The sequence below is a fragment of the Bacillus sp. PK6-16 genome, assembly GCF_056530295.1.
Map to the genome: position 1 here is coordinate 2,672,559 of NZ_CP096511.1, position 115,343 is coordinate 2,787,901.

The following is a 115,343-nucleotide window of genomic DNA, read 5'->3' on the forward strand; positions in this document are numbered from 1 at the left end:
TCGAATCAGGCAGTGTCACCCATAAATTAAAACCTCCATTTGGTATTTCAAAGTGTAGTTCTTTTAATGGCGATAATATATCAATTGTTAAATCACGTCTCATTTGTAAAGCTGTTCGTAATTTTTCTAAATGATTTTTCATACGTTCCGCACGTAAAAACGGTAGAAGTGCCTTTTGTGTTAATAAAGGACTACCGATATCCATTGAACCTTTCACTGCATATAGCCATTCAAAAATAGGGCCATCGGCAATAAGTGCTGCAATACGCAATCCTGGTGCTAACGTTTTACTAAATCCTTTTATATATATTACGTGGCCATCCTTATCAAAACTTTTGATTGGAGGTGGTACTACAGCATCCTCAAAATATATTTCTCCGAAAGAATCATCTTCAATAATAAAAAATTGATATAGCTCCGCTAGTTCTATAAGTTCCATTCTTCGTTCTTTACTCATTACTGTACCTGTCGGATTCTGGAAGGTCGGATTCGTATACAATAAAACGGGATTTTTACTTTGACAAATATCATCAATTAAGTCGGAGCGAACTCCATGATTATCAAGAGAAACGGGAATGATTTGAACACCTTTATTGATGAAAATATCAAGCGCAGCACTGTAACATGGACTTTCTACCAATACAATATCTCCAGGTTTTAATAATGTTTGAGCAATTAAATCAATTCCTTGTTGTGCGCCGCTTGTAATTAATAATTGAGATGGGTCTGTCACTAATTTCTGGTGTTCATGTAAGTAATTTGCTATTTCAACTCGCAATTCATAATCGCCTTGAACTGGCCCATAAGTTGCTAACAACATCGGATTTTTATCCAGCAATTTATGCATTTCATCTGCCAAAAATGGATTTGGTAACAGACGAGGATACAGAATTGCTTGTGAAAAATTATAATATTTACGGTGCTTATTCATTGCATATTGAGAACGCATAACATTAATCGTTTTCGTTTGTTGCCATTTATACGGAATTGGTTTGAAATCTTTCTTTACCCGTTTATATATGTAAGCACCTTTTCCTTGTTCGATGCGTATATACCCTTTCGTTTCTAACTGTTTATACGCTTTACGAACTGTTAATACATTGATTTGTAAATCTGTGGCCATACAACGTAAAGAAGGAAGAGATTCACCATGTGAAAGCATACCACTTTGTATTCTGTCAACAATTTGCATATATATTTGCTTGTAATACGGTATGTTTGTTTCTTTACGCAATACAATTTTCATAGGTTCACCTATTTTTCTTTTTAACTTAATTAAAGCGAAAAATATATAGGGAATCAACTACAACTTGAAGTAACTGTTATATGTACCGATACACTGTTATACACCATAGCCTCTATACTCATTCTAAGAGTAAAAAGGAGGAAGGAAAATGGTCATTTTTAATTACATTTTAGTATGTATTATTTTCGGGACAACATTTTTAACGATAAAAATTGGAATTGAAGCAGGAGCGCCACCGTTGTTTTCAGCAGGAATTCGCTTCTTTTTAGCGGGCATAATCCTTATGATTATTTTTAAATTAAAGCGAAAAGAAATTATGCCACATATATTTTCAAAACGCATTATGTATGCTGGATTTTGTTTAACATTTATGACATTCGCAAGTTTATATTGGTCAGAACAATATATTTCTTCGGGATTAGCTGCTGTTCTTTCTGCTACGGGACCAATGATGATTTTGTTAATACAAGCAAAGAGGAATAGGGAGAAATTACAAAAGGAACAACTTGTTGCTTTAGTTATTGCACTAATAGGTGTTATATTTGTTTCTTTACCAGGAATGCATCAACAAGTAAGTTTCATATGGAGTATTGCTTGTATTGTTTTAGTTATAGGGGAGTTATTTTACGGAATAGGCTCTATTCGTTCGAAAGAAATACTGTCAGATTTATCAAATGTATCACCATTTCTTATTAACGGTATTCAAATGTTTTATGGAGGGATTTTACTACTAATCGCATCTATTATTGTAGAACAACCAAATGTAACCGTATTAACTTCATGGAGTGTGCAATGGCCTATTTTATATCTCATATTTATCGGATCGATTGGTGGACACGGATTATATTACTGGCTCTTATCAAAAACAAATCCAGTATTTCCATCGACGTGGTTATATGTATCACCATTAATTGCAATAATTGTGGGATATATCATTTTAGGAGAACCTTTAAATCCTACAATGGGAATGGGGGCTTGTCTTATATTGATTGGTGTATTTTTGGCCAATCGTTCAACACTACGGGCTTATTTCAAAAAAGGGCAGTTATTAGAGAAGGAGATGTAGTTCCACAAAGTAACAGCCCTGTATATTACAGGACTGATAAAATAAAAAACACAGTTGGAAAAATAACCAACTGTGTTTTTGATAATTAATTCACTTTTTTAATAAAGCCTTTATAATGACGTTTTACAAGCTGGCTTTCTAACGTCTTCATAGTTTCTAGTGCTACACCGACAATGATAAGTAAGCTTGTACCACCAATTTGAGCAGAAGGTGGTAACGTAGCAATTTTCGTGAATACGAGCGGTAATATAGAAATAGCACCTAAGAAAATTGCACCGATAAATGTTAGACGGTATAGAATTTTAGTTACATATTGTTCAGTTGCTTTACCAGGACGAATACCAGGAACATATCCATTTTGCTTTTTCAAATTCTCAGCCATTTGTTCAGGATTTACTTGAATAAATGCGTAGAAGTATGTGAAAGCAACGATAAGACCGACATAAAGTGTCATTCCAATTGGATGTGCGAAATCAAGATTTGCAACTAACCATTTTGATACGCTTGAATCAGGGAAGAGCTGCGCAATTGTACGCGGCGTCATTAAAAATGCAGAAGCAAAGATAACTGGTATAACACCAGCACTATTTACTTTAAGCGGTAAATGAGTGTTTTTTGCTCCTTGATATTGATTGTTTCCTGAAACAGCTTTTGCATATTGGATCGGTATTTTACGTACAGCTTGTTGAATGTAAATAACACCAACAACTATCGCTAAAATTACGAGTCCAATTAAAACAATTTTTATTATGTGCATAAATAGCTGATCGCCAGCATTTTGGAATTGTTGTAAATAAATTTGATTTGCAACATTTGGAATCGCAGCAACAAGACCTGCGAAGATAATCATCGAAATACCATTACCAACTCCGTTAGCGGTAATTTGTTCGCCTAACCAAAGTAAAAATGCAGTACCTGCAGTTAAAACTGTCGCAATAAATAAGTATGTAGTCCAGCTTTGATCTGTTATTAATTGTCCACCTGCTATATTATTAAAGCCATAAGACATTCCGATGGCCTGTATGAATGCGAGAATGATTGTAAAGTATCGAGTGAATTGAGCTGATTTCTTACGGCCCATTTCTCCTTGCTTTGCCCATTCCGAAAATTTAGGTATAACATCCATTTGTAGTAACTGTACTATGATGGAAGCTGTAATATATGGTGTAATACCTACAGCAAAGATTGAGAAGTGTTGCAATGCTCCTCCGCCAAATACGTTTAACATACCTAGAACGTTAGCTTGATCTTGTACTTTTAATACCTCTGCGTTAGTATGAGGAACTGGAATAAACGTGCCAATTCGAAAAACGATTAACATCGCTAGTGTAAAAAGGATTTTCCTTCTTATCTCAGCTACTCTCATGAAATTTGAAATCGTACGAAACATTATGTCGCCTCCTATATTTTTATCAGTAAAAAACTGATTATTATACCCTATGAAGTAACCACAAACCTCCTTCCGCACTAAATTCATTTGACAAATGGATTTTCATACACTTTGTAGTTTTCACGGATATAAAAATATAAGGTGTTATATAAGCGACCTATACACTTCACGTAATCATTCAATACCCATAATATATCGAATAAATTAACAAATGTACATACATACGCATTAAAAATGAATAAATAGGGTCATTTTTTACATGTATTTAATGATAAATTGATAGGACATTATTATTCAGGATTGTTATACATGTTATAAAAATAAAGGCGAGCCATTATGATTTATAACTAATATTCATTCAAATGTATCAGCTAATAGTGTCTCCCAATCTTTAAAGGATAATTTATTATTTATATGTTTTAGTGCGTTAGGTACAACAATATGACAAATAAGTTCTAAGCTATTACCATCTGGATCAATAAAATAAACAGATGCATTACCTTGATGTGGACGGACAAAGGGTTCAATAGATTCATTACTCCCAAACGGAACAGCTTTAATTTGAAGTGAGTGTAACCAATGTAATGATTCTTTTAAATCCTCATAGGAAACTCTAAATGCAATATGACGCAAAGAAGGATGATATTTTGTTTCGTATTCAGAGCCCGCCCATAATCCTAGCCAACTTTTCCCATCCTCAATCCAAAAGAATGCTGTTGCTTCATCGCTCCAGGCTAACTTCAACCCTAGTTTTTCATAAAATTCGATAGATTGTTGTAAATTACTCACTGGTAAACGCGCTTCGTATATTCCTTTAATCAATTAAAATCCTCCACCTTTTAAAAAGAATATAAAATCAAATAAAAGTATGAAAGTACATACTACTTTAGTAGTAATAGTAATCAATTATATTTCAATTCAAATTCATCTCCCGCTGATTAAAGTTTCACTTTATATGATTAGAGAATTCTTTTTATTTAAGAAGGAATAAATGTTAAAGAAAGCTAATTAAACAGTGTACATATTTATAGGGGAGAAGATATAAATGAAAGTTGTTATAAAAAAATTACCACCATTAGAAGTAGCGTATATAAGACGAACTGGTAGCTACTTTGAACCGCAAGATCACTGGGGAAAGTTACTGAATTGGTCAATTGAAAATAAACTGTATCCACCAGAGCAATCATTTATCGGAATATCATTGGATAATCCTGAACTTGTTGCAAGTCATAAGTGCCGGCATGATGCATGTATTACGATTCCTGAAAACTTTGATAAAGAAAAGTATCATACTGTGCAATTTAAAAGATTAGATGGAGGTACATATGGTCTATGCCAGTTCTATGATGAACCTCATAAATTAAGTGAAGCGTATCAATACATGTATGCAGAGTGGCTACCAAATAGTGAGTATGATGCAGATTATGATAGAGATAATTTAGAGTTTTGCTTAAATAATGTTGCTGAAGATCTAGAAGGAAAGTTAAAGGTTGATTTATTTGTGCCAATTAAAAATATATATAAAACAAATAACTTCATTTGTGGTTTTAAAATGAAATTGGACTAGTAGTGAAAGAAAATCTTTTTTCGAAGATAATATTTCTAGCGTAGAAATTTAAGTATGTAGGCTGCAATGAAAGGAGAATCCACATGGATAAAATTGTAAATGACAAGTTTTATGAAACGAGAAATCAATTAGTTGAGGAAATTACTTTGTTGAGTAATGCTCAATTTAATAGGAAACCAGATAAGGATAAATGGAGTATTGCACAAGTTTGTCATCATTTAGTTTTATTAGATGAGAAAGTGATAACAGTTATTTCGTCAGGATTAAAAAAGTTAGATAGTACCCAAAATGAGCGTAAAGAAATTCACACTATTTTATTAGATAGAACGAAAAAGTTTATAGCTCCAGAAATGATTGAACCAAGTATAGAACCATTTGAAGTGCAGCAAATGCTCAATATGCTAAGCAAATCAAGAAAAGAATTGATGCGTTTCCTGAGTACAATAGAAGATGAGTCTGTATTAGAGAAAAAATCAGTGATGCATCCAGCTCTTGGAGAATTGCCCCTTGATCAGTGGATAGAACTGATCTATTTGCATGAACAGCGTCATATGTTACAAATCAAAGAGATAAAATTGCTTTGTGAAATTGAAAAGTAAAAATTATTCCCTATTTATTATCGATACGTATTATAAACAGGGAAAACGGTTGATTCTTATTGATTCAGAAGAAACCAAAAATAGAATGAAATTAGTTGAAAGTAACCAATAAGCTGAAGAAAATATGAAACTATCCGATTTTCTGTATAAGTGTAACCCCCGTCTTAAATGAAGAGCGGGGTTATTTTTTTGAAAGTGTTTTTATTTAGAAGGAGATAAATCAGTAACTGTATATGCCCGTTTTAATAAATTGAAATGATGATTTTTATGATGATAAATGATATGTCCTTATTTTGAAAGTACACTTCACACTCTTAAGAAAGGGGTATTCTGACAGGACATGATAAAATACAATTCTGTTAGAGGATGTATGTAATTTATTCTCTTTATTTTTGCAACAGAACCACCTTCAAAATTATCTTTTGTAGTTGAAGTTTCCTGAATAATAAGTTACATTTTTAAAGTTCAAGCAACTTTATGAAAGTACAAAAAGGGGAGAAATATTATTATTATGCAAAAAATGAAATGGAAGAACTATGTATGTTACTTTGTAATTCTATTACTGCTTGGAACGGCAGTAATAGTCAAACCATCTATCTCTAAGGCTGAGGAATCTGAAGTTAATATCACATTGTTAGGTACTGCAGATATTCATGGTAGATTTATGCCTTGGGATTATGCGCTTGATGGAGCAAATATGAGTGGAAGTTTGACACAGCTTTATACGGTTATAAAGAAGGTCCGTCAAGAAAATCCAAATACCATATTAGTAGATGCTGGGGATACAATTCAAGGAAACTCAGTAGAATTATTCAACGATAAGCCACAATCGCCAATGATGGTAGCGATGAATACAATGGGATATGACGCCTGGGCATTTGGAAATCATGAATTCAACTTTGGATTAGATACATTGAAAAAAGTTAGTGCGCAATATAAGGGAAAAACGTTAGCAGGAAATATTTATAAGGAAAATGGAGAGCGCTTTCTTCCTGCATATACAATTGTAGAAAAAGGTGGAATTAAAGTTGGGATTATTGGTATGAATACACCAATGATTAGTGATTTTGAAAAAGGGACAGATCACTTAGATGGTTTAGTGGTGAAAAATCCGGTAGAAGAGACGAAAAAGGCAATTAAGGAATTAGAAGGTAAAGTAGATGTAATGGTAGGAGTTATGCATATGGGATTAGAAAATGAGAATGGTATCCCTGGTACTGGTGTTCAAGATATTGCAAATGCTTGTCCGGAACTAAGCGCTATTTTTGCGGCTCACATGCATAAACTTGTAAAAAAAGAAGTTGTAAATGGCGTAATTATTACAGAACCAGATAAATATGGAACACATATTTCACGTATTGACCTTACTTTTACAAAGCAAGATGGGAAATTGGCTTTAAAAAATAAAACTGCTACCGCTATACCTGTAAAAAATGCTGATGGAACAACGATATTATCTGATCCTACACTTGAAGAAACATTAACACCTTTTCACGAATATGCGAGAGGAGATGCAAATGTTGTAGTCGCTCAATTAAAGGGTAGAAATCTTGTTCCTGAAAATGAAATAAAGGGTATTCCAAGTGTTCAGATTCAAGAAACACCTTTATCAGATTTCTTTCATGAAGTTATGCTCTACTACAGTAAAGCAGATGTAGTAGCCCATCAAATTGATAATGATTATGCCCGTTTAGATATAGGTCCTATTAAGAAAAAAGATATTGCGTACAATTACCAATATGCCTTGGGAGAAATTACAGTATATAAGATTTCTGGAAAAGATTTAAAAGACTATATGGAATGGGCAGCAGGATATTTTAACTCATCTCGTGCCGGAGATGTAACCGTTAGCTTTGATAAAACCCGCCGTGCCTCTAAATACAGTACGAACGATTTCTTTGGAGGCGTAAAATACGAAATTGACTTAACAAAACCATATGGAAGTAGAATTACAAATTTACGCTCTATTCGTACAAACAAACCAATCAAAATGAGCGATGCTATGACGCTGGGAATGAATGCATATAGAATGGAGGCTCTTCAGGCAAAAGGAGGAGCTTTAGAGGGGCGTAAGTTTGAACAAATTTGGTCATCTAAACAAGAGAATGCATTTGGAGAAACAGGTGGGACCATTCGTAACCTTGCTATTACATATTTAAAAGAGGTAAAGAACGGTGTATACACGCCAAAAGTTATGCGTAATTGGAAAATTACTGGTGTAGATTTACATTCTTCAGAGCATAAGGCGGTAGTTGATCTTGTGAATAAAGGGATTTTAGAAATTCCAAAAACAGAAGACGGAAAATACACAAATATAGCATCTATAAATACGAAAGACTCAATTTCAAAAGAAGAGATTATATTACTCTCACAAAAAGCAAATATTAATCCAAATCAGTTTAATCATGTAAAGACAAAAGGTGAATTTTACAAAAAACTTAGTAGGATTACTAAAAAATATAAATTATAAAATTTCTTATAGTAATTGTTATTTTAATAGCATGAAACCCACTCTTAAAATAGTTAAGAGTGGGTTTTTATGTTGTTATTTAGATGTAAGTATACTTTTATTAGAATGAATATAGATAATTAATAACTAACCAAGTGGATGAGCGTCTTAGGGAGCTCTTTTTTATTGAAATTAATGCATTTATATGAGTTGTTCTTTAATTGTAGCATCATCCTTAATTTATGTAATTTTGCATAATGTTACATAAATTGTGTATTTTCTCTTTTTTTAGACATTAATAGACAGTATACTTTGTACAAGCTTTCTATTTCAAAAATTATACGAGGTGAAATAATGAAAAACAAAAAGACATTAACTAAGGTAGCATTAACAACAGGATTAGCTTTAACAGCTGTGGCACCATATGGGGTAGGTCATGCAGAGGAAACAGATCAACTACAAGTTCAAATTCAGGAGGAATCGTTCCGTTCAGGTGAACTTACACAGCCGTCACAAAAGGCACCAGAAAATGTAGTAAAGGATGCACTTAAGGAGAAAACAGAACAAGCTCTGTCCCAAAAACAAGTCAATGGAGAAGCAGGAGTAGATTATAAAGTCCTTCAAAAACGTGGTTCGTATGATGGAACTACACTTGTGCGTATGCAGCAAACATACGAAGGAAAAGAAGTATATGGACATCAATTAACTGCACACGTAGATAATAAGGGTGTTATTAAAAGTGTTTCAGGCGATAGCGCGCAAAATTTAAAACAAGAAGAATTGAAAAAAACTATTAATCTATCAAAAGATGAAGCAAAACAATATATTTATACGAAATACGGGAACAATATCAAGTTTATTTCTGAGCCAGAAGTTAAAGAGGTTATTTTTGTTGATGAAAATAATGGACAAGCTAGCAATGCATACCAAGTTACCTTTGAAGCTGCAACACCAAACTATGTTTCTGGTACTTATTTAGTAAATGCACAAAATGGTGATATGTTAAAAAATATGGTAAAAGAATCTAACTTAAAAGCAAGTGAAAAACTAGTTGGAGCCTTAAAGAAAAGTAAACAAAGCAGTCTTACATCATTAACCGGAACAGGAAAAGATGATTTAGGTATTTCTCGTTCATTTGGTATCTCTAAACAAAGTAATGGCAAATATGCTCTTGCTGATTATACAAGAGGGCAAGGCATTGAAACATATGATGTGAATTACAGAGATATTACTAAAGAAGAAAGCTATTATCCTGGTACATTAGCGACAAGTACTTCGGCAACATTTAACGATCCAAAAGCAGTAAGTGCTCATTACTTAGCAACAAAAGTATTTGATTTTTATAAAGATAAATACAAGCGTAATAGCTTTGATAATAAGGGACAAAAGGTAGTTTCAGTTGTACACGCTTGGGATTCTGAAGAGACGAATGATCCGAAAAATTGGCAGAATGCATTAAGTGCTAATAATGGAAGTATGCTTGTATATGGTGATCCTATTGTTAAAGCATATGACGTAGCTGGACATGAATTTACACATGCTGTTACTTCTAGCGAATCTAATCTTGAATATTACGGGGAATCCGGTGCGATTAATGAGGCGCTATCTGATATTATGGGAACATCTATTGAGAAATACGTAAATAATGGAAACTTTAACTGGACAATGGGAGAACAAACGGGATCTGTTTTCCGTGATATGGAAAACCCAGCTTCTGTGCCATCTTCACTTGGAGTGCCTTATCCAGATGATTACAGTGAATTTAACGATTTTAATGGATGGGATCAGGGCGGTGTTCATTTTAATTCAAGTATTATTAATAAAGTTGCGTATCTGATTGCAAAAGGCGGAACTCATAACGGAGTAACTGTTAAAGGAATTGGTGAAGATAAAATGTTTGATATTTTCTATTATGCAAATACAGATGAGTTAAACATGACTTCTAATTTCAAAGAATTGAGATCAGCATGTATTCGAGTGGCAACTAATAAATATGGTGCGAATACAGCTGAAGTTCAAGCAGTTCAAAAAGCATTTGATGCAGCAAAAATTAAGTAATTTAGAAATATAGTTATCATTCATATATTAATACATTATGAAAAACAGCTAATGTCATTTTAAGGATATTAGCTGTTTTTTACGTAGCAATGTATTATTGAAAATAAACTGACTAAGCAATAATGAGGCACTTTACCTGTAAGAAGTTGTGACAAATAAATAAGGTTTAAAATATATAAAAACAGAAAATTAATAATATATTGACCTCTTGATAGAAAGTCTATAAAATGAAAGCGATAACAAACGATTGCTTTAAAATGTTTTCCCTGATCTTTTAGTATTTACAAATATATGAAGGCATAAACAAATCTATTTTTTTAAGTACTAATGCAAACGTTTTCGTATTAAAAGGTCATTGAAATACATACGTGAAAATAGCCAATACGGAGGTGAAGTAAAAGAGATTTCTAGATTAATTTAAGCAGTGTTATGTAGTGAAAGCATAATAAATCGTTAGTAATATTTGAAGAAAGGGTGTATGTGGTGCAAATTATAAAAAGATTAATTAACAAAACAGTTTTATTACTTACTTTAATCGTTATGTTATCATCTGTTTTCTCCTTTCAGAGTGTGAAGGCAGTTTCAAATTCGAAAACAACTGAAATTATCATTCATTACAAAGAAAAGCTTGGAAATACAAAAGACTGGAATCTTTGGTTATGGGGAGAAAATGCAAATGGTACATCTTATGAATTTACTGGTGAAGATGAATTTGGAAAATACACTAAGATAAAAATAGACGGTGACTATAATCGTGTAGGATTTATAGTTCGAACAAATGAATGGGAAAAAGATGGTGGGGATCGTTGGATTGAAAATATAAAGGACGGTCGTGCTGAAGTATGGATTCTTTCGGGGGATGAAAAAGTATATAATTCTAAGCCATCATCGGATCTCTCAATTCAAAAGGCAACTATTGATAGTTTCCATGAAATTACTGTAACGACTAATGTCCCGTTTCATATTAAGGAAAAGAAAATTGAAATTGAAGGCATTAAAATTAAGAATATTACTCCTTATGATATAAACAGTGGAGATATTACTAATAAGGTCAAAATAATTACGGAACAGAAAATTGATTTAAAACAAACATACAAAGTTAAAATAGAAAACTTAGCTGATACGAATACTGAAATTGGTAAAGTCATTCGTAGCGAAGAATTTGATAATTTATTTTATTATGGTGGTAACGATTTAGGAAATACATATACTCCGCAACATACAAAGTTTCGTTTATGGGCTCCTACTGCAAGCGAAGCGAAGTTAGTTACATATAAAAACTGGAACGATAAAATAGGTGCTGAAATAAACATGCAACAAGGTGAAAAGGGAACTTGGACAGCAGAACTAAAGGGGAACCAAAAAGGGCTCTTTTATACGTATAAGGTCAAAATTGGTGATAAGTGGACTGAAGCGGTTGATCCATATGTGCGTGCTGCTTCTGTAAATGGGGATAAAGGTGCAGTCGTTAATTTAGAAGAAACAAATCCGAAAAAATGGAAGGCAAACAAAAAGCCAAAATTAAAAAATCCGGAAGATGCTATTATTTATGAGTTACATGTACGCGACCTTTCCATTCAACCTGAAAGTGGTATTAAACAGAAAGGGAAGTATTTAGGTGTAACAGAAAAAGGAACAAAAGGGCCAGAAGGTGTAAAAACAGGACTTGATCATATAAAGGATCTTGGTGTTACTCACGTTCAGTTTTTACCGATATTTGATTATGCTTCTGTAAATGAAGAGACTTTAAATGAACCGCAATATAACTGGGGATATGATCCTAAAAATTTCAATGTTCCAGAAGGCTCTTATTCTACAAATCCTTATGAGCCGACTGTGCGAATAACTGAATTAAAGCAAATGGTTCAAACACTACATGATAATAATCTTCGAGTGGTGATGGATGTAGTATATAACCATATGTATAACGCTGCTGAATCTAATTTCCATAAGTTAGTTCCAGGTTATTATTATCGTTACAATGAAGATGGAACATTTGCAAATGGAACTGGAGTAGGAAATGATACTGCTTCAGAAAGAAAAATGATGAGGAAATTTATGATAGATTCCGTCACATATTGGGCAAAAGAATACAATTTAGATGGATTCCGTTTTGATTTAATGGGTATTCATGATTATGAAACGATGAATGAAATACGTAAAGCTGTTAATCAAATTGACCCTTCTATTATACTACACGGAGAAGGATGGGATTTAAATACACCTCTTGCAGCTGAGCTAAAAGCAAATCAAAAAAATGCAGAGAAAATGAAAGGGATTGCTCATTTTAACGATAATATACGTGATGGGTTAAAAGGTAGTGTATTTGAGGAAAAAGAAAATGGTTTTATAAATGGAAAGGAAAACATGGAAGATCGTATTAAAAAAGGTATTACGGCAGGTATTGACTACGATACAAATTCGTCTACCTATCAAGATCCAGAGCAGGTGCTAACTTATGTGGAAGCACATGACAATCATACATTATGGGATAAACTTGAGTTAACTAATCTAGGTGACAGCGATGAAGTGCGAACACAAATGCACAAATTGTCTTCTTCGATTTTATTAACATCACAAGGAATTCCATTTTTACATGCAGGGCAAGAGTTTATGCGGACGAAATACGGTGATCATAATAGTTACAAATCTCCAGACTCAATTAACCAGATGGATTGGCTGCGCCGTGCAACGTTTAATAATGAAGTAGATTATATGAAGGGTTTAATAGAATTACGCAAAAAGTACTCAGCTTTTCGAATGACATCTGCAGAGCAAATAAAAACACACGTATCATTTATTGATGCTCCAAAAAATACTGTAGCTTATATAATAGAGGGGAATAAACATGAATACTTTACATTGGCTCACAATGCAAATAGAGAAGCTGTTGAAATAACACTTCCATCAAAAGGGCCTTGGAAAGTACTAGTAGATGGCAAGCAGGCGGGAAGTAAACCACTTTATGTTGTCCATGACAATAAAATTAAAGTTCCTGCATTAAGTTCCATTGTTTTAAAATCAGAAAAACCAATTAAATAAAAGCAAAGAGTGTGGAAATAAATACTGCATTGAGCAAAGTTAATAAGGATTGCAAATGAAAAAAGCGAAGTAAAAACAACCTTTACTTCGCTTTTAAAATTAATATAGCATAATTTCACATACTGTAATTAAATTAAGATCCAATAAAGAACACACAAAAAGAGAAGAACTCATCAAGGTTCTTCCCTTTTTAATGTTTCATTAGGAGATCTTTCATTTTTTATTGGGTATGGATTAGCATGACGATGATTTATATATGTAATTGGTTAAAATGAAACATTACAAGTATAAGATTATGTGCTTAGTAATCTCGCGATTTAAGGCACGACATTAGATAAGTGCGGGGAGTTTAATCGATGTTGAATAAAATTAATAGTATCAGCGGCAATTTTTTTACGTTTAAGAACTATCCCGGCATGCCCACACGTATAAATATATCGTGTAGGTCTTTCCCAAGATTCCCACAAGTAGTCTGTATCCTCAGAATGCACATATAGATCATGCTTACCTGAAATTAATAAAATATTTTCTTTTTTTACTTTTGACAATGCTTGACTCGGTTCAGTGATTTTCCAATAATCTATTAAATCATCATACGTAACACCATGATGTTCCAAGTCTTCTCTAATAAATTTACCCGGAATTGTATTCCAAATAGAATAAGAAAGTCGATTTGCATAGAAAATGGATGCTAACACATCAATTTCTTCTTCAACAAGAGAGGTTAAGTTAGTAATAAATCCGCCTAAACTAATCCCTATTAGAATCAGGGGACCATTTTTATTTGCTTTAATCCATTTAATCAAAGCTCGTAAATCAGCTACCGCTTGTCTAGTTGCTTGTACTGTTCGTTCAATATTTGCACTTACCATATACTCTCCACTGAATAGGGATTGATCGGGTTTTCTTTCAAAATGATAGGGTAGAGTGAAATAATACATATTCCACTTCAGGGTGGTCATATGATTGTGGAATATTTTTTTCACACGTTCGTTAGAATCCATTCTCCAACCGTGAACAAAGATAACATGAGGTGCATTTTCATTTTCATGTAAGAATAATTCCCCAGTTACAGAGTCGTTGCGTGAATCACCGGATTGAACCGAGCTTTTATAGTTGAATTGTCCAAGCATGTATTCATTTTCCTGCTTTGAATGCTTAATGTCAAAATGAATATGTGATGATTTTACTTTATAAAAAGATTCTATGTCCTTTATATTTAATGAAGTGTTAGAAAGGGAAGTAAACTGAAACGCTACACTTCTTTTTTTGTGTAAATCATATAAGGCGTACCGATCAATGAGTTTTGAAAAAATCAAATTAACCTCCTCCAAAGTACATATTGTTTAAAACATAGACAAAATTTATGTTTTAAATTAATTAGGAAATATTCTCTTTTCCTAATAGTAGGTGCTTGAATTATAAAAACAGGTGATAAATTTGCATATTATATTATAAAGCTTACAATAAATAATTTATACTAAAATTTAAGAAGCAAGTTAATATTCTTATCCATATAAAAGAATGCTAACTTGCTTCTTTTCGTATTAAAAGATGTAATTTCTATGAGGAACAACTTAAATTCCCATATAGATATTCACAAATAGGTTCTCTATATTTATTGTGTGGAAATTATATAATAAATATATTTTTTATGTTACATACATTAAATCAATCTTAACCTCTCTTTTTTCTATAAGTTCCTTAAATTGACTAACTTCTTACCAATATTCAACAACGACTGCGTTTTTGAATTTGTTTTCTAGCTTTTCTTGAACAGGTGAAATTTGATTTATCATAAAATCAAGCCATAATCAAAATGGTCTCCCTGTACTGAATGTTAAAATAGTTTGTTGTTCCCGTTTTAATAATATTTGAAAAAAACTTGTAAGATATTCTACAGGTTCTTTTTATTATAATCGGTTACTTATATCATGGGATAATCACACATAAAAAACGGGACATTACCTAGATGTATGACCTAAATATCGTCCCGTTTACCTACTCTGTATAGTTATTGCAGAATTAAACCTACAATCATAATTAAACTAAATACTATCATCCAACCAAACGCACAATAGCCAAAAATTCTAATCCATTTAGGTAATTGATGCATATTAATTTTATTTGTGGGAACTCCTTGCATAGAAAACATCATTTTTTGATCTCTATCTCTATTATTTTGTTGTTCATACATAATATCATCACCTTTCCAGAACTATTGTGTTTATGGTATATCAGCCTAAAGAAAATTATGTACAGAATAAGAGGAGATAGCATAAATATTATGTGGTGAATTTTATAAATAAATGCATTTAATTGCCATGGTTCTAAGCGCTAATCCGTTATAAATACTGAAAAAGAGCCCTACATAAATAGGACTCTTTTTCTTCAAATATTAAGTTGCTGAATATAAATCAGAACCAAGGTAACGCTCTTTTATAATTTGAAGATGATGAAGCTCATGACCAGCAATGATGTATGCTAATGCACGAACTGTAACTTCAGAATTATTCGCATTTCCTCTTTGTGACCAAGCTTCTTTACCTAAGCTTCTAAGTAAATACAGGGTAGATTGGCGAACCACTATTAAATTCTCAAGAAGATCTTGCATAGATTGCTTATCAAAAGCAGCTTTAAGAACATACATATCATCGTTATAGCCTGGAAGTTCCGCTGTCTCGCCTCGAGCAATAGATAACAAGCGATATGCCATAATACGTTCTGTATCTGCAATATGGCCGATTACTTCTTTTATACTCCATTTAGTAGGAGCGTATCGAAAAAGTCCCTCACTATCAGAAATTCCCTTTAATAAAAGATTTGTTTCCTTCATTTGTTGTTCTAGAATATGTATGATATTTCCGTCTGATACCAAGTTGGTATACGTTGCATAATAGGAGTTATATTCACTTACCTTTGGTCTTATTTGCATATGAATCATCCTTTATATTTAATCTTTAAGTACAGCTTATCACAAAATACCTTCAAATTAATCTGAAAATTAGAAATTACAATTAAAAAATTCACCTACTACCTTAGTTGAAATCGTGTACTTTCACATCAATTAACAAACAGAAGAAGGATTTTTGATTTAACTCTTAGAATATCGTTCTATTACGAGTTCTTTGATATGAATTGTTTTTTTTGATTACTTTTGATGATTACTAGGAAATATAGAAAGGTTGTGAAATGATTTGATGGGTTATAAAGCGATGCTGTTTGATTTAGATGATACATTACTTGATAGGGATAAAGCAGTAGAGGCATTATTTTTAATTGTTTTAGAAAAGTGTTATGAAAATGTAGATGGTACGGCTAAAAGCAACATGTTACAGAAATTCAAAGAATACGATAAAAGAGAATATGGCATAAGTAATAAAACGACAGTTTTAGAATCATTGTTTGATGAATTCACGCCAAGGTATAGATTGCCACGCAATTACATCCAAGATTTTTGGAATAATAATTTCCCTAGATGTTTTTCAATAGACAAAAATACTATTCATTTCTTAAATCAAATAAAGAAGCACTGTAAAGTTGGAATTATAACAAATGGCTCAACTCAGAGGCAAAAAGCTAAAATATTTAACACGAATTTAAATAGGTATTTTGAAACAATCATTATTTCTGAAGAAGTAGGATTTAGTAAACCTGATAAACGTATATTCGAACTAGCATTAAATAAGCTAAATTTACAACCGGAACATACTTTATTTGTTGGGGATGACTTAGAAAAGGATATTGCTGGTCCTCAAAATGTAAATATAAAAGGGGTGTGGTTTAACCCTCAGAAAATCAATAATACTACCAAAATACAACCATATGCCGAGATTAACACTTTGGATAATTTGTTAAGCTATGTTACTCCACAATATTTTTATAACAAGTAAAAGTAATTCCGCATATATATATTAAATAATATAAAAAAGAGAAACTATCATTAATTTCATTGACCGTATTAGTAATAAAAAATATATACTTACTTACTCATACTGAGTAAATTATAAAGGGGGATGACTATGGAAATAAAGAGAGTAGTAATCGATGGAATCAATATTGCGGTCATTAGGAACGATAAGGTATTAATATCGGATGTTCAGTCTGCATTAGATACTATGGCAACAGTTCAATATGAGGTAGATGCGAAACATATTATTATCCATAAATCTTTAATAAGTGAAGATTTCTTTGACCTAAAAACACGGCTTGCGGGCGATATCCTTCAAAAGTTTATAAACTACAAGGTAAAGATTGCTATTGTTGGAGATTTCTCTATGTATACTAGTAAAAGCTTAAAGGATTTTATTTATGAATGTAATAAAGGGAATGACATTTTTTACTTAGCAACTGAACAACAAGCAATTGAAAAACTAAGTACATTAAAGTAATAATTATATTCTGCTAAATTCCCCCATTTCACTTAGTTCATAATTATATACGATATAGGAGAACTGATGTTTGTGGTAAACTAAGAGATAAATAAAGGGGGAGTTTTTTTGAACAATTTTAACAACATAATCCAATATTTAAATAATATAGTTTACAAACCTAACAACTTAATGATTACGAATCTAAAAGAAGAAAAGCAAAACGCAGAATATGCCGGATGTTTATTCCACTTAAATAACAAAACCATTCGTTTTAGAAAATCAAAAGTTACACCTAATAAAATTGGGCAATTCGTTTCTTTTTGGGAGAAAGATGAAAATATGCGAAATAGGGCTTTCTCTTATGAAGCTGCTCCTGATTTATTAGTAATCACTTGTATTGCTGATAATAAACTAGGGCAATTTATTTTTCCTAAAGAGATTCTTCTTAAAGAAAAAATATTGAGAACACAAAGTCAAACAGGGAAAATGGCAATGAGAATTTATCCTGTTTGGGATACCACTGTTAGTAATCAAGCTAAAAAGAGCCAAACATGGCAACTTCAATATTTTGTTGATTTAAGTGATAGTAATAGTTTGCCTATAGATAAACTATTAAATTTATATTTGTAGCTTTTGGTTTGCCACAAAAAGAAGTGATTACAAAAAACATGTGTAATGACGCCTCCTATGTGAATCGTAATTTTTGTACCGGTACAGTTAAATGAAATGTACGTTGTTACAGTACCCCTTAAAATTTACAATCAGCATATATTATTTAAACTTATAAATTTTTAAGGGGTGCTAAATATGACAAGTTTACAAGATCAGCTTTTCACAAGATTAAATCTAAAAAAACGTAATGATGTAACGTTTGAAGAATTACCTACCATACTCTTTTCGTTTGCGCATACTATACCATTTGAGAATTTAGATGTTATAGCACGAAATACGAATCAAATCTCTCTGGAAAACTTACGAGAGAAAATTTTAACTAGTCCCCGTGGTGGACTTTGCTACGAATTAAATACTCTTTTTTACTATTTCTTAAAAGACTGTGGCTATGATGTACAACTGGCATTAGGTACGGTGTATAAAAACGATATAAATGCATGGGCACTTGAGGATGGCCATATAACAATTATTTTAACTTATGATAATGTACAGTATTTAATTGATGTAGGTATAGCTTCGTTAGTACCTCTTGTTCCTGTACCTTTTACTGGTAAGTCTGTTTCTTCAAAAAATGGTTCGTACCGGGTGAGACGAAAAGATACGAGTAAAGGAAATTATGTTTTAGAAAGAATAGATACTGATGGAGAATGGAAAGTTTGTCATGCTTTTTATAAACATAATATTGATGAGATAGTAGTAAATGATGTTCAAAGAAGAGTGATAGAAGATGAGAAGTCTATTTTTAATAAAGGACCAATTGCAGTAAGGTTGACGAACTCTGGCCATATTTCATTAACGAATACAAGTTTAACCGAAATTATTCATGGGGAAAAAACTAAGCATGAAATTACAGAAGATCAATATAAAGAGTTTTTATATACTTTATTTGCTATTAAGTTATGAATAATAAAGATAGCCGGTTCCTATTCAGAAGCGGCTATCTTTATTATTTTTGGTGTAAATGGTTTTCTTCTAATATGTTTTGGAAACTGTGGTATAGTTAATGTTTCCTCAGCTTCTTCATATGTATGAAAAATTGGTTCTTTTCCATCATCCCCTTGTAAAACTAGCCCTTCATCTCGGATTACATATGGCATAAAACCACCCCATCTAGTAAAGAATTATGTTCTTTTGCAGCAGAATAATACGATTTAGAGTTTGATTTTCTTAATACATATAATACACTAGAACAGTACGAAAAAGTATGTACAATGAATTTTGAATGTAAAGGAAGATTATTATGTCAGTTATTGATAAATTGAAACTTAATAAGTATACAAATATGGTCGTTATTAACGAACCAAGTGATTATGACATTTTTACAGGTAAAGAGACTGCATTCTCAAAAGGACACGATGCTATCTTTATATTTGTAGAAACGCTTGATGAAATGGTGAAACAAACGAATTTTATTATTAGTAATGAAGAATTACTAATTGAAAAAGGTTACGTATTCTTCGCATATCCGAAAAAAGGTAATGCGCGTTATAGTACGTTTATTCACCGTGATGAGATGTTTCCGGCATTAAACGTTGGAGAAGATGGTTATGTGGGAGAAAGCGATATTAAATTTGCAAGAATGGTAAGTATGGATGAAGTCTTTACTGTTGTTGGTTTAAAACGTGAAAAGAAAAAAACAACAAAAACATCTGCTATGAGTCAATGTGTTGCCGATTATGCAGATCGAATTAAAGATGTTGAAGCATTATTAGCTAATCATCCGAATGAACTTAAGTTTTATCAAAGTTTAACGCCTGGATACCAAAAAGATTGGGCACGTAATCTTTTTTCTGTGAAACAAGAAAAAACTCGTGAAAAACGTCTAGAGAAAATGATAGAAATCCTTTCACAAGGCTATAAAACAATTGAATTATTCCGTAAGAAGAAAAAATAATGATTAAGGAAGTCACAATGCTGCAACAATTAATTGTGATGAGTACATTGAAAAAAGCATTCCTTCCATTATACTAAGGAATGTTCTTATATTTATATAATTAGCAAAAGAGAAAAGGTGTTTGAAATGAAATCGTATATTGTAGTTGGATCTGGAATTTTAGGAGCGTCTACTGCTTATCATCTTGCTAAGACAGGTGCGAATGTTACTATCGTGGATCGCCAACAATTAGGGCAAGCAACTGATGCAGGAGCAGGAATTGTATGTCCATGGTTATCACAGCGTCGTAATAAAGCATGGTATAAAATTGTTAAAGGCGGTGCACGTTACTATTCTTCGTTAATTCAGCAATTAGAAGAAGACGGTGAAACTGACACAGGATATAATCGTGTAGGTGCAATTAGTTTACATACTGACGAGAAAAAGTTAGATCAAATGGAAGAGCGAGCTTATAAACGACGTGAAGATGCCCCGGAGATTGGTGAAATCACTCGCTTATCAGCTGAAGAAACAAAAAAATTATTCCCAGCATTATCAGACGAATATAGTTCTGTTCATATTAGTGGTGCTGCACGAGTAAATGGGAGATTATTACGCAATGCATTAATAAGTGCTGCGAAAAAACATGGTGCAACTTTCATAAAAGGCGATGCTATATTAGTCCATGAAGGAAATCATATTACGGGAGTTACAGTAAACGATGAAACAATTTTAGCAGAAAAGGTTATTGTAACTGCAGGCGCATGGGCGAATGAAATCTTGAAACCATTAGGAATTAATTTCTTAGTTACATTCCAAAAAGGACAAATTGTTCATCTGCAAATCGAGAATACAGCCACAGAAAATATGCCAGTTGTTATGCCACCGAACGATCAATATATTTTAACGTTTGACAATGGGCATGTCGTAATTGGTGCAACACATGAGAATGATACTGGTTTTGATCATCGTGTAACAGCAGGTGGTTTACATGAAGTATTCCATAAGGCATTAACAGTTGCGCCTGGCTTAGAAAATGCTACAATGCTTGAAACGAGAGTTGGATTCAGACCATTTACACCAGGATTCTTACCTGTTATCGGACCGCTACCTAACTTTGAAGGAATTCTCGTTGCGAATGGATTAGGGGCTTCGGGTTTAACAGCTGGTCCATATCTAGGAGCGGAACTTGCTAAACTAGCGCTCGGAAAAACGATTGAATTAGATTTAAATGATTATGATGTTGCTGGCGCAATTGAATAATATAGGGTACTGCTAACATTTAGGAAAAACCATGCTAAACAAATTCGACAAGAAATAATCAGTTTTTCCTCTGTTAAGAGTAAGCCTGTTTATGAAAAATAAAATTTTTTAAAAATAGAGGGCCGACATTATAAACCTGCATTAATAATGTAGAATTGTGATGGCGGCTCTTTATTCATATTGATTTAAAACTTATTTTCGAGAGGAGGTTAAGTAATGAGGGCGTCATATCAAGTATTGATATTTCCTTATATAAAAACTGCCGATTCTATTCAATATGCCATTTTTAACCGAAGTGATTATGGTTATTGGCAAGGAATAGCTGGTGGCGGAGAAGACGGTGAGATTCCTATTGAATCAGCAAAACGGGAAGCATTTGAAGAGGCTGGTATTACAAGAGAATGTCCATATATACAATTAGATTCTGTGTCTTCACTATCAGTAGAAGATGTAGTTGGAGGATTCCTTTTGGGAGAAGAGGTTTATGTAATAAAAGAATTTTCTTTTGGAGTTAAAGTCCCTACAAAAAACATATCATTATCTAAAGAACACTTCAATTATAAATGGTTATGCTTTGAGGAAGCAGTAACGTTTTTGAAATGGGATAGCAACAAAACAGCATTGTGGGAATTAAACAAAAGACTATTAAAACAATAAAAGTTTTAGCTAACAAAGATAGTAGTGGAACAAGAATTGAACCATTAACAAACCTTTGCTACACTTCTAAACAATGTTTTAGATTATAAAATAGAGTAATATAGATTTTGTATAGGTAATTTACTAAGAGAACTTGTACTAAGAAAAGCCCTATACAGTTGACTCTGAAAAAATGAAAATAATTAGAAATATTTTTATATCGTACGGTTTTTGGCTATGAATAACGGAATAAATATTAAGTATTCAACAGTTTAAATAAAACGAGTTAGCTTTTTATTTTAAGAAGAAAGATGACTCGTTTTATGCTAAAATTCGCTTAGTGTATATTTTCGTTAAAATGTGGGTGGGCCCCCTTTTAGCAAAACCGGAGTGGGAATGATGAGTATAAATAGTTTTGTGGGATTGATAAAGGACGAATTATTAAAAGAGGTAAGTATAAGAAGTGAGGATGAATTCGAGCCTGTAGTAGTTAAAGATATTCCTAGACTTTGGAAGTGTTTAGGAACAGGTAATTATGCCGCAGTATTCATGCACAAAGAATACAAAGATTGGGTAGTGAAAGTTTACGTGCGAGAAGGAGAAGGAATTGAAAAAGAGTCAGAAGTATACCGAAGAATTGGAGATCATCCTTCTTATTCAAAGCTTATATATAAAGGAGAAAATTTCATAGTATTGAAACGTTTAAAAGAAATTACCTTATACGATGCTATTCATAAGGGGATTAAAATTCCTAAGCAAGTAATACTTGATATTAATGAGGCTTTAGAGTATGCGAGGGAACAAGGGTTAACTCCTTGTGATGTTCACGGGAAAAATGTGATGATGGAAAAAGGAAGGGGATATGTAGTCGATGTATCTGATTTCTTAAAAACAAAAGAAGATAGTAAGTGGAGAGACCTAGAAAAGGCATATTTCACCTTTTATTTTCCTTTCATTTATAAATTGCCTTTCCCCGTTAAAATACCGTATTTTATGTTAAACATTGTTAGACGTTCGTACAGAAAATATAAGAAGCTTAAAAAGAACTTCAAATTATAAAAGGACCACATATGTTCCTGAAAACGATTTGAATTCACATAAATAACTTTAGAAAAATTTAAAATTTTGTTTAGGGGCTACTTCAAGACCTTAGCTTGCTGGGCATGTGGTGTTACCTCAAAAAATAAAAAGATTAGGAGTGAATCCTAATCTTTTTATTTATACATATTTTTGTTAGTTATATCACTATCAATTCCAAAACGAGATATTTTGAATAAATGAAACTGTTAAAATAAATGTTGATGCGCAACCAGCAGTTAATAACATTACTATTTTTCGTCCATTCTGTTCTTTTGAAGGTTTTATAAGTTTTGTAATTAACACAATCCATATTATGATAGAGATTATTGAAATAATATTTATAGACATATGTAACACACCCCTTCGTGTTTTTACATAAATATTTCTTCTTTTATAAAATAAAAGCAATTTAACAAGAAAATATGTAACGCATTAAAAATCAATATTTTCCTGTTAAACCACCTTTTTTAAATAGAAATACGACTGATAAAACAATAATAACTGCCTTTAAACTGCCCCAATATGGATAAATAGCATGATTTGTTAGACTAGCATGCTGAAAAATGTTCTCTAAACCGAAAATTCCTATCATGACTGCGAAAAGGAATGAAGCTGATCCATACGTCCCTTTACGATAGAGGGTAAATAAATAGACTGCGAAAATTAGTGGTAAGATGATTTGTAGTACGATTATCATAGTTCGTCCCCCAGATTATTTATAATTATATTATATACAAAATTGTAATAAAAAGGAATACGACTTATTTGATACTAACAGAACTACTCTAATCATATTCTTCTATAAAAAGAAGAAAAAGGGGTGTACAGTTAATTGACAAAAGTTAAAGTTAGTTTACGACCCATTGTTCATAATATAAATTTACCAACCGTATTGAAAACAACAATCCTTCCAGGTGAATCGACCGAAAGACTATTTATCGCAACTCAATTAGGGGAGATTTTTTACATAGGGGACGGAGTTATAAAGACATTTTTAGATATTCGTCACCTAATTATTAAATTAGGTACATTTGAAGAAGGTGTTTCTAGTAGCGGTTATGATGAACGAGGATTGCTTGGACTTGCGTTCCATCCACAATTTTATCAAAATGGGTTATTTTATCTTCATTATTCAGTAGCTGGAACTCAAGGGCCAGGTGCATTTTCTGAGCAATTTAAACCGAATCCTTGTGACCCTAAAACGCTAAATTTAAAGTGGGTTAATAGAAATACGCAATATGATCACATTGATACAGTAGAAGAATGGACTTTACAATCTAATGGTCAAGCTCAAAAGCGACGAACATTACTGAATGTAAGAAGACCATTTTTTAATCATAACGGAGTCAATAGTTTAAACTTTTCACCTGAGACTGGAAAACTTGTTTTTACAAATGGAGATGGCGGGTCAGGTTATGATCCATTTAATTTAAGCCAAGATGATTTAGAAATAGCAGGTAAAATTATTGAAATCGATGTAAGTAAAAATACATTCATAAATAATCCTCCATTCGTTACACGCTTTAATGAACTTCCTCTATCTATACAAGAAACACTTACAGTAATTGCGAAAGGTGTTCGTAATATAACCGGTATTTCATTTCAAAGGTTTTATAATCAATATATCAAATACGCCGGAAATGTCGGACAAGATATTGTAGAGTCTATTTTTTCATTTATTCAATATAAACCTATACCGGTTACAGAACTTGTTCAAATGCATTTTATGGGGTTAACTCCCAATCAAGATGGGGTTATCAATTTTGGGTGGCGAGGATGGGAAGGGGATTTACCTACTTCTTTTATACGACATTGTTCTGAGAATCAGACTTTGGATGAGAGAACAATGGTTTATTATGATGAAACAATACAAACTTCAGTGAAGCGTATTCTGCCTCTACTTAGTTATTTTCATAAAGATTCTAGAACAGATAAGTTTGGAGGAACTTCACTTACAGGAGTTCAGCCATATATGGGAAATGCAATTCCAAATTTAACAGGTAGCGTTGTTTTTACTGACCTTGCCAAGAAAGGAAAATCTCAGTCTCCAATTAAGGGTGTTTTAGCCTATACTAGAGCAGGTACAGACGGTAAACACGCTGACTTTCATGCTATTGAAACCAATTATGATTTTGGTACGCAACCAGCTTATTATATGAGTTTAGGAACAAATTCGGATCAAACTAAATTATATTTAGGAGTTTACAGTTCTATGAAAGTAACTGATTTTAACAAAGGTACCATTTTTGAAATTATTCCCTGATACGATACACACTCGTAGTTTAATAATCCAAGGAATTTATTTTGTTTCAAAACGCACAATTTATCCCCCTAAAAGTCTTTTATTATATAGTAATTCATAACAAGTAGAAAGCAGCTCATAAACCACTAGTGTATGAATAATATAGAAAGTAATGAATGAGGCATCTTTAGGGGGAGATATTGATGAATTGGTTTGTACGTTATTGGTATCAACTGATGATAGAACATGATACGAGCTTTGTTCATAAAAGAAAATTGTCCCTTGCGAATAAGTTAGTACTTACAGCTTTGATGAGTGCATTGGCCACCATGTTTCAAGCAGCTGGGAACTTAGTTCCTGGTATAGGTTTGCTCATTAGTCCATTTTCGACATTACCGATTTTTTTTGCTATTTTCTATTCTATTCGTGAGGGAATACTTTCTTATATTCTTACTATTTTTCTATTATTTATTATTGAGCCCAGTGAACTAATTGTCTTTCCTTTTACTACAGGCTTATTAGGTCTAGCCTTAGGAGTATCTTTTTTAAAATTAAAGAGGAGAATTTGGATTGTTTCCTTTTCAGCAACTTGTCTACTTATTGGTATTATGATCGTTCTCGATGTTTTCCGTTTTCCGGTACTTGGTCCTGCTGTTCATACAACTATGGATATAAAAATTATTTTATCAATATTTATAATGAGCTTTCTATACTGTTGGATTTATGCAGGTTTTTGCAGAATAATGATGAATAGATTATATAAAGTGTTGTATTGACAATGGCATAATGAGGATTGGAGATTGAATTCATGACTAACGTTGCAGTTAGAAGACCGAATTTGAATGATATAGATGAACTATATTTATTTTTCCGTATCGTTATTACGAATACATACAAAAATGAAGGATTGTCACAATTATTAGATGACATAGAAAATGAAATTAACTCAAAAAAGCAGTATTTGAAAAGTGATTTTGATAGTAACGGAGAAAGTCGTTACTTTTTATTAGCAATTGATACAAGTAACGATAAAATCATTGGAACAATCGAAATCGGTCCAGCAAGTACATTGATTAATAGTTGTACAGGTGGTGTACTTAAAAATTTGTATGAAATAGGAACTGTATTCATACTTCCGGAGTATCAGAGAAAGGGAATAGGGAGTTTATTACTACATACAATGTTTCTTACATTACTTAGCAGAGGGATAACAGAATATTGTTTAGATAGTGGATATAAAAATGCGCAAAGTATATGGATAAAAAAGTTTGGAAAACCTAGCTATGTATTGAAAGATTACTGGGGAGAATCCAGTGATCATATGATTTGGAAGAAAAGTTTACATGATACACCTATAATATTTGAATTATAAAATGAAATATGCCTCTGAACATAGCTTTTCTTACTTATTTATGCTATTATTTATCTTTATAATAAAAGAGGACGTGAATGAACTTGATTAAAATTAATATTCCTGAAGCTGATGTTTCAATTACTGAACGTAAACAAGTTATTAAAGGAGACGAGCCAATCATTACTCCAATTAATGGATTTATCGATTTCCACTTGTTCCCTAGAGATAAAGGCGGCATTTTTATGTTTTACAATATTAATGACGAACTTCTTTTCGTAGGTAAAGCTCGTAAAATTAGACAACGTATTAAGAAGCATTTTGAAGATAATGTTTCACCAATTAAAAATCACCGTGATGAAGTATACCGCATTGATGCATGTATCGTAGAAGATCCAACAGAAAGAGAAATTTACGAAACATATATCATTAATGAATACAAAGCGAAATATAACGTTGATAAAGTATTCTACAAATAATCAACATTAATAAAAAACAATCCTAGCTAATATGCCAGGATTGTTTTTTATTTAGATTTATTCTTCATATCTTTCTCCTTTTTTCAAATGATTAGCAGCAACAAAACAGATTACACCTATAAATATAAGTACAATACCAACCGTTTTATGTTTTCCCTCAAAGAAAGGAATATCTGAAATAACATTTGTCATACATAGTCCTAAAAATACAAGGATAGGGCCCACCCAAAGTAATACATTACCGAATTTTGTGTGCTTCCACATAATAACCCTCCTTAACCCTCTTTACATATATATCCATAAATGAAAAGTAAATTCATAGAGAAATATAGTTTTTTTCATATCGAAAATTTAACCCTCATATATTGGTACAAGCAAAAGAGAAAGGAGACCATCATGAATTGGTTAGAAGCTTTCATACTAGGTATAATTCAAGGTTTAACAGAATTTTTACCAATCAGTAGTACCGGACATCTTTATTTAGGAAGGCATTTGTTCCGATTAGATGAGGCTGGCTTATTTTTAGATACGATGCTGCATATTGGGACTTTACTTGCGGTTTTTATTTATTACAAAAAAGAATTTATATATTTAATTAAAAACCCATTTTCAAAGCTCATGTTATTACTTATCGTTGGGACAATACCCGCAGTTGTAATTGGTTTATTGTTTAAAGATTTCTTTGAAGATATTTCAAAAACAGGAATCACGATCGGTTGGGAGTTTTTAGTGACCGGATTCTTTCTCTACACGGCAGATAAACAAAAGAATGGTCGTAAAAAAATGGATGACATAACATATAAAGACGCATTAATTATCGGTTCATTTCAAGCTGCTGCTATTTTTCCAGCCATTTCCCGTTCTGGAATGACAATTGTCGCTGCATTATGGAGAAAATTAGACCGTGAAACTGCTGCTTACTTTTCTTTTTTATTATCGACACCAGCCATTGTTGGAGCTATCATTTTGCAATTTGTAGACGTTTTTCAAGGGAAAGCAGAATCTATTTCTAGTACATCTTTAATTGTCGGAACGTTATCAGCAGCATTTTTTGGATACATAGCCGTTTCATGGATGATTCAATATTTAAAACGTCACTCTTTAAAAGTATTCGCGTATTACGTATGGGGATTAGGTATTTTAATTTTAATGTTGCAATTTACTGATGTATTTTAAGTATAATGATAAAGAAGTTAATTAGTTTAAGATCCTGTTTCATTCATACAAGGCAGGATCTCTTTTTATTAAGGGGGAAAATATGTTTAATAAGGCTATCGTTATTGGTGGAAGTATGGCAGGAAAGTTTGCAGCAAAAGCATTATCAACTTCTTTTAAAGAAGTAATCATTATAGAAGCTGGTGAAAGATGGGATGGAAAGTCTTCGAGAAAAAGAGTTCCACAAAGTAATCATCCTCACGTGTTATTAAAAGGTGGAGAAAACGCAATTGAAGAATTGTTTCCTAATATTACGAATGAATTAATAGAAGCAGGTAGTATCGTAAATAACTTTACTCGTGATTTAAAATGGCATCAATTTGGTTTATGGAAACAGCCATTCATAGGAGAAGTACATATGATTCAACAAAGTCGTCCTTTACTAGAATGGCATATTCAAAAACGAATACATCAAATTTCAAATATTACTATTAAATATGAAACATTGGTTAAAGGGTTATTGGTAGATGAAAAGCTTAACAAAGTGTGTGGAGTAAAAGTTAAATATTTAGAGACAGACATACAAGAAGAAGTTCATGCAGACCTTGTAGTTGATGCGAGTGGATTTGGCTCAAAAAGTATAGAGTGGTTACGAGAATACGAAATTGAAGTACAAGAAGAGAAAGTTCGTATTGATTTATTTTACGCAACGAAAATGTTCAAACTTAAAGAAAATGAGAAATTAGACTGTTGCAATGTGCTAATGTCTCCGAGTTTCCCTGATAACCCTTATGGCGTTCTTATTCAAACGATAGAAGATAATCGTTATTTTGTTACTTTCAGTGGATACGCAAACGAGAAAGCACCACAAACAGATGATGAGTTTTATGATTTTGCTGAAAACCTATCAATTTCTAATGTTACAGACTTCCTAAACAAGGCTGAGGGAATTACTGATATAAAGACATACAAAATTCCTTATCAAGTACGCCGGCGATTTGATTTAGTGAATAATGTACCAGAAGGCTTATTAGTTGTTGGAGATGCGCAATGTCGTTTTGATCCCGTTTTCGGCCAAGGCGTATCAGTTGCTGCTATGGAGGCTCACCAATTGCAATTACTTTTGCAAGATAGAAAACAACTTGATAAAACATTTACACAACAATTTTATAAAAAGGCAGCTACTATAATAGAAACCCCTTGGGATATGACAACAACAGAAATATCACGTCACCCGCAACTAAAGAGAGAATTAACTACAAAACAAAAATTTCAGCTATGGTATACGAAACAAATATATCGACTATCTGCAAGTAATTCTGATGTTTATATTCGGTTAGTACGAGTGATGAACTTAATTCGTAATCCATTTCATCTTTTTCATCCGAAAGTGTTACTATCTATATTACTTAATCGAAAGAAATAGCAGGAATATAATTGATTAAAAAAGAATGTATAACAGTTAGTAAATCAAGAAGGAGAATACGGGATGGAAATATACATAGAGCAACTAAAGGAACAAGATGCTAAGGATTTATTTACGTTTGAACTTACGAATAAATCTTTTTTTGAAACACTGGTACCAAATCGTGGCTCAAAATATTTTGAATTTGAATATTTCCAAAAACTACTAGACGATTTATTAATAGAACAAGCGGATGGAGATTCTTATTTTTATTTAATTCGTAATGAAGAAAAAGAAATTGTAGGGCGAATTAATTTAGTAGATATAGATACGGAAACTCGAATTAGTTCGCTCGGGTATCGGGTCGGAGAAAAATTCACTAAAAAAGGAGTTGCAACAGCAGCCGTAAAATTAATTTTAGATGTAGCGAAAAATAATGAAATTACTGAAGTTCATGCTAAAACAACGACTAATAATCTCGCATCACAAATTGTACTAGAAAAAAGCGGATTTTCTTCTTATCAAAATGAATCAGATATAACATCTGTAGAATTACATGGAGAACATGTGAAGTTTGTACACTATATTTGGAGAAATACTTCGCGCTTATAATAAGGAGGACTTATTAATGAATGATTTACGTTATCCAATTGGCCAATTTACATACAAACGTCCTATAACTGAAGAAATGATTGATACATGGATTCAAGAAATTGAAGATTTACCTAATGAACTAACAAAGGCAATTAAAGATTTAGATCAGAAGCAGTTAGATACACCATATCGCGTTGGAGGGTGGACTGTCCGTCAAGTTGTTCATCACGTTGTTGATAGCCATATGAATAGCTACATACGCTTCAAATTAGCACTTACAGAAAAGAATCCAACTATTAAGCCGTATAAAGAAGAGAAGTGGGCAGAATTACCCGATTCAAAATTACCGGTAGATGTTTCACTAGTAATGCTAGATTCATTACATAAAAGATGGGTTAACCTTTTATATTCTCTAGAAATTGAAGATTTAGAAAAGACATTTAACCATCCTGAAACTGGTGAAACAAAACTTGCTGTTGCAATAGGACTATACGCATGGCATGGTCGTCATCATACCGCTCATATTACCTCGTTAAGAAAGCGACTTAATTGGTAACATGGAGATTACATTAGAGAAGGCGACAGAAAGTGATGCAACAGATTTATTTCAAATGCAAATAGACTCATTTAGCCCTTTATTACATAAATATAAAGACTACGAAACAAACCCAGCAAATGAACCTATTGAAAAAACTATATTTAGAATAAATAATCCCAGCAGTAATTTTTATAAGATGATAATAGATTCGAAACTTGTTGGAGCGATATGTATATCCCAAAAAGAACTACCTTATAAATTTTGGATCAGTCCAATGTTTATTCATCCAGTCTATCAAGGGAAAGGAATTGCTCAGAAGGTACTTATTTTAATTGAAGAGATGTTTCCAGAAGCACGAAGCTTTGAACTTGCTACGATTTTAGAAGAAGAAAGAAATTAAATGATAAAACTACACTTGTTTATTACAAAAAAGAAAGGTAAAGCATTTAAAATACGCTTTACCTTTTTATGTTATTTTAGATTAAATATACAAAAATAATGTATGTTCTTCCAAAATACTCGGGTTAGTAATTTTGAAAATGAATAAAGATACAAAAACCACTACTTTGTCGTAAAGGTTACTAGCGCTTTTTGAATGCTTAAAATACTATCGTCACTTTTAAATTCTTTCGTAATTGGATCCTCCATACTAGACACCCAAATTTTAAGTTCTGCATCTAAATCAAAATGCCCAGCCGTTTCGATGCTATATTGTGTAATACTTTTATAAGGAATAGAATGGTATTCTGTTTTTTTGCCAGTTACTCCTTGTTTATCTACTAAAATAAGACGACGATTTGTAAATACGATTAGATCACGAATTAATTTATAAGCATACTCTACTTTTTCATCGTCCAGCATAATCTTCTCTAAATCACGTTCTACACTTTCAGAACTTGTATTTGATGCATTTCCTAAAATACCGCTAAATAAACCCATATTAAATTCCTCCTTTAATATATGTGGAATGAATTACTTATATTGTAACATGTTACTCACAAAGATATTATGACATTACTTTAGTAGTTTCTGGTTATTGTTGTAATTAGTTTATATAACCTCATCTTAAAATCTTATGCTAATATGAAATTAAGAAAAAAGAAGCAGAGGGATATAGCATGAAGAATATTGGTTTAGTGTTAGAGGGCGGAGGAATGAAAGGTTTATATACTGCAGGTGTACTCGAATATTTCATGGAAAAGAACTTATTCTTTCCATATGTAGTCGGCGTATCAGCTGGAGCCTGTATGGGAGCAACCTATTTGTCACGTCAAAAAGGTAGAAATAAGAAAGTAAATACAGAGCTAGTATTAGATTACAGGTATATATCTTATCGAAACTTAATTCGAAAACGTGAATTATTCGGAATGGATTTTTTATTTGATGAAGTACCTAATAAAATTGTACCATTTGATTTTCAAACTTTCTTAAACTGTAATGAACAGTTTGTTATAGGGACAACTGATTGCGAATCAGGACAAGCCATTTATTATAATAAAGCAGAACACGGAAATGATATTTTAAAAATCATTCGTGCATCTAGCTCTGTGCCATTTATAGCACCTGCTGTAGAATATAATAATCGAAAATTATTAGATGGAGGGATTATAGACCCTATACCTGTTTTGAAAGCCCAAAAGGATGGTTATGAAAAGAACGTTGTAATTATGACAAAGCCAGAAGGATATGAGAAGCAGCGAAATAAATTTTCAGGCCTGGCTAAAATTTTATATAGAAAATATCCGAAAATCGCAGAGAATTTAGTAAACCATTATCGTTTTTATAATGAGACGATATCTTATATGAATCAAGAAGAACAAAAAGATAATTTTTATGTAATTCAGCCAAGTGTACAGCTTCCTATAAGCGGAATAGAAAGAAATAAGGAAAAGCTTGTTAATATATATAATCTTGGGTATATCGATGCTCAATATCATTATGAAAACTTATTAAATTGGATAGAGAAATAAAGGAGGAGAAAGTTGAAGTTAGGAAAACAAATTATTTTTAAGGAATTGCAGAACATGCATAGTCCACTTCATAAACCGTTTCCTTATCGTGCTACAGCAAAATTGCAACGAGACCTAAAAAGTAAATTTACCGAAGATGACTGTATAAACGCTGATTTTAATCATTATTGGATGCATACAGCAGCTACTTTAAATTCTATACTAAATGGAAACGAACAGAACATTACGTTTCAACAAATAAAGTGGTTAAGAAAATCGTTTTTTGAGTGGTTTCCGCAATATCGTTTTCTAGAAACAGAAATTGTGAATTATCCCATTTTGTATAGAGATTTCATAAGTTATGAGAAGACCAGGAAGCTATTACTTTATTATCTTACTGAATAAAAGCGAAAACGTACAGATTACATTATACTTGTACGTTTTTTTGTTCATAAAACATTCAATATTAACAACTAGTTTATATAGGAATTCTAATGAGAAAAAAGAAGTACATATAATAGAATGATACAGGGAGGAGAGAGGAATAGCTGTTTTACTTTAAGTTATTGTCCAACTCGAATACAGTTAGTTATTTATGTTAAAATATTTCGAGTGAAATCAAGCTTTAAACAAAATAAGTCAACAATGCAGAAGGGACAACATTAACATGGAAAACGTATCAAAAATAGATAAATTGGAATCAATAAAATCTTTACAGTCAACAATCCGTAAACTTGAAAATGCCTTATCACAGATGACTCAAAAGGGCTCAAATACTACTTTAGTGAAAAAAAGACTCAAAGCAGCTAGTATCGGCTTAGCTATGTTAGAAAGTGTTTGGAAGCAAGAAACTCATCATTATACTCAGGAAGATTTAGCAGAAGCTCGTAATGTTCTGATTGGTTTGCTTCCATCAATTGAAAAGATTTACGATAAGTCAAAGCTTGGGAGTCCTCAAAGAACACTTTTAGAAAGAAGAATAAAATCATTGGAACTTTCTATTCAAGCGATTGATCATTTTTCTAATCAATAACTTCTCTAAACACATTACTTACGACTACTTTTATATAGGGATTCTAATGAAAAAACTACATATAGAGTACTACAAAAGAGGAAGAGAGGTGACTTCGATCATTAGTCATAAGTTAGAGCAGCTTAAAAATCAATTAAAGAATGGAAACGAAAAAGCTCTTTATACTTTTTTGCATGAAATCAAGTCAAATCATACACCACTAATAGAACAATGCCCTATAGATAATCAGTATAAACTTATAACGTATATATGGTTAGGCGATCAAAATACTGAAAATGTTTATGTATTCGGTAGTTTTCCTGGTAGGGATCTGTCTGTAAATCAATTACAACGATTGTTACAGACAGATATTTGGTATGGTACGTTTAGGACGGATAAGAGTTTTATTTCAACGTACTATTTTTCAGCAAACGATGTTTTCGAAAATGATTGGATAAAGCGTAGTGAACAGTACGAAATAGACCAATTTAATCGAAATACATTTGGAGAAGGTACCAATAAAGCTTCTGTGTTAAACATAGGAATGGAGGTGCAGTATAGCAGTCGTTTTCCTTCAAAGGATTATCCATCCGGAAAGATTGAAACATATTCTTTTTATAGTTCGATTTTAAATAACACACGCAAAATTCATATTTATACGCCTCATGATTATTCTCACACTTCACATCTTCAAGAACTTCTCATTGTATTTGATGGGAATTCATTCATTCAGAGCCTTTCAATTGAAAAAACACTTAATTATTTAATTTACGGAAAAGAAATCCCATCGTGTCTTGCTGTTGCTATAGATCCTGTCGATCGATTAGAAGAGCTAACTTATAACGATAAAATGAATGCATTTTTAACGAAGGAATTACTTCCGTGGATTCAAGCTAAGTATCACGTTTATCAAGAAAAGAATCATACAACAATTGCTGGTTTCAGTCTTGGTGGCTTAGCAGCTTTTTATGCAGCACTTCAAAATCCACATATTTTCGGAAATGTGTTGTCAATGTCTGGATCCGTACATTGGAAAAAGGATAATTATGAAAATACAATTCCTTGGATTGAAAATCAAATTTCATCAATAAATTCTAATGCGACTCATCTACATTCTTACATAGCAGTAGGTGAACTCGAAAACGAACCTCTTTTAACGGCTAATAGACGGCTATATAAAGCTTTAGAAGCAAAGAAATACCAAACCACTTACGAAGAGTTTCAAGGTGGACATGATAGCGTATGGTGGCGAGAAAAGCTATTCGATGGATTAAGGGCATTAGAAAATAAAAAGGAGAGAGAATCTATGAATCAAGAAGAACTAGATAAAAAACTAAAAAAACAAGAGATTTTAGTAAAAGATGAGAAAGTTTGGTCTTATACGTATGAGGATCATATTAGTTCTATCGTTAAACAAGCAGAACAGAAAGGAGCTTTTGATCATTTACCTGGTAAAGGGAAACCTCTTAATCTTGATAAAGATCTTTCGTACAATCCTGAAAAGCAACTTTATAGAACTTTAGCAAATAATCATGTTTTACCTAGGTGGATTGAGCTTTCAAAAGAAATTGATGATTTAAAAGAAAAGCTAAAAGAAAATACAAATACTGCAGAAGCAGCGGATTTAATTCGAACTATTAATAAAAAGGTATTAGAACATAATCTACTTTGTCCACCAAGCGCGCAAAAAATGAGGGTGAAAATGGATTTTTAACGATTTTCAATTAAGCTATCGCTTACTATATAATTAAGTTAGGCATTTTCAATTCATTACTAAAAGGAGGCAAATATAGTGAAGAATACGTATCAACTTCAAATTCCGAAAGAACTAGAACAGTATCGTAGTATTTTAGAAGAAAGTGTGAAACCGTATGTTAAAGTGTCTGGAACATTAGCAGAGACAACGCTTTTTGAAAGTAAGTTTGGTGGATATCCGTATTTACCTATAGATCAAGAGCATCCTAAAGACTCAAACGGACAACCTATGATGCTACTTGCGCAGTTAAACCTTGAAGAAATACCAAACATTGAACATATGCCTCAACATGGAATGTTACAGTTTTTCATAAGTGCTGAAGAAGATCTTTTTGGAGCAGATTTTGATCATCCCACAAGCCAAAAAGACTTTCGAATTGTTTATCATTCTACAATCACAGCGGATTTAACTAAGGTGATTACTGATTTTAGTTATTTAAACACTTTAGATTTAGAGAATTTTATCATACCCAAAGCAGCAAAACTAAAGTTTGAGTTGGCATATCAACCAGTAACACCAAGAGATTATCGATTTGAAATGATTTTTAATGATAACATTGATTGGGAAGAAATTGTTGATGAAGAAAATAATACAGAATTAGGCGAACTGTATGATGATTTATGTAAGGATCAAGGACATAAAATTGGTGGTTATCCATTTTTCACACAGACAGATCCAAGGGAATGGGAAGAAAAATACCAGCAACATGACATATTATTGATGCAAATCGATACAGACGATTCATTAAATATTATGTGGGGCGATTCTGGGGTTGCTAATTTCTTTATACGTAAGGAAGATTTGTTAAATCTAGATTTTTCCAATGTCATTTACAATTGGGATTGTTACTAGAAGATATAAATAAAATAATAGCAAACAAAAAATCTTCCTGAAGGTGAGGAGGATTTTTTTATGTTAAAAATAAGCGTTATGTTAACTAGAATAAAAAACAATGAGTGTAATGAAAGTCAAGCCTAAATAACAGAAATAACAACAAATAATGTAAAGTTGTAAAACATGTGCAAATAGCAATTAATTCATTAAGTAAAACATAAAATAAAATTATTAATTTATATTTTGTATAGAAATAATTTTTCTGTATAAAAATTTCTTGCCAATCAAAAATGTTTTTAATTCGTTAAATCTTAAGCGATTATTGATTAAGATTTGCTGTGATGAATTTATAACAAATAAAAACGATAAAAACTGAAGAAATTTGTTTAGATAAGATTTAATGTAAATCTCACCAAAAATCTCCGTTTCGTCTCATTAAGTATAGTTTACTTGGGTTTTGATACCTGGTATTGCTTTGTTTCTATAACTACCTATAATATATATTATGTTAACTAACTTTAAATAATAAACTTATTATAGGTAAGTTAGTTTTGTGATTAGCCTCCCCTCGTTCTTTTTAATCATTCTGTGTGATGGATTGTTTAGTTGTTTGTTTTATAAGTTGTTGATGAAAATGTCTCCAGATATAAATTATATTTAAGACAATAAAAAATGCAATTCGTTTTAACTGAACGCATTAAACGAATTGCATTGATATGATTACGAATAAGTTCTTAAAATTAGTTTGCTACAGCAATTGCTTCGATTTCAATTAATAAGTTATCGTTAATTAACTTTCTAACTTCTACAGCTGAACTTGCTGGTGGATTATTAGTGTCAATGTATTGATCTCGTATATCTCTAACAGTGGCCATTTGAGAAATATCTGTTAAGAAAAATGTTAATTTTATTACATCATTAAATTGTAATTCTAAAGTATCTAATGCACTTTTAATGTTTTCGAATACTTGTCGCGTTTGTATAGCTATATCACCAACACCAACTATTTGACCATCAGTATTGATTGCTACTTGTCCAGATATGTAAATTGTTCGTTTAGCGTTACTAACTTCAACTACATGTGAATATCCAAAAGTTGGTGGCATTGTTTCTGGATTGATAAATTTCTTTTGCAAGGTGTCTCTCTCCTTTTTTATCAAGACAATTGTAAAATCTATGTATTTACTATATTCAATTAATAAAATTAAGAATCCTTTATGATTTAAAAATTAAAAACCTTAGAATAACTATCTTCATACCTATTCTAAGGTTTTTTAGGATTTTATATTCAGTTATCGCTAGTGGACATTGTTAAATTAATCTTTTCATAATCTCTTTTAAATTGATTATCATTTTTTAGCCAACGTTTGAAAGCCGATTCGCTTATTTCTAAATTTGAACAAGTTGTAGCATTACATTTATTTTTCATATATTCTTCAAGGAAATTTTGTTTTCTTTGTTTAACGGCAGTTTGAGTTTGTTTTAATTTTCGATCTTGTAATTGATCTAAACTCAGACTTTCTTTCTGAAACACTTCATATTTTCTATGCAAATAAATACCTTTATCTTTATAAATCCACTTTGAAAATAATTGTATTGATTTTCTTCCAGATAAAATGACACGATAATGTGTATTTTGATTTATTAAATAGGAAGTTAAATTGTGATTTTGTAGTACCTGATTTAAAGAATTCATAAAGTTATATGATCCTCCTACAAAGCTTACTGTATAAGTTTCATACTTGACGTAACCATCCCCATCAAAATATCCACGAACAAAATGATGCAAATATTCTTCTGGTACTAAAGGAAATTCAATGTTAAAAGATTTACATGGCATGATTCCGTGAATATTCATTAGATCGTCTTTTATTACTTTGCTATTAATATTTAGCATATATACGTCTGTTTTTTTATTTAGATATAGTGGCTGGTTGGTGTTTAGTTCTTGTTTTATATCTTCTAAAATGTAATTTTCTTTTTGAGATATACTGACACATTGATTTTCTTTCTGTATAACACCATCTGCTGCTATAAACCCTAAAATATAAGCCATATTGTTTGACCACGTTTTAAAATAATCTTCTGTTATGTCATACTTTCTCTTCCAACTCCCTATAGCGCGCCTTGGTACGTTATTGTCTGATAAAACCATACGAATATACCTTGCAGACACATTAGCAAGCATGGCGATTTCTGAGGTGCTCTTCCCTTCTGCATACAAATGAATGATTTCCGATTTTGATAGTTTACATTTTGAGTTCTTTTTTCTCTCTATTTGCACTTACGTCCTCTCCTTCCTTTCTTTTATTAGAGATATATTTTCTTCTATAACATAAAACGAAACATATGTTCTTTGTTACGTATAAGAAGGAATTTACTAAATAAAAACAATTTACATGTACTTAATATTTGTCTTAGCTGCTGTAGGATTTACATTTTATATATACAAATAATGAATTTGACAAATTTATGAAATGTACAGCATTTAAGGTGAAAGGTAAAATGATTTCGTTTAAACTACAAATAGCTACAATAACAACATACGTATATTGTTAAACGTAAAAAGGAGAACGAATGAAAAAGAAATATATAAATCAAATCGATACTGATGTAAGTTTTAAACCGAAAGATATTATAGGTTTAATGACTGATTACTTAAAAATGAAATCAAAGCTGCGTCCTATAAAGGATTTGCCTATTGTTTTATCAAATAAAAATAATGGACCGTTAGAGAGTGTTACATGGTTTGGACATTCTGCTTCTCTTTTGAAAATAGAAGGTAAAAAACTATTATTAGACCCTATGTTTGGAGATGCCTCTTCCCCATTTCCTTTGTTTAATAGTAAACGCTATAGTGGTACTTTTTCTTTAGAACGTGATGACCTTCAAGAAATTGATGCGATTATCATTTCTCATAATCACTATGATCATTTGAATTACAAAAGTATTATGCAGTTAAAAAATCGCGCAAAATACTTTTATGTTCCAACTGGAGTTGCACAATATCTTATTAAATGGGGTGTTTCACCTAGTAAAATTAGTGAGCATAATTGGTGGGACGAAATTACGTTTGATAATATTAAGTTAGTATGTGCGCCTGCAAGGCATTTCTCTGGACGTGGTATGACAGATAGAGATCGTTCATTATGGTGTTCATGGCTTATTCTTGGTCAAGAGACTAAAATTTTCTTTAGTGGTGATAGCGGTTATGCCCCTCACTTTAAGGAAATTGGTGATAAATACGGTCCATTCGATCTTACATTAATGGAATGCGGGCAATATGATCCGAGGTGGTCTGCTATTCATATGTTGCCTGAAGAAACGGTACAAGCTCATATTGATGTTAAAGGAGAATTACTTCTTCCGATTCATTGGGGTGCTTTTACGTTAGCATTACACGAATGGAGTGACCCGATAGAACGTGTTACGAAAGAAGCTAACCGTTTAGGAGTTAAAATTACAACGCCACAAATTGGCGAATCTATTACGTTAAAATCTACAGACTATCCTTCAACAGCTTGGTGGAGAGAAATTTAATTATAAATAGAAAAAGAGCGAACTCTCTTATAAGGAATTCGCTCTTTTTCTGTATTTAAACTTATTTCACAATATTGGATTTCCCACTATCTAAAACTCTATTTGCTGGTACACTGGACATTTCAACCACTGTATTCATACTCTTATCAGTCAGTTCAATGAGTTCGGTTTCATGTTTTATTTTATTTAAATCCCACACCATCCCATGAAATTCATTATGCTGACCACTTACCTGTATAATGCTTTTTGTTTTATTTGAAGGCTGTATTTGAAGATTTGTAAATTGATTCCCACTAATTTCATTTGGCGTAGTTACTTGACTATCCATATAAATCATATTTACACAGTCTTCTAAAGAAAAGTTCATAAAACGATTGGCATTTATCCAAGCTTGTCCGGTGCTCGTTTTTTTTGCTACTAATTTTAGTCCGGTTTCCATTCCTACAATTTTAATGTTTTCGAAGTTAACAAACGAAATTTCATTTTCTTTTCCAGCAGAGTATAAAGAAATTCCGGTACCTTTATTCGTTTCCGTCCAATTAATAATATTTATATCTTTTATTTGTGTTTTGTTCCAAGTGTTATAATATTTATTTTTACCGTCTAAATAAATAACTTCAGAGTTAAATTTAGGGTCGTCAATAGCTATATACGCTCCTTCAATGGATGCGTTGTTCTCCAGTTCTAGAACTCTAAAGTTTCCCTCAACTACAAATTGGGATCCATAACCAAATAATAATTTCACACCTTTTTTAACAATGATCGGTGACGTAATTTTATACTTCTTATCATCAAGTAATACCGTTTTAATTTTACTAGATTCTGCTTTATTAATAGCAGATTGTATTTTTATTGAATCATTTTCCCCTTTAAAGTTTTCTACATACAAGTTAGTACTTTTAGCTGCATAGTCTTTTTTGTTGTATTGATAAAAAGCAAACATAATTAAAACTATACCAATGAGTAAAACAATTATTTTCTTCATCATACTCACCCCATATCGATTAATCTATGGCTTTTATATTGAGGTTATTATTATTTTACTTTGTATTTCAGATTACCATTGCTGCTTTGTCTATGAATTATATTATGTAGGAATTAGTAAACTGTTTGCTTTACTAATACATCATTCTTATAATGTATTGATTTATGATTTCATAAAACAAAAGTCTGCTTGTACATAATGTAATCCCTTCCTCTATCCCTAATAAGCTCTTACTGGTGATATAAGATGTACTGCTGCAGATTGCTCTCCTGCTTCAATCAATATCGGTCTCATAGAACCACCAAAGCTTAAAGTAATCGTTTCTTCTTTTATTGCTCTTAAAGCATCAACCATAAAACGCCCATCGAAAGATATATTTAATTGTTTTTCACCTTGAATCGCATCTATTTGTTGCGTTTCGGATATTTGCCCAATTTGAGAAGCATTTGAAGAAATTTTAATTGTAGATTCGTTTATGATTTCTAAGTTAACATTGTTATTGGCCCATTCACTTGCTAATAAACTTGATCGGTCTACACCTTGTAATATCTTTTTTCTATCTATGTTAATAATCGTTTTAAAGTCGTTCGGAATAAGCTTGGAAATATTAGGATATTTCCCTTCGATTAGTCTTGAATATAATGTAGTTGTTCCGAGCGTAAATATAATATGACTCTCTGAAAGATAGATATATACGAATTCTGAATTGCTGTTCATTAATTTTAGAAGTTCACTAATGGTTGCGCTTGGTACAATACAATTTGCTTTTACATCTGAGGAAAGCAATGTTTCACGTATCGCTAGTCTATGTGAGTCAGTTGCAGCACAAATTAACTTATTATTAGATAACTCTATATGCACCCCAGTAAGAACAGGTCTAGATTCATTTTTCGCTACCGCAAAGACTGTTTGTTTAAATACTTCAATCAATCGCTCTGTCTCTACTTTGATTTCTGCATGATTGTCTATAAGCGGTACATTCGGAAACTCATCTGCAGGAAATCCATTTAAACTTAATGTGATTTCTTCTGATTGTATCGTAATTAATTGCTCATTCTTACTTTTTATTGCTATATCACTTGGCATTTTCTTTATTATTTCAATGAAATACTTTGCAGGTACAACAATAGTTCCTGCCTTTAAAATAGTTGCAATCTTTTCGTCTTCAATTAAAACAGGAATGAATTTTTCAATAAAAATATTCGAGTTACTTGCAATTAAAGTAATTCCAGATTGATCTGCAGTTATTTTTATACCAGATAATATAGGAATTAAAGATTTTGTTGATATTGCTTTACTTACTTCTGAAAGTGCTTGAGTGAATTGTTTGTGATTAACGATAAACTCCATGTTTTCCCCGCCTTACATGAGATAATATTTTTATGAAGATTGATGAACGATTGTTCCGTTAAAAAAATAAGGTACTGTTTCTTTCTTTTGTAATAAATCTAGTAAATGTTCTGGTATGCGTAAATATGGAGCTGCTATATGTAATTCCATCCAAGTAATCTCTTCAATTTCTTTTGGCCTTGATATATATGTCTCTCCGCCAATTATTTCACCTAGAAAATTAAAGAAAATTGCATGATGATCTCTTTCCTCGAAAAAGGCTTCGCTGATAGAACAAATCCCTTTTACGTTTATATGTAACCCTGTTTCTTCTTTTACTTCTCGAATTACTGCTTCTTCCAATGTTTCTCCTAATTTAACTGCGCCACCTGGTAATGTATAATAAGAACCATTTTCCCCTTTGTTTTTTACCATTAAAATCTTTTCATTAGTTTTATCGTACAAAATCGCGTATGTAACATTAACTTTTTTCATATGTACCTCCTCTATTTTTAATAAAAGGAATTTTCTGTCTTCTATTCATTCTACCATTAACTCCTTTTAATATATATAAGTTAGTTAAGTCTTGCCTTTACCACTATTGGTGGAGTTAATAAGAATAGGCTACTGATATAAAAAAAGAACGTACCTTAGGAAGATTATCCAAAGTACGTTCTTGCAGTTTTAGAATAAAAATTGATTCAATTAATACTGAAATTAATAATAACCTCGCCCTTATTGCATGTGTATTCCAAATACTAATGTTAACAAATTCTATATACTTTTTAGCCGTTTTTCTAAATAATAATGATTATGTCCTTTCGGATGATCTTCACTTACTCCGATTACTTTATATCCATGCTTCTTATAAAAATCAGGCGCCTGAAAACTAAAAGTATCTAAATTGATTAACCTGCACTCTTTTTCAATTGCAAATTCTTCAATAAGTTTTATTAACTTGGTTCCGTAACCTTCATGTCTATATTCTTCAGAAACCCATAGAAAGTCAACGTGTATATGGTGCCAAAAAGTTATTGCTGTTACCCCACCTACTATTTCTTCTTTTTCATTTCTTACTATGAAACTAACCTTTTCTGAAGGTGTTTTTTCTTCATCTGCGAGATATTTTTGATTGTATTCAATTACTTTCTCTCTTATGTAATCACTATCTTCTTGTACCCACTGCTGTACTATTTTCATTTTAAGTGTCACGCTCCTTTTTACTTATCTATTCAATTTTAAAATGATATTGTCCTATCTTTAATGAGTTGGTAAAGAAGCAAAGTTAATGGAATAAAAAAGAGCCCTAGTATGAGGACTCTTTTTAAAATTAAGCTACTTTCCGATGTAAATGTTTTAGTTCCTTTTTCTTCTCTGCATTTGGTGGACGGATTAATATTGAAATAATGAAGGAAATAACACTTAAAATACCGATTATAATGAAGGTTGGTTGAAATCCCCCGAGTATCGCTCCAATAAATGATCCTGCAAGCGCACCAAATCCGAAACCTTGGTAGACAATCCCGTAATTTGTACTATGGTTTTTTAATCCAAAAAAATCTCCGACAATAGCTGGGAATATAGTTATATTACCGCCGAAGCAAAAGGCGACACTTGCTACACAAGCAAAATAGATTCCGTAATTTAGCGGAATAAAACTTAAAGTAAAGACTGACGAACCTATAATAATAAACGTTGCAGAGACAATTTTCATTCGCCCGATTTTATCTGATAACGTCCCAAGAATGATTCTACCTACTGTATTAAAGATCGCAATCATAGCAACGGCGTTTGCAGCGGTTGCTGCGCTAAGTCCAACGAGTTGTACACCGATATCTTTTACCATACTGATTAAATACAAACCACCCATACACGAGGTGAATAACATAAAAAATAGCAGATATACTTGTTTCGTTCGCATCATTTCACGCGGAGTATAGTCATTGTGTAATGTTTCAGTTACAGCATTACTTACAATTGCCTCACGTAAGAAGAACGATCCGATTAACACTAAAAGTAACACGATAATACCCCAATATAAGAATGCTTGTGATACACCAAGGTTATCGATAAGATTTCCGTTTATATATCTAAAGATTAAGCTGCCCATTCCATACGCTGATACAGATATACCTGAAATAAGCCCTTTCCGATTTGGAAACCATTTAATTAAATTAGATAGTGATGTAATATAAGCTGTTCCATCCGCATAACCAACAACGACACCAGCTAATAAATATAATAGTGGTAAGGAAGAAACTTGTGAACTAAGTATTAAGCCGAGTCCTAAAACAATTCCTGCAGTAGCAATAAGTTTCCGAAGTCCTAATTTCTTCTGTAACTTTGCTGCAAATAAAGTTGAGAATGATAAAGAAAAACTTGTTATAGAGAAAGTTATCGCTACTGCATTAAGATTCCATCCAAACTTACTTACAAGGGGTTGATTAAATAAACTCCATGTATAAATTGTTCCAAGTCCAATTTGAACAATGATTGTACCTAGAACAATTAGTAACGGATTTATAGAAGTTTGTTTCATACTAACTGTCCCCTTCTTTTATCTTGACATGAATTTTCACAGTTAGTATATCCATCATAAATTGCAAGATACTCTACGGAAAATGGTAATTAAGTTCATATACACAAAAAGACACTTCATAAAGAAGTGCCTTTTGCAGGTTATATCAGATGTTTCTAAAGAAAGCTTTGTTAAGATAAGCCATTTTCAAATGCTTATGTATATATGTTATCAAATAATTTCTTATATGTGATGAGACTTAAGACGTATTTTTCATTCATCATATAGTCGGATGAAAAATTAATATTCGATTTCATCAAAATCCTTCGGCTGCGGTACAGTTTGCATATTAGCTGCATCTTTAGGATCGCTATAAATCGCATTTTGCTCTGTATTTACATCTTTTATATTTTGTTTTTTATTTTTGTTCACTTTATCTTTCACTTTCAATCACTCCTTTTTGTTATAGGAGTAATTATGCCCTATTACCGTTACTAAATGTATCAGCGACTAAATTACTAAATTCACGTAAATAATATAAGTAATTATCACCGCCGTAGTTATATCTTTTGTTATACATTTTTGCAACAACTACATTATATTCAGGTATTACTAAAATGGTCGGTCCAGTAATCCCTAATATTTGATAAGACCCTTTTGGAACACGTTCACCAAGTTCGCTTAATTGTGCAGGTTCATTTTGAACGAACCAAAACAAGCCATTTTGTGGTAGCTCTTTATTTACATATGTTGGACTCTGCAAACTCGTAGCGATTTTTATAACTTCTTTTGGAACAATTTGTTTATCATCTATCCTACCTTGATTTAAATGAAGATTGCCCCACTGCGCAAATTCTCTAGCTGAGACAAACAAATTTTTTTCAGTACCGTCATCTACCGTACTAATTTCACTAATTGCGTCTTCATTTGGATTATTAACAACGTCAACTAAATTTTCATCTCGCTGAACTCTCCAACCTGTTTCTTGAAAATTAGCAGGCTTAAAAACACGCTCCTTTAACAATTCAGGAAAACTTTTGTTATATAGCTGATAAATAAGACGTGTCATCATTCTTACATTAATATCTCTATACGCCCATGATTGTCCCGGTTCAAATTCACGAAAAATTGTCCTGTCATTCGTTTCTTCTAATCCGTGCGAATGTGTTACTAAATGTCTTATCGTCGTTTTACTAAGCAATGCAGGATCAAAGTCTTTAAAATATTTTATCGCTTCATCATCAATAGAGTTTATTTTTCCCTCATAAAGCGCATACGCTATCATTAATCCTAAATAACTTTTTCTAGCAGAAGCAACGTTAAATTGTGAAGATTCCGTTACTTTCTTGCTTGTAGATGTATTTGAGTGATAACCACTATAATGCTCTAGTACGATTTTATTATCTTTTATAATACAAAGTGCTGTAGCAGAACTATGATTTTTTTCTTTTATATCCTCTCCCCAAGAAATCAACTTATCATATGTATACAAATAAATCCCCCTTAATACACATCAAAATTACAGTATGAAAGAAAAGTGCAAAATAATTTTCACACCTTTCTTTCAAGTAAAATAGCTTTGATGTTCTATACTTAAATAATCCACCAGTTCCAGCAATTAAAGCAACCAAAACATCCAGCGCAGCCTACACATCCGCCACATCTGCCGCCGCAACCACCGCAGCGTCCACCACAACCTCCGCATCCGCCGCAACGACGTACATCGCCTTGAATGTAATAATATGGATATTGATTTTGTTGTTGATCCCAATACACAACATTGCCAGTTTGATAATCATTAAGGTTTAATGATTGTAGTTCTTGTTGAAACTGATTCATTATAAAACCCTCCATTTATAAATGTAAATTCCGTCCAAATATTAGAGTTAATAAATTCTTGTACACAAAGTAGAAACAAGACTATAGACTAAATACGTACATCAACAAAATATGAACTTACACTAGGTGATGTACCTTGTTTTTCAGCCTATTTTCTTTATATTCATTCGATGGACGTATTTACTATAAATAAAGTGATTTAAAAATTACTAATCCAACAATTTAGTAGTTCATCACTTAACTTTCTTTCTAGTAATTCCTTCACTAAAGGCATTGGCATGATTTCATAATGATTTAAGGCTTCTTTATTATAATCTATCCAGTGAAATGCTAAATGAGACTCGCTAGATTTCGGTGTTAAGTCCGTATGTAAATCTTGTGACTCTACTTCAAAAATGTGGTTAATTTCATGATGAAGCACTTCTTTATCTTGCCATTGATTTTCTATGACTCCTAAAAATTGTTGTATACTACAGTTTACTCCAAGTTCTTCTCTTAACTCTCTTATTAATGCATTCTCTGCTGATTCTCCAATTTCAATATGGCCACCAGGTAAAAAATAATGATGGCCAATATATTCAGCAACTAATAATTTTTCATCTTTTATCATGACTGCTCGTACAATATGATGGAATTTACTTTTCAATTGATATCCCTCCTAGTTATTCAATGTATAGTTGCTCAAAATAGTCATTTAGTATTGGTATAATATAAATCATAGGTGTTTCATACGGATGAATATCATTAATAACTTCAAGAGCATCTTTTACAAGTTCTCGTTTACACTTTATTTCAACTTTACATTCTTGCCCTTCGCATATTCGCCCAATTTCTCCATTAAAAGGAGATGCCTCGTCTAAAGGTCTCCAATATCCTTTCACTGAACTATAGGAAAGACAATGGTCATATTCGCCCGTTTTACATGCTCCAATTTTATTTAATTCATCCCTTAACGTTTCAATATATTCTTCAGGAATGAACACTTCAATTTTCACTTCAGTAAATTGCATATTTCATTTCACACCTTTACTTCCTAATAGTTAAACAAATAAACGATATACTTGCTCACCATCATACTCCTGTCCTAATGATATGAAACCATATCGTTCATATAGTTTCTTTGCAGAGATATTATCTTTATGTACTGTTAATCTAATTTCTTTACACGCCTTAAACGTATTTTTTATTATATTAATACTTTCTTGTAATGCTGCTTTTCCATAACCATTACCTTGCTGCGATTGATCAATAATAAATCCGTTAATCCAATACATATCCGATGTCTCTCTTACAACAGCATGCATAACAAAACCAACCATAAGGTCACCATCGTATATAGCGAATGGTATGTACTCTACATTGTCACCATCTGGTTTTATATATACTTTAGCAAGCGAAACTGCTACGGATGGCACAAATTTCAACTGATTTCCTTTAACTTGTAGCTTTAATGCTGCTTCCCAATTTTCTCTCGTAACAACCTTTAACTGGACATTCAATATTGTAAGCTCCCTTATATAGAGGATGTATGTTTATATTCAACGTAGCGAAATAATTCCCTTTTTCGACAACAACTTATAACATGATTTTTATAAAATCTTGAATGAATTTTTGTTCATCTATTTCTAGTGCTATATGGGCTCCATCAGATATAGAGCTAGGGCGAAAATCAGCAAATGTTTGTCCTTTCGTATCTCCGTATGTATCTACATTTACTGTAAGATGCACAAATTCAAAAAAACTTGGATTTACTAATCCGCTTATTGCAACCACATCATGTAGCAAAGGTCCTTCCATAGATGGATTAAGTTTTTGGTATGCGGATAGATAGTAATCATACATTGGTTTCATTATCATATGAAATGGATTCTTTGTATTAGCTTGAATATAGTTAAATACATTTGGTGTTAACACAGCTTTGTTTGTTACATTTAAAGGGAATATGAATAAATTCTTTGCTTGATGGAAAACAATTTTACTTGCTATCGGATCTCCATACACGTTTGCCTCTGCTAATGGCGTAACGTTTCCTACTTCTAAAAAAACACCACCCATGAAATAGATTCCTTTTACATTTAGCATTAAATTATTCCATAAATTAAAAGCAAGTGCTAACGAGGTAGATCTTCCTACATCAACAATCGTTAAATCTTTTCCGTACTTTATAAGAATCGCAGCAATACTGCCGAAATTATATATTGGAATAGATAATATATTTTCTGGAACATGGATGGGTCCTAATCCTTCTGCTCCGTGAATTTCAGGATAGTACGTAGTGATTTCTTCTGTAAGTGGTTTTGTTGCACCACTAATGACAGGAATGTCTTGTCTATTTGCTAACTGTAAAATATACGCTGCATTATGTGCAGCATGTATATGCTCAACATTTCCGTATCCGGTTACAATACCGACAATTTCAATTTCGGGATGCAGTAAACCATACATAATGGCAAATGAGTCATCAATACCTGGGTCTCCGAAAAACAATACTTTTTCCAAGAAATACTCTCCCCTCATAAAAACATAGAGTCATCAATAACTATGTATATGAAAAAAGCAAGTATATCTATGCGAATTTTAGGATGGATAATGTTTTACAAAATATTAAAAAGGAACTAGCCTATGCTAATTCCTTTCTTGAGTAACCATTCTCAAATTTAATTAGTTATCGTATCCTTCATAAATTGCATCATTTATTTGATTTTGTATTTTTTTATCATCAGGTACAGGTTTCCACCAATTTCCTGTAATAAATAACATAGTTAATAAATTATAACTATCACTAAAATAACTTTCTTTCTTATTCTTCATCCAATCCCAACCGCTATTTACCCACTTTTGATTATTGCTACTCGTTATACTTGCAGCAATAAACGGTGAAACAAATACAGCAGTTGAATAACTACCAATATTGGATCCGTTTAATTGATAACCATCCACAATTTTAGAAGGATTTCCATTCGTTTTATTTTGAATCCATGAAGAGACTTTATCAGAAATGACTTTACTTCTTTTCTCGCCGTACATCGCATAGTCCATTACAATTCTCAATGGTACCCGACTAGCATTGTAATAATATGCATTTGTATATTCTGACTCATCTAAGAAGTCTTTAGGTGCGGGTTGTGGTGGGTTTTTTACAACGAAATCTGAAATAAGTCCTGTATTTGGAGAGTACTTATTACTAAATTGCGTATAAACATCGTACAAATTATTAATAACAGTAAGCCAAGTTTTATCACCTGTAAATTCATAAAATGCTCTAAGGTGTGACATCATCCAATCAGATGGTCTCGTATCAAGTGAACTTTTAGAATCCCAATCTCCTAAATTTAGTCGATTATTATTTGTAACATTACTAGCTTTAATACCTTTTGTAATCATGTCTTGTGCTTCTTTCAAATAATTAACTGTTCCATTAGATCCCCACTGCTTATGAGCAAGAAGAAGAGAATACGCAATATCTAAATCTCCATCAGTAGCAGAATCAAAATGACCTTGTGCTTTTTTACTATCTGCGACAACCCATCCCATTAAATTAGGATTTTGAGAACTTTTAAAAGTTCTTGCTGTTTTAAATAAACCGTCATAGATTTTTTGAGCATTCGAATCATAACCAGCCATTAATACTGTAATTATCATCCCATACCCTTGACCTTCTGAAGTTCCAAGTGGCTTAAACCCATCAGCATCCCCTGTAATCTCTCCTTTTACATAATAACCACCAGGTAAAGAAGATAAATCATTTTTCAAATATTTCTTTTTCCAATTATCGTAGTAACTTCTTACAGAAGCATTTAAACTTTCCTGTGTAACATGATTCGGTTTTATAACACCTGCATAATTAACTTGCTGGGGAAATGGTTTCATCTCCTTTGCAGCAGCTACTTGTTGATTAACTACGGGAATAGAATTTTGTATTGAATTGTCCGTTACACTTGCTGCGAAACTAGAATTAGAAAAACTAGCTAGTCCAATTCCTACAATAGAAATACATGTGAAAATTTTTCTTTTTCCATTCATTATGTTGTCAGCTCCTTTTAAAATGCTTACTACATAAAATGTAACATACAATATTTAACTGAAATACAAAATATTATATTTATCAACATAAGAAAGAAACTATATAAAAAAGTATCATAAAATTATTATTGAATTACATTATACGGATTGATTATTTGCTAAATTCCTATGTTTTTCTTTTCTTAATACTGGTATATGAGCAATCACAATTCCAAGTATAGTAATCCCTCCGCCAATTATCGAAACTAAAGTTGGCACTTCTCCTAACCATATCCAAGCAATGAAACACGCCGTTATTGGCGTTAAATATAGAGAACTTGTTGCTTCAGAAGCACCAGCACGAGATATAATATAGGCCAATGCAATATACGGGAGTACTGTTGGAAAGACACCTAAATATATAACACTCAAGTTAACTTCAAGAGGAGCTGCTAATATTTCTTGATAAACTCCGGGTAAGAAAATAAGCATACATACAGTACTAGAAAAAATTGTATATATGGTAAATGGTAAGAAACCGTATTTTTTTAAGTAAGATGTTTGGAAAACGAAAAATAGACTTTCTGAAATCGCCGCTAACAATATAAATAACCCCCCGCTATTTAATTGAATAGCGTCGCCTTGGCTAAATGAAATTAAGGCAATTCCTGCAAAACTCATTACACCACCGATCCAGCCATTTAATTTCATTTTTTCATTCAAAAAAACAGAAGCAAAAATTGCCGTCACTATTGGAGTGACTGAAATTATTAAACTTGCAGATCCAGCATTGACTGTTTTTTCGCCGTAATTTAATGCGATGTGATAAATAGTAAACCCTAAAGCACCAAATATAAAAATTGCTGGGATATCCTTTAAATCCGGTAGTCGTAGTTTGTATATAAATGAAAATAACAAAAGTATAAATGAAGCGATTAATAAGCGTAGTAAAGTAAGGTGTTCAGGCGTATAAGATTCAAGCCCCATACGAATTGCTGGAAAAGCAGTTCCCCATATAAGAATTGTAAAAGCGTGAGCACATATAATGCGTAAATCCCATTTTTTATTATGCATATTTTCTCTCCTTCCCTAAAAAACCAACCATTTTTAAATTACCAATTATTTCTTTTCATCATATTTAATAGTTGATACAATGTCTTCAACCAGTTATTTATCGGAAAAACCAACCACTTTGAATCTTTTAAATAAACGAAGGAGTTTTTTATATGACAACCGATAAAAAAGTGCCCAAATATCGGCAGATAATAGACTATATGAAAGAAAAAATTGAAAACGGAGAATGGCCAATTGGAAGTAAAATCCCTAGTCAGCGGCAGTTAGCAAAATTATTTCATGTAAATCGAAGTACTGTAATAAATGCGCTAGATGAACTTATGGCAGATGGTTTAATTCAAGGACAAATCGGAGCAGGAACAATTGTAACAAATAATACATGGTCATTATTAGCAACTAATCCCCCGCCCGATTGGAGTGAATATGTAAAGGCCGGTATTCATAAACCAAGTAAGTTAATGGTGCGAGAAATAAATGAAGCAGAAGCAAATAAAACGCTTATCCATCTTAGTAAAGGTGAACTTGCACCTCACCTTTTCCCGCTCGAAACTATGCAATCTATAATTAAAAACGTCAGTGAGGAATTAGATTATTTCGGATACGAAGAACAAAAAGGTTTTTATCCGTTACGTGAAGCAATAAGCAAATACGTAAAATCATTTGGAATACATGCATCACCGGGTTCTATATTAATAGTCTCTGGTGCACTCCAAGCATTACAATTAATATCAATTGGTCTTTTACATAGAAAATCAACTGTTTTACTTGAACAACCTTCTTACTTATATTCACTTCATGTTTTTCAATCAGCAAATATAAATTTATCCGGTATATCAATGGATCATCACGGTATTTTACCTAACGACTTATTAAAACGAATTAAATATAGTCAAAAGAATAATATTTTATATTCAATCCCTTGTTTTCAAAATCCAACGGGGATATTGATGTCCAAAGAGCGAAGAAAAGAAATATTAAAAATATGTGAAAAAGAGCAATTGCCTATCATCGAGGATGATATTTACCGAGAGTTATGGCTTGATGAATCACCTCCAGCTCCTTTAAAGTCGATGGATAAACATGGACATGTATTATATATTGGTAGTCTCTCTAAAACACTTAGCCCAGGACTTAGAATTGGATGGATAATCGGACCAGAACCTGTTATTGATAGATTGTCAGATATAAAAATGCAAACAGACTATGGATCCAGCTCTTTATCTCAAAGAGTAGCTGCTGAATGGATAAATGAAGGTTTTTATGAAGCACATGTAGCAAACGTAAGAATGCACCTGAAAGAACGAAGACAAATAATGATACGAGCTTTAAATAAATATTGTGCAGATATTGCATCATGGGATATTCCTAGTGGTGGATTTTTTATATGGCTAAAAGTTGTACATAACATTCCGATGAAAAAACTATTTTCAGAGGCACTATCAAAAGGAATTCTTTTAAATCCGGGACGTATTTATGAAGAAGAATCAGATCAGTACATTCGTTTATCATATGGATATGCTACTCCAGAACAAATGACTAACGGAATTAAATTGCTCAGTGAATTAATTCGGAAGTTAATGGCATAAAAAAAATCCTCTTTTGTTTTTGGAGGATTTTTTTATGTATCTTATTTACCACAATTTCATTTCCTGCCCTAATAAAATAAGTTCTTCATAAGGATCTCCGTCAATATTTAATACTTGAGCAAAAGCAGGTTCTGTTTTTAAACCTTGTTCCTTTAAGCGAATAACTTCCTCCCTTATATGGGGATGCTGCATTAATAGCATGTGTTCCACTATCATGTGTCTATATGCATTTTGATTACGCACTGGCTTCGGTTGAGCAAATAATTCAAATTCAAAACCTTCGAATTCAAAATTCACCTTTATCGATTCAGTACCTTTAATTTTTTTCTTTTTTATGTTGAACCCTCCATAAGAACCATATAAAGATCTCATTTCCTGCTCAAAAACATCAAAGTTATATACTTCCATTACAATATCTAAGTCAGATTGAGGAGTATCAATTCTTATAGGGATTGTCCCGCAAAGAACGGGATTATATAAAGCTAAATCCTCCATTATGTTTAGGCTATTCAAAACATCATATATTTTTTGTTGTTTCTCATTGCCCGATTGTAAATATGTAATAGATGTAAACATAGAAGTCTCTCCTTCATTTAACATAATAATCATCTCACTAAATATTTAAATCATTGGGTTTTGTTCTAGGAGTACCTTTATTTCAATATATTAAGCCGAACTAACTATATTTTTCAACTTTTCTCCTATACTGCAATACTATAAAAATAAAAAAGGAGGAATTATTATGAGCATTTTTAACATTCTTTTAACCATACACATCCTATTTGGAACAATATGCTTAATCACTGGTATTGTAGCGATGGTTGCCCAAAAGAAGAAAGGAAAACATACCGAATGGGGCGAAATATATCATGCATCCTATGTTGTCATTACCCTTACGGCAATAATATTATCCATTATCAACTGGGATAAAATCGCATATTTATTTTATGTAGCAATCTTCTCTTATTCATTTGCGATTTATGGATACCTTGCACGAAAAAAACGTTGGAAAAATTGGCTCCATCACCACATTAGAGGTATGTTAGGTTCTTATATAGGTGCAGTCACCGCACTTTTAGTAAATGTCGGCATCCATATTCCCATTATAAATTTACTTCCGCCAATATGGTTTTGGTTTTTACCCACCTTAATTGGTATCCCCCTTGTAGCCAGTGTATCAAAAAAATATAAAAAGCGTAGTTGAAATTAATTACATTTTGATTACTTTCTGATTATTAGAATGAAAAATTATACTCTATGTATCACGAATGATATCATGAGTGCTCGCCCTATGAATATTTAAAATAAAATGCCGCCCAACAGGACGGCTCTTATTTTTACTTTACAAACGTAACATATTCACCAGAAACCCATTGATTTCCACCAACATTATACCAACCATCTTTATATCCAAATGATTGATATTTTTCACCTTGATACACGTTTTTCACAATGCCGTAATTTGTTCCTGGGCCGGTACGAACACGCAATACATCAGCGATTATAGTAACTACACCTACACCCTCGTTTGATGATTGTGAAGGTGTTGGTACATTTCCTCCCGTATAACGAATATATGATGGATCGTTATAAATCCACTGATCGCCACCGAGATTTAACCAACCATTTGATTGTCCAAATACTTTGTAGGACTCTCCTTTCCCTAATTGACGAATAACGCCATATCCAGTACCAGGTCCTTTTCGTAAATTTACATTACTACCGTTAATATAAGCAATCCCTACACTATCATTCGACGGGGGAGGAGTCACTACGTTTTGAGCACCTTTTCCAAAAGTATCCGTTCCATATCCTTTGTAGTTATATTGCAAATGCGCGCTATCCACAAATCCTTTCCAGTCACCGCCCCATTCAAAGCCAATTTGTTTAGCATAACGAATTGCTGATGCCCACGGTTCTTTATTATAGCCATTCCAATCTTCTGTACCATTCGACTGAATTGGAACAAAATCTAATGCCTGTCCTACTAAGTGATATGAGCGCATCGTTTGTGATGCTCCTTTACGAACATATTCACGTTGTTGCTCGACCGTACGGATTGTTTCATAAATTAATACTTCAATTCCATTGTCGATACAGTACTGATACCACTTAAAAGCTGCAGCTTTCGTATTATCCGCTAATTTATTCAGATTACTTACATTTCTATTGTGGTATTTCAATATGCAACATCTCCTTTTCTATTATCCTATGCAAAACTCGTCTCACGGGTTGTACATATACCTAGAACGATACGAAGTACAAATACATAGGAAGCCAATTCAGCTAAAAAGGTTTTTACTTCTAGCTTCAAACTTTGTAAGTTGAAATCGAAGCAATAAAAAAACCACAACCTAAGTCTTCAAGTTGCGGTTTTTGATATTTTCTTTTTATATGCTACATGCCTTCTTGCATTGATAATCCTAATATACAGGTTGTGTAAATTTTTCCTTCATGAATAACACTTCTTATTCATGACTTTTCCAATCCAATAATATTGAATGTAAACGATCCGGATAATTAGTAAACATCCCATCGACTCCCCATGAAAGTAACTTTTTCATATCTTTTTCATTATCTACTGTAAATGGATGAACTTCTAATCCGTTTTTCTTTATTTTCTTTACATAATCTGAATCAATATATTTGTAATTCATACCAAGACCTATGCAGTACATTTTATACTTTTCTATCTCTAATTTTGTTAATTGAACTGCTTTTTTATAAGGTAATAATTGTACTATGGATATATTACTATTTAAGCTATGAATCTTTTGTAGACTTTCTTCACTAAACGATTGAATAATCACTTTATCCTGTATTTCGTAGTGATTAATAATTTCTAATAATTTTTCTTCCATTCCTGGATATTCATCAGGTGTTTTTGTTTCGATATAATAGTTCGCGTTATGCCCAAACGTTTCAATAATTTCTGTCAATGTTGGGACTTTTGCATTTTCAAATTCTTTCTTTGCTAAGTTCGGATATTTTTCATTAAAAAAAGAACCTGCATTTAGTTGCTTTACTTCTTCTAATGTATGCTCTTTCACTAGCCCTGTACCATTTGTTGTACGGTTTAAGGTTTCGTCATGCATAGCCACTAAATGTCCATCTTTTGTCATTTGGAGATCAATTTCTATATAATCTCCATTCATTTGTTGGCCTAATCGATATGCTGCTATTGTATGTTCAGGCGCGAACGCAGAAGCACCTCTATGTGCGATATTTTTTATATGATTTGATTGATTCATAGCTTTAGTATACTTATGTTCATTAATTTTCTGAAAAACAAAGATACTTATTATTATAAAGGCACAAATTATTGTAACGAGATATATCTTTCTCATAACGATTTATAAGCTCCTATATAAAGACAATTTAACTTGAATGATTTACTCAATTACATGTCGATTTTCCAATACAGTCATTTTGCCGATAGCTTGAAATCCCGATTTTTTATAAATATTGATTCCATCGGTTGAAGCTTGTAATACACAATACGTATTTTTAAATTTTTGTGCTTCTTGCAGAAGGAAATTGAACATAGTAGATCCGAATCCTCGTCCTCTCATTTCTTCTTTCGTTGCGATGTCATAAATACCAATACTATCTTTTGAACATATCAATGAACCAACAGTTACGATTTCACCTTCATAAAATCCTAAAAATAGTTTCATATTCTCACTGTTCCATAAATCAAGATTAGAAATTTGATTATAGAATGCTTGTACATATATAGCTTCTTCTGATGTGCCGAATAGATTAGCTAACGTTTCTCCAAATTTTTTTATTAGTCCAGGTGAAGATGCTTGTTGAATTGTAAAACTTACTGGCATGTGTATTGTTGGAGAAATTGTTTTTAAGTCTGCTACCATCGCAATATTTTGCTCCGCTTCTTTTAAACCGATTTTATTTAACTCGCTTTTTATATCCCGCTCTTGCTCCTCATCCCATAACCAAACACTCATTGGAAATTTCTTTTGATTATAGTATTCTACCTCCTTATATAATTTCTCGACCCCTTCCGTTAAATTATTGTTCAGTAGAGTGATGATATTGAATGTATCGGCAGGTAATCCGCAATCAACAGCAATATAATCTTTCGTTTCTTTTATACTCATTCCGGGCACAAATTGCGCAACATATGAAGTTTTAAATGCAAAGTTATCTATTAGTAATTGTTTATAATTCATCAATAGTTCTCCTTTTCATAAAAAGTAATACTCGAATCTCTCTATATTAAATATAACATATTAGAAATTTACCTTTTTTTATAAAAAGTACCTCTTTAAATTGTGCTCTATAGTTTAAAATAATTAAAAATGATATAACGTTGTCGGAATGAAAAAAGTGGTATATAATAAATATTAACATTACTAGTAATTATTTTAGGTATTCCTAGAATAAAGGAGCGATACATATGAAAATTACTATTTATTTCGGAAGTCATGAAGATCAAGATGTTCGTACTATGGACTGTCATTTAGATGTAGAAGATACAGAAGAGATTGTTTCTGTATCATAATATAAATAGTTAGGGTAAACCCTATTCCCTACAGCGTTTAAGGCACCTTTTATAAGGTGTCTTTTTTGTTATATTTTCATCAAAAACCCTTTACTTTATAGCGTTTTAATAGTAAAATATAATTATACGAACAAACGTTCTTTTTATTTTAAACGTACATGAAGGGATGATTTTAACAATGGCTCCATTAAAGCGCAGAGGAAGAAAAAAGCAAGCACCTATTATTTCAAATACAGGCTTTATCGGCTCTGTCTTTATTGATACATTGGAGTTACAAAAGAAATCCTATTATTTCGCTCGTAAAAAACTTCAAATTGTTCATCACGTATTAGATGGTCTCTCTGGAGCAACAAGCGCTTTGTTTAAAGAACATAACATTTCAGCATACATGTCATGTGTATATTTACATAAACAAAAGAAAATTGGCTTTGTTCTTTCAACGAAACCATTTGAACAAAGTGATGGCGTTGCTTATTTTGTAAATTATTTAATCGAAAAGAATTTTTACGGCGGCCATGACGAAGATGTAGAATATCAAGAAGTATTTAATACAGGTTTTATCGGTGTAGTATTCGCTGATTTATCTAGTATAGATCGCTTTAATTTCGAGTTTGAAATGGGTATGTTAACGAAATTAATGAAAGATATGATTATTCCGGTTAAAGAACTCTTTTTACGCCACAATGTACCGGCATACATTTCCACTTCTCATTTAGAAGAACAAAACAAATTAGGTTTCGTTCTATCTGTCAAACCATATGATGAACGTGCAGAAGCAGATTTATATTTTGAAGCGTATTTAAAAGAGCGCGGGTTATTTATTGGTGATGAAGAAGATGATATTGATAAGATTGTTATTAGAAAAACAGCTGAATTACGATAGAAAAGCGCAGGATGCTAATCCTGCGCTTTTTAAGTTACGTTAAACACTATAATCTTTTGAATGAATTTCTAAATTAAACTTATTTGCTAAAATTTTATTCAAAGTAAAAAATACAATCCCCCCTGCAATGGGAAGCGTGTAGGCTGGAATGAAATTTAATAATAGTCCTGATATTGCAAGTGCTATTGGTTGCATTATTTTACCTAAGCTTAATCCAATACTAAGAACTCTTCCTCTATATTCTTCAGGAATCTCATTTTGCATGAAATACATTAAAGGAATATCAATTTGTGCTATCATAAATCCTAAAAAGAACATAATCATGCAATACGTAGTAACATATACCAAATTATTTACTACAATAGATTTAAATAAAACAGGTATCCCTGAAACTATCATAAAAATTGCCAACATAAAACTTATTTTTTTCAATAGATAAGAATAAGAATAACAATCAGTTATCTTTTTCACTAATATTGCACCAACTATCATACCTATCGGAAAAGTCCCTTGAATCATACCAAATTGCTTAGAATTAAGATTGAGAACTGTGTTAATAATGTATGGCAACGGAACGGTTACAGCAAAGCCTAAAAAGAAATTAAGGGAAATTAAAATACTAAAAGTATTTTTTAAGCTTTTCCGCTCCAATAAGTAAGAGTATCCCTCCTTTATATCTTCAATAAAATTAATTTCTCTAATTGAACATTCCTCATTTATGTTTTGCTCGCACAATTTAAAGTTTATAAACAATATGGATATAGCCGAAAGGATAAATGAAATACCGTTAATAATTATAAAAGTTTTCATATCAAAGACTGCAAAAACAATGCCCCCTAACATAGGCCCTAAAATTAAAGATATAGAATCGATAATTTTACTTATAGAATTAATACTCATTAACCGTTCTTTAGTAACCATATTCGGTTTTACGGCCTCTAATCCTATTCCAAAAAACGTTGTAAATACGGTCATAAGAAAGGTAGTAGTATAAATAATGAATAAGTTTAATCCATAATAGTTGCTTAATATATAAACAGTTATTAATAAGCACCCGCTTAATACATCCATGCAAACGACGAGTTTCTTTTTATCAACCTTATCAGCAATGACACCGGCAAATGGATTCATAACAATCATTGGAATCGTTCCTAAAATAAGCGTAATCGCGAAATTTAAAGCAGATCCGGTTATTTGTAATACATACAATCCTAATGCGAAACTATAAATAGAGCTACCAAATAGTGATACTGTTTTTGCAATTGAATATAAACAAATATTTCTTAGTTCTTGGTTTCTATTTTTATTTTCTATATGTAATCGTAAACTTCCCATCATTTTCCCCCCTGCATAACTTTGTATTACGTACATTGTAAGTTCTTGGGTCAGCCCAATAGCAATATGTACGATTTGAAAAGTTTTAAGGGAAAATAAATAAAAGATGGAGTTAACTCCATCTTTTTCCGAAAAATGAATATGTATAAATTTCTTCTCCTTGAACAAAGAAATCTTCGTACTTTCCGCCTCTTTTTAAATAATTTGAAGTGCTTTCATCAATCGATTGAAACTGTAAATTTTGGATTTCTTTCGTTACTTTTGCAGATGTAAAATTCCCTCGGAGTCTAGGTGCAATTTGGCTATTTATACTAAATTTATTAAATAAAATAAATGAACTTAATAAATAACAATTGTGTTTAAAAAGGGAATTTAATTCGCGCAATAAGAACTCCTCATGTTCAAAACTATAATTACTTGTACCTGATTGATCGATTACAATATCAATAGAACTACTCTGAATAGGTATGTTTAGAAAGTCGGCACAAATAAATACAATATTTCTTTTCACATTTCTTCTCTCAATTACATCTTTTAAAAGTAAAAGTTTATTCAAATCTCGATCAACAGCAATATATAAACAATTTTCCGGTAGTTCTTCATAAATATTTCGTAAAAAGAACCCAATACCAGACCCTAAATCAAGTAGTATTTTTTCATTTAAATCTAGTTGCATTAGTTTCTTTTTTGACCATTCTCCTCCTCTTTGAACATTTTCCAAAAAAGCAGTATCGGTTTCATGGATATAATCCGAAATAGAATCTTCAAGTGATGTCTTTTCATACGCTTTCAACAAGTTACCAGCTGTTAAAACCCCTGAAATAATCGCGTATTCTTCACCACAATTACAAATTAACTTTCCTTCAATAATTTGATTCTTATTAATAATCCCATCTTCAAGAATTAAATTTCCGTTACACTTAACACATTTAAATAAATGAAGTACTTTTAAATCTACCCCTAAAATTGAACTCGAGATTTCAGTTTCTATAGATAAATTATGTAACGCTTCCTTTAATTTATCCCGTTTCTTCTCCAAAAGTTCTATTTCCTGTTCCATTTCGTCATATTTTAGTTTAAATAAAGATTGGTAAAAGGTAATTTTTTCGTAATTCATAGATTTCGCTAAATTTTTATAAAAAAATAGTTCTTTAATTTCATTCAAGCTAAACCCTAAATCTTTGTAATGTAATATAAGTTCTAAATCTCTTTGACAATACTCATCAAAAAAATAGTGCCCTCCTTTTTTTTTCAGGAATAATGAGACTGAGATCCATATAATGTCTAATTGTATCAATACTTATGTTATTTACTTCACCAAACTTACCGATTTTCATAATATCCCTACCATTTAAATATTTTTTTATATAGATTTCTATTTTTATCTTTAAAAATCCTTTCACCTTTTTTTATCAGCATTATTTACGGAATAAACAAATAGTATTATTTATATTGTTGTGCCTAATAATATAGCATGCAACTTTTGGTTTTATGTATGTTAAATTGTCAGTATCAAAATTATTAAACCTAAATAGATTTATTACTCTCTACTTAATGAAATGTACCTATAAACGGACATTATAGCATCGCTTTATTGAATTGTTGGAGTAGGATTACTGTAGAAGGTTACATAGGGGGAGCGTCAGGAAAATGCCGATTTACAATGATAAGGGAATTCCAAATTAAAAAGCGCAATTTCTCTGCAAATCAAAACAGAGAAATTGCGCTTTTTAATTATTTCATTTTTTTATTGAATTCATTAACTGGAAGAAGTATTCAGGTTTATGAGTCTTATTTAGGTTATACCATGAATGTAATGCATCTGGTGTAAATACATCTATTTTTTTCAGTACCTCCCTTGCAAATTCCAGAGGAGCTATTCCTGATGCAGTAACTAAATTCGCATCAGATACCGCAGATCCCAACTCATAAAACTTTTCTCCTTTATAGTTAGGACATACCATTTTAGTATATTCTAAGTTATTACTTGTATGCTTTCTAGTATCCAAGTATCCCATATTCGCTAGGGCATCAGTTGCACCACAAATTGCAGCAACAATAGTGCCAATCTTTAGAGCTTGGCCAATTCTTTCCAAGATAGGTTGATGAATTTCTTCGCTCCAAGTAGTCCCTCCTGGTAAAATTAAAAGATCTTTACTCTCAAGAGTACATTCATCAAGGGAAATATCTGGTTTTATGCTCAGTCCTCCCATAGTAGTAATCATTTCTTTATTAGCTCCTACTGTAATTACTTTTAAAGGTGCTAAATCTTTTTTGAAATATCTTCCTGAGTTTAGTTCAGCAACTAAATATCCATATTCCCAGTCCGACATTGTATTAAATACATATAGAAAAACTTTTTTTGTTTGCATCCAATAACACTCCAATCACAATTTATATAGCTATTATAATATAACTTCCCTGACAGTTAACGTCAGGGAAGTTATCATACTTGATGAAATTTTATTAATTCCGACAGAACTTCAATAAGTCTTTTCTTAAGACTTATTGGCTCAATAACTTTAATAGATTTATTGTACGGTAAAAGTAAATAAGGTACATAGGTATGTATCATATCTTTTTCAAGAAGAAAAACAGCTTGATTTGAAGTCCGTTCTTGTAAATAATGTCCTAAAAACCAATGTTGGCAAATATCAGCTAATACATTTTTATCCCCATTAATAACCAAAGAAATAATATCTTTCTTATCTTCTATAGTTGGAAGAAGACTTTTTATAAAAAAGTCCCGTGCCGAAAAATTTTCTGGCCGGTTAAACTTATTTTCCGTTAACATTAAACTTTCAATTCGATCTACTCTAAAACTACGGATATCATTCCTAAGATGACAAAATCCAATCACATACCATTTATTATTCCAATAGATAATTCTGTATGGATCGACCAATCTATAATTTAATTTCTTTTCACCATTTTTATGGTAAAGAATTTTTACTGAGTACCCATCAGCTACGGCCTGCTCCAACTCCTTCAAAAAAGTTTCTATAGAGAGCGGACTTAATCGACTTATTACTTCAAGACTAGTTAAATGTTGATTTATCTTTGTTTCCTGCTCTTGATTTGAGTATTTACTTAGTTTTGAAATGGCCCTATTTAATGCTTCACCTCCATAATACCCGGCTTCCTCTGCAAAAACAGCAGCATGAAATAGTGAAGTTTGCTCCTCACAATCAAAAAAAAGAGGGGCTTCAATAAAATTGTTCAATAAAGTGTATCCGCCGTTATGTCCTGGTTCTGAAATTATAGGTACTCCACTAGTTGAAATTGTATCAATATAACGATACACAGTCCTTATATTCAGCTCTAACTTTTCTGAAATTTGTTTTGCAGTAATTTTTTCACCTGAACGAAGCATCCAAAGAATTGCTAACATATTGTCAATTTTAGGCATATAATCTCACCTCTATATGAAACTTATTTTCTATTATAAATTTCCGATTTTCGGTATAACTCATCAATTGTTCCTTAAACTTTTTCTTCAAAAATAATATCCATTCTGATTTCGTTCAGTTGCTGAAATTGCCTTGAAGAATTCTGGTTAATTGAACTGACACGTATAATAGCATAAATGGTACTGCAAGCGTAACTAGTTTCCTTACTTTTATATTAACCTTTCCCCTTGAAACTAAAGATATATCTTTTATATACTATTGGTTAAATTTGGATGGATGAACATTATTTTATATTGAAAAAATAAATACGTCAAAATTATTTTACGGAAATTATAAAAATCATATTATATATAGATTAGTAAACTACTGAAATAATGCCCCCTAAAAGCGAAAAACGTGTTTCTATCTGTGAATTTATAAGAAAGGATGACGTTTTTATTTCTATTTGTATGTGCGATAAATTACACCTATTTCCCTGAGAATTTTAAAAATCCTCATCCCCAATACCATATGAGTTGTTGCTACGGGTCTTGGTTTTGTACAAAAAATCGATAGAAACCAAGAAAATGATTTTATATCTTTTTATGTTTAGAGGAATTAAAAAATCACTCCCCCCCTTCATATACGTGTAATATACAGGGATTTATAACTTGATATAGAACATAAAAAGGAGATGTTTATATTATAAATAAAATGATATATATAAGTGGAGGGTTAGAAAATGAAAATTGCAATAGTCTGCTTCGATAACTTTACTGATATAGATGTTTTTCTACCATGGGATTTATTAAATCGTGTACGTTTAGTCGGTGGTCTTTCTGATTGGGATGTACAGCTTTTAGGAACGGAAGAAACTCATATATCTATGTCTGGCTTGCGTATTCCCATGACAGGAAGCATATCTGATATCCCTTTTGCCGACGCTGTAATATTTGCAAGTGGTAAAGGTGTAAAGGATTTATATAAAAACCAACAATATATTAATAGCATTCATGTAGATCCTCAAAGACAATTAATAGGATCTATGTGCTCTGGTTCACTACTATTAGGAGCTAAAAAATTACTAACTGGTAAAAAAGCTACAACATATCCATCCGCAGTAGAACAGCTAAAACAATTTGATGTAGACGTTATTGAGCAAAGTTTCGTAAACGAAGGAAATATCTCGACTGCTGCGGGTTGTTTTGCTGCTCAAGAACTCTCAGCCTGGATTATAAGGACCCTACTTAATAAAGAAATGGTTGATATTGTACTAGAAACTGTTCAGCCAGTAGGAAAAGGTTTATATTTTTAATCTCAAATCAAGTCAAGGAATTGTGGTTGCTCCCCAAAACGATAAAATAAGATTTTTGTTTCAAGTTAACACAAATTTCGTTCTAGAGTGCTATAAAAATTCAACTTGATGATGGCGTGCACCATTTATAAATAAAAAACCCGTGAACTATTCACGGGTTTTACCTTAATAACTAATTGCAATTGTACCTTCACCTGCATGAACCGCAAATGAAATTGGTAATGGATATAATTTGAAATCCATTTCAGGGAATGCTTGTCTAATATCTGCAATCCATTCTTCAGCTCCAGCTTTATCGTTAGCATGGAACATGTGAAGTACTTTTGGTAATTCTTTTTCAAGTTCATTTTTAATATATTCTCGACATTTTTGGATTTTACGAACTTTCTTTTCAAGTAAAAGCTCTCCACCTTTTACTTCTAATATTAAGTTGACACTTAATAAACTTCCAAGTAAAAATTGAACTCCCTTTACACGCCCACTTGCATAAAGGCCTTTTAAACTTTTCGGGAATACGTGGAAAGGTCTTCTTTTTTCCTCTACTAATGTTTTGTGTATATCTTGTAAAGTCATACCATCATTGTATAACGATTTCGCTTTTCTAATTAGTTCATCCATTGGATAACTTGTTGTTTCACTGTCTAATACCGTTAATGGAAAACCTGCCATTTCTGCAGCTAACTTCATATTTTGATAGGTTCCACTTACTTTTCCGCTAATAGCAACTGCAAATCCTTCTTCATATTCTTCTTTGCATTTCGAAAATAACTCTACCATTTCCCCTATGTTAGGCTGTGATGTAGTGACAGTTTTACCTTCGTTCAAAGCATTATAAACGCGCTCACGCACACCTTCTTCACAATCTTTGTACGACACACCATCAATAATAACTTCAATTGGGATAACAAAGTTATCTCCTTCTGTTTTAAAACTCGCAGTTGTACTATCAGTAATCCAAGCAACACGATTCATGTTGTTCCTCCCTTAATTCAATTCCTCTTTTCTAATTTTTCTATATATTTATGTTATGAAAAGAGAATATCCCTGTAATAGTAACAGGACTTTATTGTTTTGGCTATAGTAGATGCATATTAAATGTGACTATTTCTTGTCTATTTCACAAATAAAAAAGAAAATCAAGGAATTTGCTCGATTTTCTTCTTATCATATACTATTTAAAAGTTTCATTATCTAAAATTACTACATAATCATTCGTTAATCGTCCAGCTTCTTTTGTATAACTAACAAGCCTTTGTATATTATCACAGCAAATTTTTGCTCCCCATACGAGTAACGGTACGCCAATAAAATCAATATGGAACCTTCTAGAAAACAGCCCACCGAAAGTCATCGGTAAAGGCACTGTTGGTGATGTATTAGAAAATATAATCTTTTCATGGCTTTGATAATGTTTTTGCAAGATTTCTCCTAAATGCTTCATCGCTGGTACAACAACTTTTGATGCGCCACATCCAATCGTATATACAGGATGACCATGTTCATCGATTCCATGAAAAATAATTTTTCCCATATCTTCTGTTTTCAATTTATTAAAGTAATCTACATTCAAAATTTCTTCTTTCGTTAACTTACGATCCGTTGGTAGTTTATTTAAATGATACGCTGCAGCTAGTGAGGTAGTATGTGTTCCACCAAAATCTGTGTAAATGTATATCATATTATCATCCCTTGTTGTAAAAGTTCAATGTTAATTAGTATTACCGTTCTTAGCAATGTTAAACAAGGGATGTTATTTGTCCCATATGAATCATGGACTGGATTGTTACAAACCACAACAAAGCCGAAATGAGCCAAATACGGTTTATTTTCACTTTTCGTTCTTTACTTTGCATCAAAACAATAATAAGAACAACAAGTAAAATATCCATTTAGAATCCTCCTATAAACTTGTTTATCTTTAAAGCTTATATTCTCCCCTTCTCATCAGCCTTAAGCATTATTTATAAAAATAAAAAGACGTACTTTTTACTCGTACGCCTTTAATAACTCGTTTAAACTCCTATTTATCAACTAATTCCATACCTTTAGAATTAGTTTTACCCAACACTCGAATGTTAAATTTATTAATGGCTTTTAAAAAGATATTATAAATACAATATCCAAAAATAGAACCTAGAACATTACAGATCACATCATCAATATCAGTAATACGTCCCACTCCACTAAATAACGACTCAATTAATTGTAGCAATTCAATACTAGCTGATATAGAAAATCCTAATAAAATTGTATTTTTGAATTTCTTATATTTATCCCATAGGATAGGTGCTAAAAATCCTAAAGGCATTAATAATAAAATATTCCCGCCTACATTTCTTACAATTAGACCAATCATAAATAGGGCATCTCCATCATAAGCACTACCAATTTGATTGATGTCTTTAATAATTGATGCAAATGGTATTATATTGACCGAGCGATTCAGATTTTCAATATTAGAAGGAAAACCGATTGGTAAAGGGAATAAAGTTACTGCAACAACCATACAAATGTAGACCACGAATAAAAAACTTACTAGTTCTTTCCACCAAATCACATATTTTTTATTTTTGGTACCAATTAATATTCCACGTACAATTAAATAACAAATAACCCCTAAAATAATAAACAAACTACCGTTGATCATATACAAATTGTTAACACATCCTTTCATATGAAGTAATAATTAAAATTTACAACTATATAGTAATGTTTTTTTATTTAAAAATCCATATATTTATATGTAATTGTGCAGAATTACAAAAAACCCTTATTAAATGAATATAGGGTTCCTCGTTAACTAAAATATTTTTCAAAACAGAAACAAGCATGAAGCCGTTTAAATTATTTTCGTATCTCTTCTTTTATATCCATATAATTAAAAAGCTCTTTCTATTTCTGTCATTAATTTTTCGGGTCCTGCCCCTTTATTCGATGGAATAACTAAAGTGATTCCTAATTCTGGATATATAGCCGAGCGAAAACTGACGCCTGGATCATATCCCATTACATGATATTTGAATACCTTGTTTTGTCGTGTTTCAATCCATATTCCATATCCGTAAGATTGTTTATCATTTACTTGAATGTGGGGAGTTAAAAGTAACCTTGTATATTCCTTTCCTAAAATTTCATTATTAAATAGTGCCGCCCAAAATTTCAGCATGTCTGGTGCAGTAACATATGCACCTCCATCAGCTCCTCCTTTTATTGGTATAGAGTAGACGTTTGTTCTCCAATTTTGGTTGGTTTCGTCCTTTATATATCCTAGAGCTGTATGTCTTGGTAATCTATCTAACGAAAAATAGCCAGAATCATTCATACCAACAGGATTAAAAATGTTTGTTTCTATATACTCCGTGAATTTAAGTCCCGTCTGTTCTTCTATTATTAATCCAAGTATAATAAAACCTGCGTTGTTGTAGTGAAACTTATTTCCAGGTGCAAACATCATATTATTGTTTTGAAATAATGGTAAAAAGTCTTTTACGCTCTTTAATAGATACATAGGTGTTTGTTTCCAAAGGTCTTCGAAGTTATCCATAATACTTTCATCAAAATAATCTGGTATACCAGCACTATGTGTTAGTAGTTGATGTATTGTAATATCTTCATCGAAGTTTGGAAATTTTATCTCTAGACAATCTTTTAATTTTGTATGAAAAGAAATAACACCTTTTTCAACAAGTTGACAGATGCCAATTGCAGTGAAGATTTTACATCCTGAGGCAATGCCAAATCTTGTTTGTATCGTATTGTTTATACATTCACTTTGGTTTGCGTAACCCAATGCTGTTTCATAGACTAAATCTTTTTCTTTTTTTACTAAAACTACTCCAGAGAAATCTATTTTCTTTTGTATTTCTTTTACAATTTTATCAATTTCATCTTTTGTTTTTATCACGACAACCACCCTTATCTTTCGGTATTGTTCTTTCCTCTTATTAATTTTTCCATATAAAGAGGAAAGAACCCTCTTATTAAATACGATAAATTGTTAATGAGAACACAAAGTTCATTTCGAAGTTATCCCGCTATTTATGAGCAGTAAGACCCCCATCTCAAAATTCAGTAGAAGCAAAGAAATGAGGTAGGGGCCCTGCTGCCCGTAAAAGCCCGATTGGTGAGGGCTAATAATCAGCGGAGGATGCCCCCCTGATTAAAGTTTCACTTTATTGATTCAGTAGAATACAACTTAGATTGTGATGGGAATAAAGTAAACACACACAAGACAATAGTAATAAATAACATGATCAATGAACCTACAATAACTACAAGTTGTATAGAAATGAACTGAGTCGCAACACCAGATAATATTGTAATAAAGATTGTTACTAACGCAATAACAAGTCCATATATACTCCCGATCCGTCCCATTATATGAACGGGAACGTTATTTTGGTAAAATGTATAAAATCCTGTATTTGCATATGCCATAGAGAAAGATAAAATAAAGAATCCAATAGCAGCTATTAAAAATACATTTGAAAAAGCATAAATTATATAACCAATTGCGATGAATAATGATCCTATTCCAATTAGAAATGAAGGTGCTAATTTCTTTGATAAAATTGTATTTGTTATGGCACCTAAAATAAATCCTGCACCAGCTATACTAACTAGAAAACCGTATTCACTATCTGTTAGTAGTAATACCTCTTTCGCAAACGATAGTTCAAGTGAATCAGTAGCAGTTGCTAATACGAACATACTTTGAAATAAGAAATACACACATACGACATACACATGTTTTCTACTAAAATTTATAACAGTGTTCCAATCTTTTTTTAATACTGTAAGAGATAATGTATTACTTGTTGTATCCGAAGCTTCTTTCTTATCAAGATTAGGTAAAAGTAATGTAATGAATCCTGATAAGAGAAATGCTATAGCATTTATATATATAGCATACTCTGGTGTACTCGCAATTAATAATCCCCCCGCTACTGCTGGTCCAATTAGTGATGCACCAGATCCTATTAAACTGCGTAGTGAGTTGAAACGCTGTCTTCGCTCTACTGGAATTAATTTCGTCATATACGTCATAGCAGTTGGCTCATAAATTGCACTGGCCATACTTATAAAGAATACGAATACATAAACAATCCAAAGTGACGGAAGTAAAGGTAAAATAGCGATAAATAACGCACGATATATATCGAGGTGAATCATTAATTTCCGTTTATTTAAACGATCAATCATACTCCCAGACCAAGCGTTTGTAAATAAAATGGCTAATGGTTTTATTACATATAAAGTAGCAACAGCTAAGGCTGAGCCACCCATATTATAGACAAGTACATTCAGTGCTATTAAGTAAATCCATGCCCCTAAATTCGCAATACCAACTCCGGACAATAGTAATAAAGGATATTTCCAATCTTTAAGTAAGTTCTTCATTTTTGGCCCCCGCTTTCCAAATTGTTTTAAAACAATAAAAAAATCCCACCCCCAAGACTTTTAGTCTTAGGGACGAGATTTATCATCGCGGTGCCACCCTAGTTTATTAATATGTCGCCATATTAACCTTATCAGGTACTGCATTATTTTCATGCTTATACCTTAGCTCTATAACGGGAGCTCCCGTCACACCATCCCCTAATAATAGGTTCCGATGTGCTGCTCAGAGGCTTGGTTCAATAAAGAATTTTTACTCCTTTTCAGCTAAATGGAGCTCTCTGTGAAAAATTCATTTTATTTACTCTTCTCTTCACTGCATTTATTTTTTCCATATTATCACATATACTTTTAACTGTAAATAAACAATAATCAGATATTTAATAGCGTTTCACTGTTAGTTCTCTTATTTATTATTTTTTCTAAAAATTACGGTGCGTGAAATTACTTACAGCTCTAAAGAAAGAGCTATTTGCATATAGCTCCTTCCAAATGCCCGAATTAATTCGTATTCGCCTCTGTTAAAGGTTGTAACGGCGGTTCTAATTCTAGTTCTAGTGTATCTCCTTCTTGTAAATCTTGTCCTTTTTCAATACTTTGGCTCGTTACATAACCCGTACCAGAAGTTTTCAAATCTAATTTCAAAAGCTTAGAGAAATACATAACATCACGCATGGACCAACCTTTTATATTTGGCATTTGTGCGTTATTCCCCAATAAAAATATACGATCCCCTTCACTCATGACCTCGCCAGACTGTGGATATTGTTTTATTATTTTTCCTTCTCCTAAAATTATTGGCTGTAGCTTCTCTTTTTCTACACTTTTTTCTGCTGTACCCATCGATTGATTTACATAATTTTGTACTTTTAATTGTGATTGTTTCGTTGCATCAGCTATTTGTTTTTCTGTATACGGTTTCACCTTTAAATATTCAAGGCTGTTTTTTGTAACAGGTTTAAATATTTCAGCAAGAGGCTGAGCTCCATACTCATCTCCTTTTAACTTTGGCTGCTTAATAGCTAAGTATACGATTAACTCCGGATCATCAATTGGAGCCATTCCTAAAAAGGAGAAAATGTAATTCTCTTTCCCTTCCATATATCGGCCGTTTTCAGGATTCGGTATTTGTGCTGTTCCTGTCTTACCTCCAATTGGATAACCATCCACTTTATACATTGTACCAGTTCCTTTTGAAGATGTTATAACACGCTCCATTAAGCTTCTAACTTTGTCCGCTGTTTCTTTTTTTATCGGATTCCCAATTTCTTTCGGTTGATTTTCCATAATAACTTGTTTGTTTGTTGGATTTACAACTTTATCAACGATATATGGTTGCATCATTTTCCCGTCATTTGCTATAGCAGTAGCCGCTTGGATTAATTGAATCGGAGTTACTGTAGAACCTTGACCAAAAGAAGTTGTAACCTGTTGAATTTGCGTATTTAATAATAAAGTATTTTTACTTTCTCCAGGTAAATCTATTCCTGTTTTTTGATTGAATCCAAATTTATTCATATATTGCTTAAATTTATTTGGTTTCAGTAACTGATCTTCTAAAATAGAAAAAGCTACGTTTGATGACCTTTCAAAACCTTCATCAAATGTAATTGATCCCCATCCAAATCCACCATTATGATCTTTTATATCAGATGAACCAACGGAATATTTTCCAGATTGAAAATATTCTTTGCCGTTATATACACCTTCATTAATGGCAGCCGCTAACGTAAAAACTTTCATTGTTGAACCTGGTTCATATGCATTTGCAATCGGATCATTTAAAAAGTATTCGATATCACCTACATTAGGATTGTAACTAGGTTTACTAGACATCGCTAAAACCTTTCCTGTTTTTGGATCAGCAATAATTCCAATTAACATAGACGGATCATAATGCTCTTGTGCTTTGTTCATCGCTTCTTCTAAAAAGCTATTAATTTGTTTATCAAGTGTTAAATATACGTTATTTCCATTTTTAGCAGGTTCTACTTTACCTATATCATTTGTAAGCGGAATCCCTCTTCGTGTACCCACATATTCTATATTCCCGTTTGTAGAGCGCAAATATTTATCCAAACTCTTTTCAAGCCCAAACTTTCCCTCCGTATTCCCTTTATCATCTGGTCTAGCAAAACCAAGTATATAGGATGCAAAGTCTTCATTCGGATACACTCTTGCTTTTTCCGACATAAAAGATACACCTGGTATTTTTAAATCATTAATTTTTTCCTTCTTTTCCCTAGATAAGTTTCGTCCAATTTTCCCAATTTCAACTTGCGTACGCCCTTCATGAAAGTTTTTTAATACTTCTTCTTTATCAATTTCAAGCGCATCGGCTAATTGTTGTGCGGTTTCATCTTTATTTTTCACTTTATCTTTTCCTTTTAAATTCACAACAACTCGATACGTTGTAGAATCTTGTACTAACACCTTTCCTGTTTGGTCATAGATAGTACCACGATTTGCTTCTAAAACACCTTTTTTATTATGTTGTTCATTCGCGAGATCCTTTACATTCACATTATGCACGACTCCTACTGCCTGAATATAGAATATACGCAAAATCATAATAAGAAACAAAATAATAAAAGCAATCATCATATATCGAGCGCCTTTATTCGTTTGAAGTTTTTGCATGCTTATCTCCTCTCTTTTGGAATGGATTCGTACGAAGATGCGGTTTGAAATTTGTATTTTTTGTTTGTGATACTATATGTTTCGAAGTTTTCTTTTTAATTCCTTTAAAACAATGCAAAACTAGCTATTGTTATTTTGTTTCATTATTTTATATATTTTAAATACGGTGCGTGAAATTTCAGAATATTAATCCGTGCAACTTAATTACAGAGCACTCTAAACTCTTTTCGTATTTACTATAAAAAATTCCCCTCTGGATGTCCAAAGGGGAACTTTTTATAGTAAATTATGCGATATGGTTATATTTTGCTAAGAAAGGAATTCGTCTCGCTACTAATGCATACATTTTGAATACGAATTTCGCTATTGGTTCAAACATACGTGTACTTTGCATTACTAAACCGCTCGTAACAAGTGTTATGAAAGCTGCACCAAGTATATCTAAAGGATAATGAACACCTACATACATACGTGATATACCAACTAACACTGCCCATAATAGCGCGATATATTTCAGTTTTTCTCCTCTAAGAATAAATACGAAGGCGATTGAAAATACAAGTACAGAATGATCACTAACGAATGATGAATCTGCTACGTGTGGTACTAATTGATGTACATCATGTGATACAAACGGACGCGGATGGTAATATACCGCATGTATAAGAACATTTACTACTAATGCAATAATAACCGAAAGTGTCGTATATAAAACTGTATATTGTTTTCTAATTGCATTCTCTTTCTTTCCATTATTAAACCATAAGATAAACATAAATAAAATGGCTACGTATGCAGCGCTATTTGTAATAGAAACCATTAACGTATCTAATAGTTTAGATGAATCAGCAAAATTATTAAACCACTGAAATACTGTGTAATTCATAATACTCTCTCCCTACTTACAAGTGTTCTTGATTTACACAGTATACAATACCATTATGAAAATGGGCTTAAACTTTTCTCATCTAATTCTCATTTTACTATTACTCATGTGACAATTATAAAGCAAATTTTATACGCTATTTATATATAAAGTTCGTAAACCTTTATAATAAGGCGATTCGTATTTTTTTCATGTTTGGAATACATAACATGTTCATTTAAATATACTAATTGCAAAATCATATTTTTTAATTCATTTGAAGTACAATATTTCCAAATTGTTCTCCAAGTTCCATACGGCTTAGCGCTCGAATTGCTTCTTCTAACGAGTAAACTTTATCAATAATTGGTTTAATTTGATGTTTTTCTATAAACTTTATCATCTCATTAAATTCCTCACGGCTACCCATGGATGTTCCCATAATATCAATTTGATTGTAAAATAGCGCGCGTAATGGTAATTCAATTTTATCTCCTGAGCTTGCACCAAAATTCACGATTCTTCCGTTTGGTTTTAATACATCAAAATATTTCAAAAAAGTTGCTGGACCTATACTATCTATTATTAAATCTACTTTTTCACCTTGTAAGCTCTCTTCCCAATTTCCGGCACTATGAAAAGAAATATCTGCACCATATTTTGCAGCAAGTTCCCTTTTATTCTCTACCCTTGAAGTAACACTCACTTTTGCGCCAATTGCTTTCGCGAATAACATGGCAAATGTAGCAACACCACCGCCTATTCCCGGAATTAAAACGTGTTCGCCGCACTTCAATCTCCCTTTTGTAAAAAGCGCCCTATATGCAGTTAATGCGGATAAAGATAAAACACCTGATTCTTCCCAAGTAAGATATGACGGCTTTTCTACTACATTTTCAGCTGGTACAATTACATATTCAGCAAACGTTCCATCTTTCGGTCCACCTAGCACTTCCGGTAACTCCGGTACTTCAGTAGCATGTTCCCATCCAATACTAGGATTAATAATAACTTCTGTATGTAGTGTAATATTTGAAACTCCTTCTCCTATTTCTGTAACAATTCCTGAGCCATCTGAACCTATTACTAATGGTAGATCCATTTCTTTTCTATTGTTTATAATAAATAAATCCCTATGATTTAACCCTGCAGCTTTTAACTTTATTTTTACTTCACCTGCATTAGGACTTATCTCAGGTGAAAATTTATATTCTAACCCCTCTAATCCTTTTTCATATTGATGTACAATAGCTTTCATTGCTTAATTCCCCCTTAATATTTCCAATGTACTAGAAATATCAAAATAAATAAAATAGTTTGCCTCCAATAATTAGAAATTATATATTTTGTTATGAAAAAAATCCCCTCCCTATAAAAAGTATAGGAAGAGGTTTCAAAACTAGTTAGATCAGAATCTATAAATTCATTGAGTTCTAGCCAATTCTAATATTTTTCGAATAAACGGCGCTTTTGCCTTTGTATATGAAACACGATCAAAAGCATATGTAATAGCAAGCCTCTCCTTTAATTCTCTATATTCTTTACGTGCCCATTCATGGCTTATTAGAAAGTCACGAAATAAAATATTGTTTCTCCACTCATCGCTGTTATAAATATAAATATGCAAATGATGAGTACCCGCTCTCCATCTTCCCTTTCTAAAAAAACGCCAATTGGTTGCATCTTTTGTAACATACTCATATCCAATTTCCGATAGAACTTCAATCCAGTTTTCAGTAATTTGTAAGTCTGTTACGCCAATCATCATATCAATAAGAGGTTTAGCTCCTAATCCTTCTACTGCTGTGCTCCCTATATGTTCAACAGCGATTATTTCTTGTCCTAACAAGGAACAGAATTTCTCTTCTTCTTTTATATACTCTTCAACCCAGTCTTTTTGATACGGTTTAATAACAATTTGTTGATCCATTATACTCACCTCTCTATAAGTGTTTATCATTATATTTATAAAATTTTATGTTGTTAGCATAGGATTTCTATAAAATATGTCGAATAGTGGAATGTACAACTTAATTATATTAAATGTGAGGTAATCTATGAAAGATAATTCCGTCGAAATTCAGTTAAATAACGTAACATTCCAATTAAAAGAATATCATAATTTTGATTGGCTTATTAAATTAGGGACCGTATTTGCAGTTTTTGACCAGCAAGATTCAGGGAATATAAGTTTTGGTGTAGAAAAAGATGGGCATAAGAAATTTATCAAATACGCAGGAGCACAAACAATTGCATATGAAGGAACAACGGGTGATGCTATTAAAAGGCTAAAAAATTCAGTTACTATCTATGAAGATTTAAAGCATGAATCGCTCATAAGACTAATTAATCATTTTTCAGTCCAATCTGGATATGTATTAATTTTCGATTGGTTTGATGGTGAATGTCTTCATTCGCATTGGAGTTTCCCACCTCCTGAAAAATATAAAAATCCAAACTCACCATTTTATAAATTTAGGCATTTATCTGCTATAGAACGAATTCATTCCTTACATTCCATTTTTTCTTTCCATAGTTATGTAGAAAAGAAAAACTATGTAGCAATAGATTTTTATGACGGTAGTATTTTATATAATTTTAATACAAACGAAACAAAAATTTGTGATATAGATTTATACAGTAAGAAACCTTACATAAATAGAATGGGCCGGCTATGGGGTTCCTCCCGTTTTATGTCACCAGAGGAATTTGAACTAAACGCAACAATTGATGAAAGAACAAATGTATTTAATATGGGAGCAATGGCTTTCTCACTTTTAGGCGGTGAAAAAGATCGTTCTTTTATAAAATGGGAAGCAAGTAAGGAATTATATGAGGTAGCGTATCGCGCTGTAAATGCCACTCGAGCAGAACGGTATGCATCAGTTATAGAATTCTATGAAGCGTGGTTAAAAGCGAATAATGCGGAAAGGATATAACCCTAAATTATTAAAAGAAATATAGAGTTTATACTATTATCATGTATAATACATATGAAAAGGAAATTCAGAATAACGAGGCAAATATTATGGACTTTGTTTATATTAATCAAAACGTATTAAATAATCTTCTATACATTCTATGTAGTATATTTGTTTTTTATTTCATATATGATAGCAGGCATTATTTGAAAAAATACAAAATATTACTGATTACCCTTTGTTCTAGTATCCCGCTTATTTTATGTATGCGATACCCTATCTATATGGATGAAAGTTGTATTCATGATTTAAGACAAATTCCGGTCATAATAGGTACGCTTTATGGTGGATTCCCTGTCGGTATCATATTGTTTACAATTTTATTAATTACAAGAGTTTTATTTTATGGCTTTAACATGCTAACAGTCGTTGTTTACGGAATAATGTTCATCGTTACAGCACTCGCATCTTCAAAATTTAATACATATAATAGAAAACTTAAAGTAGCTTTTTCCATGTTTTTAACCTTTTTCCTAGCAATATTTACAACTTTAATTGTATTAACTTTATCAGATTTTGAAGTAAATAATTTGTATATTATTTATTTCATGGTATTACCGACTACTTTAATGTTATTTATTGTTTATATAAATGAAGTTATAAAAGATGCTGTATTAATGCGCTCTAAATTAATTAAAATGGAAAAAATGGAGATTGTTAGCCAACTCGCTGCAAGTATATCGCACGAAGTAAGGAATCCCTTAACGGTTGTAAAAGGATTTACACAGCTTTTAAAAACACCAAATTTAACTCCTGAATCAAGAGACGAATATATTAAACATATACTTGAAGAGTTAAATCGTGCCCAAGAAATTATCGATGATTACTTAACGTTTGCCAAACCTGCTCCAGAAAAATTAGATCAAATTTCAGTAAAACAAGAGTTAAATCGAGTTATTAATATGATATTGCCATTGTGTAATATGAATACGATACATATTACACAGGATTTTTCTGAGGCAACCATTGTTGGTAATAAACAGCACTTTCAACAATGTTTTTTAAACTTAATAAAAAACAGTATTGAAGCAATGCCTAATGGTGGTACCTTAAATATTTCCTCATCTATCAATAATAGTAAAGTTGAAATACGAATTGAAGATAGCGGAGTTGGAATGTCACAGGAGCAAATACATCGATTCGGTGAACCGTATTTTAGTACAAAAACAAAAGGAACTGGTTTAGGTACAATGGTTGCTGTTAAGATTATTGAGACGATGCATGGAAGTTTAAAAATCCGAAGTATCGTTAGTAAAGGAACGACTTTAACGATTACGTTCCCGAAATATAGTAAGAATACGCATTTAGACAAATAAAAAAGGAGCATAGTTGCTCCTTTTTTATTTGTTTCGATACATAAGTATCTTCAATGTTTTTTTAGTTTACATTTGTGAAGACTAATTAAAAATTAGTATCCTCCGCCCCAGCAGCTGCATCCTACAATTATTAATAGAATGAATAACACAACTAGTAAAGCGAAACCTCCACCAAAACCACAAGAACCACCGTAACTCATATTTTCTCCTCCTTTTGGTTTGAAAACTAATAGGTAGTTGATCATTTTAACTGGTTCGTATTATACATTATGTATATATCCCTTTTTTGAGCATGTCTACATAAAAATTAGTAAAAGCACTCGTTTAAAGAGTACTTTAAAATGGATACCAAAAGTTTTGAAATACGTTTAATTTTAAATATACCGCAACAATAAATATGAAAATACCGGCAAATAAAGCAATGAAATCTTCACGTTTCGCCTTACTTGTATAAAACCATGTACGTTTATCCTTCTTTCCAAATCCTCTTAAATCCATTGCATTTGAAACCGTATCTATTCTTTCTAGAGAATGAATGATTAGTGGCCAGAAAATTAAAACACGGTTCTTCATACGAACCCATAAACTTGCTTCTCCTTTTTCAAAAGCCACTCCTCTCGCTTCTTGCGCGTGTTTAATAATTTTATACTCAGACTGGATGTCAGGAATATAACGTAGTGCAATATTTATTGCATATGTAATCTTATAATGAATACCAAGTTTACTTAAGCTACTTACAAATTCGCTTGGATCTGTCGTGTAAATAAAAAGAAGTGTAAATGGTAATAACGTAAAATACTTTAATGAAAGTGTAGCTGCATAAAATAATGTTTCATATGTAATCGTTGCATATCCAACATGTAAAAACGCGGTATATGATTCAGTTAATTCAGATCCATGAGTTGGTGTAATAAATAAAATCATGACAGAGTTTAATAAACTAAATGTAAATATGACACTAAAAACAATTAAAATTTTACGAAATGGAATTTTAGCAATGCTGAGTCCGATACACCCAATAATAAATAATATTAGTAACACCCGAAAATCAAAAAACAAAAAAGTAAGCGTCATACAAAAAATAAATAAAAACAATTTCACTAACCCATCCATACGATGAAAATATGTACTATGCACCTTCCTCCCTCCTATTACTGTCTAAATAAAGCTCCATAAATTTTTCTGGACATGCAATCCCACTAAATTTAACAAGCTTGGTTAAAGAACTCTCTCTTAAGTTGGCTCTTTGCAACGTTTCTTGATCGCCTAATACATCAAACACTGTATTATCCGCAATAATTTTCCCTTCATGTAGAACTACTGCACGGTCTGTATATTCTAGCGCGAGATTCATATCGTGAGTGATAAAAACAAATGAAATTCCCTTTTTAGCTAGGTTTTTAATAAACGACATAAATTGTTTATAATGATAATAATCTTGTCCCGCTGTCGGTTCATCTAATATGATAAGCTTAGGATTTGTTGTTAATACAGATGCGATTGTTAGTCTCTTTTTTTGCCCATAGCTTAGTGCTTGAATTGGCCAATTACGAAATGGATATAAACCACAAATTTTTAAAATCCCTTCTACTTTATTCTTAATTTCTTCCTTAGAAAAATTATGTAATGTTAATGTAAATGAAACTTCTTCAAAAACAGTAGACTGTGTAATCATATGATTTGGATTTTGCATCACGTAAGATATGATTTCCCCACGTTTACGAATAGACCAAGAACTAATATCTTCACCTTTTAACGAAATTTTCCCATTTTTCATTTTGTTTATACCTATAAGACTATGAGCTAATGTTGATTTCCCTGCTCCATTATGTCCTAACAGTGCCACAATTTCTCCTTCATATATTAAAAGGTTTACATTTTCTAATACTTTTTGTTTATTAGGATATGAAAATGATAAATTCTCCACTTTAAGTAATTCCTTGTTTTTAGCATTCCTTTCTAATATGACTTGTTTCTCCATCCACTCTTTTATAACGTTGCTTACCTTTTCTTTTTGAAGGTTTTCCATTGGATATATTACGTCATTATTACGATCAAAATGTAATCTCTTTAATGCTTCGATGTAAATAGGCTCTCTTAAGCCAATACGTGGTAATATATTTGACGCTAAGATTTCTTTTGGTGTTCCCATCGCAATGACTTTACCTTCATCAATTAATATAACTTTGTCTAAATCCAGTTTTAAAATTTCTTCTATCCTATGTTCGATAATAACAATCGTTTTATTATACTGCTCATGTATATCTTTCATAAGTTCTATCGTATGTATGGCGCTTAGTGGATCTAAGTTCGCTAATGGTTCATCGAACAATAATATATCCGCATTCGTTGTTAATAAACCAGCAAGAGAAACTGTTTGCTTTTGACCTCCTGATAATTCATGTGGACTTTGTTTATGAAACGTATGCATCTTCACCTTTCTTAATGAGTCCGAAACAATCTTTTTCATGTTATCTTGCTTTACACATTCATTTTCTAAATAAAAAGCTACATCTTCTTCTACTGTCAGACCAATAAATTGAGCATCTTGATCTTGTAAAATTGTTCCTACCTGTTTACTTTGTTCAAAAATACTTCCTTCCCTTGGGTCTTTACCGGCAATTAAAACGTTACCTGTGCTATTCCCTTCGTAAGAAAATGGGATTAGCCCATTTATACAATGAGCTAATGTCGACTTTCCTGAACCACTTCGTCCAGCAATTAATACTTTTTCCCCAGGGTATATATGAAAGGTAATATCACTTAAAGTAGGCTGCGCAGCATGCCCATATTGAAAGGTGAATTGTTCAAACGAAATAATTGGTTGCATGTTAACATCCCTACTTTTCAATTTTTAAATGTGTATGTTTCTTATTGGATTTCGCCAAACCAATTGTAAGTGGCAATCCAAGTATTAAGAAAACGATGACATCGGAAATTGTTGCTCCTAATACTTGGATAACAATTTTGTCAAATGGTTCTCCCATCACAATAATATCGAATGCCCCAGCAAATATAATAGCAATGACAATACCAACTAGCCCAGTAATTGCTAAATAAGAAATATCTCCCTTGTTAAACGACCCGTTTTTCACACTAAAACCAACTCTTTTTTGAATAAGCCCCATTGAAAAACCAATAATTCCTGAACTAATAACCCATCCCCACCAAATACCCCATCCAGCAATCGTATCTGTTACGGTATGACCGATAAGTCCAATTAACAGTCCTGCCACTGGACCAAATAATGCTCCAAAAACAGTTAATATAGCTAATGCTGGTTTAATAAATGTATTCGGTGCAATAGAAAATCCCCAAAGTCCTAATATCCCGTATAATGCTGCTCCAATACCGATTGCTACTACTAACTTTGTTGATAATTTATTCATGACAATTCCCCTCTCATATTAGTCAACTTTTATTACTCTATATTTAATTTAAAAATGAATTATGCATCGACACTCCCTTTCTATACAACAAAAAAATGACCTCTTACATAAGAGGTCATTTTCTTTCACTTTCAAGAATCCTCTTATCTTTCAAAAAACACATCGTGTCCTCTGCGGAATTAGCACCTTCCTATAAAATTGCATAGGGGTTGCTGAGGTTTCTTAGGGCCGTTCCCTCCACCTCTCTGGATAAGTATTAATTTGTAATTCGTATTATGGCACTAAAGAATGTAAATTTCAACACTTTTCTTACTATTTTTATTTTTTATTAAATAGCACATTTAAATCATTGTATTCTTATCGGAATTGTGAAATAATGAATTCAAAATCGTTTCGGGAGGAATGCATTATGAAAGTTATTGGTTTGATTGGAGGATTAAGTTGGGAATCTACATCATTATACTATAAACATATTAATACACTTACACTCTCTCAATACGATCAAAATGCGAAGCTAATTTTATATAGTATGGACTTTGGTGAAGTAACTACTTTATTACAAAACTATCAATATGAAGAAGTGAAAAATGAACTAGTTACAGTTGCAAAGAAAGTTGAAAAATCTGGGGCTGAATGTTTATTAATGTGTTCAAATACTGTACATCTATTTGCCGAGGAGGTAGAACAAGCAATATCTATCCCGCTTCTTCACATTGGTGATGTAAGTGCTAAAGAAATGGTAGAACAGAATATAAAACGTATCGGACTATTAGGAACAAAACAAACGATGGAGCAAGATTTCTATAAATCACGATTAGCGAAATATAACATTGAGACAATTATCCCAAATGACGAGGAAAGAACTTTTATCCACCATGTCATATTAGATGAATTAAGTAGAGGGATCATTTCAGAAACATCTAAAAAAAGGTTATTACAAATTACAAAATCATTAATTCAAAACGGCGCTGAAGGTATATTATTAGGCTGCACTGAAATACCTTTACTCATCTCCCAAAATGATCTTACTGTTCCCGTTTTTGATACTGCTTTTTTACATGCAAATACTGCTGTACAATTTGCTGGATAAGAATACACAAGCATAAAGGTGAGAACCTCTATGCTTGTATACAGTTACGACTATTTATCCCGCTATTTGCAGGCAGTAAAGCCCCACCAATTAAAGTTTTACTTTATTTAAAAGAGATTCAATAACTGCAATGGCTTCTTTTGAACCACCACATTCTAAAAAGCTATCATTAAGTTTTCTTATACCATGTTTATACTTTTCATTTGAAAGTACATCTGTTACGGCCTCTTTTAAAGTGTACACATTAACATGTTCTTTCAATAGTCTATGTGCTGCTTCCAGTTCAGTTAATCTTTGCGCTATCATAGGCTGATCTTTATCATGCGGTATTATTACAAATGGGACATTATAATGAATGGCATCGTGTACGCTATTCATACCGCCATGTGTAATAAAAACATCTGCTTCATTTAATATTTCTGATTGAGGTACGTATGGAGCAATTATAAAATTATCTGGCGTTTGCTTTATTTTTGAAATATCATTTCTATCACCAATTGCCATTACAACTATCCCATCAAAATCTGAAAAAGTATCAATACAAGTATTAAAGAATGGTTCGAGTCCTTCAAGCAGTGTTCCCATTGAAATGTAAATAACTTTCTTTTCTTTAAGTGATTCCAGTGGGAATTTTATATTTGTTTTACGCTTTGAAATACTCGGTCCAATAAAAATGTTATTTTCTCCGAACGATTCGCTATTAGGTTGGAAATAACGACTTGTGTATACGAGACAAACATCACCTTTATTATTCATAAATTGAAGATTATTCTTTGGTTTTACTCCAAATTTATGTTCCATCTGATTTAGTAATTTTTCAGAGATTTCCTCTGGTTGGAATGGCATATCTGCATTTGGATGAAAAGGTAATGTCTTCAAAAATTCTGGCGGAATTAAAAATATAGGTGAGGACACTACACCTGGAACTTGTAAATACTCCTTTACTAACTCTCCTGCGCCAAATATATCATACATTACGAAATCAAATTTTATACTTTTACATAATTGTTTCGTAATTTCTAATATATATATAGAAGTTTGAACATGCACATGAAAGAAAGCATTTAACCCAGATGAGGTTTCAGCATCAATAGAAATCTCTTTTAATAGATCCGGATGAGTATGTACAGTAGCTCCTAAATCTTCAATTCTATCCTTAAAGTTTGTCGTTGTAATATAATGTACGTTATCCCCTCGTTCAGTAAAGGCTTTTACTAAATTTAATGTAGGGTTTACATGTCCCTCTGCTGGAAAATTAACCACTAAAATATTTAGCACTTATTCCTCACTCCTTACATTTCATTGTTTTAATTAAGCATACTGTTATTTGTACAAGTAATCTTCCCCTAATAGTCCTAATATGCTTGCTACATTATATTGATAAATAATTTTCAGTCATCAACATAAAAAAAGCATCTACCTATGTAGATGCCTAACCGTGATAAGGAGTGTTCTGTGAGGTTAGAACAAGCGTTTTTGCTTGTCCTATGCTATCAATATATGATTTATTTTATAAAATGTGAATCGTTAATAGAATTATTTTATCCATTTTATATGATCAAATGGATAAAATACCATTTCTACTTTACCTATTATATTTGATTCATCAATAAGTCCAAGTGTATTCCTACTATCTTTACTATGATTACGATTATCACCTAACACAAATAATTTATGCGTAGGAACTTTTATTTCTCTAAAATTTGAAAAACGATTGGATACTTGTGACATATCTAAATGTATATACGACTCATCACGCTTTTTACCGTTAATAAATACCTCATCCTCTTTTAGTTGTATGTTATCCCCCGATAATCCAATAATTCGTTTCACATAGTAAGTAGGCTCGTCTTCTTTTTTTATAATGACAACATCTCCATGATGAAAAGACGATAAACAGACGTTTACCTTATTAACAAGTATATAATCTTTTTCATTCAAAGTAGGTTGCATCGAAATTCCTTCTACCATACAAAATAAAAAGGACTTATTAATAAAAATAACCCCTATTATAATGAATATGTAGCTACATATGTTCCTCCAATATTTTAGAATAAACAGCTTCATATATACCTCATTTCTAATCTATTCCCAGATAAAAACGCCTCTAGTTTACAGGAATGCTAGAGACGTTTCGTACATTTTAATTCTCTTTAGAGACATCTGTTTTTGGCGCTTCACCAGTTAATCGCTTATTTTTCAAATCAAAATAAGCATCTAAAACTTCTTTTCCAATATCGGAGTTAATGCCCGATTTATCATTTTCAACCCACGGTACTACAACAGAAAATGCTACTTCTGGATCATCATATGGCGCATATCCAGCTAATGTTAAGTTATAACATTCTCTACGATCGCCTTTCGCATTTCGCCCAATTTCATTTTCTCCACCATATACAGTTTGTGCGGTCCCTGTTTTACCAGCTGGTTTATATGGTGCTTTTTGGAACGCTCTTACTCCCGTTCCATCTCCTTCTTGAAATACTTTTCTAAATCCTTCTTTTACTTGATTAATATATTCTTGTTTCATATCGATTCTATTTAAAACAACGGGTTCTATTGATTGTACTACTTTACCAACCTCATCTTTTTGAACGGTTTGTTCTCTAATCTCTTGAACAATTTGTGGCTTCATTCGATACCCCCCATTTGCGATAGTAGAAATATATTGTGCAAGCTGAAGTGGTGTATACGTATCATATTGTCCAATAGAATAATCTAATAAGAAACCAGGCTGATTATCTTTTCTTCCAATTTGTCCTGCAGTTTCATTTGGTAAATCAATACCAGTTTGTACACCTAGTCCAAATTGCCTGAAATAATACCTCATTTTATCAAAATATTCTTGTTTAATATCTAGTGAACTATTTTTCACATAACCCACGCCAGCAATTTTTAATGCTATATTAAACATATAAACGTTTGAAGAAACTTGTAACGCTCTTAGATCGTCTATATCACCAAAATTTTTCCAAGACTTCTTTTCCTTAGTTCCTTTAAATTTCATAGGTGCATCATAAAAATGTGTTCCAGGAGTTATTGCATTTGTTTCAAACCCTGTTAACACTGTCGCACCTTTAACCGTTGATCCAAGCTCATATGAACTTGTCAGCGTGCCTAAAGCATAATCTTCAACTTCCATTTTCCCGTCTTTTTCTACAAGCCTTTTCCCAGCCATCGATAATACTTGGCCATTTTTCGGATTCATCATTACTACGAAAGCACGGTCTAACATTGATTCTGATCCTTTATATTGTTTTAATATTTTTTCTATGCTCTCCTCTACTTTTTTTTGCAATTCCATATCTATTGTTAAAGTTAAATTTTTACCGCTTTTCCCTTCCGAAACCGTTTCCGTTCTAATAGTATTTCCTTGTTTATCAGCAATGCTTCTTACTTCTTTTTTTGTACCATGAAGTACATCTTCGTATTGCTGTTCGATATAACTTTTGCCAACTCTATCATTTCGGCTATAATCACGCACTAAATAATAATCTAATCGTTCACGTGGCAATCCTTCATCAGCATTTGAAACGTTACCAAGGACAGAACGGAATAATCCATCATTTACATAGATTCTCTCCCAATCAACTGATGCGTCTACCCCTGGAAGGTTCGCTAAATTTTCACTAATCACCGCATATTCCTGTTCACTAACGTCCTTTTTAATAATTTGAGGTGCCATTTGAAAACCTGAGGTCATTTTACTTTTAATAGCTAACACTTCTATATCTTTAGCCGTTAGTTCTTGAAGATTTTTTTCTGTAACGCGCTTCCTTTTTAAATCTTCTATTTTTTTGTCTAGCTCTTTTCCGGTAATATCCTTATCTCGGAACTTATCTATTTCTTTTTTTGATACTAAGTCTTGAGCAAGTTCTGGATTTAATTGCATCCAAAAGTCTTTCTTATCAGTCTCAGTTAACTTATCTATATCTTCTTGTGGCATTTCAATAATATCTGCAAGTTGTCTTGCTGATTTTAATATTTCTTCTTGTTTTACACCTTTCACCTTTGTATATGTAATCGTACGTAAAGACTTATTATCAACTACTGGATTTCCTTCACGATCAAATATTTTCCCACGTGGTACAGAAAGGCCCACGGTTGCATTTTCTCTCTTCTCTACTTCATTTTTATATGTTTCTCCATCAAAAATTTGCACTTTCCCTAACTGAATAATAATGCCAGAAAATAATAAAAATACACAAAGGAATAAAATATTTAACCGGAGAGGTACTACTCTACCACTTTTCTTCTCTTGCTTTTTCACCTTGTCATAATCTCCTCCTTACAATATTTCAAATAATAATCACATTTCTATATTAAAAGTAATGTACAATTTCTATACATTACTTTGTACAAATATTAATATAATGTTTAAAACTTAATAGAAATTAAAACAAAGGTAAAGAAAAGGTAAAGTTTACTAAATTAAATATAAAAAATACCCAATAACAAAAAGCTTAGTTTTCACTAATCGCTTTGTTATTGGGTATTAATTGATTTAAGAATTACTACTAGTGCGTATTGCTATACATTTGTCGTCACAATTAGAAAGAGATTGTTTACTTAGTACTTTCGGTAAGTAAATAGTTACTGTTGTCCCGACACCAACCTCGCTCATGATACTAATTGTCCCTTGATGACTTTCAATAATTTTATAACTTAACATTAATCCAATACCAGTCCCTTTTTCTTTCGTACTATAAAAAGGTTCACCTAATCTCTTAATTCTTTCTTCAGGTATTCCTATTCCTTCATCTATTACATGAATGATGACACCATCATCATTTATTTCTTTTATGTGAATTGAAATTTCCCCACCATTTGGCATAGCTTCGATTGAATTTTGCAAAATATTAATAAATACTTGTTTCAATTGATTTTCTGAGCATTCAATAATTATATCTTTGTCATCCGTAAATAGTTCAACTTGAATATTTGTCATAATTGCTTTTGTATTCATTAACGATACGACATTTTTAAAAATTTGATAAATATTTTTCTTTTCTGTATTTATCTCATCTGTTTTAGCAATTGCCAGAAATTCTTGCAGGATCGCTTCTATCCTTTCAATTTCAGAGAGCATAAGATCAAAATATTTTTCTTGATCTTCTTTATTAATTTGAAATAACTGTATAAAACCTTTAATTACAGTTAAAGGATTTCTTACTTCATGAGCCACGCCAGCTGCTAATTGACCAATTGCTGCAAGCGTATCTGATTTATTTAGCAATTCTTCTGTCTTTTTTCGCTCTGTAATGTCGCGTACAATAATCATAATTTTATCATGTAATAATGGTAAGCACCTAGCCTCAAAGAAATCAATACTTCCATTAAGTGTGAGTGGATATTCTACAATTACATTCGTTCCTTTTTCCTTCACTTGATTAATGGCTTCCTGAAACTGCTGTGCTACTGACGTTGGTAATACTTCGTAAAACTTTTTTCCCATAAAAGCTTCTGCGGGTACGTAAAACTTTGTAGGAGATCCTGCCTTGTAATCTATAATTGTGCCATCATCTTCTGTTAAAAAACATAAATCTGGTAAAGCTTTAAAAATTAATTCCAGTTCAGATGTTTGTTGTTTTAACTGCTCTTCTATCGCTTTTAAATGTGTAATATCTACACCAACAGCCCAATAACTATATCCTGTTACAGGAAACTGTTCTGATATATTCGACCACATTATTGTTTTGATTTCACCATTTTTACATGTTAAGTGCATTTCCCAATCTCTGAAATTTTTTCCACAAGTTAAAAATTTCTTTTGTATTTGATGGCGATAATTATGATCAGGATACAATAATTGCAGTGCATTGGGATTTCCAATTATTTCTTCAGCGGTATAACCTGTTACAATTTCGCATTCTCGATTCCACAAAACAAAATCTCCATTATAATCAAGCGCATCTACCATAACAGGCATGTTTTGTAAAATCGTATGTAGTTCCTCCTCTTTCTGAGAAAGCAACGTTGTATTTTTACTTTGAAATACTTTTATTGCGCTATCTAAAATTAAACTTGAGAGCATTTCAAAGTATTTTTGACAACTGAAAATTTCACTTTTTTTGGACCATACAACAAAAGATCCTAAATGTTGATTGTATAAGAAAATGGGGATTTCAATCTTTGGAAGTTTACTCTTTTTTATCTCATTCATTCCGAATGAAAAAACACACTCTTTTTCAGCATCAAGAAGTTGATGTGATATGTTAGTTAATTTATAAAATTGTTCTGCCATGGTTTCTATTGTACTCACATCAATAAGTTCCATTAGCCGCGAATTCATTCCTTTTTCACCTCAATATGTAAAATTAATACAAATCTAAAATTCATACTTCTCCATTATACGAAGAAAGCTAGTGTAGGTATATAGCTGTAGAATAATTATTCGAACAAATTTTATTTTTCAATTAAAACAAGAAAAGAATATATATACTGAATATACCTTTAATTAGTATATATTTCGTTGATTCCTCACTTATTGTCTAGATAACTTGAATTCCTCCTTACATTCACTGAATTTTCACTCGAGAGTCATACACGTTACTAATAGCGGTATAAACATGCAATAAGTATAAAGTTCATAAAATATTCACAATTTTTATGAAAAATATAAACATTTATTCCAATATATTCTATATAATAAAATGTAATAAGGCTTCTATGAATCTCATAGAATACCTTACCCCTAATAAAAAAGAAAAAAGAATCCATTTGGATTCTTTTTTCTTTTTTATTTACATTACATATTTATATAAAGCATGTGCCACACCATGTTCTTCATTTGATAACGTTTCGTATTTACACATTGCTTTTATTTCTTCTACTGCATTCCCCATTGCAATTGATATGTTCGCTTTTTCCATCATAGAAACATCGTTTAGCCCATCACCTATCGCTACAGTGTTTTCAACCGGAATATTAAGATGTTCTGCTAAAGTATATAATCCATTCCCTTTTTGAGCATCTCGATGATTAATCTCTAAATTGTGCCAATATGAAGATGTAATTGCTAAATCTGTATTATGAAGAAATGTTTCTTTTAGTTTTTTTAATTTCTCAATTTCATAAGAAAATGGTAATAGTTTATGCACATGTATATCTGTTTCTACAATTGGTTTACAACTTTCCGCACTATGAAACGCTGTATGCTCAAGATATAATGCTGCGATTGTTTCTAACTCTTTCAAGTCGAAATTTTCTTTTGAATTCTTCACATGCTCAATTTCATTACGTACACTCTCTACTCCATAATCCGGTACATACACACCTTTATCAGTATAGAGCTGATAATATAAACCATTCTCTTCAAGATATTCTACAATTTCAAGTGCCTGCATATTTTGAATTGGATATCTCTTCATCATTTTTTTATCTTTATATATAAGAGCACCATTTTCCGCAATGATTGGACACTCTAAATCAACTTCTAACAATAATCGCTCAATGTCAACAATAGAACGTCCTGTACAAATTGCTACAACATGGCCAGCTTCTTGACATGTTCGAATTGCTTCTGCATTTTCTTTACTTATCATTTTATTCCCCGAAAGAAGAGTTCCATCTAAATCAATTGCAATTAATTTCATTATTTCTTCACCACTTTCTATAAATACACGAGTTCTAATTAATTATTAGGTATCGTTTTCATACAATCCTCGTGAGGTACTTCTTATTTATAATTTATGAAAAGCGTTTCAGGTCAAGAAATAATTAAAAATAAAATCCAAAGCTTTTCTTTTTAAAAAAAGCTTTGGATTTTAAACTATGAATTATAACTAATGTATTTCGTCTCACACATGTACACATTTTTTTCTTCAGTTGGGATATATACTTTAAACTTTTCTAACCGTTTTCCATAGACATGAATCGTAATAACGCTTTCATTTTTGCTAATTTCAAGAATATGACAATCCGCTGGTGGAATTACTTTATCTGTTTCTCCTTCTCCCAAATAAAGATTTCCTGTATGTGTTAAATAAACAAGTGAATTTCCAAGTTGTTTCGTTTGTATAAAGTTCTGCACCATAATCCTTCCTGTAAAAACGCCTTCTACTCCCCATGTGCCGTCATGATCATGTAAAGGTGTAGATTGTCCATCTTTCCATACGAGAGCTAGTACTTCAAAACGTTTGAGCGGATCTTCATACAATAAATGTCGTGCATATTGAGTCAAATTGGCCTTCTGTTTATCTAACGGAAGCCATGTTTTCTTTTCTAAAAGTTCTTCTAGTAACTTTTCAATGCCACACACTATTTCTTCTTCAAATAAACCGTTTTCCATAAGATCTGTAACACCTTTAATAAACTTTTGAAATGATTTACTTCCATTACAAGTCAACATAAGAATCCTCCTCTACGTTTTATACAATTCCATATTAAGGTAATTACCGAAAACTCACAATTGAGAAACAAAAAACAAGATGCAAATGTATGCACCTTGTTAAGATTTTTATTTAGCTTTCAAACGAATAGGTAAGTATTTTAATGTTTGTTCATTTTCCAATATACATTTTTCTAAACAGAAAGATGGAGATAGCTCTATTTTTTCAAAAGTATTTATAAAGGTAGTTAATGCAATCTCAGCCTCTAAACGTGCAAGTGGTGCTCCTAAGCAAAAGTGAGGACCTTTCCCAAAGGTTAAATGCTTTTCATTTCCTGTTCGATGTACATTAAATTGAGAGGGTTGTGAAAATTTTTTCTCGTCTAAATTCGCTGCACTAACCCACGCAACAATCATCTGATCCTTTTTCATTAAAGGACCAAATATATTTGTATCCTCTGTAATCCTCCGGGCCAATGTAACAGGAAAGCGATAGCGTAATACTTCCTCAATCGCTTTTGAAATTAAGTTAGGTTCTTTTCTTAACTCTTCATAAATTCCAGGTGAATCTACTAAAAAGCAATAAAAGCTATTAATAATTAAATTTGTAGTGGTTTCATTCCCAGCCGCTAGTAAACCTAATGAAAAGGTTACAATTTCCTCATCGGTTAATCTTTCGCCTTCATATTCAGCTCGAATTAAATCAGATATGATATCATCGGTTAAATGATATCTCTTTTCCTGAACAATCGGTAAAAGGTATGCTTTGAATTCATTTAATGCTATCCCTTTCTCGGCATCCAGATCATTAAACTTTTCTTTACTATACGGCATAAATAAAATATCAGACCATTCTTTAATTTTTTTACGATCTGTTGTTGGGACTCCTAATAAATCAGAAATAATGGTAACAGGTAAAGGTGCAGCAAACTGTTCAACGATATTAACTTCACTACATTTTTCGATATGTTGTACAAGTTCATCTGCGATAGCCTGTATTCGAGGTTTCCACTGTTCTAAATTTCTTGGAGTAAATGCCTTAGAAACAATGGAACGTACATTGCGATGTTCTGGTGGATCTGTAGAGTTTATATTTATTCTAGTTTCTAAAGGAGGGATTGAGAATTGTCTGCGCTCCCTTCTACTTGAAAATAAGCGATAATCTGATAAAACACGATTTACATCATCATATAAAAAAACATTCCATACATCCTGCTCTTCATCATAATGAACTGGGTGATTATCCCTCATCAAACGATACCATTCATATGGATTCCATAATTCTTCTTTTGTTTTCAGCTTTGAAATTTCATGAACTAAAATAACATTTTCAGGTGAAGCCATAGTTCTTTCCTCCCTTTTCTTTTACAATAAAAGTGATAGGTCGGCAGTTCAAAGTTGTATAAACTATCATATGTTATTTTAACATATACAAAAGGAGATTTTTCATTAGAGAACTTGAGAAATATATAAGGGGGATTTTTATGTACGTTGACATTTTACTGCTAGCAGAATTAACGACAGGACCAAAACATGGATATGAAATCAAAAAAAATGTTCAAAATCGTTTAGGTGAGAATTTTGAGTTAAATCACAACATGCTTTACCCTGCCCTTCGGCGCTTTGAAAATATGGGTGCTATAACGAAAAAAATACATAAACAAGTCGGAAAACCAAACCGAAATATGTACGATATAACAGAAACAGGAGAAGAAATTTTTTCTGAAATGTTACGAGAGTTTCCTGAAAAACTTGCGACAAACAATACAGAATTTCTTGTTCGTATTGCTCTATTTGAAAAACTTGACTATGAGGATAGAAAAGAGATTTTGACTGTACGTCAAAACGTACTACATAATCAGCTTACTGCTATTCAGTCTCTAGATGTTACCTCATCCTTTATTACTGAAGTCATTGAATTTAGTAAATCACGAATTGAACATGAATTGAGTTGGATTACATCACTTATGAAGAAAATATGAAAAAATAACAAGAAAAGTTAAAAACAATGAATGAAAATGATATTTATTATCAATACTATCATTAATAAAAGGGCAACCACGATTTGGCTACCCTTAAAAAATTTACACTTCTGGATCGAATGTTTTGCAATCTGTTTCTTCCGTTGTAGATGCATGTTTACCTTTATGACTTACTACGTAAATTGCCTCTGCACTACATTTATTACCGTTCGCCCAAAATTTACAGTTGTTTACTTCACATAAAACGTCTTGTGCCATAGTATCACACCTCCTTGTTCTATTATCATTAACAAAATTCGGAGGTATGATACTATTTGTCATCCATTTTTCATTCCCTTTTTAGCTTTCTTAATGGTTCAATATCTCCGCGTACAATAGCATCAATATTTCCAGTTATTTTTTCAATATCAAAATGCCACCATTGAATTTGCAATAATTCTTGAATTATTTCATTTGAAAATCTCTCTTTTATTTTATTTGCAGGGTTTCCACCAACAATTGTATATGGTGCGACGTCTCTAGTCACAACAGATTTAGCTGCAATGATTGCACCATCCCCTATTTTTATTCCGGGCATAATTGTTGTATCCATACCAATCCAAACGTCATTTCCTATAACTGTATCACCTTTATAAGGTAAATCAGACAAACTAGGTGTATACTTCTCCCACCCATTTCCAAATATATTAAATGGATATGCCGAAAATCCATCCATCCGATGATTGGCTCCGTTCATAATAAAGTTAACTCCAGATGCAATACAACAAAACTTTCCAATAATAAGGCGATCTCCAAGAAATTCATAATGATGTAATACTCGATCTTCAAATGTTTCTCCATCTTTCGCATCATAATAAGAATAGTCACCAACAAGTATATTAGGTTTTGTTATTATATTTTTTATAAATTGAACGTTTTGATTTCCTTCAATAGGGTATTTAACATTTGGATTAGGATTCATTTTGTACGGCACTTCCTTTACCACTTATTTCACTTTCTACCGCTATTACTGGCTTTAAATTGTATATAGGTAAAATAAACAATAATCCAATTATAAAAAGTAAAGCCGTCCCTTCATACATCATACTTAATGAAAACATCTCTTTTAATGAGCCAGCTATACTCATCGTTACTACCATTGAACCGGTAAAAAGCGGACTTAAAATACCATTTACACGACCTATAAAATCGGTATCGCTATTTTGAATAATAAGTGTATTTATACCAATTTGGATACAAGGAAGAGCTAAACCACTAAAAAGCTGCGCTGTAAGTGTCACCCATAAATTTGTAGAATATCCTATAATGCCAATACCAATTGCTTGACCAAGCATACCGATAATTAACATCTTTTGCGGAGCAACATTTTTCGCAAATACCATTGCTAATGCTCCGCCAACAATCATTCCCGCACCATTTACTGTTAGTAGCCACTGTAAACTCTCTTTTGATAATCCTAACTGCTCAGTCACAATAAATATACCTAATGGCTGAATTAATCCTATACCTAGTCCTGCAGCCATAAAACAAAGCCCTAGCAAAGTTAATGCTTTTTTCTTTTTGACATACTTAATACCATCCTTCATCTCCTGCAACAGAGTGATATCCTTCTTTTCTACGCCGTTTTCAAGATCTTTCGGAAGGAATAACAATACAACTGCCGCAAGTAAAAACGAAATACCTGTTATGATGATTGAAATATAAATTCCAAAACTATGAAAGATAAATGTCCCTAGTATTGGTCCTAATACCATAAATATTGCAAATATCGTTTGATATATAGACATTGCTAATTGAATTTGTTCCGTTGATAAATGTTGTTTAAACAACTTCATTCCAGATGGTTGTGAAAACTGTGAAAGGATTGCAGAGATGAGTGTCACAAAAAACACAATTTTCCACGTTCCAAACATAAGCGTAATTAATACAGCGAATACTGAAATGGAACTTAACGTTTCACACCATATCATTGTCTTCTTTGGCTTCCACCTATCAGCAAAAGTACCGCCAATAAATGAAAAAATAAAAATTGGAGCGAATTCAGCAACTGAAATCATCGAAATAGCAAAAGCATCACCTTTTGTCATTTCCATTACATATAGTAATACCGCAAAGTTTCGAACCCATATTCCTATTTGTAAAAATAATGCTGATGCTAAAATCCCTTGAACAAACCGATTTTTTAATACTTGTGATACCCCATTGTTTTGTTTCGTTACTACATTTGTCGACATAAAAAAGCCTCCTATTTCATGTTCTGAACAGGAGGCAGCACAAATCATATAAAAAGACTATATATTCGCAGAGCGAAATACATCCCTTTTCTATAAATGTACAGACTAACCCTATTCAGAAGAATATTTCGTTTTTTAACGAAGATCTCTTACAAATAGAATTAGTTGATCATTGGGATGTTTTCACCCTTCCGTTTCGAATTTAAATAACACATACATACTCTATGTAAATCATTTTCGATGTATGCATGTCTCCTTTTAACTATTCTAGAAAGTTAAAGGCAATTCCTCTAAAGAACGCATTAAATAGTTACCTTGCCATTTAATTTCTTCACGATTCCCTTTTATTTGTAGTTCAGGCATTCGATTAAACAAAGTAGTAATAGCAATCTTTGCTTCTAACCTCGCAAGTGGAGCGCCTAAACAGAAATGGCTACCATGACCAAAGGCAATATGACGATTATTTTCCCGAGTAATATCGAATACTTCTGGGTTTTCAAATACAGTTTCATCACGATTTGCAGAAGCTAAGGCAATGACAACCATATCTCCTTTTTCGATTGTTCGGTCGTGAATTTGAAAAGGTTCCGCTGCCCATCTTGCAGTTGTAACCTCAACTGGAGAATAATAACGCAATCCTTCCTCAATAGCCGAATCAATTAGTTTTGGATTATCTTTTAATAACTGTAATTGATTTGGATTTTCAAGAAGTGCTAATACCGTATTTGTAATTAAATTCACTGTCGTCTCGTGTCCTGCTACAATTAATAGCATTATCATTGAATATAGTTCCCGAGCGCTAAGTTTATGCCCTTCACTCTCTGCAAGTATTAAAGCACTCACTAAGTCTTCTTTTGGCTCTTTTCGTTTAATATCAACTAAATATTGAAGATATGTAATAAACTCAGATAGTTGTTTTTCGGTCTCTTTTATTTCTTCAGGTGTTTCTGGTGATGCAATAACAGCATGAGACCAAATTCTAAATTTCGCTTGATCTTCTTTTGGAATACCGAGCATCTCACTTATTACAATAATCGGTAATGGAAATGAATAATCATCCACAAGATTTAATGTACCTTTTCGCTCTATATCACTTATCAAATCATCTGCTATTTTCTCAATTCTTTTGTCTAATTGTGCAATCATCTTCGGTGTAAAAGCTTTTTGAACTAAAGATCGTAAACGACTGTGGTTAGGTGGATCTGAATTTAGCATATGTGTTGTTAAGTGGTCACTATTATCAACGGAAAGATACATGTTCTTTATATCTTGAGAAAACACATTTGTCCAATCTTTTTTTAAACGATTATCTTTTAAAAGTGGCAGAGCATCTTCATATCTAGTAATGAGCCATTCTTTACCGATTTCAACTTGGTTTACAAATAATATAGGTTGTTTTTTTCGCGATTCTTTATAAATTTCATACGCATCTTCTTTAAACTGAGCTGAAGCTAAATTAATGCCATCCTCTATGCTTAACCCAACTTTGTTTTTCATTGACATTGTATTCCCTCACTCTCATTTGTTTTTGAAAATCAACCCAACATATGCATTATACTCTAATAAAAACGCGAAAATTGTAAATTTTTAATCAAAATCTTACTTCGTATATTGAAAAATAAAAAAGTGAGAGAGTAAAATCGTTTCACTCTCCCACTTCTCTTTATGCGAAGCACATAAAATTACTAATTTGTTGATAGCGATAACTTACTTTACGACGACGACCACCCTGCCAAGTGTAACCTGATACTCCGTTTCTTCTCACTTCAGTCGGAAAGAACCATAAATCTCTTCCAAAAGGCCCAGGACGATGTAAACGTAAATAGCCCCATCTTCCTAAACAGTTACACATCCATGATTTCATATTGCCTGGTTGTGCCGGAGAAGCAAATGTAGACGGTAACGATGGCGCTTGTGACGGTGGTGGTGACGTTGGAGCATCCTCCGCATCATCTGGTCTGTAATCTTCTTGTTCAATATCTCTCACTTCATTTGTAGGTTCATACCCGTAGTTTTGTGGATTATAATACATCGCTTGATCATATGGATAATTTTGTTGGTTATACATATTAACAAATCACCTTCTTTTCATTCATTACCTTTATCATTCATATGTGATATGCCCTCTCTGGGAAGCTTATGTATAGCCCAAATTCAACTTAAAAAGCTCGTATTATTAAAAATACGAGCCTTTCAAAAATAGAATGTGTTTATTATTTCCTTAACTTCACACTATAAAAACGCATTTCATCTAACGAACCTTCAAATTCAAATACTTCTTGTTTAATTAATTGTTTCAAGCGATATTCTAAGAAGGTATCTCCAACCAATTGTTCAACAAGACCAAGTGCTTCACCAATTACTCTAGGAGCTTTGAGGAACTCTCGATCAGCACCCACACTTTTCGCGCATTCAATTATAAATTGATCAAAATAATCTTCTTGTACAAAATGCACTTCATTTTCTTTCCACACTCTTAAACATTCTATGCTTTCCGATAATCTATCCCACTCATGTTCAAACTTCATTCGCTTCTCTTCAGTTAAATAAGGTAACTTTATAAAACTTTTTTGGAATAGAGCTAAACTTTCAGGTGGTAATTCTCCCGTTCCACGAATATCATACTCTTGTTTTAATATTTCTCTACTTGCTTCAGACGTATTAATAACTCGAATGTTTTTCTTATCCTTTAATTGTGCTATTACAAAACTTAGGCCTACATGTTCATGTGCATTATCAGCCTTCCAAATTGTAATAGGTGTTTCAACAGGAATAGTATGTAGTTCTTCTATAGTTGCTATAAATCTTGATAAATATTCTTCTTCAAAATAACTATCATAAGCAGTTAAGTTATTTATTAACCACTCCTGTCTTGCTAGTTGCCCCTCATTCGTATGCAACCTATATATCGGTCCAATTGAAAAAAATTCCGAAAAAGCAACAACACTCTCTTCAAATAATTCTTCTTGACTTAACATATATTTTAAGCAACCAGCCGTTGAATCATCAAAAGCAATATGTACGTGCGTACTTTCTTTTACATTCCTTTTATAAGTAGGATTACTTGTTAATTGTTTCGGAATATCCATCAAATTTTTAATTGTATCTTCACTATAGTTTTCTTCTAATAAGTTTAACTGTATGAGAATACTTTGAAGTAAATCTTTAGCCTCATCTTCGTACATATCCTCTACAGCATTTTTTATTTTATCTATCACACAAATCCCTCTATTCATTTCAAAAATAACGTAGATTATAGTGTATCATTTTAGTATAGTTCTTTAAAGTCAGATCCAGATTACTACAGCAATCTGGATTTTCAACAAAAGCTCTCCTTATATTTTTGAATTGCTAAATATTTTTACTTTGAAAATCCTTGTATCTAAATGTATAATTATATAAAAACAAAAATATAGGAGCTATATTTATGGATAAAGTACTTACAAATTATAAACATTACTTAAAAAATTGGAGATTTATATTTATTTGCATACTACCTGCTATTGCCTTATTCGTTACTTTCGATGTCATCTTTGAACTACTGTTTCATCAAAATTTCTACTTATCTAACTTAATTTCTGCTATCATATTATTTTTAATATTTATTAACGTTAAAGATAAATTTAAAATTAAAGGCTAAAAAACACTATTTCAAAATAGACCTTTATTATTGCATCCTGCTATAAAATAAGGCTCATAGTAGATTTTCATAAAAAATAAGAGCACCCTGCAATTGGCTGCTCTTATGTGATTAGAGGTTTTTTCTGAGTATTAAGTAGGACACGAAGATCTTGTCCTACTACATAATATATGCTTGTACTTATTATTTCGTGCATGTATTAAGCACCATGTTCAGGTACTTAATATATGCATAGTCATTGCTAAAAAATCTACTCAATTATTCACTGTACAATTTCATATTTATAAATTAAAAAACATCCTCAATGGATGTTTTTTATCTAACGATTTTAAGCTTCCATAAACTTAGCCGGTACACCAATTTTTTCAACTACAGAAGATATATTAGTAGGATTAATCATTACATTTTCAATACATACTAATTTATTTTCTAATATCCCATTCTCTGTAGTAATAAGTTCTTCAAACCGATCTAAAGTCATTGAGAATTTATGTTCACTTCCACCATTCATACTAACTTTTACATACTTCATAGTGTCACCGCCTTTCATAATAATTTACCTTTCGACAAGAAGACGCTTACATCCTTTTTATTTACTCTTAGATTTCTCACGTTTACATATATTTTGAGAACGGAAACTACTATTATTCACTCACAAAATTATTGCTAATAAAAAAGATAAAGATAAAAATGCACAAAGTGGAATATATAAACCGGTATCCCTTCTTGCAAAGTGCGTATCTTTTTGTCGTTTAAAGATACCAAAATAGTTAAATTCACCAATTACTCTAATAGAAAAGACGATCATACAAATCCAGGAACCGACTTGAATAATAACATTAGGAACTGCAAAATGAACAATATTTGCTTGTTGCAACAAAATTATTGCTGCCATACTTAATAATAATGCAATGAACAATGTCATTCCGGCGCGAGGTGTAAACGCCTTTTCCCCTGATTTAGTTGGAATAACGCTATTTGTCCCCCAATTACCTCCGAAAGCCCAATATACATGTAAAAAGCTAACTAAGAATAATATACAAGCAGATATATATGTAATGATAAGCATTTTATCCTCCCCTTATTTTAGTTCCTATCTACAAAATATGCTATTCCCCTCCGCAATAGCAACCTTCATTTCATTACATAAAAAAACCGTAATGATTTATCAATATTAAGATAAGTCATTACGGGGTTATTAAACTTCATTATGCATTATACCTATTTCTTCGGCGTTCCATCCTTGTTTGACCTTGAACTGCATTTTCTTTGTATGGATCTATTTGCTCTGTCATTTCATATGTTGCAACTGGTTCTTCGTACTTATACTCATGGATTTTTTCTGGCATTTTACTTTTAGATTCTTTCCCACCAAACTTAAATAGTTTCATCTTTAATTTCGGTAATCTTGGAAGATGAATCTTAAATGATAATCTTTTGCGTTTCTTTTTTGGTCCAAGTAGATTTATATTTTCTTTATTATTATCTTTCTCTTTGCGGTGAATGAACATCGCAAGTAATCCTCCTATTACAAGTCCTCCAATTAATAGTAATATATATACATAATGGCTTGTCATTAAACTCATTATGCGTTCAAGTATGACTAACGACTGTACTTCTTTTATATCCCATAGTAAAGCGGCCCATAATGAGAATAAGCCCAAAGTAAGTCCATATGTACGAAAACGGAATAAACATGGAATTAACGCGACACATGCAGCAATTTTCGCATTTGCTATGATTGAGCTTGTTGCAATATCTTGATGCCAAATAACTAACAGTAGTGTTATAAATGGCGCATACGCTATCCAACTGCATATACGTGAATACATCTTTTTAGCAAAATAACTACCGAAACTAGTAAAAAATAAAAGCCCTCCAATATATATAGATTGTTCTAGAGGGATTTGCTTTGTAAGTCCTGCAATTGGAAAGAGGCCGCTCAGTAGCATTAAGAGCACATCTAATTTCTTCACAATTCCCCATTCCTTTCAAATTTTTTCAATTAATAAAAATCGTTTTTCCATATGAAATAGTTTTTGTATTTCTAAAAAACATATTAATCCTGTCTGCACATAAAGTAAATATGTAAACGAAAAGATACTTGACAAAGGATATCCTTATTTACATAAAAAAATGACAAATCCTGATCGATATAACGAGCAGGATTTGTTTACTAGTATTTAAAGTAGAATAATTGAATCTTTCTTTTCTACTTTTACTACATCTACATCCAATTCATCATCAAATTCTTTAAACTCTCTTGCATCTATGTCAGTAATATAACTCTTTATTACTTTTTCCATATGCATGGAATATGTAATGTGTACATTCTTTTTCGAAAGCATACTAGAATTACAGCACATGTAATGTATCATTTTAGCGATATAATCCCTTTCTACAGGTTTTACACCTAATGGTAGAATTTCAAGTATATATCGCTGAAAAATCCCACTACAATTAAGTGAATATTCACCAGTACTATAATACATCCCTTTTTGATCTGCATATAAGCCAATGCTATCTAAAGCATCATCACATTCTATTACACCGTAACTTGGTACATCAAAACCTGTATTTATTCTAATAATATTTAAATTTGGAACCTTTAACACCTCTGGAACAATATCAGGTAAAATATCTGTATTAATTTCTTTATTTTGTAACTCTTTTATCCAATACCTTCTCAAATTTGCATCTACAATGAAATAAACTTGTTCATTTTGTTCTTTTGCATATTGTACAATTTCCATTAATGTTTCGGAAACATATTGTTTAAAAAGAGCTCCCATATCATTTCTCTTTGATGGTTGTGGTAAAAATGCATTATGTTTATTTATATTTAATAATACGTAATCAATCGTTTGCCATTCTGTATTCCCATATAATTTATATAAAATTTCTTTTCCTTTTATTTTTGAAAGAATAGGTAAGAAATCAAATTTCGATATTCGTTCAATTGATAAATTAACATATATACAAGATAAATTTATCTTATTCCAACTACGCTTCAAAAATCCTTTTTGCTCTAATAAACTAAAAACACTATTTACAATTGTTTTACGAGATACACTTTGGCCTATAAATAAATTAATAAATGTTGAAATACGGTTTGCTCGTGCAAATCCCTCTCTAATGATTTGTTTTGGATCAATTTTTTCTCGTCCATCACAATTTTTCAATGCGATTAATGCTAATGTCGCATCACTGCGCTCGCCCGCGGTAGCATAGACAGCTTTCGTAACATCATCTACAAGATTTGTTTTATATTTTTGGCAATATTGCATTTTATATGGATTTTGTAACACCTTTTCAATATTGTATCTCACAATCTTTAATAACACTGGAAAATCTGTATTCAATACATAAGAATTTTCACCAACTTTAGTCAAAACAATTTGACTCTCAAGTAATGCTTGTTCTATTTCCAGCACTATATCTTCAGACCAAACTTCTAATGTTAATGTCTCTAATCCTTTTGGTGCAAATAAAGGAAAGAATTCATTTTTGTTATTTGTTACGATCTTTTTACATTCTGGAAGTATTGTGAAATAAGAGAATTTACGCTGAAATTCTTTAAATAAATACTCTCTTTCCTTTACTTTTATACCCGGTTCTATTTTAGTACCTTGAACTTTATAAATTCTCTCATTGTATGGAAATAACACCCTTTTATTTTCCCCTACAATATAATCTTTCGGATATTGGAGAATATGGTCTAAATCCACCTCTCCCCCTATTTGAAAATCATCTTTTAAATTTCTAAATATTTTAATCCATTTCATACCGGTTGTAGCTTGTTGTATTTTTAGTTTTACAAACCGTATTTTTTTATTATTTGACGCAAACTCTGAGGTAGAAATCAATATCATGCCTCGTTTCCTTCTTAAAAGTAAAGGAATATCTGGGTGATTATATTCTTGATAAAATCTCCGAATCCCTATTGAAATATTTAATAATGGAGCGTTCTCACCACCGCGGGTTATGCATTCGAATCGATATACATAGGAGAAAAAATCTTGTGTTTTTTCATCTTTTATCGGCCCTGACATCGCCTCACAAATATTTTGTGATCTAAGAGGGGAAAAATAGATTTCTTCTTCATTTGTATTTTTTAAATATATAGGACGCTCACAAAAAATATGTGAGATTAAAGCGGGCACCCACTTAGAATACGTTTCATTATCATGTAGTACTGGCAAATTAGAAATCAAATCGGATTGCCATTCATATTTTGGGGGTTCTACTAATCTATTTGGTTTCCAATCATGAATAATCTCATACCAACTTTGAAAAATATAATCGAGCTGCTCTTGTCTAATAGGTTCTTTCGATACAATCCATGGTGTATTTTCATTTAATACGTACGGATTATGCTGAATAAACAATATATCCGAAAACATATCATACAATCTTTCATTCAAACGTTTCAACTTACTCGTTAATAAAAATGTCTTATAATGTATCTCTACGATGTCCAACCATTCAATAGGAAAGTATATAAATGATACCTTTTCATTTAAAAGGGGGTCTACTATATTTTCAAATGTTAGCAGCCTTAATTTTTTCATAAAATGATTCCTTCCTTTCTTCAGTTGTCTTGATTATCAAAAAGCTAGAACAATAGTTACTTAATCTAATCCATTTAAATCAAGTATTTAAAAGAAAAGTAAAAACTATTTATCTGAATAAAACATTATCAAGTCGACTCTTTTAACAATTAAAAGTAATTATCATATACAGCACCTCATATATTTGTATTTTAATACATTTAAATTATACAATTTATATAATGTATTGTACTTATCATTTACAAAAAATTTACAAAAAACTAAAAAAGAACACCTTAAATCGGCGCTCTCTTTACAAATATTAAGCGTTATGTAATTGAACATATAGATAACAGTAATCCTCCAAATGAAATTGTTCCTAGTAAACCTACTACAAATCCTGTTAAACAAATACAATCAGCAAGACAAATAGAAGACTGCGATAATGGAACGAATGACCTACTTGTACCCGAACCATATTGTTTTATCTTCTCATAATTCATATCTAACATTAAATGTAGACATGTTACACCCTCCTCAATAGTATATACAGATTCTTTTTCTAATCGCTCCAATAATTTACTATCAAAAGCAACTGCTAGAGGGTACTGCTTATCCGATTTCATATTTTGATAAATTAGTTGCAAACGAGATAATATATTATTTTTCTTCTTTTCAGATGTTACTGTACATTTCATATTATTAAATTCATTTAATAACAGTGATAATTCATCTCTTTTTCCGTATAAATCTTTAGCTATTTTTCTCTTTAGTTTATACGAATGGAAAATAGATTTTAGTTCAACCATATTCATACACTTCCTAATTACATAGTATTTACCCTATTGTTTTGTAGATAAACAGTACTTTTTAATCTTATTTAAAATACACTTAAGCAACTTATTTTACTATCGATTAACATTACATTAACCTTACACGGTTGTAATAAAATCATTAGCTAGAAGGAAGAAATGCCCAAACTAGACAGATATTTAATGATAAAACCATAAGAAAAAAACAATGATTAGATTTTAAATCTAGTCATTGCTTTATCCATCACATCTTGATTACATCTATATATCTTATTGTTACTCTTTCACTTGAATGATTGAATATATCCATTAATAATGGCTATATTCTTTGTCGGCACGTACATATAACTAATGTTTTTTAATTGATAAAGTAAAACTTTAATCAGCTCTCACCAATCGGGCTTTTATGGGCAGTCCGCCACCTAACTTCTCTTTGCTCTCGCTGAATTTTTTGGGGGATGTTACTACCCGCAACTAGCAAGATAGATGTTATCAATATTCATACGTTACAATAGTACCGGTAGTATCAGTAAAACCATCAAAACAGTTAGAGCAACCACCACAGCCGCCACAGCCGCCACAACCGCCGCAACCAAAACAACCGAAGCAGCCAATACAACGGAAGCCACCACAACGGAAGCCGCCACAACGACCTCCCCCACAACCACCACAACGACCACAACCGCCACAGCGACGAGCAGCATCTTCAATATAGTAATATGGATATTGGTTTTGCTGGTCCCAATAGACAATATTTCCAGAGCGGTAATCATTAAGGCTTAACGCTTGTAGTTCTTGTTGAAACTGATTCATTTTCATAACCTCCGTTTATAAAATACAACCTCATCGATACTTCCCTATATTCCTGTTCGTTACATCTAAGTAGAAATAGCGCTATAAACTAAGTTCAATACGTACACCAACAAAGTATGACTTATCACTAGATGATGCACCTTGTTCATATACCTATTTTTACTATGGGCTCATTTTTATAAAGTGAAACTTTAATCAGTGGGGTTTTGTTCATCCCCTACCTAACTTCTTTGCTTCCGCTGAATTTTGAGGTGGGGGGCTTACTGCCCGGCAAATAGCGGGATAAATAAAAATTAAAAAATATGAATTCTAGCGTCATATCTTCATACTTACTAAGTTCAATTAATTTCTCAATAATTATGATGCCATATCCTATATATTTCCGTCTGCTGCTTAGATTTTTCTGTACTGTAAATGGCTTTCGCTATAACACCTCCAAGTGACCGGTTTCTATGACGGATAAGAAATTCCAACAAAAAAAGCCCTAATTAGGGCTTTTCATTCTATTTCTCCAGTAAAACTCTCTATGAAATTCCTAATAGAAAAAAGACACACTTAGATTGATGCGTCTTTTTGTGATGCCTCTTTTGTGAAATCATATAAAGCAATTGCGCCTAAAAGAACAAGTATCCCTTGAGGAACATCTAGCAAAATAGTTTTCCAAATTTCTGGAATTATCCATTTAATATCTGCTGCTGTTTCAAGATATGTTTGGAAATAGCTGATTGTAAAATTAATTATCCCTAAAAATACAAATAACGATAAACCAAATCGAATTAATTTCTTATTTGTAAACATATAACACCTCTCAAAATTCATTGGATATTCCTGCTTTTGCTTCTTTATATTTCTATATCTCTATATCTGATTTTAACACATAAAGAGCTCAAAAAAATACGATATGCATATTTGCATATCGTATTAACAACACTCCATGATAATTTAGAAATTCCTGCAAAGAAAAAACAACTCCGTTACAGCTAACAGCTCGGGTTTCTTTTCTTATTTAACTTCATACCACCAACATTTACGTTCTTTAATTGTAAAATAAATGTGACAGAAGTTTATCCAGTTAATGCGTAGACAAGTAAATGAGCTAAATTATCGATATTCTATTTCGCCATATCCGTAGCACTAATGACTTTACGCAAATTTGACAAGAAAAAATATATAGATAGGTATGATCCAGACCTATCTATAACATTACTTCTATTCTTTATCCAATTACGTCTTTTACGTCTGTATCCACTGGCCACTTTTCTAATGTATAAGCCATTTCCCAAAATGAATATTCATATTGACTGCTAATAATAAAATGCTGTTTCATACGTTTGCGGTCTGCCTCTGTTACTTTTTCAGCGATAGTATCTAAACGTGTAATTTGCTCTTCAACTAGCGTACGGAACCAATCAGATCCATAAGCAGAAATCCATTCGTTATAAATTGGCTCTTCCGGCTGGCACTCTTTTAAGCGTTCGCCAATTTCATAATACAACCAATAGCAAGGTAAAATTGCTGCAATGATATCTCCTAAATGCCCTTCATACGCAACACGATACATATGTGAAGTATACGCATATGCAGTTGGCGCAGGAATAAAATTATCTTTTTCTTCTTTCGTTATCCCTAGTTTTTTAGCAAAATTCTCATGTAAAGATAACTCTGCTTCATATGTATTTTGAGCATGATGTGCCATACGAGCTGTCGTCTCTAATTCAAGAGCTTTTGCAGCTCCTAAAGTTTGTACTCTAGCAAAATGACTCAAATAATATGAATCTTGAAGCACATAATAACGAAAACTAGCTAAATCTAACGTTCCTTCACCAAGTTTTTTTACAAAAGGATGGTTAAAACTCGCTTCCCAAATTGAATCTACTTCTTTACGTAATGATTGTGAAAAATTCATTTAAATCCCTCCAATAATATATAAAATATAAGTATTTATCCACAATTATTAAAGCTGTAAAATAAAAAAACTTTCTTTACAGGCGTAAAGAAAGTGAAATCGACAGTATTTATTTACTCATTAAATAGCAACGTCTTTCCCACTTCCCTACGCTGGCATTAACCAGATCAGGTACTAAGAGTCTCAAAATCACATTTGATCTCAGCCTATAAAAGGCCCCCCTAGTGGATAAATATTTTGTTTTTATAATGTATTCATCATAGCATACTTCGTGAAACTGTCAAAAAAATTCGTTATATAATTCCCTTAAAACCCTTCTTCTTTTCTAACTTTTAATGATGTTTCAATAATCATATCTAATAGTTTGCTATAACTAATCCCCGCTGCTTCTGCACTTTTGGGCAATAAACTTGATTGTGTCATCCCTGGTAATGTATTAATTTCCATTACATATGGAATTCCGTCCTTCACCATCATATCAACTCTTGCATAAACACTACATTTTAATGCTTTATAACAAGCAAGTGACGCTTTATTTACACGTTCCTTAATTTCTGCTGGAAGTTCGATAACTTCCTCAACTGTACTAGTATCATCATATTTTGCATTGTAGTCAAAGAACTCGGCTGCATGTCGAATTGAAACTATAGGTAACTGTTTTCCATCCAGAATTGAACATGTAATTTCATCACCTTTTATATACTTTTCAATTACTACTTCAGAATCCCATTCGAATACAGTTTCTAGCATTGAGATCAATTCATTTTTATTATAAACGATTTTCACTCCGACACTCGATCCGCCAGAGTTTGGTTTTACTACTAATGGAAATCCTAATTTATCTAACTCATCAAGATTTAGATCCTCCATTTTTGTAAGTTCAATCCAATCTGGTGTTTCTACACCTTCATAACGTAAAATCTTTTTCGAAATATTTTTATCCATACATATACTGCTAGATAACATATTACTTCCGCTATAAGGAATCCCTAAACTCTCCAGTGTTCCTTGAACTGTCCCATCTTCTCCGTATTTTCCGTGTAATGCGAGCAACGCAAAGTCAATGTCTTTCGCTTTTTCAACTAAATCTATTTTTTCATTTAATGTAATTGGAACTATTTCATACTTATTTTTATCTAAATGAGCAATCATTTCATTCCCCGTCATAATTGAAACTTGTTTTTCAGACGATACCCCGCCCATAATAACACCGATTTTCATTTTCTCAACTCCAAATTTCATTTTTTAATGTATCACCAATTATTTTAATTCCCCGAACTATTTCTTCTTCTTTCAAGCGCGAAAAACCTAATCGGAAAGTGTTCGCTCCTTCTCCATCAGAGTAAAAAACATCTCCAGGTGAAAACGTAACGCCTTTCTCATAACACTTTTGTAAAAGTGTGCGGGCATTCATATGCTCTTCTAGTTCTATAAATAAATGAAGTCCACCATCTCCAGTCATTCTTTTGAAATGAATGTACTGGTCACATGCCCCGACAGCTAACTCATATTTTTTCTTATAAACAGATCTTGCCTTTTTTAAATATTTCTCAAAATATCCCTCATGTAAATATTGAAACAGAACAGCTTGATCTAACGTAGATGTGTGGATCGTTCTTGCTCTTTTTACGCTTTCTAAATAATGAATCAGCTCTTTATCTGCAATAATCCAGCCTACACGTAAACCAGGGAAAAGTACCTTTGAAAAGCTACTAATATAAATCACATTATTGCCAGCTCCAGCAAAAGTTAATAATGGGGCTAAATGTGAACCTGAATAACGTAATTCTTCATTAAATCCGTCCTCTATAATAGGAACCTTGTATTTTGAGAATAACCTCATCAATTCCGTTCTTTTCTCTGAACTCGTAACAATACCGGTTGGATTATGATAAGAAGGAATTAAATAAGCAAAATCAAAATCTTTTTCACGCAAACTTTTTTCAACTTCATTCGTATCAATACCATCCTCATGCATATCAATCCCATGAACTTCAAGTCCATGTAAACGGAAAAGCTTAAGTGCAGCGTGGTGAGTTGGATTCTCACAAATGACACGCCCGGATTTTTTTGATAAAGAAGAGAGTACAATATCCAATCCTTCTGTAAATCCATTTGTAATTAGAATATCTTTATTCGAAATGTCTACACCTTTCATTTCCATGTAATGAAGTAAATAATTCATTAACGGTCTATATCCCTTTGCATATCCGTAGTTCAATACGATGTCTCCTTCAATGGACATACGAGTAAGAAAAGCTCTTTTGAAATTTTCAACATCAAATAGCTTCTCATCCGGGGCTATACTATTAAAAACAATCATTCCCTTTTCCCAACGAACACCATGTTTCATTAAATCTAATTCATCCGCTAATGCGGTCACTGTATTAAGTTTCTTTTTCCAATCTATTTCAACAGACGAAGTGTTAGATATATCCACCTTCGCAACAAAGTTCCCTTTTCCTTTAACTGCATAAATGAGTCCTTCTTGCTCTAAATCTGCATAAGCAGCGAGTACAGTGTTTCTACTCACACTTAGTAATTCACTTAGTTCCCTTGTTGATGGGATTTTTTGATTCCCGAGCAAATGCCCTTTCATAATCATCTTCTTCAAATAATCTTTCAACTGAATATAAACGGGACGATCTTTAACAACTTTAAAATCCTTAAACAATTCCTTACCCCCTGCAATCATTTTTGCATATTTATTTCATTCTCAAAAGGTCCACGACATATGTATTTTTTATAAAGGGCGGTACGTTCTTACAAATCTTTTCGATATAAGTTAATTACATCTTTTAAAGCTGCAGCTGCAGCGCCTCGTGGATTAGAAGCCCCACCAATTGTAGTAACTTGTCCCATCGTATCTGTAAAGAACGTAATTCCTTTTTCGGTCCCATTTACTTTTGCTAACGGATGATCTTTTTCTATTTCGCACGGTTCAACATTTAAATTGAAATTGCCACCCTCATCCTTATATGCTGATGCTATTAATTTAATAATTTTATGTTGTTCCTTAGCATTTCTAAATTGCTGTTTTGTAACGTGCTCGATTCCTTTTATATGTATATCAGTAAGTGTTTTCTCTGTTTCCATTAAGCTGTTTGTCAAAAGTAACAATTTACACGCACTATCTGAACCACTTATATCTAATATAGGGTTCGTCTCAGCAATTCCTTTATTTTGTGCTTCTTTCAGTGCTTCTTCAAATGTCATATCTTCCTCATACATTTTCGTAAGAATATAATTAGTTGTTCCATTTAATATTCCTTCTATTTTTTCAATACTGCAACCGGCTAAACTAAATTGTCCGATATCTAGTGTCGGTAGTGCAGCGGCTGTTGCACCGCTATATCGAATTCGTATATTTGCGCCTTTTGCTGCTTCATTTATTTCTCTCCAGTTTGTAACGAGCGCACCTTTAGAAATTGCTACTATATCCATCTGTTTTTCAATCGCTTGTTTCATATATTGTTTCCCTGGATTTCCATCTTTAAGATTTGTAACTGTTGATTCTACCAATACAGTACCACTTATGCTAGTTGTTGCACGTTCCTTCGGATGATACTCTAAATATTTTTCAATTGCAGCGGTACCGCCACCATACATTAATAAATGATGAAGTGATAAGCCATCTTCATTATGTATTGCAATATTTCTCCCTAATACGCCACTTACAACTAATTGAATCCCATATGTTTCATATATATATGAATATTTTTCATTTAATAATTTTATAAACTCTCTGCCTACTGTTCCGTATCCTGATAATACAACTTGAATTTTCATAATATCCCCCCATATTTTTCTACCAAATCCCTCTTTCAATATAATATAAAGCGCTCTCGAATTCCATCGAGAGCGCTTTATTATTACCTATTTCGGTAAACGTGATAGCTTTTCAGCAATTGTTCTATAAAACTCTTGAATGCTAGAAAAACCTAACGAGTCTGAAACACTTAATCCTACCATATCGAGATGATCCCAATTCGCTTTCGTTTCGATATGATTCCATTTTCCAATCTGTAATGACCCATTATTATTTACAGCAACATTAGAAGATGGTGCAATCATAGAATTCGTATTTACTACACCATCATTTTGCCACCAAGAAGTATCAACTAACGGACGGTTTTCTTCATATCTCGCATAAGAACCTAAGAAAAATGCATTCCCCATCAACACTTTATTCATCGTAATATGCGGTAAATGTAAACCTGTTATAGGTGCTGCTTGTGATGCATGTCCACTATAGGATAAATAATACACATCTGGTTGCGTCTTTACCCAATTATTTAACTCCTTTGCACCATCTGTACTTAAATCCCATTGACTTATATCTTTTGTATTTTTCCAAAGTGAACTATTTAGAATACGATTACTATATTGGAAAAAGGACTCTCCAGCATTTTTCTTTATACCCCATTGATCCAATTTAAAATCATATAATGATAAATTATTGTTTCCTCCAAAGCTTGCAGCTGTAATGAGTAAATCTTTAACGAACGGTAGCAGAAGACTACCATCCGCAAGTGTTGTACCGTTGTGAGGGGTTGCTAATGTTGTAACACTATGAACGTATGATTTTCCGCCTTCAAATAGTGGTGATATTTTGATGTCTGGGTGATTTTTCACATAATTCTTTTCTTCAAAACTACCTTCTTTTAATAGCTGTACTAATGTTCTAATCGTTTGTCCACCCATGCTATGTCCAACTAAATGAACTTTATTTGTTTCACTCCAATTCGGCGCAAAACCACTATAAGTTCTGCCAAAACGATTATGTCCATGTTTCTTAGCATGGACTGCACCATAGTCTACTGTCCCACCGCTAATTTGTGCATACAATTCACATGCACGATCCCAGTTACTAGAAACAGGTCCAACAGCTGCGGTATGTACCGTATAACCATTTCGTTTCAAATCTTCCTGTATATCATGAACACCACCCCAATATTTTACGCCAAGCATTTCTTCTCTACCCCATCCAGCAAATCCATTCACCAATATGATAGGATAATTATTTTGTTGCCTCTCTTCAGCGTATGATATTTTCGCTGCGAATGAACATACGGTCACTAATGCAAAAAAACATATTTTTAAAAATAACTTCCCCATACTTTCTCCCCCTAATAAAACGTTTACATTTTTCTTTTTTAAAAAATTAACAGAATATTTTAACAACTTAAACATAATGTAAAGTATTTTATATACGTTGTATATATAGAAAACATATAAAAATGTTGATAAATATTAATTCAAGTGAGTATTTACTTTTTACAATATAACTTGTAAATCTATTTATTTAGATTTATAATTAGATATAGTTTCCTCATGTTAAAAAGATTTAAAAACCATAAGAAAACTAATCTCATTGCTTGAAAAGGAGGAAAAATCATGCAAATCGGATCAAATATTCATACATTGTCTCAACCTACTAAAATAACTCCATCTAATCTTGAGCATAATACTATCTCTTCTACTAAACTTGAAAGTAAGAAAATAAATGATCCTATCAAGTTTGATATTCGTTTATCTGAAAAAGAAATGAAACAGCCTGAGCATAAATTTAATGAATTAGATTTATGGAAGATGTTAAAGGATAAAGGTGTTCCCTTATGGATCATCCTTGAAATGCTACAAAAGGCTCGTAAAGAAAAAGAAGCCCAAAATAATTCAGTTCAAAATTCAAATGGGATTGAGGAAACGAGTGAGACTCGATTAAATGAAGTAATGTAAGTTATTTAAACGGTATTAAAAAGGGCTCGAGGTTGATAAAGTATCCATCAACCTCGAGCTCTTTTTTAAGATTTTTCTCCAATCGTTACAAACTGAATTGATACCTCATCTCTATAACCTTCAATTAACTTTCTTACTTTTACTTTTTCATTAATCAACGTATTATCTGTCGATATTTTAGGGTTTTCATCACCTAATGACTTTTTCAAGTGTAGAAATTGCATATTCGTTTCATTTGCTTTTATTTCTTTATACACACTATTTTTCGCCACAACGATATACCATAGTGCTCCATAGTCACGTTTATTGCCAAGCCAAACATCACTACCATATGTAACAGGTATCTTGTTTCCTTCTATTTCAATACTTTTTATATTCTTTTCTTCTTCATTTATAAATAATAGGGAACTTTCTTTTGGAAAATTCGGCAACGTATCTAACGTTTTAGAAAGGGATGCTTGATCACGTTTACGAAAAAGCTTTGCATTCATCATCGCTTGTGCAGTAGATTCATTTATTATCAGAACCCTTTTTTGGTCAAATCTACCTGTTTTCACTGCAAAAGCTTCCTGTTCTTTCGTGTTTTCCTTATAACGATTCATAATTGCTCCAGTATGATTCTCATCTCCAATGATTAATACACCGTTAGCTGGAAATCTGTTTTCGTTTTTAGAGCATGCACTTACACTTAATAACAATAATATACTTAATATGAAAATAGATAATTGTTTTTTCATCACAGTTCCTTCCATAACTTCAAATTGTTTTTTTACATGCTTTTCTGCAATCTTACTTGCTGATTTTCTCTATTGTTCCATTGTCTTATGAAGCTTTTGTAAATAACGCCAACGAGTTATAAAGAAATATAAAACTTGTATACATATAAATGAAATTAAAATGACGATAGAGCTATTTAGAATAGAAAAATCGACTAATTGTTGTAATGCCATATAAGCGACTACAGTATGTATTACTGCAACGACAATTGGTAAGAAAAACATTAATAATAACTGTCTCGTTACAACTTTCTTTAGCTCCCGTTTACTTAACCCCATTTTCGAAATCATTTTATACTGCTGTTGATCACGATTCAAATCAGTATATAATCGGAAATAAATAAAACTAGCAGCAAATGTGAAGAAAACGATTCCGACTAAAACACTAGCCATAAGTAATAACCCATTCGTTTGTTTTGCACTTAACAACTCTATTGTTAGTGCTCTAAATTCAAAATGTATATCTCTAGGTTCTTGATCAAATATATTATTTAATTGGTTTGAAACCTCTTTCGTTTTTATCCAATCATCTACAACAAATCCGTAAGTACGATATTGAATAATATCTTCATTATCTGGACCACTATTAAGTGGAATTCCATCATATACATGATCTTGAATAGCAATATATATCCCTTTCGTATCATGTGGCAAAACTAAATTATCGACAGTTTTTTTCACATGAAATGTCTTTGTCCAATCGCCTTGAATGACTTCAATATTCTTCTTATAATCACCATTTTTAAATTCTTGTTTTTGTGATACCATTCCAGGAATTAATAACATTTCATCTTCTTTTTCAATCATTTCTTGTTGATATCCAAGTGCTCTCGCAAGTTCGTTATACTCACTTAATTTCATTACATATACATTGCTTTCCGTATATATATATGAAGAGGAAGCCATTCGATATGGAATATTAGCATCAGCCAGATGTTTTTTTATAATAGAGAGATGTTTATCCGCTATTTTGTTGTTTTCAGGAGCCATGTATAGTAACGTATACGGATTCGTCATTCTTACTAAATCTTTATTTCCAAGAGCAGCTGTTGTACCAATAGCTGTAAATGCAACTGCTGAAATAATAGATACAATAAAAAACATCGTTGCATTATCTTTCATACGGTAAATTAATTCAGAAAACGTTAATATATTTGTTCTTTTTAAAAAGAAAGATTCTCTCCTTTTAGCAAGGTGCAATATATAAACGCTACACTGTGTATATAAAAAGTACGTTCCTATAATTACTAGGAGCACACCTATTCCAAGCGTAATAAAATTGGTACTTGGTATGAAGCGAAATACTGAAAAATATCCATATCCTATACTAATTAAAGAAAGTAGCGATAATAAAACTGAAGATTTCGGTTCAGGTTTTGGCTTTTCCTCTGCTCGAATAAGTTCCACAAGTTCCGTTACTTTTATCATTTTAAATGTAAATAATGAAACAATTAAAAACAAGAAAAGAAATGTGATAATTGTTAATAATACAGCCCACACTGGTATATAAAAAGGTAAACCATTATTAATCATTAATACACTTGCACTTATCAATAAGACTAGTTTAGAAAATATGAGTCCAATGAAAATCCCTATACAAATTGAACCAAGTCCAATCAACATATTTTCAATTAATAATAATTTCTTAAGTTGTCTCATTGACATACCTTGCATCATTAAAACGCCAAATTCTTTCTTACGGGTTTTTAAAAACGAACTAACTGAATATAAAATGAAGAAAAATGAAAATACAAAAATCAATCCTTGCGAAACTGAAAATCCCAATGTACCAAATGCACTTATTGTTGCACTTGTCGATTTCAACTCACCTTGTAAATCAGGATGAAATAATAAAAGAGCATACGTAAAGAAAATCATAATAGAAAATGCACTACTTAAAAAATGGGCAGCATATGTACGCTTATTGCGAAAAAT

Annotated in this window: 113 protein-coding genes, 3 pseudogenes, 2 riboswitches and 1 other annotated feature (2 of these 119 cut by a window edge); of the genes and pseudogenes, 39 read left to right on the forward strand and 77 right to left on the reverse strand. The window is 32.0% G+C overall.

Annotated features, from left to right (window positions below):
• Window positions 1–1,246: the 5' portion of a MocR-like pyridoxine biosynthesis transcription factor PdxR gene (pdxR, locus tag M1D66_RS13800; RefSeq protein WP_086385718.1), read on the reverse strand. The gene continues 188 nt to the left of window position 1, outside the view; 1,246 of the gene's 1,434 nt are visible here — the first part of the coding sequence; its start codon is at window positions 1,244–1,246; its stop codon lies off the left edge, out of view.
• 148 nt (window positions 1,247–1,394) lie between these two features.
• Here pdxR (M1D66_RS13800) and M1D66_RS13805 point away from each other — a divergent pair, with 148 nt between their 5' ends.
• On the forward strand, window positions 1,395–2,312 hold the full coding sequence (locus tag M1D66_RS13805) for a DMT family transporter (RefSeq protein ID WP_000234336.1): 918 nt from the start codon (window positions 1,395–1,397) through the stop codon (window positions 2,310–2,312).
• Between the two features lie 85 nt (window positions 2,313–2,397).
• On the opposite strand, the gene secY is transcribed toward M1D66_RS13805, so the two are convergent.
• Both secY and M1D66_RS13815 read right to left on the reverse strand, forming a co-directional pair.
• Window positions 2,398–3,702, reverse strand: coding sequence for a preprotein translocase subunit SecY (gene secY, locus M1D66_RS13810; RefSeq protein ID WP_000490135.1), 1,305 nt, complete (start codon window positions 3,700–3,702; stop codon window positions 2,398–2,400).
• 354 nt (window positions 3,703–4,056) lie between these two features.
• Window positions 4,057–4,524: a VOC family protein gene (locus M1D66_RS13815; protein WP_242554514.1), complete on the reverse strand. Its 468-nt coding sequence runs from the start codon at window positions 4,522–4,524 to the stop codon at window positions 4,057–4,059.
• Window positions 4,525–4,747: 223 nt separating this feature from the next.
• Between M1D66_RS13815 and M1D66_RS13820 the strand changes: the two genes are divergently transcribed.
• From M1D66_RS13820 to pulA, 5 genes are all read left to right on the forward strand, one after another.
• Window positions 4,748–5,269 (forward strand): AraC family transcriptional regulator, encoded by a 522-nt coding sequence (locus M1D66_RS13820; protein ID WP_242554515.1) that lies wholly within the window; start codon window positions 4,748–4,750, stop codon window positions 5,267–5,269.
• 83 nt (window positions 5,270–5,352) lie between these two features.
• The gene (locus tag M1D66_RS13825; protein WP_000358015.1) at window positions 5,353–5,868 is read left to right on the forward strand and encodes a DinB family protein; all 516 of its coding nucleotides are present in this window, start codon (window positions 5,353–5,355) and stop codon (window positions 5,866–5,868) included.
• A 511-nt stretch (window positions 5,869–6,379) separates the two neighbouring features.
• On the forward strand, window positions 6,380–8,338 hold the full coding sequence (locus tag M1D66_RS13830) for a bifunctional metallophosphatase/5'-nucleotidase (RefSeq protein WP_001171084.1): 1,959 nt from the start codon (window positions 6,380–6,382) through the stop codon (window positions 8,336–8,338).
• A 333-nt stretch (window positions 8,339–8,671) separates the two neighbouring features.
• Complete coding sequence (locus M1D66_RS13835; protein WP_000791449.1) at window positions 8,672–10,375, forward strand: M4 family metallopeptidase; 1,704 nt, start codon at window positions 8,672–8,674, stop codon at window positions 10,373–10,375.
• Between the two features lie 483 nt (window positions 10,376–10,858).
• Window positions 10,859–13,417: a type I pullulanase gene (gene pulA, locus M1D66_RS13840; RefSeq protein ID WP_242554516.1), complete on the forward strand. Its 2,559-nt coding sequence runs from the start codon at window positions 10,859–10,861 to the stop codon at window positions 13,415–13,417.
• A gap of 317 nt (window positions 13,418–13,734) precedes the next feature.
• Here pulA and M1D66_RS13845 read toward each other — a convergent pair whose 3' ends face one another.
• The 3 genes from M1D66_RS13845 to M1D66_RS13855 all read right to left on the reverse strand — a co-directional run bounded on the left by M1D66_RS13845 (window position 13,735) and on the right by M1D66_RS13855 (window position 16,352).
• Window positions 13,735–14,736, reverse strand: a complete 1,002-nt coding sequence (locus M1D66_RS13845) for an alpha/beta hydrolase (protein WP_000577699.1) — start codon at window positions 14,734–14,736, stop codon at window positions 13,735–13,737.
• Window positions 14,737–15,431: 695 nt separating this feature from the next.
• Window positions 15,432–15,614, reverse strand: coding sequence for a hypothetical protein (locus tag M1D66_RS13850; RefSeq protein ID WP_000273233.1), 183 nt, complete (start codon window positions 15,612–15,614; stop codon window positions 15,432–15,434).
• A 201-nt stretch (window positions 15,615–15,815) separates the two neighbouring features.
• Window positions 15,816–16,352 carry a DinB family protein gene (locus tag M1D66_RS13855; RefSeq protein ID WP_242554517.1) on the reverse strand — a complete coding sequence of 179 codons (537 nt, stop codon included), beginning with the start codon at window positions 16,350–16,352 and terminating at the stop codon, window positions 15,816–15,818.
• Between the two features lie 265 nt (window positions 16,353–16,617).
• Here M1D66_RS13855 and M1D66_RS13860 point away from each other — a divergent pair, with 265 nt between their 5' ends.
• The 4 genes from M1D66_RS13860 (at window position 16,618) to M1D66_RS13875 (ending at window position 19,365) form a co-directional block, all read left to right on the forward strand.
• Window positions 16,618–17,310, forward strand: coding sequence for an HAD family hydrolase (locus tag M1D66_RS13860; RefSeq protein WP_242284656.1), 693 nt, complete (start codon window positions 16,618–16,620; stop codon window positions 17,308–17,310).
• A 129-nt stretch (window positions 17,311–17,439) separates the two neighbouring features.
• Window positions 17,440–17,808 (forward strand): DUF4180 domain-containing protein, encoded by a 369-nt coding sequence (locus M1D66_RS13865; RefSeq protein ID WP_086385714.1) that lies wholly within the window; start codon window positions 17,440–17,442, stop codon window positions 17,806–17,808.
• Window positions 17,809–17,916: 108 nt separating this feature from the next.
• A complete protein-coding gene (locus M1D66_RS13870) occupies window positions 17,917–18,420 on the forward strand; it encodes a MepB family protein (RefSeq protein ID WP_140335790.1) in 504 nt (167 codons plus the stop codon).
• A 177-nt stretch (window positions 18,421–18,597) separates the two neighbouring features.
• On the forward strand, window positions 18,598–19,365 hold the full coding sequence (locus M1D66_RS13875) for an arylamine N-acetyltransferase family protein (protein ID WP_144596338.1): 768 nt from the start codon (window positions 18,598–18,600) through the stop codon (window positions 19,363–19,365).
• 20 nt (window positions 19,366–19,385) lie between these two features.
• On the opposite strand, the gene M1D66_RS13880 is transcribed toward M1D66_RS13875, so the two are convergent.
• Window positions 19,386–19,559, reverse strand: a complete 174-nt coding sequence (locus M1D66_RS13880; protein ID WP_176265164.1) for a hypothetical protein — start codon at window positions 19,557–19,559, stop codon at window positions 19,386–19,388.
• A gap of 143 nt (window positions 19,560–19,702) precedes the next feature.
• Between M1D66_RS13880 and M1D66_RS13885 the strand changes: the two genes are divergently transcribed.
• The 4 genes from M1D66_RS13885 (at window position 19,703) to M1D66_RS13900 (ending at window position 23,293) form a co-directional block, all read left to right on the forward strand.
• Entirely contained in the window at window positions 19,703–20,356 is a 654-nt protein-coding gene (locus M1D66_RS13885; RefSeq protein ID WP_086385711.1) for a YdeI/OmpD-associated family protein, read from the forward strand.
• A gap of 126 nt (window positions 20,357–20,482) precedes the next feature.
• Entirely contained in the window at window positions 20,483–21,598 is a 1,116-nt protein-coding gene (locus M1D66_RS13890) for an NAD(P)/FAD-dependent oxidoreductase (RefSeq protein WP_086385710.1), read from the forward strand.
• A gap of 216 nt (window positions 21,599–21,814) precedes the next feature.
• Entirely contained in the window at window positions 21,815–22,255 is a 441-nt protein-coding gene (locus M1D66_RS13895; protein ID WP_242554518.1) for an NUDIX hydrolase, read from the forward strand.
• Between the two features lie 378 nt (window positions 22,256–22,633).
• Window positions 22,634–23,293 carry a protein kinase family protein gene (locus M1D66_RS13900; RefSeq protein ID WP_000026522.1) on the forward strand — a complete coding sequence of 220 codons (660 nt, stop codon included), beginning with the start codon at window positions 22,634–22,636 and terminating at the stop codon, window positions 23,291–23,293.
• A 189-nt stretch (window positions 23,294–23,482) separates the two neighbouring features.
• On the opposite strand, the gene M1D66_RS13905 is transcribed toward M1D66_RS13900, so the two are convergent.
• Together M1D66_RS13905 and M1D66_RS13910 are read right to left on the reverse strand one after the other, a co-directional pair.
• Window positions 23,483–23,662 (reverse strand): hypothetical protein, encoded by a 180-nt coding sequence (locus M1D66_RS13905; protein WP_242554519.1) that lies wholly within the window; start codon window positions 23,660–23,662, stop codon window positions 23,483–23,485.
• Window positions 23,663–23,753: 91 nt separating this feature from the next.
• Entirely contained in the window at window positions 23,754–24,011 is a 258-nt protein-coding gene (locus tag M1D66_RS13910; protein ID WP_242554520.1) for a hypothetical protein, read from the reverse strand.
• A 135-nt stretch (window positions 24,012–24,146) separates the two neighbouring features.
• Here M1D66_RS13910 and M1D66_RS13915 point away from each other — a divergent pair, with 135 nt between their 5' ends.
• From M1D66_RS13915 to M1D66_RS13930, 4 genes are all read left to right on the forward strand, one after another.
• The gene (locus tag M1D66_RS13915) at window positions 24,147–25,577 is read left to right on the forward strand and encodes a PQQ-dependent sugar dehydrogenase (protein WP_242554521.1); all 1,431 of its coding nucleotides are present in this window, start codon (window positions 24,147–24,149) and stop codon (window positions 25,575–25,577) included.
• Between the two features lie 182 nt (window positions 25,578–25,759).
• Window positions 25,760–26,332, forward strand: coding sequence for a YybS family protein (locus M1D66_RS13920; protein WP_078384551.1), 573 nt, complete (start codon window positions 25,760–25,762; stop codon window positions 26,330–26,332).
• A 32-nt stretch (window positions 26,333–26,364) separates the two neighbouring features.
• Entirely contained in the window at window positions 26,365–26,928 is a 564-nt protein-coding gene (locus M1D66_RS13925; protein ID WP_000185957.1) for a GNAT family N-acetyltransferase, read from the forward strand.
• A 77-nt stretch (window positions 26,929–27,005) separates the two neighbouring features.
• Window positions 27,006–27,386, forward strand: coding sequence for a nucleotide excision repair endonuclease (locus M1D66_RS13930; protein ID WP_001048941.1), 381 nt, complete (start codon window positions 27,006–27,008; stop codon window positions 27,384–27,386).
• A gap of 57 nt (window positions 27,387–27,443) precedes the next feature.
• On the opposite strand, the gene M1D66_RS13935 is transcribed toward M1D66_RS13930, so the two are convergent.
• Window positions 27,444–27,650, reverse strand: coding sequence for a hypothetical protein (locus tag M1D66_RS13935; RefSeq protein WP_000265477.1), 207 nt, complete (start codon window positions 27,648–27,650; stop codon window positions 27,444–27,446).
• A 132-nt stretch (window positions 27,651–27,782) separates the two neighbouring features.
• Between M1D66_RS13935 and M1D66_RS13940 the strand changes: the two genes are divergently transcribed.
• The 5 genes and pseudogenes from M1D66_RS13940 to M1D66_RS13960 all read left to right on the forward strand — a co-directional run bounded on the left by M1D66_RS13940 (window position 27,783) and on the right by M1D66_RS13960 (window position 31,519).
• On the forward strand, window positions 27,783–28,562 hold the full coding sequence (locus M1D66_RS13940) for an undecaprenyl-diphosphate phosphatase (RefSeq protein ID WP_001104304.1): 780 nt from the start codon (window positions 27,783–27,785) through the stop codon (window positions 28,560–28,562).
• A gap of 82 nt (window positions 28,563–28,644) precedes the next feature.
• Window positions 28,645–29,967, forward strand: a complete 1,323-nt coding sequence (locus M1D66_RS13945; protein WP_242284439.1) for an FAD-dependent oxidoreductase — start codon at window positions 28,645–28,647, stop codon at window positions 29,965–29,967.
• A gap of 63 nt (window positions 29,968–30,030) precedes the next feature.
• Window positions 30,031–30,558 carry a GNAT family N-acetyltransferase gene (locus M1D66_RS13950; RefSeq protein WP_242554522.1) on the forward strand — a complete coding sequence of 176 codons (528 nt, stop codon included), beginning with the start codon at window positions 30,031–30,033 and terminating at the stop codon, window positions 30,556–30,558.
• Window positions 30,559–30,574: 16 nt separating this feature from the next.
• The gene (locus tag M1D66_RS13955; RefSeq protein WP_000999070.1) at window positions 30,575–31,096 is read left to right on the forward strand and encodes a YfiT family bacillithiol transferase; all 522 of its coding nucleotides are present in this window, start codon (window positions 30,575–30,577) and stop codon (window positions 31,094–31,096) included.
• Between the two features lies 1 nt (window position 31,097).
• Window positions 31,098–31,519 (forward strand): annotated as a pseudogene (locus M1D66_RS13960) (GNAT family N-acetyltransferase).
• A 120-nt stretch (window positions 31,520–31,639) separates the two neighbouring features.
• Here M1D66_RS13960 and M1D66_RS13965 read toward each other — a convergent pair.
• Window positions 31,640–32,017, reverse strand: a complete 378-nt coding sequence (locus tag M1D66_RS13965; protein WP_086385702.1) for a PH domain-containing protein — start codon at window positions 32,015–32,017, stop codon at window positions 31,640–31,642.
• A 179-nt stretch (window positions 32,018–32,196) separates the two neighbouring features.
• Here M1D66_RS13965 and M1D66_RS13970 point away from each other — a divergent pair, with 179 nt between their 5' ends.
• The 5 genes from M1D66_RS13970 to M1D66_RS13990 all read left to right on the forward strand — a co-directional run bounded on the left by M1D66_RS13970 (window position 32,197) and on the right by M1D66_RS13990 (window position 36,647).
• Entirely contained in the window at window positions 32,197–33,048 is an 852-nt protein-coding gene (locus M1D66_RS13970) for a patatin-like phospholipase family protein (RefSeq protein WP_086385701.1), read from the forward strand.
• Between the two features lie 12 nt (window positions 33,049–33,060).
• Window positions 33,061–33,432 (forward strand): YxiJ-like family protein, encoded by a 372-nt coding sequence (locus M1D66_RS13975; protein ID WP_086385700.1) that lies wholly within the window; start codon window positions 33,061–33,063, stop codon window positions 33,430–33,432.
• Between the two features lie 262 nt (window positions 33,433–33,694).
• The gene (locus M1D66_RS13980; protein WP_000432659.1) at window positions 33,695–34,060 is read left to right on the forward strand and encodes a hypothetical protein; all 366 of its coding nucleotides are present in this window, start codon (window positions 33,695–33,697) and stop codon (window positions 34,058–34,060) included.
• 88 nt (window positions 34,061–34,148) lie between these two features.
• On the forward strand, window positions 34,149–35,753 hold the full coding sequence (locus tag M1D66_RS13985; protein ID WP_242554523.1) for a DnaJ family domain-containing protein: 1,605 nt from the start codon (window positions 34,149–34,151) through the stop codon (window positions 35,751–35,753).
• A gap of 78 nt (window positions 35,754–35,831) precedes the next feature.
• Entirely contained in the window at window positions 35,832–36,647 is an 816-nt protein-coding gene (locus tag M1D66_RS13990; protein WP_000799803.1) for a YwqG family protein, read from the forward strand.
• A 722-nt stretch (window positions 36,648–37,369) separates the two neighbouring features.
• Here M1D66_RS13990 and M1D66_RS13995 read toward each other — a convergent pair.
• The gene (locus tag M1D66_RS13995) at window positions 37,370–37,765 is read right to left on the reverse strand and encodes a RidA family protein (RefSeq protein ID WP_001169711.1); all 396 of its coding nucleotides are present in this window, start codon (window positions 37,763–37,765) and stop codon (window positions 37,370–37,372) included.
• A gap of 152 nt (window positions 37,766–37,917) precedes the next feature.
• On the reverse strand, window positions 37,918–38,913 hold the full coding sequence (locus tag M1D66_RS14000; RefSeq protein ID WP_088859529.1) for an LAGLIDADG family homing endonuclease: 996 nt from the start codon (window positions 38,911–38,913) through the stop codon (window positions 37,918–37,920).
• Window positions 38,914–39,206: 293 nt separating this feature from the next.
• Between M1D66_RS14000 and M1D66_RS14005 the strand changes: the two genes are divergently transcribed.
• A complete protein-coding gene (locus M1D66_RS14005) occupies window positions 39,207–40,169 on the forward strand; it encodes an MBL fold metallo-hydrolase (protein ID WP_242554524.1) in 963 nt (320 codons plus the stop codon).
• A gap of 61 nt (window positions 40,170–40,230) precedes the next feature.
• On the opposite strand, the gene M1D66_RS14010 is transcribed toward M1D66_RS14005, so the two are convergent.
• The 14 genes from M1D66_RS14010 to M1D66_RS14075 all read right to left on the reverse strand — a co-directional run bounded on the left by M1D66_RS14010 (window position 40,231) and on the right by M1D66_RS14075 (window position 51,916).
• Complete coding sequence (locus M1D66_RS14010) at window positions 40,231–41,154, reverse strand: hypothetical protein (RefSeq protein WP_242554525.1); 924 nt, start codon at window positions 41,152–41,154, stop codon at window positions 40,231–40,233.
• Window positions 41,155–41,373: 219 nt separating this feature from the next.
• A complete protein-coding gene (gene dnaN / locus M1D66_RS14015; RefSeq protein ID WP_242554526.1) occupies window positions 41,374–42,504 on the reverse strand; it encodes a DNA polymerase III subunit beta in 1,131 nt (376 codons plus the stop codon).
• Window positions 42,505–42,534: 30 nt separating this feature from the next.
• Window positions 42,535–42,978, reverse strand: coding sequence for an NUDIX hydrolase (locus M1D66_RS14020; RefSeq protein ID WP_000757601.1), 444 nt, complete (start codon window positions 42,976–42,978; stop codon window positions 42,535–42,537).
• A gap of 279 nt (window positions 42,979–43,257) precedes the next feature.
• Window positions 43,258–43,683, reverse strand: coding sequence for a GNAT family N-acetyltransferase (locus tag M1D66_RS14025; RefSeq protein WP_000706904.1), 426 nt, complete (start codon window positions 43,681–43,683; stop codon window positions 43,258–43,260).
• Window positions 43,684–43,813: 130 nt separating this feature from the next.
• A complete protein-coding gene (locus M1D66_RS14030) occupies window positions 43,814–45,022 on the reverse strand; it encodes an L-lactate MFS transporter (RefSeq protein WP_000815120.1) in 1,209 nt (402 codons plus the stop codon).
• Between the two features lie 279 nt (window positions 45,023–45,301).
• Window positions 45,302–45,445 carry a hypothetical protein gene (locus M1D66_RS14035; protein ID WP_000653680.1) on the reverse strand — a complete coding sequence of 48 codons (144 nt, stop codon included), beginning with the start codon at window positions 45,443–45,445 and terminating at the stop codon, window positions 45,302–45,304.
• A gap of 31 nt (window positions 45,446–45,476) precedes the next feature.
• Window positions 45,477–46,493, reverse strand: a complete 1,017-nt coding sequence (locus M1D66_RS14040) for a serine hydrolase domain-containing protein (protein WP_242554527.1) — start codon at window positions 46,491–46,493, stop codon at window positions 45,477–45,479.
• Window positions 46,494–46,594: 101 nt separating this feature from the next.
• Window positions 46,595–46,840, reverse strand: a complete 246-nt coding sequence (locus M1D66_RS14045) for a heterocycloanthracin/sonorensin family bacteriocin (protein WP_001071385.1) — start codon at window positions 46,838–46,840, stop codon at window positions 46,595–46,597.
• 199 nt (window positions 46,841–47,039) lie between these two features.
• A complete protein-coding gene (locus tag M1D66_RS14050) occupies window positions 47,040–47,486 on the reverse strand; it encodes an NUDIX domain-containing protein (protein ID WP_000836823.1) in 447 nt (148 codons plus the stop codon).
• A 16-nt stretch (window positions 47,487–47,502) separates the two neighbouring features.
• Window positions 47,503–47,850 (reverse strand): divalent cation tolerance protein CutA, encoded by a 348-nt coding sequence (gene cutA / locus M1D66_RS14055; RefSeq protein WP_001160789.1) that lies wholly within the window; start codon window positions 47,848–47,850, stop codon window positions 47,503–47,505.
• Window positions 47,851–47,880: 30 nt separating this feature from the next.
• Window positions 47,881–48,339, reverse strand: a complete 459-nt coding sequence (locus tag M1D66_RS14060) for a GNAT family N-acetyltransferase (protein ID WP_242554528.1) — start codon at window positions 48,337–48,339, stop codon at window positions 47,881–47,883.
• Window positions 48,340–48,415: 76 nt separating this feature from the next.
• Window positions 48,416–49,339, reverse strand: coding sequence for a nucleoside hydrolase (locus M1D66_RS14065; protein WP_242554529.1), 924 nt, complete (start codon window positions 49,337–49,339; stop codon window positions 48,416–48,418).
• 162 nt (window positions 49,340–49,501) lie between these two features.
• Complete coding sequence (locus M1D66_RS14070) at window positions 49,502–50,863, reverse strand: family 8 glycosyl hydrolase (RefSeq protein ID WP_071740716.1); 1,362 nt, start codon at window positions 50,861–50,863, stop codon at window positions 49,502–49,504.
• Window positions 50,864–51,001: 138 nt separating this feature from the next.
• Window positions 51,002–51,916 (reverse strand): DMT family transporter, encoded by a 915-nt coding sequence (locus M1D66_RS14075; RefSeq protein ID WP_000551617.1) that lies wholly within the window; start codon window positions 51,914–51,916, stop codon window positions 51,002–51,004.
• Window positions 51,917–52,068: 152 nt separating this feature from the next.
• Here M1D66_RS14075 and norG point away from each other — a divergent pair, with 152 nt between their 5' ends.
• Entirely contained in the window at window positions 52,069–53,502 is a 1,434-nt protein-coding gene (gene norG / locus M1D66_RS14080; protein ID WP_242285279.1) for an efflux pump transcription regulator NorG, read from the forward strand.
• 45 nt (window positions 53,503–53,547) lie between these two features.
• Here norG and M1D66_RS14085 read toward each other — a convergent pair whose 3' ends face one another.
• Window positions 53,548–54,078, reverse strand: coding sequence for a DUF4269 domain-containing protein (locus tag M1D66_RS14085; RefSeq protein ID WP_000495197.1), 531 nt, complete (start codon window positions 54,076–54,078; stop codon window positions 53,548–53,550).
• Between the two features lie 166 nt (window positions 54,079–54,244).
• On the opposite strand from M1D66_RS14085, the gene M1D66_RS14090 reads away from it, so the two are divergent.
• Window positions 54,245–54,706 (forward strand): DUF2306 domain-containing protein, encoded by a 462-nt coding sequence (locus tag M1D66_RS14090; RefSeq protein ID WP_000021744.1) that lies wholly within the window; start codon window positions 54,245–54,247, stop codon window positions 54,704–54,706.
• A 133-nt stretch (window positions 54,707–54,839) separates the two neighbouring features.
• On the opposite strand, the gene M1D66_RS14095 is transcribed toward M1D66_RS14090, so the two are convergent.
• The 3 genes from M1D66_RS14095 to M1D66_RS14105 form a co-directional block, all read right to left on the reverse strand.
• Window positions 54,840–55,685, reverse strand: coding sequence for a M15 family metallopeptidase (locus tag M1D66_RS14095; protein ID WP_242554530.1), 846 nt, complete (start codon window positions 55,683–55,685; stop codon window positions 54,840–54,842).
• Between the two features lie 285 nt (window positions 55,686–55,970).
• Window positions 55,971–56,849: a glycerophosphodiester phosphodiesterase gene (locus M1D66_RS14100; RefSeq protein WP_242554531.1), complete on the reverse strand. Its 879-nt coding sequence runs from the start codon at window positions 56,847–56,849 to the stop codon at window positions 55,971–55,973.
• 45 nt (window positions 56,850–56,894) lie between these two features.
• Window positions 56,895–57,695, reverse strand: coding sequence for a GNAT family N-acetyltransferase (locus tag M1D66_RS14105; protein ID WP_242554532.1), 801 nt, complete (start codon window positions 57,693–57,695; stop codon window positions 56,895–56,897).
• 510 nt (window positions 57,696–58,205) lie between these two features.
• On the opposite strand from M1D66_RS14105, the gene M1D66_RS14110 reads away from it, so the two are divergent.
• Entirely contained in the window at window positions 58,206–58,910 is a 705-nt protein-coding gene (locus M1D66_RS14110; protein WP_000035355.1) for a hypothetical protein, read from the forward strand.
• 39 nt (window positions 58,911–58,949) lie between these two features.
• On the opposite strand, the gene M1D66_RS14115 is transcribed toward M1D66_RS14110, so the two are convergent.
• The 4 genes and pseudogenes from M1D66_RS14115 to M1D66_RS14130 form a co-directional block, all read right to left on the reverse strand.
• The gene (locus tag M1D66_RS14115) at window positions 58,950–60,245 is read right to left on the reverse strand and encodes an MFS transporter (RefSeq protein WP_025687543.1); all 1,296 of its coding nucleotides are present in this window, start codon (window positions 60,243–60,245) and stop codon (window positions 58,950–58,952) included.
• Between the two features lie 112 nt (window positions 60,246–60,357).
• Window positions 60,358–61,582, reverse strand: a pseudogene (locus M1D66_RS14120) (methyltransferase domain-containing protein).
• 402 nt (window positions 61,583–61,984) lie between these two features.
• The gene (locus tag M1D66_RS14125; RefSeq protein ID WP_242554533.1) at window positions 61,985–62,617 is read right to left on the reverse strand and encodes a type 1 glutamine amidotransferase family protein; all 633 of its coding nucleotides are present in this window, start codon (window positions 62,615–62,617) and stop codon (window positions 61,985–61,987) included.
• Window positions 62,618–62,691: 74 nt separating this feature from the next.
• Window positions 62,692–63,654: a helix-turn-helix transcriptional regulator gene (locus M1D66_RS14130; RefSeq protein ID WP_242554534.1), complete on the reverse strand. Its 963-nt coding sequence runs from the start codon at window positions 63,652–63,654 to the stop codon at window positions 62,692–62,694.
• Window positions 63,655–64,376: 722 nt separating this feature from the next.
• Between M1D66_RS14130 and M1D66_RS14135 the strand changes: the two genes are divergently transcribed.
• The gene (locus M1D66_RS14135) at window positions 64,377–64,949 is read left to right on the forward strand and encodes a DJ-1/PfpI family protein (RefSeq protein ID WP_242554535.1); all 573 of its coding nucleotides are present in this window, start codon (window positions 64,377–64,379) and stop codon (window positions 64,947–64,949) included.
• A 165-nt stretch (window positions 64,950–65,114) separates the two neighbouring features.
• On the opposite strand, the gene M1D66_RS14140 is transcribed toward M1D66_RS14135, so the two are convergent.
• The 10 genes from M1D66_RS14140 to M1D66_RS14185 all read right to left on the reverse strand — a co-directional run bounded on the left by M1D66_RS14140 (window position 65,115) and on the right by M1D66_RS14185 (window position 75,781).
• Entirely contained in the window at window positions 65,115–65,921 is an 807-nt protein-coding gene (locus M1D66_RS14140) for a DegV family protein (protein ID WP_001082413.1), read from the reverse strand.
• Between the two features lie 199 nt (window positions 65,922–66,120).
• Entirely contained in the window at window positions 66,121–66,627 is a 507-nt protein-coding gene (locus M1D66_RS14145; protein ID WP_000639421.1) for a DUF3189 family protein, read from the reverse strand.
• A gap of 58 nt (window positions 66,628–66,685) precedes the next feature.
• Window positions 66,686–66,838, reverse strand: a complete 153-nt coding sequence (locus M1D66_RS14150; RefSeq protein WP_000353718.1) for a hypothetical protein — start codon at window positions 66,836–66,838, stop codon at window positions 66,686–66,688.
• A 131-nt stretch (window positions 66,839–66,969) separates the two neighbouring features.
• Entirely contained in the window at window positions 66,970–67,602 is a 633-nt protein-coding gene (locus tag M1D66_RS14155; protein WP_000281844.1) for a VanZ family protein, read from the reverse strand.
• 225 nt (window positions 67,603–67,827) lie between these two features.
• The gene (locus M1D66_RS14160; protein WP_242554536.1) at window positions 67,828–68,853 is read right to left on the reverse strand and encodes a serine hydrolase domain-containing protein; all 1,026 of its coding nucleotides are present in this window, start codon (window positions 68,851–68,853) and stop codon (window positions 67,828–67,830) included.
• A gap of 263 nt (window positions 68,854–69,116) precedes the next feature.
• Window positions 69,117–70,349 carry an MFS transporter gene (locus tag M1D66_RS14165; protein ID WP_153595238.1) on the reverse strand — a complete coding sequence of 411 codons (1,233 nt, stop codon included), beginning with the start codon at window positions 70,347–70,349 and terminating at the stop codon, window positions 69,117–69,119.
• Window positions 70,350–70,414: 65 nt separating this feature from the next.
• Window positions 70,415–70,672, reverse strand: a binding site (T-box leader).
• Between the two features lie 175 nt (window positions 70,673–70,847).
• The gene (locus M1D66_RS14170) at window positions 70,848–72,986 is read right to left on the reverse strand and encodes a penicillin-binding protein (protein WP_001170938.1); all 2,139 of its coding nucleotides are present in this window, start codon (window positions 72,984–72,986) and stop codon (window positions 70,848–70,850) included.
• A gap of 286 nt (window positions 72,987–73,272) precedes the next feature.
• Window positions 73,273–73,872: an undecaprenyl-diphosphatase gene (locus M1D66_RS14175; RefSeq protein WP_001110132.1), complete on the reverse strand. Its 600-nt coding sequence runs from the start codon at window positions 73,870–73,872 to the stop codon at window positions 73,273–73,275.
• Window positions 73,873–74,119: 247 nt separating this feature from the next.
• The gene (locus M1D66_RS14180; RefSeq protein ID WP_242554537.1) at window positions 74,120–75,109 is read right to left on the reverse strand and encodes a zinc-binding dehydrogenase; all 990 of its coding nucleotides are present in this window, start codon (window positions 75,107–75,109) and stop codon (window positions 74,120–74,122) included.
• Window positions 75,110–75,274: 165 nt separating this feature from the next.
• Window positions 75,275–75,781 (reverse strand): GrpB family protein, encoded by a 507-nt coding sequence (locus M1D66_RS14185; RefSeq protein ID WP_242554538.1) that lies wholly within the window; start codon window positions 75,779–75,781, stop codon window positions 75,275–75,277.
• 127 nt (window positions 75,782–75,908) lie between these two features.
• On the opposite strand from M1D66_RS14185, the gene M1D66_RS14190 reads away from it, so the two are divergent.
• Both M1D66_RS14190 and M1D66_RS14195 read left to right on the forward strand, forming a co-directional pair.
• Complete coding sequence (locus M1D66_RS14190; RefSeq protein WP_086385688.1) at window positions 75,909–76,790, forward strand: protein kinase domain-containing protein; 882 nt, start codon at window positions 75,909–75,911, stop codon at window positions 76,788–76,790.
• Between the two features lie 89 nt (window positions 76,791–76,879).
• Entirely contained in the window at window positions 76,880–78,148 is a 1,269-nt protein-coding gene (locus M1D66_RS14195; protein ID WP_086385687.1) for a LytS/YhcK type 5TM receptor domain-containing protein, read from the forward strand.
• Between the two features lie 92 nt (window positions 78,149–78,240).
• On the opposite strand, the gene M1D66_RS14200 is transcribed toward M1D66_RS14195, so the two are convergent.
• From M1D66_RS14200 to M1D66_RS14215, 4 genes are all read right to left on the reverse strand, one after another.
• On the reverse strand, window positions 78,241–78,348 hold the full coding sequence (locus M1D66_RS14200) for a YjcZ family sporulation protein (RefSeq protein WP_000120182.1): 108 nt from the start codon (window positions 78,346–78,348) through the stop codon (window positions 78,241–78,243).
• 136 nt (window positions 78,349–78,484) lie between these two features.
• The gene (locus M1D66_RS14205; RefSeq protein WP_086385686.1) at window positions 78,485–79,285 is read right to left on the reverse strand and encodes an energy-coupling factor transporter transmembrane component T family protein; all 801 of its coding nucleotides are present in this window, start codon (window positions 79,283–79,285) and stop codon (window positions 78,485–78,487) included.
• Entirely contained in the window at window positions 79,278–80,978 is a 1,701-nt protein-coding gene (locus M1D66_RS14210; RefSeq protein WP_001182513.1) for an ABC transporter ATP-binding protein, read from the reverse strand. Before M1D66_RS14210 ends, M1D66_RS14205 begins: the two co-directional genes overlap by 8 nt.
• A gap of 10 nt (window positions 80,979–80,988) precedes the next feature.
• On the reverse strand, window positions 80,989–81,537 hold the full coding sequence (locus tag M1D66_RS14215; protein WP_086385685.1) for an ECF-type riboflavin transporter substrate-binding protein: 549 nt from the start codon (window positions 81,535–81,537) through the stop codon (window positions 80,989–80,991).
• Window positions 81,538–81,677: 140 nt separating this feature from the next.
• Window positions 81,678–81,793: riboswitch (SAM riboswitch) on the reverse strand.
• A gap of 153 nt (window positions 81,794–81,946) precedes the next feature.
• Here M1D66_RS14215 and M1D66_RS14220 point away from each other — a divergent pair.
• A complete protein-coding gene (locus tag M1D66_RS14220) occupies window positions 81,947–82,627 on the forward strand; it encodes an aspartate/glutamate racemase family protein (protein ID WP_000864374.1) in 681 nt (226 codons plus the stop codon).
• Window positions 82,628–82,717: 90 nt separating this feature from the next.
• Here the strand turns inward: M1D66_RS14220 and M1D66_RS14225 are convergent, their stop codons facing one another.
• The 7 genes from M1D66_RS14225 to M1D66_RS14255 form a co-directional block, all read right to left on the reverse strand.
• A complete protein-coding gene (locus tag M1D66_RS14225; RefSeq protein ID WP_000932164.1) occupies window positions 82,718–83,905 on the reverse strand; it encodes a macrolide family glycosyltransferase in 1,188 nt (395 codons plus the stop codon).
• A gap of 258 nt (window positions 83,906–84,163) precedes the next feature.
• Complete coding sequence (gene lepB, locus M1D66_RS14230) at window positions 84,164–84,694, reverse strand: signal peptidase I (RefSeq protein WP_041183985.1); 531 nt, start codon at window positions 84,692–84,694, stop codon at window positions 84,164–84,166.
• Window positions 84,695–84,770: 76 nt separating this feature from the next.
• Window positions 84,771–86,897 (reverse strand): peptidoglycan D,D-transpeptidase FtsI family protein, encoded by a 2,127-nt coding sequence (locus M1D66_RS14235; RefSeq protein ID WP_086385683.1) that lies wholly within the window; start codon window positions 86,895–86,897, stop codon window positions 84,771–84,773.
• 234 nt (window positions 86,898–87,131) lie between these two features.
• Entirely contained in the window at window positions 87,132–88,919 is a 1,788-nt protein-coding gene (locus tag M1D66_RS14240) for a PAS domain-containing sensor histidine kinase (RefSeq protein WP_001088561.1), read from the reverse strand.
• Between the two features lie 451 nt (window positions 88,920–89,370).
• Complete coding sequence (locus M1D66_RS14245; protein ID WP_000766385.1) at window positions 89,371–90,222, reverse strand: Cof-type HAD-IIB family hydrolase; 852 nt, start codon at window positions 90,220–90,222, stop codon at window positions 89,371–89,373.
• Between the two features lie 176 nt (window positions 90,223–90,398).
• Window positions 90,399–90,977, reverse strand: coding sequence for a cysteine dioxygenase family protein (locus M1D66_RS14250; RefSeq protein ID WP_086388163.1), 579 nt, complete (start codon window positions 90,975–90,977; stop codon window positions 90,399–90,401).
• 108 nt (window positions 90,978–91,085) lie between these two features.
• The gene (locus M1D66_RS14255; protein WP_153595235.1) at window positions 91,086–92,300 is read right to left on the reverse strand and encodes a cytochrome P450; all 1,215 of its coding nucleotides are present in this window, start codon (window positions 92,298–92,300) and stop codon (window positions 91,086–91,088) included.
• Window positions 92,301–92,440: 140 nt separating this feature from the next.
• Between M1D66_RS14255 and M1D66_RS14260 the strand changes: the two genes are divergently transcribed.
• A complete protein-coding gene (locus M1D66_RS14260; protein WP_000289124.1) occupies window positions 92,441–92,938 on the forward strand; it encodes a PadR family transcriptional regulator in 498 nt (165 codons plus the stop codon).
• A gap of 102 nt (window positions 92,939–93,040) precedes the next feature.
• Here the strand turns inward: M1D66_RS14260 and M1D66_RS14265 are convergent, their stop codons facing one another.
• The 6 genes from M1D66_RS14265 to M1D66_RS14290 form a co-directional block, all read right to left on the reverse strand.
• Window positions 93,041–93,196, reverse strand: a complete 156-nt coding sequence (locus tag M1D66_RS14265) for a DUF1540 domain-containing protein (protein ID WP_000046095.1) — start codon at window positions 93,194–93,196, stop codon at window positions 93,041–93,043.
• Between the two features lie 70 nt (window positions 93,197–93,266).
• On the reverse strand, window positions 93,267–93,899 hold the full coding sequence (locus M1D66_RS14270) for a Vat family streptogramin A O-acetyltransferase (protein ID WP_001069247.1): 633 nt from the start codon (window positions 93,897–93,899) through the stop codon (window positions 93,267–93,269).
• The gene (locus tag M1D66_RS14275) at window positions 93,889–95,172 is read right to left on the reverse strand and encodes an MFS transporter (protein WP_242554539.1); all 1,284 of its coding nucleotides are present in this window, start codon (window positions 95,170–95,172) and stop codon (window positions 93,889–93,891) included. The genes M1D66_RS14270 and M1D66_RS14275 overlap by 11 nt, the downstream gene beginning before the upstream one ends.
• Before the next feature lie 267 nt (window positions 95,173–95,439).
• A complete protein-coding gene (locus M1D66_RS14280) occupies window positions 95,440–96,675 on the reverse strand; it encodes a cytochrome P450 family protein (protein ID WP_000062125.1) in 1,236 nt (411 codons plus the stop codon).
• A gap of 160 nt (window positions 96,676–96,835) precedes the next feature.
• A complete protein-coding gene (locus M1D66_RS14285) occupies window positions 96,836–97,240 on the reverse strand; it encodes a hypothetical protein (protein ID WP_000282687.1) in 405 nt (134 codons plus the stop codon).
• 145 nt (window positions 97,241–97,385) lie between these two features.
• Window positions 97,386–98,390 carry a DUF1835 domain-containing protein gene (locus tag M1D66_RS14290; RefSeq protein WP_000565687.1) on the reverse strand — a complete coding sequence of 335 codons (1,005 nt, stop codon included), beginning with the start codon at window positions 98,388–98,390 and terminating at the stop codon, window positions 97,386–97,388.
• Between the two features lie 209 nt (window positions 98,391–98,599).
• On the opposite strand from M1D66_RS14290, the gene M1D66_RS14295 reads away from it, so the two are divergent.
• Window positions 98,600–98,812: a hypothetical protein gene (locus M1D66_RS14295; RefSeq protein ID WP_000362067.1), complete on the forward strand. Its 213-nt coding sequence runs from the start codon at window positions 98,600–98,602 to the stop codon at window positions 98,810–98,812.
• A gap of 328 nt (window positions 98,813–99,140) precedes the next feature.
• On the opposite strand, the gene M1D66_RS14300 is transcribed toward M1D66_RS14295, so the two are convergent.
• The 13 genes and pseudogenes from M1D66_RS14300 to M1D66_RS14360 all read right to left on the reverse strand — a co-directional run bounded on the left by M1D66_RS14300 (window position 99,141) and on the right by M1D66_RS14360 (window position 112,011).
• Window positions 99,141–99,344 (reverse strand): hypothetical protein, encoded by a 204-nt coding sequence (locus M1D66_RS14300; RefSeq protein WP_000878369.1) that lies wholly within the window; start codon window positions 99,342–99,344, stop codon window positions 99,141–99,143.
• A gap of 120 nt (window positions 99,345–99,464) precedes the next feature.
• Window positions 99,465–99,881, reverse strand: a complete 417-nt coding sequence (locus tag M1D66_RS14305) for a DUF3995 domain-containing protein (protein WP_098528824.1) — start codon at window positions 99,879–99,881, stop codon at window positions 99,465–99,467.
• A gap of 139 nt (window positions 99,882–100,020) precedes the next feature.
• Complete coding sequence (locus tag M1D66_RS14310) at window positions 100,021–100,788, reverse strand: DUF3959 family protein (protein WP_000732175.1); 768 nt, start codon at window positions 100,786–100,788, stop codon at window positions 100,021–100,023.
• 207 nt (window positions 100,789–100,995) lie between these two features.
• Complete coding sequence (locus M1D66_RS14315) at window positions 100,996–103,383, reverse strand: RNaseH domain-containing protein (RefSeq protein WP_242554540.1); 2,388 nt, start codon at window positions 103,381–103,383, stop codon at window positions 100,996–100,998.
• Between the two features lie 308 nt (window positions 103,384–103,691).
• Window positions 103,692–104,177 carry a homoserine dehydrogenase gene (locus M1D66_RS14320; RefSeq protein ID WP_242554541.1) on the reverse strand — a complete coding sequence of 162 codons (486 nt, stop codon included), beginning with the start codon at window positions 104,175–104,177 and terminating at the stop codon, window positions 103,692–103,694.
• 209 nt (window positions 104,178–104,386) lie between these two features.
• A pseudogene (locus tag M1D66_RS14325) lies at window positions 104,387–104,521 on the reverse strand (site-specific integrase); the annotation flags it as partial.
• Window positions 104,522–104,666: 145 nt separating this feature from the next.
• On the reverse strand, window positions 104,667–104,987 hold the full coding sequence (locus tag M1D66_RS14330) for a heterocycloanthracin/sonorensin family bacteriocin (protein ID WP_001071364.1): 321 nt from the start codon (window positions 104,985–104,987) through the stop codon (window positions 104,667–104,669).
• A 555-nt stretch (window positions 104,988–105,542) separates the two neighbouring features.
• Window positions 105,543–105,806, reverse strand: a complete 264-nt coding sequence (locus tag M1D66_RS14335; protein ID WP_016122577.1) for a DUF3937 family protein — start codon at window positions 105,804–105,806, stop codon at window positions 105,543–105,545.
• A 397-nt stretch (window positions 105,807–106,203) separates the two neighbouring features.
• Complete coding sequence (tenA, locus tag M1D66_RS14340; RefSeq protein ID WP_086411803.1) at window positions 106,204–106,893, reverse strand: thiaminase II; 690 nt, start codon at window positions 106,891–106,893, stop codon at window positions 106,204–106,206.
• A gap of 127 nt (window positions 106,894–107,020) precedes the next feature.
• A riboswitch (TPP riboswitch) is annotated at window positions 107,021–107,126 on the reverse strand.
• Window positions 107,127–107,199: 73 nt separating this feature from the next.
• Window positions 107,200–108,114 carry a D-alanine--D-alanine ligase gene (locus M1D66_RS14345; RefSeq protein WP_002025855.1) on the reverse strand — a complete coding sequence of 305 codons (915 nt, stop codon included), beginning with the start codon at window positions 108,112–108,114 and terminating at the stop codon, window positions 107,200–107,202.
• 4 nt (window positions 108,115–108,118) lie between these two features.
• Window positions 108,119–109,567, reverse strand: a complete 1,449-nt coding sequence (gene pdxR / locus M1D66_RS14350; protein ID WP_000471634.1) for a MocR-like pyridoxine biosynthesis transcription factor PdxR — start codon at window positions 109,565–109,567, stop codon at window positions 108,119–108,121.
• Window positions 109,568–109,656: 89 nt separating this feature from the next.
• Window positions 109,657–110,682, reverse strand: a complete 1,026-nt coding sequence (locus M1D66_RS14355) for a homoserine dehydrogenase (protein WP_242554542.1) — start codon at window positions 110,680–110,682, stop codon at window positions 109,657–109,659.
• Between the two features lie 87 nt (window positions 110,683–110,769).
• Window positions 110,770–112,011, reverse strand: coding sequence for an esterase/lipase family protein (locus M1D66_RS14360; protein WP_242554543.1), 1,242 nt, complete (start codon window positions 112,009–112,011; stop codon window positions 110,770–110,772).
• 279 nt (window positions 112,012–112,290) lie between these two features.
• On the opposite strand from M1D66_RS14360, the gene M1D66_RS14365 reads away from it, so the two are divergent.
• Window positions 112,291–112,632: a DUF3914 domain-containing protein gene (locus M1D66_RS14365; protein WP_001165494.1), complete on the forward strand. Its 342-nt coding sequence runs from the start codon at window positions 112,291–112,293 to the stop codon at window positions 112,630–112,632.
• Window positions 112,633–112,697: 65 nt separating this feature from the next.
• Here M1D66_RS14365 and M1D66_RS14370 read toward each other — a convergent pair whose 3' ends face one another.
• Both M1D66_RS14370 and M1D66_RS14375 read right to left on the reverse strand, forming a co-directional pair.
• Entirely contained in the window at window positions 112,698–113,369 is a 672-nt protein-coding gene (locus tag M1D66_RS14370) for a lipoprotein BA_5634 family protein (RefSeq protein WP_212125766.1), read from the reverse strand.
• A gap of 69 nt (window positions 113,370–113,438) precedes the next feature.
• Window positions 113,439–115,343: the 3' portion of an ABC transporter permease gene (locus tag M1D66_RS14375; protein ID WP_212125767.1), read on the reverse strand. Its footprint extends 30 nt past the window's final position; 1,905 of the gene's 1,935 nt are visible here — the last part of the coding sequence; its start codon lies off the right edge, out of view; its stop codon occupies window positions 113,439–113,441.

What these genes read in the sequence shown, in the direction of transcription:
- M1D66_RS14170 (WP_001170938.1), bottom strand. Translation starts at nt 72,986, where the DNA reads ATGCAAAAACTTCAAACGAATAAAGGCGCTCGATATATGATGATTGCT.
- M1D66_RS13850 (WP_000273233.1), bottom strand. Translation starts at nt 15,614, where the DNA reads ATGTATGAACAACAAAATAATAGAGATAGAGATCAAAAAATGATGTTT.
- M1D66_RS14365 (WP_001165494.1), top strand. Translation starts at nt 112,291, where the DNA reads ATGCAAATCGGATCAAATATTCATACATTGTCTCAACCTACTAAAATA.
- M1D66_RS13920 (WP_078384551.1), top strand. Translation starts at nt 25,760, where the DNA reads ATGAATTGGTTTGTACGTTATTGGTATCAACTGATGATAGAACATGAT.
- M1D66_RS13820 (WP_242554515.1), top strand. Translation starts at nt 4,748, where the DNA reads ATGAAAGTTGTTATAAAAAAATTACCACCATTAGAAGTAGCGTATATA.
- M1D66_RS14090 (WP_000021744.1), top strand. Translation starts at nt 54,245, where the DNA reads ATGAGCATTTTTAACATTCTTTTAACCATACACATCCTATTTGGAACA.
- M1D66_RS13930 (WP_001048941.1), top strand. Translation starts at nt 27,006, where the DNA reads ATGAACTTGATTAAAATTAATATTCCTGAAGCTGATGTTTCAATTACT.
- norG (WP_242285279.1), top strand. Translation starts at nt 52,069, where the DNA reads ATGACAACCGATAAAAAAGTGCCCAAATATCGGCAGATAATAGACTAT.
- M1D66_RS14270 (WP_001069247.1), bottom strand. Translation starts at nt 93,899, where the DNA reads ATGAATCCTAATCCAAATGTTAAATACCCTATTGAAGGAAATCAAAAC.
- M1D66_RS13805 (WP_000234336.1), top strand. Translation starts at nt 1,395, where the DNA reads ATGGTCATTTTTAATTACATTTTAGTATGTATTATTTTCGGGACAACA.
- M1D66_RS13825 (WP_000358015.1), top strand. Translation starts at nt 5,353, where the DNA reads ATGGATAAAATTGTAAATGACAAGTTTTATGAAACGAGAAATCAATTA.
- M1D66_RS14145 (WP_000639421.1), bottom strand. Translation starts at nt 66,627, where the DNA reads ATGATATACATTTACACAGATTTTGGTGGAACACATACTACCTCACTA.
- M1D66_RS14075 (WP_000551617.1), bottom strand. Translation starts at nt 51,916, where the DNA reads ATGCATAATAAAAAATGGGATTTACGCATTATATGTGCTCACGCTTTT.
- M1D66_RS14345 (WP_002025855.1), bottom strand. Translation starts at nt 108,114, where the DNA reads ATGAAAATCGGTGTTATTATGGGCGGGGTATCGTCTGAAAAACAAGTT.
- M1D66_RS14210 (WP_001182513.1), bottom strand. Translation starts at nt 80,978, where the DNA reads ATGCAACCAATTATTTCGTTTGAACAATTCACCTTTCAATATGGGCAT.
- secY (WP_000490135.1), bottom strand. Translation starts at nt 3,702, where the DNA reads ATGTTTCGTACGATTTCAAATTTCATGAGAGTAGCTGAGATAAGAAGG.
- M1D66_RS13935 (WP_000265477.1), bottom strand. Translation starts at nt 27,650, where the DNA reads ATGTGGAAGCACACAAAATTCGGTAATGTATTACTTTGGGTGGGCCCT.
- M1D66_RS14275 (WP_242554539.1), bottom strand. Translation starts at nt 95,172, where the DNA reads ATGTCGACAAATGTAGTAACGAAACAAAACAATGGGGTATCACAAGTA.
- M1D66_RS13895 (WP_242554518.1), top strand. Translation starts at nt 21,815, where the DNA reads ATGAGGGCGTCATATCAAGTATTGATATTTCCTTATATAAAAACTGCC.
- M1D66_RS14165 (WP_153595238.1), bottom strand. Translation starts at nt 70,349, where the DNA reads ATGAAGAACTTACTTAAAGATTGGAAATATCCTTTATTACTATTGTCC.
- M1D66_RS14255 (WP_153595235.1), bottom strand. Translation starts at nt 92,300, where the DNA reads ATGGCTTCACCTGAAAATGTTATTTTAGTTCATGAAATTTCAAAGCTG.
- lepB (WP_041183985.1), bottom strand. Translation starts at nt 84,694, where the DNA reads ATGAAGCTGTTTATTCTAAAATATTGGAGGAACATATGTAGCTACATA.
- M1D66_RS14330 (WP_001071364.1), bottom strand. Translation starts at nt 104,987, where the DNA reads ATGAATCAGTTTCAACAAGAACTACAAGCGTTAAGCCTTAATGATTAC.
- cutA (WP_001160789.1), bottom strand. Translation starts at nt 47,850, where the DNA reads ATGCAATTTACTGAAGTGAAAATTGAAGTGTTCATTCCTGAAGAATAT.
- M1D66_RS13880 (WP_176265164.1), bottom strand. Translation starts at nt 19,559, where the DNA reads ATGCCATATGTAATCCGAGATGAAGGGCTAGTTTTACAAGGGGATGAT.
- M1D66_RS14315 (WP_242554540.1), bottom strand. Translation starts at nt 103,383, where the DNA reads ATGAAAAAATTAAGGCTGCTAACATTTGAAAATATAGTAGACCCCCTT.
- M1D66_RS14130 (WP_242554534.1), bottom strand. Translation starts at nt 63,654, where the DNA reads ATGCCTAAAATTGACAATATGTTAGCAATTCTTTGGATGCTTCGTTCA.
- M1D66_RS14125 (WP_242554533.1), bottom strand. Translation starts at nt 62,617, where the DNA reads ATGCAAACAAAAAAAGTTTTTCTATATGTATTTAATACAATGTCGGAC.
- M1D66_RS14295 (WP_000362067.1), top strand. Translation starts at nt 98,600, where the DNA reads ATGGATAAAGTACTTACAAATTATAAACATTACTTAAAAAATTGGAGA.
- M1D66_RS13835 (WP_000791449.1), top strand. Translation starts at nt 8,672, where the DNA reads ATGAAAAACAAAAAGACATTAACTAAGGTAGCATTAACAACAGGATTA.
- M1D66_RS14305 (WP_098528824.1), bottom strand. Translation starts at nt 99,881, where the DNA reads ATGCTTATCATTACATATATATCTGCTTGTATATTATTCTTAGTTAGC.
- M1D66_RS14245 (WP_000766385.1), bottom strand. Translation starts at nt 90,222, where the DNA reads ATGAAATTAATTGCAATTGATTTAGATGGAACTCTTCTTTCGGGGAAT.
- tenA (WP_086411803.1), bottom strand. Translation starts at nt 106,893, where the DNA reads ATGAATTTTTCACAATCATTACGTAAAGAAGTAGATTCAATTTGGGAA.
- M1D66_RS14030 (WP_000815120.1), bottom strand. Translation starts at nt 45,022, where the DNA reads ATGAAACAAACTTCTATAAATCCGTTACTAATTGTTCTAGGTACAATC.
- M1D66_RS14200 (WP_000120182.1), bottom strand. Translation starts at nt 78,348, where the DNA reads ATGAGTTACGGTGGTTCTTGTGGTTTTGGTGGAGGTTTCGCTTTACTA.
- M1D66_RS13965 (WP_086385702.1), bottom strand. Translation starts at nt 32,017, where the DNA reads ATGGGTTTATTTAGCGGTATTTTAGGAAATGCATCAAATACAAGTTCT.
- M1D66_RS14085 (WP_000495197.1), bottom strand. Translation starts at nt 54,078, where the DNA reads ATGTTTACATCTATTACATATTTACAATCGGGCAATGAGAAACAACAA.
- M1D66_RS14335 (WP_016122577.1), bottom strand. Translation starts at nt 105,806, where the DNA reads ATGAATTTTGAGAGGTGTTATATGTTTACAAATAAGAAATTAATTCGA.
- M1D66_RS14115 (WP_025687543.1), bottom strand. Translation starts at nt 60,245, where the DNA reads ATGGGAAGTTTACGATTACATATAGAAAATAAAAATAGAAACCAAGAA.
- M1D66_RS14010 (WP_242554525.1), bottom strand. Translation starts at nt 41,154, where the DNA reads ATGAAGAAAATAATTGTTTTACTCATTGGTATAGTTTTAATTATGTTT.
- M1D66_RS14370 (WP_212125766.1), bottom strand. Translation starts at nt 113,369, where the DNA reads ATGAAAAAACAATTATCTATTTTCATATTAAGTATATTATTGTTATTA.
- M1D66_RS13860 (WP_242284656.1), top strand. Translation starts at nt 16,618, where the DNA reads ATGGGTTATAAAGCGATGCTGTTTGATTTAGATGATACATTACTTGAT.
- M1D66_RS14320 (WP_242554541.1), bottom strand. Translation starts at nt 104,177, where the DNA reads ATGAATATGGTTGAACTAAAATCTATTTTCCATTCGTATAAACTAAAG.
- M1D66_RS14135 (WP_242554535.1), top strand. Translation starts at nt 64,377, where the DNA reads ATGAAAATTGCAATAGTCTGCTTCGATAACTTTACTGATATAGATGTT.
- M1D66_RS14105 (WP_242554532.1), bottom strand. Translation starts at nt 57,695, where the DNA reads ATGAATTATAAACAATTACTAATAGATAACTTTGCATTTAAAACTTCA.
- M1D66_RS14100 (WP_242554531.1), bottom strand. Translation starts at nt 56,849, where the DNA reads ATGAGAAAGATATATCTCGTTACAATAATTTGTGCCTTTATAATAATA.
- M1D66_RS14220 (WP_000864374.1), top strand. Translation starts at nt 81,947, where the DNA reads ATGAAAGTTATTGGTTTGATTGGAGGATTAAGTTGGGAATCTACATCA.
- M1D66_RS14355 (WP_242554542.1), bottom strand. Translation starts at nt 110,682, where the DNA reads ATGAAAATTCAAGTTGTATTATCAGGATACGGAACAGTAGGCAGAGAG.
- M1D66_RS14110 (WP_000035355.1), top strand. Translation starts at nt 58,206, where the DNA reads ATGGCTCCATTAAAGCGCAGAGGAAGAAAAAAGCAAGCACCTATTATT.
- M1D66_RS13890 (WP_086385710.1), top strand. Translation starts at nt 20,483, where the DNA reads ATGAAATCGTATATTGTAGTTGGATCTGGAATTTTAGGAGCGTCTACT.
- M1D66_RS14070 (WP_071740716.1), bottom strand. Translation starts at nt 50,863, where the DNA reads ATGAATGGAAAAAGAAAAATTTTCACATGTATTTCTATTGTAGGAATT.
- M1D66_RS14300 (WP_000878369.1), bottom strand. Translation starts at nt 99,344, where the DNA reads ATGAAGTATGTAAAAGTTAGTATGAATGGTGGAAGTGAACATAAATTC.
- M1D66_RS14005 (WP_242554524.1), top strand. Translation starts at nt 39,207, where the DNA reads ATGAAAAAGAAATATATAAATCAAATCGATACTGATGTAAGTTTTAAA.
- M1D66_RS14260 (WP_000289124.1), top strand. Translation starts at nt 92,441, where the DNA reads ATGTACGTTGACATTTTACTGCTAGCAGAATTAACGACAGGACCAAAA.
- M1D66_RS13830 (WP_001171084.1), top strand. Translation starts at nt 6,380, where the DNA reads ATGCAAAAAATGAAATGGAAGAACTATGTATGTTACTTTGTAATTCTA.
- dnaN (WP_242554526.1), bottom strand. Translation starts at nt 42,504, where the DNA reads ATGGAGTTTATCGTTAATCACAAACAATTCACTCAAGCACTTTCAGAA.
- M1D66_RS14360 (WP_242554543.1), bottom strand. Translation starts at nt 112,011, where the DNA reads ATGGGGAAGTTATTTTTAAAAATATGTTTTTTTGCATTAGTGACCGTA.
- M1D66_RS14150 (WP_000353718.1), bottom strand. Translation starts at nt 66,838, where the DNA reads ATGGATATTTTACTTGTTGTTCTTATTATTGTTTTGATGCAAAGTAAA.
- M1D66_RS14240 (WP_001088561.1), bottom strand. Translation starts at nt 88,919, where the DNA reads ATGAATTCGCGGCTAATGGAACTTATTGATGTGAGTACAATAGAAACC.
- M1D66_RS13940 (WP_001104304.1), top strand. Translation starts at nt 27,783, where the DNA reads ATGAATTGGTTAGAAGCTTTCATACTAGGTATAATTCAAGGTTTAACA.
- M1D66_RS13925 (WP_000185957.1), top strand. Translation starts at nt 26,365, where the DNA reads ATGACTAACGTTGCAGTTAGAAGACCGAATTTGAATGATATAGATGAA.
- M1D66_RS13945 (WP_242284439.1), top strand. Translation starts at nt 28,645, where the DNA reads ATGTTTAATAAGGCTATCGTTATTGGTGGAAGTATGGCAGGAAAGTTT.
- M1D66_RS14020 (WP_000757601.1), bottom strand. Translation starts at nt 42,978, where the DNA reads ATGAAAAAAGTTAATGTTACATACGCGATTTTGTACGATAAAACTAAT.
- M1D66_RS14190 (WP_086385688.1), top strand. Translation starts at nt 75,909, where the DNA reads ATGAAAGATAATTCCGTCGAAATTCAGTTAAATAACGTAACATTCCAA.
- M1D66_RS14195 (WP_086385687.1), top strand. Translation starts at nt 76,880, where the DNA reads ATGGACTTTGTTTATATTAATCAAAACGTATTAAATAATCTTCTATAC.
- M1D66_RS14025 (WP_000706904.1), bottom strand. Translation starts at nt 43,683, where the DNA reads ATGAAAATAGTACAGCAGTGGGTACAAGAAGATAGTGATTACATAAGA.
- M1D66_RS13865 (WP_086385714.1), top strand. Translation starts at nt 17,440, where the DNA reads ATGGAAATAAAGAGAGTAGTAATCGATGGAATCAATATTGCGGTCATT.
- M1D66_RS13905 (WP_242554519.1), bottom strand. Translation starts at nt 23,662, where the DNA reads ATGTCTATAAATATTATTTCAATAATCTCTATCATAATATGGATTGTG.
- M1D66_RS13970 (WP_086385701.1), top strand. Translation starts at nt 32,197, where the DNA reads ATGAAGAATATTGGTTTAGTGTTAGAGGGCGGAGGAATGAAAGGTTTA.
- M1D66_RS14140 (WP_001082413.1), bottom strand. Translation starts at nt 65,921, where the DNA reads ATGAATCGTGTTGCTTGGATTACTGATAGTACAACTGCGAGTTTTAAA.
- M1D66_RS13875 (WP_144596338.1), top strand. Translation starts at nt 18,598, where the DNA reads ATGACAAGTTTACAAGATCAGCTTTTCACAAGATTAAATCTAAAAAAA.
- M1D66_RS13885 (WP_086385711.1), top strand. Translation starts at nt 19,703, where the DNA reads ATGTCAGTTATTGATAAATTGAAACTTAATAAGTATACAAATATGGTC.
- M1D66_RS14215 (WP_086385685.1), bottom strand. Translation starts at nt 81,537, where the DNA reads ATGAATAAATTATCAACAAAGTTAGTAGTAGCAATCGGTATTGGAGCA.
- M1D66_RS13855 (WP_242554517.1), bottom strand. Translation starts at nt 16,352, where the DNA reads ATGCAAATAAGACCAAAGGTAAGTGAATATAACTCCTATTATGCAACG.
- M1D66_RS13910 (WP_242554520.1), bottom strand. Translation starts at nt 24,011, where the DNA reads ATGATAATCGTACTACAAATCATCTTACCACTAATTTTCGCAGTCTAT.
- M1D66_RS14180 (WP_242554537.1), bottom strand. Translation starts at nt 75,109, where the DNA reads ATGAAAGCTATTGTACATCAATATGAAAAAGGATTAGAGGGGTTAGAA.
- M1D66_RS13980 (WP_000432659.1), top strand. Translation starts at nt 33,695, where the DNA reads ATGGAAAACGTATCAAAAATAGATAAATTGGAATCAATAAAATCTTTA.
- M1D66_RS14045 (WP_001071385.1), bottom strand. Translation starts at nt 46,840, where the DNA reads ATGAATCAGTTTCAACAAGAACTACAATCATTAAACCTTAATGATTAT.
- M1D66_RS13955 (WP_000999070.1), top strand. Translation starts at nt 30,575, where the DNA reads ATGAATGATTTACGTTATCCAATTGGCCAATTTACATACAAACGTCCT.
- M1D66_RS14285 (WP_000282687.1), bottom strand. Translation starts at nt 97,240, where the DNA reads ATGTATAACCAACAAAATTATCCATATGATCAAGCGATGTATTATAAT.
- M1D66_RS14265 (WP_000046095.1), bottom strand. Translation starts at nt 93,196, where the DNA reads ATGGCACAAGACGTTTTATGTGAAGTAAACAACTGTAAATTTTGGGCG.
- M1D66_RS14280 (WP_000062125.1), bottom strand. Translation starts at nt 96,675, where the DNA reads ATGTCAATGAAAAACAAAGTTGGGTTAAGCATAGAGGATGGCATTAAT.
- M1D66_RS13900 (WP_000026522.1), top strand. Translation starts at nt 22,634, where the DNA reads ATGAGTATAAATAGTTTTGTGGGATTGATAAAGGACGAATTATTAAAA.
- M1D66_RS13950 (WP_242554522.1), top strand. Translation starts at nt 30,031, where the DNA reads ATGGAAATATACATAGAGCAACTAAAGGAACAAGATGCTAAGGATTTA.
- M1D66_RS14185 (WP_242554538.1), bottom strand. Translation starts at nt 75,781, where the DNA reads ATGGATCAACAAATTGTTATTAAACCGTATCAAAAAGACTGGGTTGAA.
- M1D66_RS14175 (WP_001110132.1), bottom strand. Translation starts at nt 73,872, where the DNA reads ATGAATTACACAGTATTTCAGTGGTTTAATAATTTTGCTGATTCATCT.
- M1D66_RS14250 (WP_086388163.1), bottom strand. Translation starts at nt 90,977, where the DNA reads ATGTTGACTTGTAATGGAAGTAAATCATTTCAAAAGTTTATTAAAGGT.